At 44.9% G+C, this 115,343-nt stretch carries 102 protein-coding genes, 1 tRNA gene, 2 pseudogenes and 1 CRISPR repeat array (2 of these 106 cut by a window edge); of the genes and pseudogenes, 35 read left to right on the top strand and 70 right to left on the bottom strand.

The annotated features are described in order from the left end of the window. The 6 genes from GCU85_RS04175 to GCU85_RS04150 form a co-directional block, all read right to left on the bottom strand. A protein-coding gene (locus GCU85_RS04175) for a dipeptidase (protein WP_152809667.1) crosses the window boundary here: on the bottom strand, window positions 1-538 show its beginning. The gene continues 836 nt to the left of window position 1, outside the view; the window shows 538 of its 1,374 coding nt (coding positions 1-538); its start codon is at window positions 536-538; its stop codon lies off the left edge, out of view. Between the two features lie 203 nt (window positions 539-741). Next, window positions 742-1,785, bottom strand: a complete 1,044-nt coding sequence (locus tag GCU85_RS04170; RefSeq protein ID WP_218110529.1) for a CvfB family protein — start codon at window positions 1,783-1,785, stop codon at window positions 742-744. 24 nt (window positions 1,786-1,809) lie between these two features. Next, on the bottom strand, window positions 1,810-3,207 hold the full coding sequence (gene asnS / locus GCU85_RS04165; RefSeq protein ID WP_152809665.1) for an asparagine--tRNA ligase: 1,398 nt from the start codon (window positions 3,205-3,207) through the stop codon (window positions 1,810-1,812). Between the two features lie 76 nt (window positions 3,208-3,283). After that, a complete protein-coding gene (locus GCU85_RS04160) occupies window positions 3,284-4,828 on the bottom strand; it encodes a M48 family metalloprotease (RefSeq protein WP_218110528.1) in 1,545 nt (514 codons plus the stop codon). Further along, complete coding sequence (locus GCU85_RS04155) at window positions 4,722-6,134, bottom strand: MFS transporter (RefSeq protein ID WP_152809661.1); 1,413 nt, start codon at window positions 6,132-6,134, stop codon at window positions 4,722-4,724. Before GCU85_RS04155 ends, GCU85_RS04160 begins: the two co-directional genes overlap by 107 nt. Next, on the bottom strand, window positions 6,131-6,841 hold the full coding sequence (locus GCU85_RS04150; RefSeq protein WP_152809659.1) for an alpha/beta hydrolase: 711 nt from the start codon (window positions 6,839-6,841) through the stop codon (window positions 6,131-6,133). Before GCU85_RS04150 ends, GCU85_RS04155 begins: the two co-directional genes overlap by 4 nt. A gap of 219 nt (window positions 6,842-7,060) precedes the next feature. Between GCU85_RS04150 and lptM the strand changes: the two genes are divergently transcribed. Beyond that, window positions 7,061-7,861 carry an LPS translocon maturation chaperone LptM gene (gene lptM, locus GCU85_RS04145; protein WP_152809657.1) on the top strand — a complete coding sequence of 267 codons (801 nt, stop codon included), beginning with the start codon at window positions 7,061-7,063 and terminating at the stop codon, window positions 7,859-7,861. Then, entirely contained in the window at window positions 7,858-9,252 is a 1,395-nt protein-coding gene (lysA, locus tag GCU85_RS04140) for a diaminopimelate decarboxylase (protein ID WP_152809655.1), read from the top strand. Before lptM ends, lysA begins: the two co-directional genes overlap by 4 nt. A gap of 104 nt (window positions 9,253-9,356) precedes the next feature. Here the strand turns inward: lysA and GCU85_RS04135 are convergent, their stop codons facing one another. The 13 genes from GCU85_RS04135 to GCU85_RS04075 all read right to left on the bottom strand — a co-directional run bounded on the left by GCU85_RS04135 (window position 9,357) and on the right by GCU85_RS04075 (window position 20,993). Beyond that, window positions 9,357-10,124: an HvfC/BufC N-terminal domain-containing protein gene (locus tag GCU85_RS04135; RefSeq protein WP_152809652.1), complete on the bottom strand. Its 768-nt coding sequence runs from the start codon at window positions 10,122-10,124 to the stop codon at window positions 9,357-9,359. Between the two features lie 2 nt (window positions 10,125-10,126). Next, the gene (gene bufB / locus GCU85_RS04130) at window positions 10,127-10,999 is read right to left on the bottom strand and encodes an MNIO family bufferin maturase (RefSeq protein ID WP_152809650.1); all 873 of its coding nucleotides are present in this window, start codon (window positions 10,997-10,999) and stop codon (window positions 10,127-10,129) included. Window positions 11,000-11,256: 257 nt separating this feature from the next. Beyond that, window positions 11,257-11,691, bottom strand: coding sequence for a hypothetical protein (locus GCU85_RS04125; RefSeq protein WP_152809648.1), 435 nt, complete (start codon window positions 11,689-11,691; stop codon window positions 11,257-11,259). A gap of 400 nt (window positions 11,692-12,091) precedes the next feature. Beyond that, window positions 12,092-12,379 (bottom strand): BufA2 family periplasmic bufferin-type metallophore, encoded by a 288-nt coding sequence (bufA2, locus tag GCU85_RS04120; RefSeq protein ID WP_152809645.1) that lies wholly within the window; start codon window positions 12,377-12,379, stop codon window positions 12,092-12,094. Between the two features lie 83 nt (window positions 12,380-12,462). Then, on the bottom strand, window positions 12,463-12,723 hold the full coding sequence (gene bufA2 / locus GCU85_RS04115; RefSeq protein WP_152809644.1) for a BufA2 family periplasmic bufferin-type metallophore: 261 nt from the start codon (window positions 12,721-12,723) through the stop codon (window positions 12,463-12,465). Window positions 12,724-12,953: 230 nt separating this feature from the next. After that, window positions 12,954-13,715 carry a sulfate transporter CysZ gene (gene cysZ, locus GCU85_RS04110; protein WP_152809642.1) on the bottom strand — a complete coding sequence of 254 codons (762 nt, stop codon included), beginning with the start codon at window positions 13,713-13,715 and terminating at the stop codon, window positions 12,954-12,956. Between the two features lie 31 nt (window positions 13,716-13,746). After that, window positions 13,747-14,925, bottom strand: a complete 1,179-nt coding sequence (gene truB, locus GCU85_RS04105; RefSeq protein ID WP_218110527.1) for a tRNA pseudouridine(55) synthase TruB — start codon at window positions 14,923-14,925, stop codon at window positions 13,747-13,749. Window positions 14,926-14,979: 54 nt separating this feature from the next. Then, complete coding sequence (rbfA, locus tag GCU85_RS04100) at window positions 14,980-15,402, bottom strand: 30S ribosome-binding factor RbfA (protein ID WP_152809638.1); 423 nt, start codon at window positions 15,400-15,402, stop codon at window positions 14,980-14,982. Further along, window positions 15,403-18,021, bottom strand: a complete 2,619-nt coding sequence (gene infB, locus GCU85_RS04095) for a translation initiation factor IF-2 (protein WP_152809636.1) — start codon at window positions 18,019-18,021, stop codon at window positions 15,403-15,405. Continuing rightward, on the bottom strand, window positions 18,014-19,519 hold the full coding sequence (gene nusA, locus GCU85_RS04090) for a transcription termination factor NusA (RefSeq protein WP_152809634.1): 1,506 nt from the start codon (window positions 19,517-19,519) through the stop codon (window positions 18,014-18,016). The genes infB and nusA overlap by 8 nt, the downstream gene beginning before the upstream one ends. 101 nt (window positions 19,520-19,620) lie before the next feature. After that, window positions 19,621-20,106: a ribosome maturation factor RimP gene (rimP, locus tag GCU85_RS04085; protein ID WP_152809632.1), complete on the bottom strand. Its 486-nt coding sequence runs from the start codon at window positions 20,104-20,106 to the stop codon at window positions 19,621-19,623. 199 nt (window positions 20,107-20,305) lie between these two features. After that, a tRNA-Met gene (locus GCU85_RS04080) sits at window positions 20,306-20,382 on the bottom strand. A gap of 158 nt (window positions 20,383-20,540) precedes the next feature. After that, complete coding sequence (locus GCU85_RS04075; protein ID WP_152809630.1) at window positions 20,541-20,993, bottom strand: DUF302 domain-containing protein; 453 nt, start codon at window positions 20,991-20,993, stop codon at window positions 20,541-20,543. Window positions 20,994-21,263: 270 nt separating this feature from the next. On the opposite strand from GCU85_RS04075, the pseudogene GCU85_RS04070 reads away from it, so the two are divergent. Together GCU85_RS04070 and GCU85_RS04065 are read left to right on the top strand one after the other, a co-directional pair. Further along, a pseudogene (locus GCU85_RS04070) lies at window positions 21,264-21,541 on the top strand (type II toxin-antitoxin system RelE/ParE family toxin). A gap of 25 nt (window positions 21,542-21,566) precedes the next feature. After that, window positions 21,567-21,875, top strand: coding sequence for a HigA family addiction module antitoxin (locus GCU85_RS04065; RefSeq protein WP_152809628.1), 309 nt, complete (start codon window positions 21,567-21,569; stop codon window positions 21,873-21,875). A 54-nt stretch (window positions 21,876-21,929) separates the two neighbouring features. Next, window positions 21,930-24,357: direct repeats of the CRISPR family, unit length 28 nt; unit sequence TTTCTAAGCTGCCTGTGCGGCAGTGAAC. Between the two features lie 130 nt (window positions 24,358-24,487). Here GCU85_RS04065 and cas6f read toward each other — a convergent pair. The 15 genes and pseudogenes from cas6f to GCU85_RS03990 form a co-directional block, all read right to left on the bottom strand. After that, entirely contained in the window at window positions 24,488-25,114 is a 627-nt protein-coding gene (cas6f, locus tag GCU85_RS04060) for a type I-F CRISPR-associated endoribonuclease Cas6/Csy4 (protein ID WP_152809625.1), read from the bottom strand. An 8-nt stretch (window positions 25,115-25,122) separates the two neighbouring features. Next, entirely contained in the window at window positions 25,123-26,148 is a 1,026-nt protein-coding gene (csy3, locus tag GCU85_RS04055; protein WP_152809623.1) for a type I-F CRISPR-associated protein Csy3, read from the bottom strand. Between the two features lie 31 nt (window positions 26,149-26,179). After that, on the bottom strand, window positions 26,180-27,118 hold the full coding sequence (gene csy2, locus GCU85_RS04050; RefSeq protein ID WP_152809621.1) for a type I-F CRISPR-associated protein Csy2: 939 nt from the start codon (window positions 27,116-27,118) through the stop codon (window positions 26,180-26,182). Next, window positions 27,115-28,419 (bottom strand): type I-F CRISPR-associated protein Csy1, encoded by a 1,305-nt coding sequence (gene csy1 / locus GCU85_RS04045; RefSeq protein WP_152809620.1) that lies wholly within the window; start codon window positions 28,417-28,419, stop codon window positions 27,115-27,117. Before csy1 ends, csy2 begins: the two co-directional genes overlap by 4 nt. A 233-nt stretch (window positions 28,420-28,652) precedes the next feature. Beyond that, window positions 28,653-32,050: pseudogene (cas3f, locus tag GCU85_RS04040) on the bottom strand (type I-F CRISPR-associated helicase Cas3f). Window positions 32,051-32,131: 81 nt separating this feature from the next. Next, a complete protein-coding gene (locus tag GCU85_RS04035) occupies window positions 32,132-33,103 on the bottom strand; it encodes a helix-turn-helix transcriptional regulator (RefSeq protein WP_152809618.1) in 972 nt (323 codons plus the stop codon). 24 nt (window positions 33,104-33,127) lie between these two features. Then, window positions 33,128-34,126 (bottom strand): type I-F CRISPR-associated endonuclease Cas1f, encoded by a 999-nt coding sequence (gene cas1f / locus GCU85_RS04030; protein WP_152809616.1) that lies wholly within the window; start codon window positions 34,124-34,126, stop codon window positions 33,128-33,130. 174 nt (window positions 34,127-34,300) lie between these two features. Beyond that, window positions 34,301-35,179 carry a pantoate--beta-alanine ligase gene (panC, locus tag GCU85_RS04025; protein WP_152809614.1) on the bottom strand — a complete coding sequence of 293 codons (879 nt, stop codon included), beginning with the start codon at window positions 35,177-35,179 and terminating at the stop codon, window positions 34,301-34,303. A 93-nt stretch (window positions 35,180-35,272) separates the two neighbouring features. Then, window positions 35,273-36,061 carry a 3-methyl-2-oxobutanoate hydroxymethyltransferase gene (panB, locus tag GCU85_RS04020; RefSeq protein ID WP_152809612.1) on the bottom strand — a complete coding sequence of 263 codons (789 nt, stop codon included), beginning with the start codon at window positions 36,059-36,061 and terminating at the stop codon, window positions 35,273-35,275. A gap of 6 nt (window positions 36,062-36,067) precedes the next feature. Next, on the bottom strand, window positions 36,068-36,598 hold the full coding sequence (gene folK, locus GCU85_RS04015) for a 2-amino-4-hydroxy-6-hydroxymethyldihydropteridine diphosphokinase (protein WP_152809610.1): 531 nt from the start codon (window positions 36,596-36,598) through the stop codon (window positions 36,068-36,070). Next, window positions 36,595-37,869 carry a polynucleotide adenylyltransferase PcnB gene (gene pcnB, locus GCU85_RS04010; protein WP_235896216.1) on the bottom strand — a complete coding sequence of 425 codons (1,275 nt, stop codon included), beginning with the start codon at window positions 37,867-37,869 and terminating at the stop codon, window positions 36,595-36,597. Before pcnB ends, folK begins: the two co-directional genes overlap by 4 nt. Window positions 37,870-37,874: 5 nt before the next feature. Next, a complete protein-coding gene (gene iscX / locus GCU85_RS04005; protein WP_152809608.1) occupies window positions 37,875-38,078 on the bottom strand; it encodes a Fe-S cluster assembly protein IscX in 204 nt (67 codons plus the stop codon). 57 nt (window positions 38,079-38,135) lie between these two features. Next, on the bottom strand, window positions 38,136-38,864 hold the full coding sequence (locus tag GCU85_RS04000) for a YebC/PmpR family DNA-binding transcriptional regulator (RefSeq protein ID WP_152809606.1): 729 nt from the start codon (window positions 38,862-38,864) through the stop codon (window positions 38,136-38,138). A 124-nt stretch (window positions 38,865-38,988) separates the two neighbouring features. Continuing rightward, entirely contained in the window at window positions 38,989-39,681 is a 693-nt protein-coding gene (locus GCU85_RS03995) for an esterase/lipase family protein (RefSeq protein ID WP_152809604.1), read from the bottom strand. 26 nt (window positions 39,682-39,707) lie between these two features. Further along, on the bottom strand, window positions 39,708-40,727 hold the full coding sequence (locus tag GCU85_RS03990) for an ABC transporter permease subunit (protein ID WP_152809602.1): 1,020 nt from the start codon (window positions 40,725-40,727) through the stop codon (window positions 39,708-39,710). Window positions 40,728-40,863: 136 nt separating this feature from the next. Between GCU85_RS03990 and GCU85_RS03985 the strand changes: the two genes are divergently transcribed. The 3 genes from GCU85_RS03985 to GCU85_RS03975 all read left to right on the top strand — a co-directional run bounded on the left by GCU85_RS03985 (window position 40,864) and on the right by GCU85_RS03975 (window position 43,113). Further along, window positions 40,864-41,658: an enoyl-ACP reductase FabI gene (locus tag GCU85_RS03985; RefSeq protein ID WP_152809600.1), complete on the top strand. Its 795-nt coding sequence runs from the start codon at window positions 40,864-40,866 to the stop codon at window positions 41,656-41,658. Window positions 41,659-41,660: 2 nt separating this feature from the next. Then, window positions 41,661-42,272: a hypothetical protein gene (locus GCU85_RS03980; RefSeq protein WP_152809598.1), complete on the top strand. Its 612-nt coding sequence runs from the start codon at window positions 41,661-41,663 to the stop codon at window positions 42,270-42,272. A 208-nt stretch (window positions 42,273-42,480) separates the two neighbouring features. Next, window positions 42,481-43,113, top strand: a complete 633-nt coding sequence (locus GCU85_RS03975; protein ID WP_152809596.1) for a LysE family translocator — start codon at window positions 42,481-42,483, stop codon at window positions 43,111-43,113. 39 nt (window positions 43,114-43,152) lie between these two features. Here the strand turns inward: GCU85_RS03975 and GCU85_RS03970 are convergent, their stop codons facing one another. The 9 genes from GCU85_RS03970 to GCU85_RS09950 form a co-directional block, all read right to left on the bottom strand. Further along, on the bottom strand, window positions 43,153-44,160 hold the full coding sequence (locus GCU85_RS03970; protein ID WP_152809594.1) for a branched-chain amino acid ABC transporter permease: 1,008 nt from the start codon (window positions 44,158-44,160) through the stop codon (window positions 43,153-43,155). Further along, entirely contained in the window at window positions 44,157-44,990 is an 834-nt protein-coding gene (locus GCU85_RS03965) for a branched-chain amino acid ABC transporter permease (protein ID WP_152809593.1), read from the bottom strand. Before GCU85_RS03965 ends, GCU85_RS03970 begins: the two co-directional genes overlap by 4 nt. A gap of 84 nt (window positions 44,991-45,074) precedes the next feature. Beyond that, window positions 45,075-45,848: an ATP-binding cassette domain-containing protein gene (locus tag GCU85_RS03960; protein WP_218110524.1), complete on the bottom strand. Its 774-nt coding sequence runs from the start codon at window positions 45,846-45,848 to the stop codon at window positions 45,075-45,077. Further along, a complete protein-coding gene (locus tag GCU85_RS03955; protein ID WP_152809589.1) occupies window positions 45,841-46,617 on the bottom strand; it encodes an ATP-binding cassette domain-containing protein in 777 nt (258 codons plus the stop codon). Before GCU85_RS03955 ends, GCU85_RS03960 begins: the two co-directional genes overlap by 8 nt. Window positions 46,618-46,784: 167 nt before the next feature. Then, window positions 46,785-47,975 (bottom strand): substrate-binding protein, encoded by a 1,191-nt coding sequence (locus GCU85_RS03950; RefSeq protein ID WP_152809587.1) that lies wholly within the window; start codon window positions 47,973-47,975, stop codon window positions 46,785-46,787. Window positions 47,976-48,137: 162 nt separating this feature from the next. Further along, a complete protein-coding gene (locus GCU85_RS03945; RefSeq protein ID WP_152809585.1) occupies window positions 48,138-48,398 on the bottom strand; it encodes a YfhL family 4Fe-4S dicluster ferredoxin in 261 nt (86 codons plus the stop codon). 26 nt (window positions 48,399-48,424) lie between these two features. Further along, the gene (gene truA / locus GCU85_RS03940; protein WP_152809583.1) at window positions 48,425-49,231 is read right to left on the bottom strand and encodes a tRNA pseudouridine(38-40) synthase TruA; all 807 of its coding nucleotides are present in this window, start codon (window positions 49,229-49,231) and stop codon (window positions 48,425-48,427) included. A gap of 388 nt (window positions 49,232-49,619) precedes the next feature. After that, window positions 49,620-52,448, bottom strand: a complete 2,829-nt coding sequence (locus tag GCU85_RS10300) for a FimV/HubP family polar landmark protein (RefSeq protein ID WP_218110523.1) — start codon at window positions 52,446-52,448, stop codon at window positions 49,620-49,622. Window positions 52,449-52,656: 208 nt separating this feature from the next. Next, window positions 52,657-52,797, bottom strand: coding sequence for a hypothetical protein (locus GCU85_RS09950; RefSeq protein WP_218110522.1), 141 nt, complete (start codon window positions 52,795-52,797; stop codon window positions 52,657-52,659). Between the two features lie 234 nt (window positions 52,798-53,031). Between GCU85_RS09950 and pyrF the strand changes: the two genes are divergently transcribed. From pyrF to dnaJ, 13 genes are all read left to right on the top strand, one after another. After that, window positions 53,032-53,766, top strand: coding sequence for an orotidine-5'-phosphate decarboxylase (gene pyrF, locus GCU85_RS03930; protein WP_152809579.1), 735 nt, complete (start codon window positions 53,032-53,034; stop codon window positions 53,764-53,766). Between the two features lie 26 nt (window positions 53,767-53,792). Beyond that, window positions 53,793-55,844, top strand: coding sequence for a M3 family metallopeptidase (locus tag GCU85_RS03925; RefSeq protein WP_152809577.1), 2,052 nt, complete (start codon window positions 53,793-53,795; stop codon window positions 55,842-55,844). Window positions 55,845-56,007: 163 nt separating this feature from the next. Continuing rightward, the gene (locus tag GCU85_RS03920) at window positions 56,008-56,817 is read left to right on the top strand and encodes a TIGR04211 family SH3 domain-containing protein (protein WP_152809575.1); all 810 of its coding nucleotides are present in this window, start codon (window positions 56,008-56,010) and stop codon (window positions 56,815-56,817) included. Window positions 56,818-57,321: 504 nt separating this feature from the next. Then, a complete protein-coding gene (gene trxA, locus GCU85_RS03915; RefSeq protein WP_152809573.1) occupies window positions 57,322-57,645 on the top strand; it encodes a thioredoxin TrxA in 324 nt (107 codons plus the stop codon). A gap of 20 nt (window positions 57,646-57,665) precedes the next feature. After that, entirely contained in the window at window positions 57,666-58,928 is a 1,263-nt protein-coding gene (gene rho, locus GCU85_RS03910; RefSeq protein WP_152809571.1) for a transcription termination factor Rho, read from the top strand. A 451-nt stretch (window positions 58,929-59,379) separates the two neighbouring features. Beyond that, window positions 59,380-60,156 (top strand): hypothetical protein, encoded by a 777-nt coding sequence (locus GCU85_RS03905; protein WP_152809569.1) that lies wholly within the window; start codon window positions 59,380-59,382, stop codon window positions 60,154-60,156. A gap of 205 nt (window positions 60,157-60,361) precedes the next feature. Further along, window positions 60,362-61,315: a M28 family peptidase gene (locus tag GCU85_RS03900; RefSeq protein ID WP_152809567.1), complete on the top strand. Its 954-nt coding sequence runs from the start codon at window positions 60,362-60,364 to the stop codon at window positions 61,313-61,315. 71 nt (window positions 61,316-61,386) lie between these two features. Further along, the gene (locus tag GCU85_RS03895) at window positions 61,387-62,193 is read left to right on the top strand and encodes a hypothetical protein (RefSeq protein WP_152809565.1); all 807 of its coding nucleotides are present in this window, start codon (window positions 61,387-61,389) and stop codon (window positions 62,191-62,193) included. A gap of 406 nt (window positions 62,194-62,599) precedes the next feature. Next, window positions 62,600-65,005 carry a DNA topoisomerase (ATP-hydrolyzing) subunit B gene (gene gyrB, locus GCU85_RS03890; RefSeq protein ID WP_152809563.1) on the top strand — a complete coding sequence of 802 codons (2,406 nt, stop codon included), beginning with the start codon at window positions 62,600-62,602 and terminating at the stop codon, window positions 65,003-65,005. Window positions 65,006-65,079: 74 nt separating this feature from the next. After that, a complete protein-coding gene (locus tag GCU85_RS03885; RefSeq protein ID WP_152809561.1) occupies window positions 65,080-66,612 on the top strand; it encodes a response regulator in 1,533 nt (510 codons plus the stop codon). A gap of 87 nt (window positions 66,613-66,699) precedes the next feature. Further along, a complete protein-coding gene (gene grpE, locus GCU85_RS03880) occupies window positions 66,700-67,404 on the top strand; it encodes a nucleotide exchange factor GrpE (RefSeq protein WP_152809559.1) in 705 nt (234 codons plus the stop codon). 299 nt (window positions 67,405-67,703) lie between these two features. Continuing rightward, window positions 67,704-69,662: a molecular chaperone DnaK gene (gene dnaK / locus GCU85_RS03875; RefSeq protein ID WP_152809557.1), complete on the top strand. Its 1,959-nt coding sequence runs from the start codon at window positions 67,704-67,706 to the stop codon at window positions 69,660-69,662. 216 nt (window positions 69,663-69,878) lie between these two features. Next, window positions 69,879-71,012, top strand: coding sequence for a molecular chaperone DnaJ (gene dnaJ, locus GCU85_RS03870; protein ID WP_152809556.1), 1,134 nt, complete (start codon window positions 69,879-69,881; stop codon window positions 71,010-71,012). 136 nt (window positions 71,013-71,148) lie between these two features. Here the strand turns inward: dnaJ and argH are convergent, their stop codons facing one another. Continuing rightward, window positions 71,149-72,555, bottom strand: a complete 1,407-nt coding sequence (argH, locus tag GCU85_RS03865; protein ID WP_152809554.1) for an argininosuccinate lyase — start codon at window positions 72,553-72,555, stop codon at window positions 71,149-71,151. Between the two features lie 317 nt (window positions 72,556-72,872). Here argH and hemC point away from each other — a divergent pair, with 317 nt between their 5' ends. The 5 genes from hemC (at window position 72,873) to GCU85_RS03840 (ending at window position 78,895) form a co-directional block, all read left to right on the top strand. Then, complete coding sequence (gene hemC / locus GCU85_RS03860; RefSeq protein WP_235896215.1) at window positions 72,873-73,874, top strand: hydroxymethylbilane synthase; 1,002 nt, start codon at window positions 72,873-72,875, stop codon at window positions 73,872-73,874. 59 nt (window positions 73,875-73,933) lie between these two features. Further along, complete coding sequence (locus GCU85_RS03855) at window positions 73,934-74,725, top strand: uroporphyrinogen-III synthase (protein ID WP_152809552.1); 792 nt, start codon at window positions 73,934-73,936, stop codon at window positions 74,723-74,725. Further along, window positions 74,722-76,299, top strand: coding sequence for a uroporphyrinogen-III C-methyltransferase (locus GCU85_RS03850; RefSeq protein WP_152809550.1), 1,578 nt, complete (start codon window positions 74,722-74,724; stop codon window positions 76,297-76,299). The genes GCU85_RS03855 and GCU85_RS03850 overlap by 4 nt, the downstream gene beginning before the upstream one ends. A gap of 16 nt (window positions 76,300-76,315) precedes the next feature. Then, window positions 76,316-77,749, top strand: a complete 1,434-nt coding sequence (locus GCU85_RS03845; RefSeq protein ID WP_152809548.1) for a heme biosynthesis HemY N-terminal domain-containing protein — start codon at window positions 76,316-76,318, stop codon at window positions 77,747-77,749. Between the two features lie 66 nt (window positions 77,750-77,815). Continuing rightward, window positions 77,816-78,895 carry an AI-2E family transporter gene (locus GCU85_RS03840; protein ID WP_218110521.1) on the top strand — a complete coding sequence of 360 codons (1,080 nt, stop codon included), beginning with the start codon at window positions 77,816-77,818 and terminating at the stop codon, window positions 78,893-78,895. Between the two features lie 52 nt (window positions 78,896-78,947). Here GCU85_RS03840 and GCU85_RS03835 read toward each other — a convergent pair whose 3' ends face one another. The 6 genes from GCU85_RS03835 to GCU85_RS10215 all read right to left on the bottom strand — a co-directional run bounded on the left by GCU85_RS03835 (window position 78,948) and on the right by GCU85_RS10215 (window position 84,165). Next, a complete protein-coding gene (locus GCU85_RS03835; RefSeq protein WP_328592785.1) occupies window positions 78,948-79,502 on the bottom strand; it encodes a pseudouridine synthase in 555 nt (184 codons plus the stop codon). A gap of 98 nt (window positions 79,503-79,600) precedes the next feature. Then, a complete protein-coding gene (locus tag GCU85_RS03830; RefSeq protein ID WP_235896214.1) occupies window positions 79,601-80,272 on the bottom strand; it encodes a flavin prenyltransferase UbiX in 672 nt (223 codons plus the stop codon). Next, on the bottom strand, window positions 80,259-81,707 hold the full coding sequence (mpl, locus tag GCU85_RS03825; RefSeq protein WP_218110520.1) for a UDP-N-acetylmuramate:L-alanyl-gamma-D-glutamyl-meso-diaminopimelate ligase: 1,449 nt from the start codon (window positions 81,705-81,707) through the stop codon (window positions 80,259-80,261). Before mpl ends, GCU85_RS03830 begins: the two co-directional genes overlap by 14 nt. Then, window positions 81,655-82,563 carry an Hsp33 family molecular chaperone HslO gene (gene hslO, locus GCU85_RS03820; protein WP_152809546.1) on the bottom strand — a complete coding sequence of 303 codons (909 nt, stop codon included), beginning with the start codon at window positions 82,561-82,563 and terminating at the stop codon, window positions 81,655-81,657. Before hslO ends, mpl begins: the two co-directional genes overlap by 53 nt. Then, entirely contained in the window at window positions 82,560-84,017 is a 1,458-nt protein-coding gene (gene gatB, locus GCU85_RS03815) for an Asp-tRNA(Asn)/Glu-tRNA(Gln) amidotransferase subunit GatB (protein ID WP_268965613.1), read from the bottom strand. The genes hslO and gatB overlap by 4 nt, the downstream gene beginning before the upstream one ends. Before the next feature lie 19 nt (window positions 84,018-84,036). Beyond that, a complete protein-coding gene (locus GCU85_RS10215) occupies window positions 84,037-84,165 on the bottom strand; it encodes a hypothetical protein (protein WP_268965612.1) in 129 nt (42 codons plus the stop codon). A gap of 252 nt (window positions 84,166-84,417) precedes the next feature. Here GCU85_RS10215 and GCU85_RS03810 point away from each other — a divergent pair, with 252 nt between their 5' ends. Next, a complete protein-coding gene (locus GCU85_RS03810) occupies window positions 84,418-85,749 on the top strand; it encodes an MFS transporter (protein WP_152809542.1) in 1,332 nt (443 codons plus the stop codon). Window positions 85,750-85,857: 108 nt separating this feature from the next. Here the strand turns inward: GCU85_RS03810 and GCU85_RS03805 are convergent, their stop codons facing one another. The 14 genes from GCU85_RS03805 to GCU85_RS03740 form a co-directional block, all read right to left on the bottom strand. Beyond that, the gene (locus GCU85_RS03805; protein ID WP_152809540.1) at window positions 85,858-87,972 is read right to left on the bottom strand and encodes a carboxy terminal-processing peptidase; all 2,115 of its coding nucleotides are present in this window, start codon (window positions 87,970-87,972) and stop codon (window positions 85,858-85,860) included. Between the two features lie 78 nt (window positions 87,973-88,050). After that, window positions 88,051-89,385 carry a ribosome biogenesis GTPase Der gene (gene der / locus GCU85_RS03800; RefSeq protein ID WP_152809537.1) on the bottom strand — a complete coding sequence of 445 codons (1,335 nt, stop codon included), beginning with the start codon at window positions 89,383-89,385 and terminating at the stop codon, window positions 88,051-88,053. Continuing rightward, window positions 89,382-90,569, bottom strand: a complete 1,188-nt coding sequence (gene bamB / locus GCU85_RS03795; RefSeq protein ID WP_152809535.1) for an outer membrane protein assembly factor BamB — start codon at window positions 90,567-90,569, stop codon at window positions 89,382-89,384. Before bamB ends, der begins: the two co-directional genes overlap by 4 nt. Then, on the bottom strand, window positions 90,566-91,219 hold the full coding sequence (locus GCU85_RS03790) for a YfgM family protein (protein ID WP_152809533.1): 654 nt from the start codon (window positions 91,217-91,219) through the stop codon (window positions 90,566-90,568). Before GCU85_RS03790 ends, bamB begins: the two co-directional genes overlap by 4 nt. 59 nt (window positions 91,220-91,278) lie before the next feature. Continuing rightward, window positions 91,279-92,556 carry a histidine--tRNA ligase gene (gene hisS / locus GCU85_RS03785; RefSeq protein WP_152809531.1) on the bottom strand — a complete coding sequence of 426 codons (1,278 nt, stop codon included), beginning with the start codon at window positions 92,554-92,556 and terminating at the stop codon, window positions 91,279-91,281. Window positions 92,557-92,597: 41 nt separating this feature from the next. Further along, complete coding sequence (locus GCU85_RS03780; RefSeq protein ID WP_152809529.1) at window positions 92,598-93,710, bottom strand: RodZ domain-containing protein; 1,113 nt, start codon at window positions 93,708-93,710, stop codon at window positions 92,598-92,600. A 2-nt stretch (window positions 93,711-93,712) separates the two neighbouring features. Next, on the bottom strand, window positions 93,713-94,474 hold the full coding sequence (locus GCU85_RS03775; RefSeq protein WP_152809527.1) for a hypothetical protein: 762 nt from the start codon (window positions 94,472-94,474) through the stop codon (window positions 93,713-93,715). Next, a complete protein-coding gene (gene rlmN, locus GCU85_RS03770) occupies window positions 94,471-95,550 on the bottom strand; it encodes a 23S rRNA (adenine(2503)-C(2))-methyltransferase RlmN (RefSeq protein ID WP_152809525.1) in 1,080 nt (359 codons plus the stop codon). Before rlmN ends, GCU85_RS03775 begins: the two co-directional genes overlap by 4 nt. Window positions 95,551-95,696: 146 nt before the next feature. Next, a complete protein-coding gene (ndk, locus tag GCU85_RS03765) occupies window positions 95,697-96,128 on the bottom strand; it encodes a nucleoside-diphosphate kinase (RefSeq protein ID WP_328592789.1) in 432 nt (143 codons plus the stop codon). 130 nt (window positions 96,129-96,258) lie between these two features. Then, window positions 96,259-96,966, bottom strand: coding sequence for a HesA/MoeB/ThiF family protein (locus GCU85_RS03760; protein ID WP_152809521.1), 708 nt, complete (start codon window positions 96,964-96,966; stop codon window positions 96,259-96,261). Beyond that, window positions 96,966-97,646, bottom strand: a complete 681-nt coding sequence (locus GCU85_RS03755) for a nucleotidyltransferase family protein (RefSeq protein WP_152809519.1) — start codon at window positions 97,644-97,646, stop codon at window positions 96,966-96,968. The genes GCU85_RS03760 and GCU85_RS03755 overlap by 1 nt, the downstream gene beginning before the upstream one ends. 68 nt (window positions 97,647-97,714) lie before the next feature. After that, complete coding sequence (locus GCU85_RS03750) at window positions 97,715-98,713, bottom strand: aminoglycoside phosphotransferase family protein (protein WP_152809517.1); 999 nt, start codon at window positions 98,711-98,713, stop codon at window positions 97,715-97,717. Between the two features lie 167 nt (window positions 98,714-98,880). Continuing rightward, the gene (locus GCU85_RS03745; RefSeq protein ID WP_152809515.1) at window positions 98,881-99,516 is read right to left on the bottom strand and encodes a thiol:disulfide interchange protein DsbA/DsbL; all 636 of its coding nucleotides are present in this window, start codon (window positions 99,514-99,516) and stop codon (window positions 98,881-98,883) included. 191 nt (window positions 99,517-99,707) lie between these two features. Then, a complete protein-coding gene (locus GCU85_RS03740) occupies window positions 99,708-100,415 on the bottom strand; it encodes a c-type cytochrome (protein WP_152809513.1) in 708 nt (235 codons plus the stop codon). A gap of 57 nt (window positions 100,416-100,472) precedes the next feature. Between GCU85_RS03740 and yihA the strand changes: the two genes are divergently transcribed. Continuing rightward, window positions 100,473-101,240, top strand: coding sequence for a ribosome biogenesis GTP-binding protein YihA/YsxC (gene yihA / locus GCU85_RS03735; protein WP_152809511.1), 768 nt, complete (start codon window positions 100,473-100,475; stop codon window positions 101,238-101,240). A gap of 130 nt (window positions 101,241-101,370) precedes the next feature. Beyond that, window positions 101,371-101,934, top strand: coding sequence for a hypothetical protein (locus GCU85_RS03730; RefSeq protein WP_152809508.1), 564 nt, complete (start codon window positions 101,371-101,373; stop codon window positions 101,932-101,934). 574 nt (window positions 101,935-102,508) lie between these two features. On the opposite strand, the gene GCU85_RS03725 is transcribed toward GCU85_RS03730, so the two are convergent. The 4 genes from GCU85_RS03725 to parE all read right to left on the bottom strand — a co-directional run bounded on the left by GCU85_RS03725 (window position 102,509) and on the right by parE (window position 107,588). Then, window positions 102,509-102,961, bottom strand: a complete 453-nt coding sequence (locus GCU85_RS03725) for a hypothetical protein (RefSeq protein ID WP_152809506.1) — start codon at window positions 102,959-102,961, stop codon at window positions 102,509-102,511. Window positions 102,962-103,020: 59 nt separating this feature from the next. Further along, window positions 103,021-105,243: a DNA topoisomerase IV subunit A gene (gene parC, locus GCU85_RS03720; protein WP_152809504.1), complete on the bottom strand. Its 2,223-nt coding sequence runs from the start codon at window positions 105,241-105,243 to the stop codon at window positions 103,021-103,023. A gap of 6 nt (window positions 105,244-105,249) precedes the next feature. After that, complete coding sequence (locus tag GCU85_RS03715; RefSeq protein ID WP_152809502.1) at window positions 105,250-105,597, bottom strand: hypothetical protein; 348 nt, start codon at window positions 105,595-105,597, stop codon at window positions 105,250-105,252. 92 nt (window positions 105,598-105,689) lie between these two features. Beyond that, on the bottom strand, window positions 105,690-107,588 hold the full coding sequence (gene parE, locus GCU85_RS03710; RefSeq protein WP_407944970.1) for a DNA topoisomerase IV subunit B: 1,899 nt from the start codon (window positions 107,586-107,588) through the stop codon (window positions 105,690-105,692). Between the two features lie 376 nt (window positions 107,589-107,964). On the opposite strand from parE, the gene GCU85_RS03705 reads away from it, so the two are divergent. Further along, on the top strand, window positions 107,965-108,297 hold the full coding sequence (locus GCU85_RS03705; protein WP_152809498.1) for a YegP family protein: 333 nt from the start codon (window positions 107,965-107,967) through the stop codon (window positions 108,295-108,297). 202 nt (window positions 108,298-108,499) lie between these two features. Here the strand turns inward: GCU85_RS03705 and lysM are convergent, their stop codons facing one another. Together lysM and GCU85_RS03695 are read right to left on the bottom strand one after the other, a co-directional pair. Continuing rightward, window positions 108,500-108,931: a peptidoglycan-binding protein LysM gene (gene lysM / locus GCU85_RS03700; RefSeq protein WP_152809496.1), complete on the bottom strand. Its 432-nt coding sequence runs from the start codon at window positions 108,929-108,931 to the stop codon at window positions 108,500-108,502. 152 nt (window positions 108,932-109,083) lie between these two features. After that, complete coding sequence (locus GCU85_RS03695; RefSeq protein ID WP_152809494.1) at window positions 109,084-109,749, bottom strand: UPF0149 family protein; 666 nt, start codon at window positions 109,747-109,749, stop codon at window positions 109,084-109,086. A gap of 180 nt (window positions 109,750-109,929) precedes the next feature. Between GCU85_RS03695 and GCU85_RS03690 the strand changes: the two genes are divergently transcribed. The 6 genes from GCU85_RS03690 to rsxC form a co-directional block, all read left to right on the top strand. Continuing rightward, complete coding sequence (locus GCU85_RS03690) at window positions 109,930-110,346, top strand: hypothetical protein (RefSeq protein ID WP_152809492.1); 417 nt, start codon at window positions 109,930-109,932, stop codon at window positions 110,344-110,346. Further along, window positions 110,343-110,618, top strand: a complete 276-nt coding sequence (locus GCU85_RS03685; RefSeq protein WP_152809490.1) for a cell division protein ZapA — start codon at window positions 110,343-110,345, stop codon at window positions 110,616-110,618. The genes GCU85_RS03690 and GCU85_RS03685 overlap by 4 nt, the downstream gene beginning before the upstream one ends. 186 nt (window positions 110,619-110,804) lie before the next feature. After that, window positions 110,805-112,481, top strand: coding sequence for a BCCT family transporter (locus tag GCU85_RS03680; RefSeq protein ID WP_152809488.1), 1,677 nt, complete (start codon window positions 110,805-110,807; stop codon window positions 112,479-112,481). 310 nt (window positions 112,482-112,791) lie between these two features. Further along, entirely contained in the window at window positions 112,792-113,379 is a 588-nt protein-coding gene (rsxA, locus tag GCU85_RS03675; RefSeq protein WP_407944969.1) for an electron transport complex subunit RsxA, read from the top strand. A 119-nt stretch (window positions 113,380-113,498) separates the two neighbouring features. Beyond that, window positions 113,499-114,077, top strand: coding sequence for an electron transport complex subunit RsxB (gene rsxB / locus GCU85_RS03670; RefSeq protein ID WP_152809486.1), 579 nt, complete (start codon window positions 113,499-113,501; stop codon window positions 114,075-114,077). Beyond that, window positions 114,046-115,343 carry the 5' portion of an electron transport complex subunit RsxC gene (gene rsxC / locus GCU85_RS03665; protein ID WP_152809484.1) on the top strand. The gene runs 715 nt beyond the window's last position, so only the first 1,298 of its 2,013 coding nucleotides appear in the window; its start codon is at window positions 114,046-114,048; its stop codon lies off the right edge, out of view. The genes rsxB and rsxC overlap by 32 nt, the downstream gene beginning before the upstream one ends.

The following is a 115,343-nucleotide window of genomic DNA, read 5'->3' as shown; positions in this document are numbered from 1 at the left end:
TTGTGTCTGAGACCAAAATGACATCCGCGGCTAAACGGGATTGGTGCTGTAGCAAAAATGACCTGAGATTCGCTGACCCGACTTCTTCTTCGCCTTCAATCATAAATTTGATATTGACTGGCAATGCTTGCTGCTCGGCTAATAGCTCAAACGCTTTGATATGCATGTAAAATTGCCCCTTGTCATCCGCTGCACCACGCGCATAAATATTGCCTGACTTTATGACTGGCTCAAACGGCGGGCTATCCCATAATTCCAGTGGATCTGGTGGCTGCACATCGTAATGCCCATAGACCAATACCGTTGGATACTGGCTGCCTATGTGCTTTTCCGCATAAACCACTGGGTGACCATCGGTTTCAATGACTTCTGCCGAATCAACACCCGCACTAAGCAAGCTTTTTTGGACCCATTCTGCACATTTTCTCATTGCGGGTTGGTACGCGGGATCAGCGCTAACAGACGGTATTCGTAGCAAGTCCATCAATTCTTCTAGATAGCGATTTTTATTATTTTCAATCAGATGGTTAATATTCATAACAAGAAATTTCCAAGGTTAATTGGGCGGAAAATAAACAAAGCGCCAAAACAAAGCATCAACCAGTAAGCCAGTATATTTTGAAGCCAGTATGTTTTGGTTATGCTAGCACGCCCATGACTATCTCGCAAGCACCTGAATCACCGCTAAACACCCTGAATTATCCGCTGGCGACACCTAATCCAATGTGTTATGTTGCCGCGCTATTGCGCTGGGTTGTTTTTTGGGTTGTTTTTAGGGGTTTTTTTAGTCGTATCAACCCGCGTAATTTCCGCTGGTCCTATCAAAATTTGGCGCATCTTGTATAGCTTGCCTAGCGTTTGCTTAAACTGTTTTTTACTGACACCAAATTGCTGGTAAATCAACTCGGGCGCGCTGCGGTCGGACAGTGCCAAGCGACCATGATTTGAATCAAGCGCTTGCAGAATAGCTTGCATCAAATCATCCACGGGTGGCGTCACGATTTGTACGTCTATTTTACCGTCTGGGCGGCATCTTTTCACCTTTGCTGGCAATCGTTGACCGACAGTCACCGTGGCAAAAATCTCATTGTGATAAATCATGCCCAACAACTGATTATCGATAATGACTTGATAGCCTAGTTCCGTTTTTCGACCAATCATAATATCGACTGGCTGTTCGGGATGGTATGGGTAATACGGGATTTTGCGAACATATTTTTGCCACTTTGACGTCGCAGCAACCCGCCGTGTAATGTCATCCAAATACACATACACAACGTACGATTCCCCAACACGCATGGGCACAGACTGGGCGGCTTTTGGCACAAATAAATCCTTAGGCAATCCCCAGTCCAAAAACGCGCCATCACGCATTTTATCAACACAGGTTAAAAAAGCAAAATCACCCACCATGGCTTTGGGTGTCTCGGTGGTTGCGATAATTCGATCTTCAGAGTCAAAATGAATAAATACGGCAACGGCATCGCCCAACGCCAAATCCACGGGCATATAACGTTTGGGCAACAAAATTTCACCCCATTCATAACCGTCCAAATACACCCCAAAATCAACCATTTTAACCGCGGTCAGCGTGTTAACTTCGCCAATGCGTAACACGGCTGAGGATGCTAAATCGCTAGCTAACATCGCCTCAGAATTCATGTCAATACTTGCCTCGCTGTTAGGCCAGATATATTTCGGCTCGTTGCGTTTCGGCTCGTTGCGTTTCGGCTCGTTGCGTTTCGGCTCGTTGCGTTTCGGTTTTCTGTTTTTTGCGTCAGTCATATCAGTTTATATCACGATTACGCATTAATACGGCGCGTGTCCTGGCGTACGCGGAAAGGCAATCACATCACGCACATTGCTGACACCTGTGACATAGCTCACCAAACGTTCCAAACCCAAGCCAAACCCGCTATGCGGTGTACTGCCATAACGCCGCAAATCTAAATACCAACCATAATCATCTGGATTTAGCCCACTTTCCAGCATACGCTTGGTCAGCACATCCAAGCGTTCTTCACGCTGTGAACCGCCGATAATCTCACCAATGCCTGGCGCCAGCACATCCATCGCGGCAACCGTCTTTTCATCGTCATTAAGCCGCATATAAAAGCTCTTAATGTCTTTGGGGTAATCCGTCACAACAGCCGGCCTTTTAAAGTGGGATTCGACCAAAAATCGTTCGTGCTCAGACTGTAAATCAATCCCCCATTTGACAGGGTATTCAAACGCCTGCCCTGATTGTTCTAAAATGGTGATGGCTTGGCTATACGTGAGTCGCTCAAACCCTTGGCTGGCTAAATTGGTCACGCGCGCCAGCACGCCTTTTTCAACGAATTGATCAAAAAACGCAAGGTCTTCACTGTGATGCGTCAATAATGATTGACAAATGCCTTTGAGCAGGGTCTCTGCACAATCAGCACAGCCCGACAAGTCGGTAAACGCCATTTCAGGCTCAACCATCCAAAATTCAGCCAGGTGGCGACTGGTATTTGAGTTTTCCGCACGAAAGGTGGGACCAAATGTATAAACATGACGCATTGACTGCGCGAATGCTTCGACATTTAACTGCCCCGATACCGCCAAAAACGTTTCTTTGCCAAAAAAATCCTGTGTAAAATCTACCTCACCTGAGGTATTCAATGGTGGCTTTAGTGCATCCAGTGTAGACACCCGAAATAAATCACCCGCTCCTTCACAGTCAGAGCCAGTAATAATTGGCGTATGAATCCAGTAGAACCCCGCGTTACTCATATGTTGATGAATCGCCATCGATACCGCGTGTCGAATCCGCGTCACGGCAGCAAATACATTGGTTCGTGGACGTAGGTGAGCGACTGAGCGCAAAAACTCCATGCTATGGCGTTTCGGTTGGATAGGATAGTGTTGCGGGTCTTCGACCTCACCGATAATATCAACATGACAAGCCTGCACCTCGACTTGCTGGCCTTTACCTTGTGAGGCCACTAACTCACCGGTCACACAAACCGCACAACCACTGACTTGATCAATGACTTGTTCGTAATTGGCTAGCGTATCAGGCACCACCGCTTGAATCCCTGATAAATCACTCCCATCAAACAGACTCAAAAAAGAAACCCCAGCGTTGGTCGTTCTAATCGTTCGCACCCAACCAGAAAGGGTCACGGTTGTTCCAATTTTTTCTTTGGATTGTTTTAGCCATTTAAAATTATCTGCAGTCATTATCTATACTCGTTGTTGTCGTTCTCTCGTTCATCAAATATCGCTTGGACACACCGTATAATGCGGTATATTTCGTTTAGCGCTCACTTTGCTCAATTTGTTGCTTTAGCGTTTTCGCTTTGGCTTCAAGCGCGGCTCTGTCTTGCCAGTCTAGCGTGGTTTGCTGTAGTGCAATATTAACCTGAATCAGCGCCTGCTCAAAATTGCCAACGGTTTCGTAATAACGAATAACCACTTTTTTCTGCATCCCGACCTGATTCAATCGACCTAACACTTCGCCGTAAAGCCAATAAAGCTGTGCATTTAATGGATTCGCATCAATCAATTGACTCAGTATCTCAGCGGCGCGTTGGTGCTGTCCGCGCTCGTTCAAAAAATGGGCAAAGTCATAACCAACCACACTGTCACCAATAAATTTCCCCCACAGCCTTTCATAAAGCCGCATGGCCGCATTGGTTTCATTCTGTAACAAATGCAGTTTCGCCATCAATAGCTGCACATCTCGATTTTTTTGCATTCGTGACGACATTTTTTCAATCGTGCGTTGGGCTTGGTTAATTTGCCCTTGCTTGACTGCCTGCAATGCTGATAAATAATGCCCAGCGCTACGAACTTGCGGGCTAGCACTAGCAAGTGCCTGTGTCACGGTGCTATCAATGGTTTCTTGCGCCAAATAGTCTGCTTGTAATCGGGCGCGAAATAGATAGTATTCGTCGCTACTGCTAAGCTGCTGATTTTTTTGACGCAAGTCATCAATGTCAGCTTGACGATCAACTGGCATGGGGTGTGTTAGCAAAAAAGCCGGCGTATTGGCCGCATATTCAGGGGTAAATAATTTGGCAAAGAATAACTGCATCCCTAACGGATTAAATCCCGATTTTTCAATTAGATCGCGTCCCACACGGTCGGCCTCTTTTTCATGCTGACGAATGATATTTAACTGCTGCTGGGTTTCGTTAGCAATAACAGCAGACACACCGCTTGCCCCTAAATCGCTGCTATCGCTTGTCGTCGCCAGCAAAATACTGGCAGCCGCTGCTGCCGCGTTTGCCCATTGTCGGTCTTTGGCAGCCAATACACTGCGGGCAATGTGGTTTTGTGAGATATGTGCGATTTCATGCGCCAGCACACCCGCTAATTCGTGTTCATTATCCGTAAGCAACACCAACCCCGCATTAACACCCACGTAACCACCTGGCATCGCAAACGCATTGACCGATAAAGACTGCGTCAAATAAAAATGCAGTCCGACTCGGGTCTGCGCCAAACTGCCAATTTTTTGCCCTAAATAATTGAGATAATCAACATCAGCAGGGGCTTGATGAATCATACCACGACGTTGCATTTGATGATAAGCTGTCTGACCGATGCTGATTTCTTCGTGCTTAGACCACAGCGTCTCGGACACGTTACCCAAATCTGGAATATTCTGTGCATAGGCAAGCCCCAAGGCACCGCTTAGCCAGACAATGAATAACACCAATCCTTGTTTGACTTTGCTGCCTTGTTTGATTTTAATGTGTTGCTTGATTGACATGCGTTTCGTTATTTTCGTCACTATCGTCACCATCGTCACCACTATCGTCACTGTCGTCACTATCAGCGCGACTACGATTGTCATTGTCATTGTCATCTCTATCGTCATCATCGGGAGGATTTTGTGCACCACTAAAGTCAAATTCTAATTGCAAATTGTCATGCGCCAAAGAAAAACTTGATACCGTCGCATTCATTACCATTGGTGTGTAATCACTCATATCCTCGACATCAACTTGATTAGCAGAGGTCATCGCACGATACAGACCGAATAAAGCAATTGCCAGACAAACCACCCCCAACACCACAAAATACGCCTGAACACCATACACAGACATCATATAACCGATAGAAATAGGCGCAAACATCTGCGCAATCCCCGATATTTTCAACAATACCGATGTCGCAGGAAGTATCTCTTGTGGCGTCAAGCGGTCATTAACATAGGCAATACAAATCGCATAAAGCGGCAGTATCAACCCACCAAACAGCCCAAAAACAAGCACCAATAATAAAAACGTATCAACCAATACGGCAACCGCTGTCAATAAAGCACCGACAAACCCTAACGTAATGATTACCTTGCGCCGATCGATGCGATCAGAAATATACCCTATCGGAAACTGAAAAAGGATAATCCCAATAAACGCGCTACTAATAAAAATCGAAATTTCTTTGGTCGTCATGCCAATGGATTTTGCATAAATCGCCGACATGGCCAGCAAGCCACCACACACATAATTCGTTAAAAACACCGACACAACCCCCAGCGGCGAACGCCGATAGAGTTGTTTTATGCTCATGCTGTCGGTCTCTTCTATGACTGGACTGGGGCGACTGGTCAACAGCAATGGGACTGCCGCGATCGAGATAACCACCGATGACAAGGCAAATAAGAAGTAGCCATTGGTATCAGCCAAATTCAAAAACGCTTGGCCTGCGACCATACCAAGGTAAAGTACAATCACATAAACCGCCAACACCTTAGCGCGGTTTTCGTTATGCGTTTGATAATTTAGCCAGCTCTCTGCCACAACATATATGCCTGCGAATGAGAACCCTGTCAAAAATCGCATCAAGAACCACGCATGCTCGGTCACCCACATGGCATAAATCAATGCCGCCACCGAAGCAAACGCGACCATTGCCGCAAAAACACGGACATACCCCACCCGCTTAATGTACGTAGGCGTGATATAAGACCCCATATAATAACCGATATAGTAACCTGTCATCACAATGGATAATGCCAAGGTACTAAACCCTTCGTCCCCCCCTCGAATACTGAGCAACGACCCTTGCAACCCATTACCCAACATCATTAAGAACAAGCTGATAAATAGCATCAGCGTGCCACCCAGCAGCCGCTGGGTTGAAAGCAAGATATTCATGCCAATACCTCGTGCAACCACCTAGTAAAATCTGCAATTTCGGGGGCAATGACTTCATGCCCCATAGCATATTCGCGCATGTTTATCTGGGGGTGCGTGTTGCGTAACGTCGTCGCACTGGATTTGGCCAATTGCAAAGCAACCACTTGGTCGTATTGTCCGTGCGCCATCCATATCGGTGTTGCTTGGTTGGCATCTGAGCATTGTGATGCATGCACCGCTGGTGTCAGCAAATAGCCCGAAAAACACACAACACCCGCCAATCGTTTTGCATACCGCAGCCCCGTATAAAGCGACATTGCACCGCCTTGAGAAAACCCACCCAACACAATCTTGTCACAGGGAATACCCGCCTCAATTTGCGCATCAATCAATCGGTTAATTTGTTGTTGCGAGGCACAAATACCCTCGATATCCGCGTCACGCAAGGTGATATCGGTAATATCATACCAAGCTTGCATTATCATCCCCTGATTTATCGTCACGGCACGTTTGGGTGCATTAGGAAACACCATTCGAATCGCGTAGTCTTTGATGGGCAAGTAAGACACAATACCAGTAAAATCATTGGCATCAGCGCCTAGTCCATGCAACCAAATAATCGCAGCACGCGCGGGTGTCGGTGGCTCGATGATCTTTGTCGTATCGAGTGCGGGTGTCGGTGAGTTGTTATCGTGCTGATTTGAGGGCTTGTCAATTATTGTCATTTTGTTATGATGAGCGAAATGGTGGTTTATGTTTCGATTGGCCGTTTAGCCAGCGCTTAGCCAATTCAATGTAGGCTTTTGATTGTTGGTCTTGATTATTAGCCTTGATTTATTGACCTTGATTATTGGCATTATACTACGTTTATCACGCAACGACACCCTTACTAACGTTCATTGCACCCTATTTTCTTATCCTTTCGTATCAGCTAGATAAATTCCATGAATCCATTCGTCACTCAACACGTCAGTCAACACGCCACTCAATGCGCCACTCAACGCCCTAAGCATTGCGCTAACAAGCCCAGTTCTCGTTACTGTACACATTACTTTCCTTACTGTTGGCGCGTCCTTTACCCCGTATTCGTGACTGCCTTAACGCCTGCCTTAACGATTGCCTTAACGCTTACCCTAGCGGGCTGCGGACAAAAAGGTCCATTAACCTACCAAGACACCACGGCAAAACCTGACCAAATTGATGTCTTTGCAAGCATTGACAAGACCAGCGTGGACGACGAACAGCGCATCACACCAACCATTATTCAGCTCAACACACTGACCATTAATGGGACTTATACACAGTTGACACAAACGACCGCCAAAGCGTGGCAAACTTTACTCTCTGACCCTGCGTTAAAAGCCACAGCAGATACTAATCTAACCGGCAATAATTTAACAACCAATAACCCACCAACCAACCGCCTAACGCCTGCGTTTAGCGGTTTACGTTATCTTGTTTTTAGTGACGATATTTTGTCACCTGAATTAAGCGCCATCAATATGCTCGTTGGCCAAGTAGAAAATCACCCTAATTCAGTCGATTCGCTGTCGATTGCGTCAGGTACGTATTTACGATTTAGAAACCTACCCAGCGATTACACGAGTATCCCAGACACACTCAGCGTTGCGCGCCAATATTTCGCAGACAACCCAGCGCTTATTCGCATTGGCAAAACGGATTTCATGATAGAAACTGCCGAACAAATCGACCTTTATATTCAAGTGGAGAAAACCCTAAGATGACACAACCCACGACCACCTTACCCAAGCATTCGTTACTACTTGCGCTGGCTAAGCAATACGGCACACCAGCCTATGTCTATGACAAAAACTGCATACTCAACAACCTAACAGCCTACCAAGCGGCATTTAAGCATCGTCGCCACCAAATTTGTTATGCTGTCAAAGCCAATTCCAACTTGCATATCTTAAAACTACTCGCAGCAGCAGGCGCTGGGTTTGACATTGTTTCTATCGGTGAACTTCAGCGCGTCATCATGGCAGGCGGCGACCCAAAAAAAACCATTTTTTCAGGCGTGGGAAAACAGCTAGAAGAAATCATTATGGCGCTAGATATTGGCATAGAAGCCTTTGACATCGAATCATTGCCTGAGCTCGACACCATTATCCAAGCCGCCGAAGCAACCGAAACCATTGCACCGATTTCTATTCGCTTTAACCCCAACGTCGATGCCAAAACCCACCCGTATATCTCTACTGGGCTCAAAGAAAGTAAGTTTGGTTTAACCGAATCACAAGCAACCCTCGCCTATCAACGCGCCAAAGACAGCCCATGGATTAATATCGTTGGTATTAATATGCATATCGGATCACAAATCACTGATATTGATGCCTTCGCCAATGCACTAAGCGAACAAGCGGCATTCGTCAAACACCTAACGCACACACTAGACATTAAGCTCCAGCACATCAATATCGGTGGTGGCATTGGTGTTTGTTACCAAGACGAACAACCCATCGCCCTAGATGCGTTTGCCCAGCTCGTCTCATCGACCTACCCAGACCCTAACATAACCCTTATTATGGAGCCAGGTCGGTCTATCGTCGCCAATGCAGGGGTGTTATTAACCGAAGTCCTTTACGTCAAATCTCATCAAGATCAACATTTCACCATTGTCGATGCGGGGATGAATGACTATATTCGAACGGCACTGTACCAAGCCTACAACCAGATTAGCAACCTTGGCGCACTCAGTGATTGCACAATTGACGATTACACAGCCGACGATTACACAGCCGACAGCCAGCAAACGATACCACCAGATACTGCGACACAGCAGCCCATAGAACAGCAACCTATGGAACAAGCCATTGTCGGTCCAGTCTGCGAATCAGGTGATTTTTTTGCCAAAAAACGGCGCCTCAAAAGCCAAGCAGGCGATATTTTAGCTATCCATGACGTTGGGGCTTATGGTTTTGTTATGGCGTCAAATTACAACACGCGAATGCGTCCTGCAGAAATCCTTATCGACGGTGATGAGGCGACGCTTATCCGCCGCCGCGAGACCTTTGAAGCCGTCATCGCACCTGAATTAATCGGTGATCTGGCACTAGAATCAGAATATGATGACGCAACGCATGATGGCCTATACCATGAAACTTATCATGACTAAGCCGTGGCAACCCTCTTGGTTGCTAAGTAGCTGTTAAGTAAAATGATTGTCAAAGTTTAACACTAGCAAATTCTTAGCAAACTACTGGTCGGCGACTAGCGCGGTCAAAACTTAATATTGACCAATAACATTTCATCAATCCAACGCCTAACAACCTCAGCGGCGCGGGGGGCAACATCGTCTTCATCGTGCCACGTTGTCAGCCCATCACACAGCTCGGCAAAGGATTTGCCTTGTCTCGCGTGGATAAACATCCAATCCTCATCTGCTGGCATAGAATACCAATGTGGGTTTAAGGCTTTGCGCCACATCACCCACGGCATTGGATTCTCAAGCGGCGTTGGCATGTGGTCTTGTTCATCCGCTTGGATAGCTTGCCAAATCTGTGGCACATTATAATCATACACCAAGCGCACCATCGCCGGCACAAACTCAAATGTTGCATTTGGCCACGCTTCAGCGGGTATATTAACCAATTGTTCTAGGGTAAAAATTGGCGTATCAGGTGCATCAAAAACCGTCCCCTTAGCCCATTCAAAATCCGCAATTTGCGATAAATAAGGATGCGATGAATAAGGCGCTTCATCATTTAAAAATTTAGCCAAGTGCTGTCCAAAATAGCGCACGGTAAACGCCGTAGACGGATAGGTTTTAACGTATTTTTGCGCCATTTCAAAAAAGGCTTCATCACCGAGGATTTGGTGAATGGTGGGAAAATCACCGAACAAAATATCAATCAACCGCAACGCATACGCATCCCGATAAATATTCATGCGTTCCTTGGCGTCACCCTTTTCATCCGACACAATGAGTTCGGTAATTTCATTGTCTTCGCCCTTGAGATAGGCTTCAAATGCTTGGTAAAAACTCATTATCACACCAATTGGGCTGCGTGTTTTTTAAGCGCGTCTGCCTGCACAGACCGCGCAAAATCTAACTCTTGGACTAATTCGTCTAGCGGCGGCATATTGTCATCACGCTCGATAATCGTCGACACCTGCCCTAGACACTTGACCGCGTGGGCGTATAAATTCCAGACTTCTTCACGTACAGGCTGGTCATGCGTATCAACAATTAGCTTGCCTGCATAACTATAAGTATGCCCGGCTAAATGATGTTGCCAAACACGATCGGCATTAATTCGAGAGATATACTCAAATGCATCCCACCCGTGATTTTCTGCACTCACAAAGACATTATTAACATCTAGCATCAATAAACAATCACTGCGTTCACACAGCGCGTTCAAATATTCATATTCAGGCAGACAGCTATGCGTAAACGTAGCGTAGGTAGATGGGTTTTCTAATAAAATCTGTCGCCCCAAGTAATCCTGCACACGCTTGACACGTTCAACCACATGCGCCAAAGATTCTTCGGTATAAGGCAAGGGTAGCAAATCGTGTAAATTATGGGCACTGCCGCGCGTCCACGCGAGATGATCAGAAACCCAAGCAGGTTGAACACGATTAATTAATACCTTCAGCCGATCTAAATAATCATAATCAATCTCATGCTCACCCGCAATCGACATCGACACACCGTGCAGCACAATCGGGTAATCTTGGCGTACTTTATCTAGATTGTGTAGCGGCCGACCGCCTTCGACCATAAAGTTCTCAGAAATTGCCTCAAACCACTCAATAGATTTGGGTTTTTCCTCAAAAATCGTCTCATAATATTCGGTGCGTAGTCCGAGACCAAACCCCAGATATGGTTTTTCTTCGTTGTGTTTTTCTTGACTCATATTTTTTGTCCAGTGATATTAACGATTTCCACAAAATCAAACCATGCCCTCTATTTAGCCCTCAACGTGATACCAGATAAAACGCAAAACAGGGTATTAAATACTAACTAGCTAAATCCAATAATGAAAACCATCAGCTACTAATTACTGTAGTCTCTGCTAGTTTCCGCTAATTAAATCTAGTTGACTGTTTTTAAAAAATCAAAAAAGGCCCACCCTAATGACCTTTTTTGATTTCGGTCGTCAGCTTTAAGTGGCTATTTAGCGCCTTTGAATCGACCACCTTTAGCGTCACAATCGCTTTGGCTCATGGGTAACCAGCCTTTGCCTTTGCAGCTATTCATGCCAGCACAACTGTGTGCTTCGGCTTTTGCTTTACAACCAGACTTACCCTTGCAGCTATTGTCTTTTTTGGTTTTGCATGCAGCTTTACCCTTGCAGCTGTTGTCTTTCTTGGCTTTACAAGAATCAGTCCCTTTGCAACTATCTGCAATTGCCGCACCACAAGAGCCTTTGCCTTTGCACGAGTTCGCACCGTGACATTGACCCATGTTATCAGCGCCGTGACTATGCCCATGGCCGTGACCGTGCCCTTTTGCGCTGGCTTGCTCTTGATTAGATGCACAGCCTGCGATTAACATAGACGCCGTAACCGCTAACGCGATACCTGTTTTTTTAGTTTTCAATCCCATCGGGGTTCTCCTATTTTGATTATTACTATTTAACTAGTCTATTCAACTAGCAAGCCAGTCAATTTACCCCATAAATTACGCGTTAAATTGATTGACTAGGTCGGTCATAAACGGCTACTTATAAAGTTTAATCGCAGTCTAATCCCAGTTTAATCCCATACCCAATAGACATATTAACAAAAATCAAACCCTCATTTCATTAACGATATTTAATCCCTTTGCTTTCCATGGCGCCTGCCATGTCGATTGCCATGTCGATTGCCATAGCGGCATTTATGGAGGTATTTATGGAAGCATTTATTATGGGTTGTTAATAAGCGTAATGGGGGGCTTTAAATTAAAAAGGCCACTAATCTAGTGACCTTTTTAATTTAAACATGCTAATAATTATCGCTAATTATTAGTTCATGTTAAAGCCACCCATACGGCCACCGTGGCTTTCACATTCGCTTTGGCTCATTGGCAACCAGCCTTTACCTTTACAAGCGTTTTTGCCTGCACAGCTGCTGCCTTCGGCTTTACAGCTAGACGTGCCTTTACATGAGTTAACGCCGTGGCATTGAACCATACCGTCAGCAGAACCATGCGAGCTTGCATCTGCTTGCTGTTGATTAGATGCACAACCTGCAATTAACATAGACGCGCTAACCGCTAACGCAATACCAGTACCTTTTGTTTTTAGTCCCATTTGGAACCTCCTGTTTATATATTTTTTAAAATTTTTACTACTTTTTACTATTAATCAATCAGATTAACGTAATAGGCCTTGAATTACATGGCTTCGAATTCGCCGCCTTTTTCAGCACACTCAGCTTCAGTAGTCACAATCCAGCCTTTACCTGCACAAGAATTCGTTCCCGCACATGAACCTTCGGCTGTTGCACACGCTGTTTGACCTTTACATTCGTTTGCGCCCATGCACTTGCCTTTGGTTTCATCTGCTTGTGCAGTCGTTGAAACGGCTAGACCAGAAATCATTGCAGCAGCAGAAATAGCGATTGCTAGTGTGGTTTTATTTTTAACTGTTTGCATTTTCATATTCCTCATAATAAATTATCGATAGTTGATACGCCATAAGCAATCTATTTAAAATCGTATCACATACTCATGCTACGTTTTTTTAATACGACTTATTAAAGCGTTCACTCGATTATACGCCATTTAAACCAGGTTAGTTTCATTATGCCGCAAAAAAATGTCGACATTCATCGAATTGTTACGTTGTTGCTTGCCTTATTATTTACTTATCATTTACTTGTTATTTACTTTTTAGTTGCTGCATCGCGTAGACCATCATGCCACCAAACGGTTGCCCCACAAACACAAACAGGCATCGCCAAAAAATTAACCACGGGAATAAACAACATCACATTAGCCGCCAAACCAAACCCCAAACCCTGCCACCGATTTTGTTTTAATACGCGGCGTTGCGTTGCATAAAAATAACCATGATTCGCCATCGGATAATCAATATACTGCAGCGCCAAAATCGACGACATAAAAAGCAACCATAACAAAGGAAACAACCCATTTAGCACAGGAATAAAGAGTAATAACAGCAGTGGCATCGCAACAATCAAAAAACGCAGCAGCTTAAACAGCTCGCTTTGTACCGTGATACGGATTTCTTGCCACAGTGTCATTTCTAAAAAGCTAGCTTGTTGGTTAGTCAATTGCTTTTCAACAGATTTTGCCAACCACGCATTAAATGGCGCCGCCAATACATTGGCAACCGATAAAAACAAAAAATAGGTCACCAACGCCAATGTCACATAAATCAACACAGACAACACAGGATAAGCCCAATCATACAGCCATTGCGTACCCCATACCCAATCTGCTTTTTCACCTAACCAGTGCGCAATCCAGCGGTTTGCAGCCGTCGCCACAAACCAAATTGCCACACTAAAAAACAAGGTATTAATCAGTAGTGGTAGGTAAACAAAACGTCGAATTGATGGCTTAACAATCCATGAGAAACCAGATAACGCATATTTAATGCCTTGGATAAAATCATTAATCATAACAAACAGTTTTTTTAATTATAGCACATGGTTAGATGATGGCATTTTCAGTATTAATCAAACGAAAGCCCTTAAGACAACCCTGTGACAGGCTAGCCAAACCACAAAACTGATTGTCGTGATACAGCCGCACTAACCGCGCAGGGCTTTGATTAGGGTCTTGATTAGGGTCTTGATTAGGGTCTTGATTAGGGTCTTGATTAGGGTCTTGATTAGGGTCTTGATTAGGGTCTTGATTAGGGTCTTGATTAGGGTCTTGATTAGGGTCTTGATTAGGGTCTTGATTAGGGTATTGATTAGGGTATTGATTAGGGTATTGGTCAAGGTGTTTTTCAAGGTCCTGGGCAGATAGCGAGACGACACGCCCCAAACACAATAACGCCCAGGCATTTGCGTCAATCGCCAACGGCGCAAATTGTTGGCACAGGGTGTCCATCGGCAGTAATTGGGCAAATCGCTCGGTATCGTTTTGTTTTTCCAGCTCAGCGAAAGTCATCATCGGCAAAGCCGTTGCCCCTAGCTCGCCAATCTGTGTCCGCCGTAATGTCTGACAATAAGCCGTTGTACCCAAGTCGTTCGCAATGTCAATCACCAAGCTGCGGATATACGTCCCCTTAGACACCGTTGCTCGACCAATCAAACGATTTGGTGGTACAAATTCAATGGATAGCTGCTTGATATTGACTTGGCGTGTTGGCACGTCAAAGTCCACGCCCTGACGTGCTAATTGATAAGCACGAACCCCGTTAATTTTTAGGGCACAATATTTTGGCGGTGTTTGTGTGATGTCGCCGCTAAACTGGCGTTGTACGCGCTTTAGACTGGCCGCGTCAATCGATGGAATTGGGCATTCTTCAATAACCTCGCCGTCGCAGTCTCCTGTCGTGGTTGCGCGGCCTAAAATCGCCGTAAATTCATAGGTTTTATCGGCATCCAACAGCCAGCGTGCGTATTTGTTTGCTTGCCCTAGACAAATCGGCAGCAAGCCCGTGGCAAAGGGATCCAGTGTCCCAGTATGCCCTGCTTTCTTTGCCGCATAAAGTCGCTTAACCTGTTGCAAAGCATGGTTACTAGACAGGTCGGCGGCTTTATCCAAAAGAAAAACACCATCAATCGATTGTCGCGTGGTGTTTTTCTTGTTATTGTTATTGCCGCTGTTATTGCTACTGTTATTGCTGCTATTATTGTTGTTTGTATTATTTTTCGCCATGCCGTATTTCGCCATGCCATATTAGCGTATTTAGAGGGGTTAGCGCGATGTCAGTTACTGATTATCGTTGCCGTTGCCGTTGTTGCCGTTGTTGCCGTTATCTCCGTTATCGCCATCATCGCCATCGTTTTCATCTTTCACCAAATCAGACAACAGCGACTCCATGCGCGCACCATAAGCAATTGACTCATCATATTTAAACGTCATTAGGGGGACGGTTCGAGTCATTAACTGCTGTGCGAGTTGATGCCGAATTTGCCCTTGTTTTTCGTTAAGCAGTGCTACCATGGTTTGTTGTAACGCCTCATCGCCAATCACGGTAAAATGCACCGTTGCGTACTTGAAATCTCGAGACAAATCCAACCCCGTAATCGACACAAAATTGATTTTTTCGTGCCTAATCACATCGGGTAAAATCGCCACTAAATCCCGTCGTATTTGTTCTGCAACACGACGAACTCGTTCATTTGACGCCATTTATAAGGTTTTCTCCATCGCTTTGCGCTCAAAACATTCGATTTGATCGCCAATTTTCACGTCATTGTAATTTTTAACGCCAATGCCGCACTCAGTACCCGATTTAACCTCAGCAACATCGTCTTTGAAACGACGCAAAGACTCTAACTCGCCTTCGTAAATCACTACGTTATCACGCAATACGCGAATCGGGTTATTGCGCTTGACATAGCCATCAATAACAATACAGCCTGCGATTTGTCCGATTTTTGGTGCTTTGAAGACTTCGCGCACCTCGGCGATACCCACAATTTCTTCGCTAAATTCGGTAGACATTTTGCCCAGCATGGCTTGTTTAACGTCTTCGATTGCATCATAGATGACACTGTAATAGCGTAAATCAACGCCTTCTACCTCGGCGAGTTTTTTAGCGCCTGCTTCTGCACGGACGTTAAAACCAATAATAATCGCCTGCGATGCAATCGCCAAATTCACATCCGATTCGGTGATACCACCGACACTCGCACCAACCACCGTCACCGAAATAGCATCAGTCGATAGCTTTAACAACGAATCACGTAACGCCTCTGACGAGCCGTGTACATCGGTTTTAATCATTACATTGACTGATTCAATGGCGTTTTCACCCACATTGGCAAATAAATTTTCCAGTTTGGCCTTTTGTTGACGCGCCAATTTGGCTTCTTTGATTTTGATTTGGCGTTTATTCGCGAGTTCTTTGGCGGTTTTTTCATCCGAAACCACCATCATTTCATCGCCTGCTTGTGGCGCCCCCGACAATCCCAAAATCTCAACGGGGATGGAAGGGCCTGCATTAATAATGGGTTTGCCGTCTTCGTCCGCCATGGCGCGAATGCGACCGTATTCTAGCCCCGACAAGACAAAGTCGCCTTTGTGTAGCTCGCCTTTTTGCACCAAAACCGAGGCAACCACACCACGCCCTTTATCAATGCGTGACTCAATAACAATCCCTTGGGCAGGGCCTTTGTGTGGCGCTTTTAGCTCTAACACTTCGGCTTGTAACAAGATTTTTTCCAACAAATCATCAACGCCTTCGCCCGTGTGCGCCGATACGCTAGTCACCATCACATCACCACCCCAATCTTCGGGAACGATTTCGTGCTGGGTTAGCTCCCCTTTGATTTTTTCTGGATCGGCGTCTGGTTTGTCGATTTTATTGATGGCAATAATAATCGGTGATTTGGCGGCTTTGGCGTGCTGTATTGCTTCGATTGTCTGTGGCATAACACCATCATCTGCGGCAACGACAATCACCACAACATCGGTTACTTTTGCGCCGCGTGCGCGCATTGCGGTAAATGCCGCGTGGCCTGGTGTGTCTAAAAAGGTAACAATGCCGTTTTCCGTCTCGACGTGGTACGACCCAATGTGCTGGGTAATACCACCTGCCTCACCTGCAGTGACACGGGTTTTGCGAATATAGTCTAGCAACGACGTTTTTCCATGGTCGACATGCCCCATGATAGTAACGATTGGCGCACGCGCGCGCACATCTTCCATCTGCGACTGCGCTGCCTCCATCAAGGCTTCTTCAGCCTGATTTTCGTTAATATACTGATAAGCAATCCCCATTTCCTCGAGCAGTAGCGTCGCTGTATCACGGTCTAATACTTGGTTAATTGTCACCATAGAGCCCATTTTCATCATCACCATGATAAGTTCCGAGGCTTTGCGATTCATTTTTTGCGCTAATTCACCAACCGTTAGCGTCTCTGGCAAGGCAACTTCTACCGCGACTTCTTTTTGTGGGCGTTCAAATTTATGTTTATTCTGCAACTCAACTGGCTTAGACGATTTTCTGGTGATTTTGCGCTTTTCTTTTTGATTGATGCGGAATTTACCTTCGCCCATTTGTTCGTTTTTCAACTGACGTTGGTATTCTTCATCCGCTTGTTTTCGCGCTAGCTCGTCTTGCTCTCGGGTTTTTGATGACGCTTTTTCGCGTAATGCTTGTTTGGCAAGCTCTGCCTCAGCATTGGCTTTGGCTTCGGCTTCTAGGTTTTTCAGGCGCTCTGCTTCGGCTTTTGCCTTGGCTTCTGACTCAGCGGCTTTGCGCTTAGCGGCGCCTTCTGTTTTTTCTTTATCCGCGACTTGCTTGCGCTTGGCAGATTCGGCTTTTTCGCGGCGTGCTTCCTGTTCTTTTTCGGTGCGTTTTTTGGTCTCTTCTAACTCTTTTTGACGCTGTGCTTCTTGTGATTCGCGCATTGCATCGGCTTGTTGCAATCGTTTTGCTTCGGCTAATTTTTTGGCGATTTCAGCCGCCGATGGTTTTCTTTCGGTGGTTTTTTTGCTTGTCTCATCAGTGCCTTCTGCGCCTGGTTTAACCACCACTTTTTTCGAGCGCACCTCAACCGAAACCCCGTCTTTTTTGCCGGTTACTGCGATTGTGCTACGCTTTTTCAGCGCAATTTTGGGGCGTGGTTTGTCTGATTTACCATGCAATTGCCTGAGATAAGCCAACAGCTGTTTTTTTTCATCATCAGAAACCATTTGGCTTGCGTCAGTCACAGGTATCCCTGCTTCTTTAAACTGCACCAATAATTTATCTACTTCAATACCGACTTGTGTCGCTAGTGCTTTAACGGTCACTTCACTCATTATCTACCCCCTGCCCTTCGTCACGAAACCACGGTTCGCGTGCACGTATGATTAACTCTGCGGATTCGGCTTCATCAATGCCTGTCATTTCTGACAGCTCATCAACCGATAGCTCAGCCAAATCATCCCATGTATGGATGCCATTTAGCTTCACCTGCAACAACAAATGCTCATCCATGCCCTCGAGTGTTTCAATCGGGTTAGCATCAGAGGCTTCAATCGCCTCTTCACGGCTAATGGCTTGCGTCAACAATACATCACTGGCGCGCGCACGGAGCTCATCCACCGACTCCGTATCAAACGCATCAATTGCGTATAATTCATCAACATCGCCATAAGCGATTTCGTCTAGCGTGGTATACCCATTTTCCACTAGCACCATGCCGATATCTTCATCGACGTCTAGTTGCTCAGCAAACTGTCTTGCGACTCTTTCTTGTTCAGCACCCGTTTTTTCGGCAAACTCCTCTTCGCTCATGACATTTAGCCGCCAGCCCGTCAGCTCACTCGCCAATCGAACATTCTGCCCACCGCGCCCAACGGCCATCGGCAAACGGTCTTCGGCAAACGCCAAATCCATGCTTTGTAGCTCTTCATCAACCACAATCGCTGTTGGTTCAGCGGGGGCGATGGCTTTGATGACAAATTCGGCTGGCGCTTCATCCCAAATGACGATATCAATGCGCTCGCCGCTGAGTTCATTTGTAATATTTTGCACACGCGATGCCCGCATACCGATACACGCACCCGCTGCATCGATTCGCGGATCTTCGCTATAGACGGCAATTTTGGCACGCACGCCTGGGTCACGCGCCGCACCTTTTATTTCAATCGTGCCGCTGGCGATTTCTGGTACTTCAACACGAAAGAGTTCTTTTAATAACTCAGGGGCAACACGACTAAGCACAATCTGATGGCCTCGATTTTCTCGCACTACCCGTTTAATAAAGATGCGTAGCCGCTCGCCTTGGCGTGTGTTTTCACGCGGGATGAGGTCTTCTTTATAAATAATCCCCTCAACGTTGCCACCCAAATCAATGACGACATTGCCACGCTCTAATCGCTTGACCGTGCCGTGCACGACTTGGCCTTCTAAATCAATGTATTCTTCGTAAACTTTTTCACGCTCGGCTTCGCGTACTTTTTGGATGATGACCTGCTTGGCCAAATGCGCACCAATGCGTCCAAACGGCAAGTTTTCGATTTTTTCCTCGACAATTCCGCCAATTTCTGCATTTTCATCAATGGCTTTGGCTTCGGCCAGTGTTAATTCAGCGCTGGGGATTTCAATGTCGTCCTCAGCCAATACCGAATAACAGCGAAACGTTTCGTAATCACCGGTAAACCGATCAATCGCCACCCGAATTTCAATTTCGTCTTCGTATTGTTTTCGCGTTGCTGCTTCTAGGGCAGTCTCTAGCGCGTCAAAAATTACTTCTTCAGATACTGCCTTTTCATTTGAGGCCGCCTCAACAACGTTCAACAAATCTCTGTTCATCTTGGTATTTACTCCTAGTCTAAAACCTAATCAAAAGGCCAATGAAATGCCTATTTATTAAATGCCTATTTAAATGTCTACTCAACAGCCTATTCAACAATCTAATCAAATTCAGGCACCAGTCTGGCTGATTCAATATCATTAAAATGTAGCGCCTGCTCTGCAAGCTGCTCAGAATCTTGCGCTTTGGTCGATTTTTCTACTGCTAAAACAATCCTTTCCTCGGCCACCGATTGAATGCGCCCTTTAAAATTACGCTGACGCTCAATCGGTCGGGTCAGTCGAATCTTGACCTGCTTGCCGATAAATTTTTCAAAATCCGACAAAGAAAACAGCGGCCTATCTAAGCCAGGCGACGATATCTCTAGCGTGTATTTGCTCGCAATCGGATCCTCTACATCTAAAACCGCGCTCACTTGACGATTAACCGCCATGCAATCGTCTAAATTAACCCCGCCTTCTTTATCAATATAAACACGCAATAACGCATTCACCGAATTGGGGTGATAAGCCACACCGACTAATTCATAGCCCAAGTCATTTACGGTCGGGGCTAATAGTGCCGTTAGTTTTTCATTTTTTTGCATGGTTTTATTACGCTACTGGTCTTTTCAATGGTTTTTTAATTTACTGGCTGTCTGATTTACTATTTAACTATCAATATGTAACTATCAACACGCTAACAAAGGTGCAATAACACGCAATAACAGCAGAATCACACCAACACCACCGTGTAGAAACAAAAAAAAGGCCTATCAAGAGGCCTTTTTATAATTATTATTTAATTGGTAGCGGGGGCAGGATTTGAACCTACGACCTTCGGGTTATGAGCCCGACGAGCTACCAGACTGCTCCACCCCGCGTCAAGTGCGACTATAGTAACAACCTTACGATGAATTAGCAAGGGCTAAGCTGAATAAATTTCTCAAACCACCGAATTCAGCTTAAATCCCACTTCATTCAGCCGTGTTTAACCAATCATGTTAGCCGCTATCGAACTAACCGCCACCGAACTAATGATTTATTTATCGCCAGCCGTTGCCGCCGCTGCAAATGCTGCCAACGCGCCTTTTACCTTGGTAATCACTGCATCACAGCCTTTGATATTATGGCGCTGTTTTAAATAGTCAACATCGTTGTACCCTAGCCAGACTTTACCTGCGTCGTCTTGCCAGATCAAGGCTTTTTGTGGCAAATCAATGGCAACGGCTTGCGCGCACTGCATTAACGGACTGCCTACCTTGGGGTTGCCGAAAATAACCAACCGTGTCTCGCGCAATTCGATACCCACTTTATTGGCGGCTTGTGCATGATTGACTTGCGACACGACCGTCATTCCCTTAGCCTCTAGCACCTCAACCAAACGCTCTGCTGTCGTATTGACATCAAATTGACTTTCGACGGCCACTAGTCCCTCGCTGGCGTGGCTCCACTGCATTACCCATATTCCAATAAAAAAAATCACTTTTTTCATACTGCCTCCGATTAACGATAAAATATCGCCCCCATTATTACCCAAACACCCCATTTCAGCAAGTAAGTTATTGTCATTTATGCACAAATTAGTCGGGGCTCGCCATGCGCTGGCGCGCGATAGCGCTTGGTATGGCAAGGTGGACAAACCAAATACAAACATACCCAAACACAAACATCCCCCATGACATCATCATCGTATTACTCCGAGCACGCGAATTTGCTTATTTTTATACTGCGTATCGAATATCGGTACGATATAATAGGTGCTATGATAAAAACAATAAAGCATAAAGGCCTGAAAAAGTTGTTTACAAAAAATGATAGCAGCGGCGTACAGCCCGCGCATATCGCAAGATTGAGACTGCTCCTGTCGCGCTTGGACGATGCCAATGTGATTAATGACTGGACTTTTCGGGTGCAAATTTGCATCCGCTTAAAGATGATTTTAAAGGGCATTGGAGCGTTAAAGTGAGTGGCAACTGGCGGATGACATTTGCCTTTGAAAATGGCGATGCTTATATCGTCGATTATCAAGATTATCATTAACAAGCAATTGAAGAGGAAAAGTATTATGCGTATGTACAATCCGCCCCACCCTGGCGAAGTGCTAAAGGGGTTATATCTAGACGAATTGGGGCTAAGCATCACCGATGCCGCCACAGCACTCGGTATGACGCGCGCTGCGTTGTCTGAAATTATCCACGGCAAACGTGGCATCACACCCAAAACCGCGATAAAGTTAGCAACGGCGTTTGGTGGTAGTGCCGAGTCGTGGCTACGTGGACAAATGAAGTATGACCTATGGCAAGCCGAGCAAATATACGGCGGCGAGGATGTTAAAAAATTGGTCGAGCAACGACCCGATGCGTCGTTAAAGTGATTCATGGTTTAATTCCCCCCCTGTCCAGTTGTCATCGATGACAAATTGTATTTGTTTCTAAGCTGCCTGTGCGGCAGTGAACCGAGATTATTTGCGACGTAAGCAAGTTACGATTTTCTAAGCTGCCTGTGCGGCAGTGAACCGAGCTGGTTGTTGCGATTTTTAGCGGTGATTTTTCTAAGCTGCCTGTGCGGCAGTGAACTATTCGCGTATAGAGACGAAATGCGCGAAAAATTTCTAAGCTGCCTGTGCGGCAGTGAACATAATATCAAAGCCATTTTCTTTAGCTTTAGCTTTCTAAGCTGCCTGTGCGGCAGTGAACTCCGCACATAGTCCATCCATCGTAATGAATAATTTCTAAGCTGCCTGTGCGGCAGTGAACAGATAGGTGTTTCCATCACTAAATGACTGAGCTTTCTAAGCTGCCTGTGCGGCAGTGAACTCCGAGGGGCTAGATTGGGATATAACGTACAATTTCTAAGCTGCCTGTGCGGCAGTGAACTTGCCTACAACATCCCGATAAACGAACAGCGATTTCTAAGCTGCCTGTGCGGCAGTGAACTGTAGCGCCAAACTTTACACCCCAATTAAACATTTCTAAGCTGCCTGTGCGGCAGTGAACAGCGTCAATGCCTCCGTGTGGGAACGGTTTAATTTCTAAGCTGCCTGTGCGGCAGTGAACTTCAGACGATATTATCGAGGAAACTTGTATTTTTTCTAAGCTGCCTGTGCGGCAGTGAACGAAGAGGCCTTATTGCTATCGCTGTTTCGCGATTTCTAAGCTGCCTGTGCGGCAGTGAACCCATTGCCTGAGTATGAATATTACACAGATGATTTCTAAGCTGCCTGTGCGGCAGTGAACCTAGGAAAAAGTTAAAATGTTTTAGTTTTTTATTTCTAAGCTGCCTGTGCGGCAGTGAACTTCCATTATTAAGTTGCGGAATATGATTATAATTTCTAAGCTGCCTGTGCGGCAGTGAACCATCCAATAGCCCGTCGTCAACCTCTCGGATATTTCTAAGCTGCCTGTGCGGCAGTGAACTAGCGCAATCTGACGAACATTTATTGTTCACGTTTCTAAGCTGCCTGTGCGGCAGTGAACCATGCCCTCCGTTGCAAGCGCTATCTCTTCTCTTTCTAAGCTGCCTGTGCGGCAGTGAACGAGAATCAATGAAAGACGATGGCATTTTTACATTTCTAAGCTGCCTGTGCGGCAGTGAACAAGTCATTATCTATTCCTCATGTTCGTTTATCTTTCTAAGCTGCCTGTGCGGCAGTGAACGGTGTTAGCAATATTGCTAAAGTCTATCCATATTTCTAAGCTGCCTGTGCGGCAGTGAACAACTTAGATAAGTACTCAGAAAGCTCATCAAATTTCTAAGCTGCCTGTGCGGCAGTGAACATAAGTTATTTATTATATACTTGTGAACTTCATTTCTAAGCTGCCTGTGCGGCAGTGAACTTTACGACAACAACGACCTTATCCATTACGATTTTCTAAGCTGCCTGTGCGGCAGTGAACTTGGGCTTTGGTTTTTATTCAGAATGATATGGTTTCTAAGCTGCCTGTGCGGCAGTGAACTGTTGTCCTTTCTCATTTGACACCGCGCCAAATTTCTAAGCTGCCTGTGCGGCAGTGAACAACGTGCCGCTTAACAAAGAGGCTAGGCGGCTTTTCTAAGCTGCCTGTGCGGCAGTGAACCAAAGTCGGTGAAAAGGCGGTTGCAAAGCTGATTTCTAAGCTGCCTGTGCGGCAGTGAACAACTAAAAGAGTGCAATGGTAACGATGACTTATTTCTAAGCTGCCTGTGCGGCAGTGAACTAGACAAAATAAAACAAGCATTTGATTATGATTTTCTAAGCTGCCTGTGCGGCAGTGAACAAATATAAGCTATATATATGTTATACGTTCTATTTCTAAGCTGCCTGTGCGGCAGTGAACATATAAGCCCACTCGCTATCTGTTATGTGCTTTTTCTAAGCTGCCTGTGCGGCAGTGAACGCACACTAATCAATACAGCATACAAAGTGTTTTTTCTAAGCTGCCTGTGCGGCAGTGAACGAGGATATGACTGTGCAATGCTGTTTAGTTGGTTTCTAAGCTGCCTGTGCGGCAGTGAACACTTAGCAACAGGATACGACACTCCCAGCGGTTTTCTAAGCTGCCTGTGCGGCAGTGAACGTCTCTATGTCCGACAACGTGTGCAATATCGTTTTCTAAGCTGCCTGTGCGGCAGTGAACGTCATACGTGAAAAACTGACTAACCTATCAGCTTTCTAAGCTGCCTGTGCGGCAGTGAACGATAGCAACGACTTATCACGATTTGCGTACTGTTTCTAAGCTGCCTGTGCGGCAGTGAACATTAACCCCGCGGCCGATGAATTGTGGCAGATTTTCTAAGCTGCCTGTGCGGCAGTGAACTGCAGGGGTGCGTTGATGAGCAGGTCAGTGATTTTCTAAGCTGCCTGTGCGGCAGTGAACAGTAACATAATAACCCAAAAGACTTGATTAACAAAACTTTTCGGGGTATTGATAAAAAATAACCAATATTTTTAATGAAAATATTGGTTATTGATTTTATTGACTATTTTTTAAAGAGCATAATAATTGGTTAAAACCAAGGCACCGTTGCCGTTTTGGATAGACCGTAGCAGTCAAATATCCCTTGTTGAGGTGCTGCCGATTCTACTTTTTCAATAAACAACTTAAATCTAGGCTTGTGCTTATCAGCTACACTAGATTGACTTTCTATATGTACAAAGGGCAACTTTTCTTCATTAAACGAATGTTTCTTTTCTAGCATTTGCAAGGTCTTGTCAAAGTCGAGGTTAAATTTATTCGAAAGGTGCTTGGCCTTTTTATGAAGCGACTGCTCAAGCCTTTTTTTGCCTTTCACCCTTTTTTTCCTAAAACCAACATAAGAAACCGAATTTGGCACTGCTGTTATTGAAGCAACTTGCACATAATCGCGTAATCTATTTAGCCATTTTTGTATATCCAAATTAGCCAATATGGCTTCAGATTCAGCAAACAAACGCAGTTTACTACCTAAAGGGAAAGCCTTGTCATTGGAATCACCGGATTGATACCCCGGAATTGACAGCGCGACAGCCGATTGGTTTTCTCCTATCTTATTATCCACCAAAGCAATATGTATCTGCTGGAAAACTTTATACCAAAGGAAACCAAGATTTGCTTCTGCATCTGGCAATAGGGTGATTTCTAGATAATATTTCATAGACACCTCTATTTATCACTCTCTCCAAAGACACCACCACGCACCAGTGTTGCCATCACATAATGCTCATCTTCGATTCGATTTAGCTTTTCCCCACGCGCCCAGACATCAAAATAAGTATAAAAATCTTGTTTGTCAGCAGGTGTTCGATATGCTTTACCTAAATTAGTGACAGCACCATATGGCTCTATTGCAATAGGCCCTGCACTTGTTTCTGGATTCGTGAAATCTGGGTACCATGTATCAATCGTTCGGAGTGCATTACCAATTTTTTGAGAATGCATGGCCGCAATACCCTTGACATCATATAGGATTTTACTTTTTTCACCTCTACCTTTATCTAGCACTAACTCTTCACTCGGGTAAACTTCTTGCGACTTACCAACCTTGGCAAAACAATTAATATCCAGCATTAAAAAATCATCTTTGCTTGCTAATGCTTCCGCAATATAGTTTGCTAGCTCATTAATGGAGTCATCATCATAATCAAAATGCCGAGTAGGGTATTCTGTAGCGTTAAACATATATGATTTATTAACCTGCCTGTTTTGAGCATTCACATGTACTTCAATCATTTCTGCACCGACACGATTACGCCATAAAAAACGGGCATTGGCAATATTAGCAGCGTAACGACGCGCTAATTCTACAAAACCGTGATTGCCTATATAAGCATTTGCGGCAGCGCTATAACTTTGTTTGAATAATGCATTGTTACAAGCAGATGGTTTGGCAATACCACCTAAAACCTTAACAGTAAACTTTAGGTTTAGCGTATCTTGCTCCATACCTAGATTACAAGAATCAACTCGTTGTAAATTGGGCTTTTCTACCTCTGCATTGAGTTTAGCTGGGTCGTTTTTGACTGCACTTTTCAGCCGATTCGAAATAGTGCCTCTAACAGATTTTTCCTGTAATGTTAATGGGGATATTTGTTCACGATTTTCCCAAGTAGTACCATACAAAAAAGCATCACTAGACACCAATTTCTTTTCAAATGCCAGTACAGATGCAATATTTTCTTTTTTAGCCATAATAACTCTCCTCTAACTTGATTAATAAAAATTAAAATTCTGATTCTGATGAATACTTTGTTTTTTGAGTAGTTTGTGCCTTTTGTTGGCACAAATATAAATCACCATCAGTGCTATAGCGCCATAGCATATCTTCTACAAATCGTATGCGGTGTGGCATTCTAAATTCACCTAATGTAACAATACATTCCGCAAATCGATGCGAGGTATCCGAGTCTCGTTGATTTTTTGCTTCACCCAACTCGCTAATACCATGAAATCCTGTAGCAATTGGAACTATCCATCCTGCAGGTTTATTATCCAGCGATTTACGATGACTAGACCAAGTAACATTGCCTTCATCATCTATATCGCAGCAATGATGAATCGCTAAATACTCTATCAAGGCATCTAATGCATCCGCACCCTTTTCCATGGCATCTATCATGAGATCGCGTCGCTCAAATATGGCATAACCAGGCATCAGTAAACGTCGAAAATCCCTCAAACTTTTTTCATCATCCTCTTGCGTATTTATACAAAATGGGGGTTGAAAGCCATTGATATCACCTCCGGCAATTTTCATCTGTGAATGCAACAAATGGTCAATGTTATCTAATAATTTTTCACGCTCGTCTATTGTTATGTTATCGTACTGAATAACTAAACTTGCCTCGATATCGCATCTAGCCTCCTCAATAAATGGTGATCTGGCGCCCGTCTTATCCAATGGGTTAGCTGTACCAATTATTGAATGCACAAAGTCGCCTTCTCCTTTATAAGTTTGTAATTCCATATCATGGCAAACAACTCCAACCGCTAAAAAGTTAGCAGGCACACCTCTTTCGCACAACTTCCTTTGCATTGCATGCACCGCACCCAACCAAGCAGTCATTGCCGGAAAACCAATAGTAAACGGGCTCGATAGCGCATTGGCATTATGGATTTTAATATGTGGAATAATTAATAGCTTTTTAACTTCCCCTATCATCGTAATGCCTCTCTATTTGAAAACACTTTTTTGTGCATATGTTTATATTCTTCATCACTAAGCTTAATAGCATTTTTACCTAGTACCTTTTCATATCCATGAAATAAAAATTTTGCAATTGAATCTTCTATTTCAACGAGCCAGTCATCCATTTTTTCGCGCTGCTCAGAATATTCCAGTTGGTCACATAACCAAATTTTTTGCACTAAAGGTAATTGATTTTCATTAGTGCTGAATTGCTCTGTAGCCACACTACGAATCTGCCACATTTTTTCAATAATATGATCAATTATGCTTTGATAATACTCATCTCGCATATCACGGATAAGCTTGTTATTATTTTCACGACTATACAACTTATGTAACTGGTAGAACTGATTTTTGCATTGAAAATAATGCACAGTCTGACGAAAAAAGTCAGTCTGAGGAAAATGAATGTCACGTTGTTTTAATTTAGGAGGCACTGACATAAACATATGGGCTTTACCTCCATTTTTATTATTTAACACACTAATGTTTTGCGGTTTTGTCCCACCGTAACCAATTGTCGTTAGATTGTAGATTTCTTTAAATCCAGGGTGTTTTTGGTTCATTCTCTTGCTTTCCCTAGCAAATTTTATTTCATCACCAAACCGCATTGCATCTAGACGATTCCTTAATTCAAATAAAATACCTGAGGCCGTTAAAATTGATAGTTGATGATAGGATTCTGCATTATATGATTTATTCTCCGACCAATCTTTCTCAATCGGAAAAAACACTTGTTTTATTTTAGAGCTAGTTACTATTTCACTACCTACTGACACCATTTCTAGAAAATCTTTTTTAAGTGCTAAATAATTTAACTCCTCATTAACATTTGATAAAGTGAGCAACTTTACGGCTAATTCAGTATCTTTTTCAATATGCTCAATTAAACTCATACCGTCATTCATTTTAAGCGTCAAAAATTTGTACACATCCAATGCGGCAGCATTACCTAAAGCATCTAGCTCTACTGTTACATTCCCACTTCTTAGAAACCCATCATTAGAACGTTTACTATTGGCAATTACAGAAGTTGCATAGCCATTTTTATTTTTGCGAGAACTGGGATGGCTAAATGTACATGGGTGAGAGCTCATCGACATTTGCCCTGCTCTTTTAGCCGCATTTGGTAGCCAATGCTGCAACGTAAAAATAGTCTCACATTCCAACTCTTTTTCTGTTATTTCTTCTTCGTTCATAGACGAACTGATATTCTTTTTTAGCCATGCATCTTTTCTGTCATCAAGAAAAGTCGTTATTGCATCATCAATCATAATTTACTCCTCTTTCTCATTAGAATAAGCACATATTAACACAGCCCACCCATTTTATCAAAACCTAATTAGTTTTACTATAATTTAGCATTAAAAGCGATGCAAGATTACTAAGTTTCAAAGTTTGCGCTATAATATAAAAACTGCCGCATAGGCAGCTTAGAAATAATTTGTCTACCTATAGATATCCACTGCCGCATAGGCAGCTTATTTAATCAAATGAATCATGATTTTTACAGTTTAAACAACCCCAGTTGGTCGTTATAGCCATATTTATTTCCTTCATAAAAATAAAAATTTAACTCGCCATAGCGCAGTGAAATCAAACTTTGATTAAGCTCCTTTTGGTCAGCTAAATTTAAACAACATTGATCATAATCACGCATTAACCATAACCTACTTTTGCTCGTTCACTTAATTCAACACGCTGAATACTTAACAAATTCTCACGCTCAACTGGATAGCCTTGATTATCTTTTTCGCAAAATTGACTGACTTGTTGCGATTCATTGAAAACTAAAAATATTTTCAAGCTCGGCTGCCCTTTCCTAAATGGAGAAAGAGCTTGTGGCAGCGCACATAAAAACCAATGATGATTTAACCATCCTTGCAAGGTCGCTGGGCTTATTTGTGCACCCTGACCGCTCATCTTGTAATTTGCCAACCAAAACCAAGTTGCTGCATGTTCTAACTCAACCAAACTATCTGCCCGATTAATTGAACGCAAATAATTAATATTTAAATGAGACAAACATTGAATTCTCGGAACCGCATCTAACCTTTCATAGATGGCGTCCACATCGACTAATTGCCTTAAATCGTGACTCTTAAGTCTGATAAAGTCTTCAAATCCTGGTCTACTAAATACGACTGCATTTTCATCATGATAATTTTTAACACCTTTCAAGTTATATTGCAATAATGCCACATTAGCTTGGTTAACCTCGCCTTGCCTATGACGGCGAACTCGACCAGCTAATTGAATTATAGAGCGATAAGATGATGGTTCAATCACCGCCCAATCGAAATCATGATCACGCCCAACCTCTTCAACTGGTGTAGCTACCAATATAAAAACAACATTTTTTATATTCGATTTTTTTTTAGCCGTGTTTAAATGCGCCCGTACAATCGGATTATTTAATGCCTCTGGAGGATTTCTTTCCTCTTCTTTTCTGGTTAATACCTGATCCAGATGCCACTCTTGTACTGAACGCATCAATAGCACTTGCTGACTGTGATAGGCCATAACTCTTATTTCTGTATCATCTGGCCAATCTATTCCTAATAAATATTTAGTCAGCTCAATGCAAGGAGGGATATTAGCGACACGAACCACACCAAAAGAAACTTTAAGATTAGTCATTTTATCAGTAAAATTATGTGCTTCATGCAAATTCAATATACTTTTCACGACCACATTGAAATAAGCCGATTGCTTACTTTCTAGTACTTCCTTATCTTTATGATTTTGATTCTTATATTGATCAATTATCATGTGGCAATCCGAAATAATTGCTTTTCGTTTCGCTGGTTGTCGCTTTAATTCATTTACTCTTTTATCAATAAACTTAGTGTGCTGAGGTCTATAGCTCTCTAAAACTGACTTCGACACATCCATTTCGTCATTACTAAAAACTTGGGTGCTGAATTCATCTATCCATGCGCAACCAATTGTTGGGTTAGCTGTACGGCTTTTACAATACAACGCCCAACCATCTCGATAAGCTTTGAAGTACCCTTCGGCTAGAAATGGTGGTATTGTTGCCGATGATATCATTACTTTTCGCCCCAGCATGCCTGCTAAATGAATGAGACGGCCAATAGCAATTAAGTCATCGCCAGTAAAATCATCAATTTCGTCTATCACTAAATCAGAAGACATAAGTCGTAACGTCGGTAGAATATAACGTCCACCTCGCTTTGTCTCTGTGGCAGCCATTAAATGATCGATTGTCGCGACAAGCACTGGCGCATATAAAAATTTTTTATCTCGATTGCAAGTTAACACTGTGCTCAAGCCATCCTCTGGTATTGCACACTCGAAATCAATTTCTTCTTCTAACAAAGCCTCTTGTGACAATGACCCACTGTTTTCATAGCTATTTTCCTCGCTGTCGATCTCGATTTGTTTATGCAGCTCCATAACTGCACGAGAGCCAATTAACACAGCAAGCTCACTATTATCTAATCCCACACGTTGACGATACTCATCTCCTGTTTGCAAAGTCAAAGTACGCAATCCAAGCGCCAAAATATAACGCAGACTTTCTGAATCATGCGAGAGAATTCGCATGATTTTAGCGTTAGCAAAGGTCTTCCCACAGCCTGTACTCGCCATATTAACAGCAAAAAAACCATATTTTAAATCGTCTTTTTTGAAATTTTCTTTTTGCCAAGAATTGATTTTCTCAACCGCTACATCTTGCCATCTAAATTGAGACGGACTTCGTGCTTTCAAATTGTTAAGGTCTTCAGCGCAAGGTGGTTCTTTCTCAAATGATGGAAGCAAATGTGCAGTATTCAATGCATGTTTGGCAACGCCAACTAGATGTTCGTCCAACTTTTGCTTCAGTGTATTAGTCGAACGATCTGTATTCGCGAATAAACCTGATTGTCCCTGCCATTTTTGATGTGCATCCTGCGAAGAGTAATAATGGTCTCCTAGCATCAAACAAAGCCTAGCATGATTTAAAACAATGCGATAACTCCCATCTTGAATAGTATTTTCGGCTTGTTTCTGGCAATCTAATAAACGTACGGACCATTTTTTCACCTGCTTCATCCATGGCTTAGAATTTACTAGCAAGCCCTTTGGTAAATCGAAACATGCCGCTATTCGTTCATTGTACTCAGTTTCATCAAAACGGTTCTCATACCCCCAATTTAGTGAGATTCGAGCAAGCATAATATCTAAGGTCTCTGCTCCTTCTGAAATATAATCATTCCAACGGTCATTAGCCGGTAACGGCAATCTATGATGCGACACGATCAACCATGCAACTAACTTTGCTGTAGGGGGTAAATTACTAAATGGATTGGATTCATTTCTCTTAATATATTGTTTAAGCAATTTTTCATCTATATCTCCCGATTTTAATTTCAGCAACCATTCCTCGTCTGTTTGAGTTTTTGTTGCCTGAACTAGTGCTTTTAACAACAATATTGAAATCCATTCATGTCGTATTGGATCCCCTTTGAATTTCTGTTTATTTTTTGGACTTAATTTCTGTTGGAACAACGCGGTTGCTTTACCCCAATCATGCAGCAATGCCGCCAAAGCTACTAATGATTTGATTAGTGGTAGATAATGCCAATCACTTTCAATCTGAGATTTTAACAAATTACGCTGCGTCCTATTCACCGGCACCATCCCCTCACTATTAAATTTTCGTTTATTTCCAACCACCCAGAGTAATTCTGTCCGTACTCTACCGCGTATCCAGTGGCAACTGACTGCCGTGCTTTTACTGGCGGTTTTGCGAAGCAATTTCTTGACTGCGGCTAACCCTTCTTGCGTGATGACGGTTTGCCACACGTTGTCCCCGATACGATTGGCAAAGGCATCTAATACACGGCGTGTGCGCTTGAGTGCGTTTTTTTCGCATTGCGAGACAAAGGTAACCATCATTTTTTAAGTCCAATCTTTTTTCATTTCTTCATCTTAACAAAGGTGACTGACAAAACATGTCAGTTAAGAAAAAATATTTCACTATTTTTCCGCTGAAGCGTTTTTTTGTAATGCCATAGTCAGTTTCTCAAGCAGCTTTTCGCGCAAACAATCTGGGGACTGCACGTAAACGTGAGGCGATAATTTTAATAAATCTTGGAGTAGCTCTCTGTCGTCTGAGTACGGCACGGACAACAGATAATCATCACCTTGCCATTGGCTTTGTTGGTCTGGGTGCCAAATTTGTTTTGATACTTCATGCGCAATGGCTGCTGAAAACCGCAAACAGGCGGTGTATTTTGCACGTCCTGAAAACACACCATAGCTTTGCGTAAAGTATTGTGCCAATGCTTGCTCTGAAATCTGTTTTGACTGCTGTGTTAATAACTCGATATTTGAAATACGTGCAATTTGAAACGTTCTCAATTCGTTTCTGAGATGACACCACGCATCAACATACCAGTTTTCACGATAGTAAACCAGCGTTAGTGGGCTAATGACACGGTTTGATTGCTCACCACTGTAGGTATCGTATCCGATAGTTATTTGTTTTCCTGTCAATAACGCCGTTAAAATGGTTTGATAAGTCGAATACACGACCATTTTGTGACCAATCGGCACTATTTTTAGCGCAGTAATCAATTTTTGGCTATCAATATTTAATGATTTTAGCTGTGCTTGGATGCTTTCTTCAAATACATCAATACTGCCATGTATCATGCCGCCATGTAGTTTTTTTAATAAATTGAGCACAACCAGCATTGACTGCATATCATCGACTGTCATCCATAAGCCTGGCAACTCTATTAACGCTGCCTCGTCTTGGCGAATTTGATAACCCTGGTTTTCAACATATTCAATCGGCGCATTAAGCTCAACGCTCAAAGACTCGATGATGCGATATACTGTTCTCTCGGTACATTCCAAGGCTCTCGTCAAATCACGCATTGGCACAGGGTAACGGCGATTTTTGAGTATGCGGTTTAGCAATTGTTTTTTATCAGATTTACTCATAGGCTCTTTATTATTAACGATTATCTATTTCCGATTATCTATTTCACTAGACGGGGCCTCTGTTGCCTCATCATCACTGCATTGATGGTGTGACAATGCCACTGATTTGACTTGATTAAACAGATAATCAAGCGCTTTGTGATCCGCAAAGGCCTGTAAGCATTGTTGACGAAACTCTTGTTCTGTCGCGTTTTCTTTGGCGCAAATAAATGCCAGCGGTAACACCAGTGCATCTTTTACTAAATCCGCCACATCAAAAACCAGTGCGCCGCGACGTGTTTTGCCGTGCATCAGCGCAAAACCATGGGGTATACCTAATACCCACAATGTCGTTGCGCCTAATCCATAGGCAAGGTAGTTTCCATGATTTAAAAACGTATTGGCTAAATCAACCGCATCGTGTTGCCGTGTGAATCGCTGGTGCTTAGTTGTCTGGGCTGCGTATTTGTATAGCTGTTTAGTCAGCTCTGCTTCGATTAATAGTAATTGGTTGGTGCTGGTGGCTAGCTGCATTTTATCGCCGTATTGCTGTAATGCATTTTGAATCAAGATATCTTCAACGACAAAACCTTCGGCTTTCAGGGCTTTATCCTTGCTCCACACCTGCAACAGATAAGTAATTCGTGCTTGCTGAAGTTCCTTGGCAGCTTGAAAACGACGTACTTCATCAAACCAAAACGACATCCAGCCTTGCATATATTCAGTAGGACGGTATTCACTTTGCGGAGTTAACCACTCAATCTCATTTGCCATTAATAACGGGGTTCCACCGCCACCACAAAAACCAACCAACACGCCCGCTGAAGCAATCATACGCATCGCAGCCTGAGTAATTGAAGTGCCTGTCCCTAATAACAGACAGGTGGTATTCGCAATAGGAATGTTCCAATACTGATTTTCATTTGCTGCTTCAGTCAGGTAGAGTACACGCCCATCTTTTTGCATGACTCGGCATTTTTCGAGGTAATAAATATTAGCTCTTTTGGAATGCAAAATCGCCTTTAAATTAGTTAGGTTATCCATTAGCCTTGCCTCCTAGTTAGTCGTCATCCTAGTTAGTCGTCGATTAGACGCGCGTAGCATCCAAAGTGCGCATACCTAGTATAATACGGCCAGGGGTATTAGTCTAATGCATTGATATAATGTGAATTAACAAAATAAATTGATAAGTAATACTTAACGAACTAGCAAAACCACCTAAAAACTGTCACACACGAACAAATTATCAATCAGGCGTGTGCTGCCGATACGGGCAGCGATTAGCAGAATGCTACGGCATTGCCGCGGCGGGTTCGTTTCGCATAGGGATTGCGTCAAATCATCGGCATCGCGGTATGCCAAATACTCCACCGCGATGCCACGGGTGGTCAATGCAGCCATTGCCGCATCGATGATTGGTTGCGCGGGGTTACCTGCCAAAATAGCGATCTTGATGCGCTGCAAAGTAGCATAAATTTCACCAGCTAACTGGCGCTGGTCATCGGATAGGTACTGATTACGCGAACTCATTGCCAGTCCGTTATCCTCGCGCCGTATCGCAATCGAATCAATCACAATCGGCATAAATAACTCATCGACTAAGCGCCGAATAACCGCCAATTGCTGATAATCCTTTTGCCCAAAAATCGCCACATCGGGGCGGATTAGCTGAAACAGCTTAGCCACTACGGTTGCCACCCCTTGGAAATGCGTGGGGCGATCTGCTGCACACAGTATTTTGGTCAGCGTATCGTTAAAATCAATCGATAACGTCTGTGTCACTCCATGTGGATAAATCGTCGCCACCTCGGGGTAAAAAACAGCCGACACGCCCCGCGCTGCTAATTTTGCACAATCATCAGCAAAAGTTCGTGGGTATGTCGCCAAATCCTCTGTTGGGCCAAACTGCGTGGGGTTGACAAAAATACTCACCACCACGTTATCGCTGTAGGTTTTGGCTTTGTCAACCAATGCCAAATGTCCTGCGTGCAAATTTCCCATCGTGGGCACCAGCACGAGTTTTTCCCCCGAGCGCAAATGCGTTTGTCGGTATTGATTAATGTCGGTAAGCGTGCGTAAAATAAGTGGCTGCGTCATGGCGGCGGCGTTGTTTTAAGTTGTGATTTTAATTTATTTATTTAAATATCAATATCTTATTAATTATTCAGATAGCTATTTCAGGTATCTATTTCAGGTATCTTTCTCAGGAAATTGCCCTGATTTCACCGCGTCAACATAGGCGGTAATTGCGCCAATAATCGAGCCCGCTTCTGGCATGAAGTTTTTAGCAAAACGTGGCACATGCGCTGAGACACCAATCACATCATTAATCACCAATACTTGCCCATCCACATCCACGCCAGCGCCAATACCAATCACAGGCACGGGGCTATTATCGGTGATTTGTTTGGCAAGTGCTGCTGGCACGCATTCGAGTAACAACAGGTCAGCGCCTGCCTCGGTTAAGGCGGCGGCTTCGCTAAGTAAGCGTTTGGCTTCGTCGGTGCGGTTACCCACGGTGCGATATGCGCCTAATTTATGTACCGTTTGCGGTGTCAGCCCAAGGTGCGCACAAACAGGAATACCATTATCACTTAGCGCACGAATAATATCGACTTGATAAGCACCTGCTTCGACTTTGACAATCTCGGCAAAGCCTGCTTGCATCAAGCGGGTTGCATTCGCTAGGGCTTGCGAGACCGAATAAAAACTCATAAACGGCATATCCAGCATTTTAAGCACCGACTGCGACCCACGGGTGACCGCTTTGGCATGATAAATAATATCATCGACTGTCACGGGCACGGTGGTTTCATGGCCTTGCACGGCTTGCCCCAACGAATCGCCAACTAAAATCATATCCACGCCAGCGGCTTCGCAAATCCTTGCCATACTGGCATCGTAGGCGGTAATGACTACAAATTTTTCTTGCTTGGCTTTTTTACGTCTAAGGCGTTCAATCGTATTTGGTTGGCTCATCGGTGATTACCTGCATTTGCTGTGGTGTGGGTTTATTTCATGTAATTGTGCTTGATCTTGTTGTGTATTTTGTTGTGCATTTAGTGCAAAAAGTAACGCTGCCACACGACCATAACGCGGTAACGTCAGCGTCTCATCAAGGTCTAACAGCGGCTGCAACACAAACGCGCGTAAATGCGCCTGGGCATGCGGAATGATCAGCGTCTCAGTCGTCAACACCGTATCCCCATACAAAATAATATCCAAATCAATCGTTCTCGGGCCCCAGTGCGCTGTTTTGACGCGGTGCTGCGCCTGTTCGATAGCTTGCAATGCCTGCAATAAATCCCGTGGCGACAACGTGGTCTCTATCATCACCGCTGTATTGATAAAATCAGGCTGATCCGCTGGACCAACAGGTTTGCTGCGATAGCACTTGGCGCGTTTGATTAATTGCATGGCGGGATGCGCGGCGATTTGTGCAATCGCCGTTTCAATTTGTTGCAGCGGATTATCTAGATTGCTCCCCAGAGCAATATAGGCGGCGACGCCATTCAACGCCGTCTCCTGCGTTTTTTACGCACGCCCTCTGGCGCATCATCGTCATGATACACGACTTTTTCAATGGGATAGTCTATCTGTGCTTGTGTCCACAGCTCATACGTCGATTCTAACGCTTCGCCTGCTTGCATTCGCAACGTCAAAAAGTCATACCCTGCTCGAAATCGCTTGTGCGCCAGCACGCCACGGATTTTTTTGGTCGTCGGTTTGTCCGCCATCAAGCGCATTTGCATCACCCAAATATCGCGAACCATTGTTTTGTGGCGCATCGGGATACCAACGCGCATGGCTGCTTGGTGAAAAACGTGGTCGATACTCTCGTGCATGGCTTTGTGCCAATGCGTTTCTGCCGCTAAGCTATCGGTAAGTAACTGCTCATAAACCGGCCATAAAATAACCGCATACAAAAATCCAATCGTAACGGGTTCGTTGTGCGCCAAACGATAATCGGTATTTTTCAGCGCCAGTTTGAGTAATTTTTTGTAACGTGCATGTTCGGGTGCTGAGAAATCATTGAAAATCGTGTCAGTTTGCGGGAACAAGACACCAAATAAATCATACAACCGTAACGCTTCATAAGACGCCAACGCATGGCCACTCATGAATAATTTTAATGTCTCATCAAACAGTCTTGCACTGGGCACGTTTTGTAACAAATCTTTGTTATCCGCAATCGCACGCTCCGTCTCGGCAGCAAGCCGCATATCAAGCTTGGCAGCAAATCGAACACCGCGCAACATACGCACAGGGTCCTCTTGGTAGCGTTCATTGGCATCACCAATAATACGAATAATCCCTGCTTCGATATCATCTAACGCGCCAACATAATCGATTAAGCTAAAGTCTTCGATGTCATAATACAGCGCGTTTAGCGTGAAATCACGCCGCTGTACGTCGTCTTCTATGGTGCCAAAGGTATTGTGCTGGATGACTTGACCTTGGTCGTCTGTAAAGCCTTTTTCATCAGCACGAAAGGTCGCAACTTCGATAATTTCGCGTCCATAATGGATATGCGCCAAACGAAACCGCCGACCAATTAAACGGCAGTTAGAAAATAACTGTTTAATCTCATCGGGGGTTGCATCGGTTACTACGTCAAAATCTTTGGGGGCTTTGCCGCGCAATAAGTCGCGCAAACAGCCGCCAACCAACAGCGCACGAAACCCCGATTCCTTGAGCCGATAGAGCACTTTTAGTGCGGTTTTCGGCATTTGGCTGCGCGAAATGGGGTGTTGATCGCGGGTATATTTAGTCACTGATTTTGGCAAGGTGATTATTCCTCTGCCTCTTCAATCCACGCCATTTGTATGGCCTCTAGGATTTTTTCATTTGATTTTTCAGGATCATCAACAAACCCATCCAAAGCACAAACCCACGCGTGCAAATCGGTAAATCGTATCCACTGCGGATCGACATCTGGGTGTTCATCGTATAACATTTCAGCAATTAATTGCACATCAGACCACGTTATTTCCATCGCGTTTCCCTCTTTTTTGTCGGTTATCGGTTATCGGTTATTTTCATTGACCACAATTTACGCCATATCCTCTGGAAAATCGGCATTCGTTGAAACCGTCTGTGTATCATCTAAGTCTTCTAACACATCCAGTAATTTCAGCAACTTTTCGGCATCTTCGCCAACAACCGGCGACAAATTGTCAGCGCGTTGGGTAATCTCGGACTCATCGGGCTCAAACCCCGCCGCAACCATCGCATCATAGACACTGGTATAGTCTTTGAGACTAGTAATGACTTCTATGGCACCCGCTTCTGCAACGACATCCTCTGCGCCTGCCTCGAGTGCCGCTTCCATAATCGCGTCTTCATCGGCTGATTCATAGGATAAAATACCGACTTCTCTAAATTGAAAAGCCACCGAGCCATCCGTGCCCAAATTCCCACCGAATTTACTAAACGCATGGCGAACTTCGCCAACCGTGCGGTTGCGGTTATCAGATAAGCAATCAACCATCACGGCAACGCCACCTGGCCCGTATCCCTCGTAACGAATTTCACTAAGGACTTGTCCGTCTAGCTCACCTGCACCGCGTTTGATTGCGCGCTCCATCGTATCTTTGGGCATATTGGCTGCTTGTGCTTTGGATACCGCCAGCCGAAGGCGCGGATTCATATCTGGGTCAGAGCCACCATTGCGTGCCGCAACCGTCAGCTCACGAATCAACCGTGTAAATACCTTGCCGCGTTTGGCGTCTTCTTTTGCTTTTTTGTGCTTAATATTTGCCCATTTACTATGCCCTGCCATGCATTACCTCAATCTATGTATTGTTTTTTAGTGTTGTGATATTGTGTTGTGATATTCGTTCAGTTCGTGAATTGCCGCAAGTAAAGTCGCGCCTCAAATGCGCCCAATCGCGCCCCAATCGCGCCTATTGTACTGCGTTATGGTCAAATTTACCATGCCTCAAAAAATAATCCACCTGAGCCACTGCCCGCTTAGAATAGACTAATCCCGTATGCGACATGGGTAACACAAGGTGATCGGCTTGATTGGCTAGTTGCGTCTCAGACAAAGCCACCGTGCCATCACTGGTCTCATCAAATCTAACCACCAACACACCTGGACCAACTGGCATGCTGCCAGCAATAGACCCCAGCGCCACTTGGCCTTGCCAATCGGGCAAATCGCCATCAAGTGCCTGAAAAAACGCACCACCGATGATGCGCTTATGAATTGTCTGCATCACCCGCGCCATTGCGCTACCTTGATGCGGCGTACCTAGCGTCACAATACGCCCTGTAAATAGCTCAGGGGCTAATTCGTATGCCTGCCGTGCCAACAAACCACCCAGACTATGGCCGACAAAATGCACGACATCCTCTGGTTGGCAATTCGTACGCACAAATTCAACCAGCTGTTTGGCATTCTCTGCAAGGGGCTGCGTCACCGATTTGTACGAAAATGCTAATACCGTATAACCGCGCTGCTGAAGCTTTAGCTGCATGTACTTCATTAATGCGCCATGAAAATAAATCCCATGAATGAGAATAATTGTCGGTTTTTCCCCTGACTGGCTTTCCACTGACTGGTTTAAATCTGTTTTTTTGTTATTTAATTTCATCACATTATCTAATATAAAACTGACGACTAGTCAAACTTAACACGCGGATCGACCAGCGCCACACAAATGTCAGACAAAATATTACCTAACAAATACAGCAACGAAGAAATCACCAAAATCCCCATCACCACAGGATAATCGCGCTTGACCACCGATTCATAACCCAACAAGCCAATGCCATCAATATTAAAAATACTTTCAATCAAAAAAGACCCCGTCAACACCACACTCAGCACCCCGCCAAACCCTGTCGCAATCGGCACCAACGAATTACGCAACGCGTGGCGAAACACCGCTTGGCGAAACGACAGCCCTTTGGCAATGGCTGTTTTCATATAGTCTTTGGCGAGATTTTCCATCAGCGAATTTTTCATCAGCAGTGTCAGCATGGCAAAGCTCCCTGCGACATAAGCAATCAACGGCAAAACAGCATGACGAAAGACATCATTGACTTTCCCCCAAAATCCTAGCGTTTCAAATTCATCACTGACAAATCCCCCTAGCGGCAACCAATCATAGTAATAAGCAAAGGTATTGAGTAACAAAATCCCAATCACATAGCCTGGAATGGCAAACCCAATAAACACCAAAATCGAGCTCACATAATCAAATGACGTATTGTGCCGAATCGCTTTGACAATGCCTAATGGAATACAGACACTATAAACAATCACCAACGTCGCAATGCCGTAAAACAACGAAATCGGCAATCGCTCTTTAATTAAAGTCAATACAGGGTCTTGAAAGCGCGTAGACACCCCAAAATCAAGCTGTAATAATTTACCCATCCACGCCATATAGGCTTGGGGGATGGACTGGTCGAGCCCAAAAAACTGTTCTAATTCTGCTAATTGTTCGTCAGATAACGTTTCGCCGCTATTCGTTTGGCTGTTTCCTGCACCATCAGCGCCCGCCAATTGAATTTGTTGCAGGAGTTCTTCTAGCGGGCCACCAGGCACTAACCGCGTAATTAAAAACACCAAAAAAGTAATCCCAATAAAAGTCGGAATGACTAATAATAATCGTCGAATAAAATACGCGCCCATAATCTCGATATCAACCGTTAAACTTCACTTAAAAATCCACACCACTTATTTACCCTAACTATGATAAAATAGTTTGCTTAGTTTATCAGCAAACCAACTTTCAGCAAACCAACTTTACGTCATCGAGGTATCGACTATGGGTTTTTTAACCAATAAGAAAATTTTAATCGTAGGACTGGCTTCTAACCTGTCTATCGCCTGGGGCATCGCCAAAGCCATGAAACGCGAAGGCGCTGAGTTAGCTTTTACTTATCAAAACGACAAGCTAAAATCCCGCGTCGTCAAAATGGCCGAAGAACTCGGTTGTGACACCAACCTTATTTACCCTTGTGAAGTCACGTCTGATGACGAAATCAATGCCGTTTTCGCCGCATTAAATCAGCATTGGGACGGGTTAGATGGCTTGGTTCACTCGGTTGCATTTGCGCCGCGCGAAGCGCTAGAAGGCAACTTTTTAGACGGCATATCGCGTGAAAACTTCGCCATGGCAAACGACATCAGCGCCTACTCACTAGTCGCGCTCACCAAAGCCGCACGCCCAATGCTAGAAAAAAACCAAGGCTCAGTCCTTGCCATGACTTATTTGGGCGCGGTCAAAGTCATCCCTAACTATAACCTGATGGGCGTTGCCAAAGCCTCATTAGAGGCAAACGTACGCTATTTAGCGGCGGCACTTGGCGAATCTGGTGTGCGCGTCAACGCCATCTCAGCAGGTCCCATTCGCACACTCGCGGCATCGGGTATCTCGGGATTTAGAAAAATGCTAGAACAATTCGAGAAATCCGCGCCGTTACGCAAATGCGTCTCGATTGACGAAGTTGGCAATGCGGCGGCATTCCTAACCTCAGACCTTGCCTCGGGCATCACTAGCGAAATTCTTTATGTGGATGCTGGTTTCAATACGGTTGCCATGACAGGGCTAGAGTCTTAGCCGTGCAAGCCGCTACCGCACAAACCCCTATCGTGCAAGCCGCTACCGCACAATCACATAGCACAAGCCGCATGGTTCATCGTGTTGTGTTTTGCCTATCCGTTTTGCTCAGCACGGTCAGCTTGTCAGGCTGTGCGAGCCAAACGGCAAACTCCACGGCATTTGAAGCCACGCCTGAAACGACGCTTGAAACCACGCCTGAAACGACATCTGAAACACAGGCATTAAGCGATATGGAATCCATTGCGCTATGCCAGCTTAGCGCCCAAGCCATCCAAACCGAAGCCGATATTATCAACGAAATTGGCTATAAACGGTTTGCCAAAGACAGCTATCGCCCAACCCAACACCAGCAGCTTTTTGGCCGTGAAATTCGCGTTATCACGCTAAACGAAACGGGCAACAAACTCTACGTGGCAGGAGAGCCACCTGCTTTTGCCTCGAGCTTTCAAGACATTACGGCGGCAATCGACTGCCAAAACGATACTTGCCAAGCACTCATCAACCCCAATCAAACGCTCTATATCTACAAAACAGAGAGTAAAAATAGCACTCAAACTACGGTTATCGAATGCAGTAAGCCAGAATTAGCAGCCCCTGACACCGATACGTGAATCAACAGATACGCCGCCAATTTCTCTGCCCGTTACCAAGCAAAAAAATCACCCATAATTTCACGCCTAGCCATAGACTTGTTGCACAATATCGGCTATATTGCTATTTAATTAATTGGCTGATTGGCTGATTGGACGCAACACAAGCAAATATCGCAAAAAAGCCAAAAAACCCTATTAACAACAGCTTACCTGACAGGAATGCTTTATGCTAGAATCGATTAATGTCGCCATTTTGACGGGTTTTATCGCTACCTTTGCCTTTGTCTCATTAACACCTGGGCTTTGTATGACTTTGGCGCTAACGATGGGCATGCAGATTGGTTTTAAAAAAACACTGTGGTTAATGTTTGGTGAGTTAATTGGTGTTGCGATTGTCGCGATTGCGTCCGTGATGAGTGTCGCGGTCATCCTGCTAAACTACCCACAAATTTTCATGGTCATCAAATACGGTGGCGGGTTGTATCTGGCCTATATCGGGATTAATATGTGGCTATCCAAGGGTAAACTTGCACTTAACCTAAACCCACTAGAACAGCGAAGCCCTAGCCGAATGGCACTGATGTTTCAAGGATTGATTACCGCTGTTTCAAACCCCAAAGGCTGGGCATTTTTTATTGCCTTATTACCGCCTTTTATCGACCAAAGCAAACCACTATACCCTCAGCTCATCATTTTGATTGGGCTGATTGTGTTGATTGAATTTGCCAGTTTATGCCTGTACTGCGAAGGCGGCAAAACCCTACGCCGCTTATTGCAAAACACAGGCAACGTCAAACTCATTAACCGCATTTCTGGCTCATTAATGATTGGTGTCGCTATTTGGCTGGCTTTTGGTTGATGCTTGATTGATGCTTGATTGACGGAAGTCGCCTTACCATCAATCCAACCATTTGCCCAACAACCCTTTGGGCAAATACATCACCACGAGAATGAACAGCAAACCCAGCAACAACAACCAGTAATCACCAAACACATCACCCAAGTAGCCTTCTAATAGGCGCACGCTAATAGCCCCAAAAAAAGCGGCCGAACACGATAACCGCCCTGCGACGGCCACCCAAATCAAGACTTCCGTGGATAACCTAAACCCAACCAAATCGGGTGATACAAAGTAAAATTGCGTCACAAACAACGCCCCTGCCAACCCAGCAATGCCCGCACTCAATACCAGTGACAGCGTTTTGACTTTGACGGTATGAATCCCTAAATGGCTGCTGCGGTGTTCGTTGTCACGCACGGCGCGAACGATGAGACCCAGCGGACTTTTTTGCAGCCCAACTAACCCCACCCAAATCACAAACGCAACCCCTAGCGTCACAAAATAAACGCTTGTTTCTGATAGCCAATTACCCTGCCACAGTAGTGGTGGAATGTTAAATAACCCATTACTGCCACCCACAAATGACCACTGTCCAAATAAGCGTTCAGCAATCACGGCCAATGCCAAGGTGACCAAGCCCAAAAATGCACCATCTAACGTATTGCCGTTAAACAACAACCACGCCATGCACAAAGCAATGAACATCGGCAACAGCACAGCCAAGCCAATACCCAGCCACTGCCGCGTCATTTCGCCCCCTGCTGTCGTTACCATTAATTCATGATTACCCGTCAGCATAGATAGCGTGGACAGCGTAGGTAGCATCCCCAAAGTTGCTAAGCTCATGCTATACGCGCCAACACCAAAAAAAATCGCCTGCCCTAAGCATAACAGCCCAACTTGACCCCATAAAAAAGCCAAGCTCATGGCAAAAATCCCATAACAAAAATAAATCGAAAACTGCGATAAACTATAGCCACTCATCCCTATCGGCAATAACAACAACAGCAACCATAGGGCCAAGCTGATTAATTTACCCTGATTGTCTTGTCGCCACCGTATCATTTAAACAACCCGCTAGGAAACCATTTTAATAACGCAATGGCAAGACCCAGCATGCCCAGTTGTGCAATCACGGGATCAAATAACACCGTGAGTAACGATTGACTACCTGCAATCACCGCTGCGCCACTCAACGCCGAGATAATACTACCCAAACCGCCAATTAACACCGACAAAAACGCTGGTACCAAATAATCCCCACCCATCAATGGCGAAATACTCATGGTTGGTGCGATAACTGCGCCAGCCACACCGGCCATCATGCCGCCAATCATAAAACTAATCAAATACAGCTTTTCCGCAGGCAGTCCTGCGGCAGTGGCAAGGGTTGGGTTGCTAATCACTGCACGCGCTTTTACCCCAAAACGCGTACCAAAAAACAACACATACAGCCCCGCCAAGCTCAATAGACTTAGCCCCATCACGATTAAGCGATAGAGCGGATAATCGTGCCCAAATAGCAAAATCAACTGCGTAGTCGGCGCTTCTAGGTGTTGGCTGCCTGAGCCAAAACACAGACGAATCAACTGTTGCAACACAATAGAAACGCCCCACGTTGCCAAAATCGTGTCCAATAACCGATGGCGGATACGCTTAATCACCAAGTAGTACATCACGCCACCAACAGCTGCCATACCAACGGCGGTAATCAGCAAAGAAAACACAAATGGTACAGGCGTTTGCGACAGTAACCAAAGGCTGTAAGCACCTAGCATCATCAGTTCACCATGCGCCAAATTAATCACCCGTAGCAAGCCAAAAATAATCGCAAGCCCTTGCACAACCATCATCAACACCAATACGCTATAGAGGATATCTAGCACTACAATCATACGCTGATCCCTTGTATTACTGCGCACCGTAGCTCACGGAGAAAAATCCTGCTATTATCGTACGGGCTTAACATGATTTCACCGTTAACCTCGCTTCGCTGGATTGGTTAATCCCGTTTGATGTCCTGCCAAGTCCGACAACGCAGACAACGTAGACAGCGAAGACAATGACGATAACGCCTCGGATAGTTGTTTAGGGTCGGTTGTGTCGATAGGTATCGGGGTTTCAATAAAACGCTCAGGTTCAATCAAGTACGCAGTGTTTGCCAACTGTGAAATCATCGATAGATTTTGTTCGGCTAAAATAATCGCCAGCCCCGTTTGTTGGTGAATATCAGATAGCGTCTCGGTTAACTGTTCGACAATCGAGGGCTGGATATTTGCACTGGGTTCATCGAGCAATAATAGCAAAGGCGAACTCGCCAAGGCAAAGGCAATCGCAAGTTGCTGGCGTTGCCCGCCCGATAACTTCCCAGCCAGTTTTTGGGGTGCACGCTGTAGCTGCGGAAAATGCTGCAAATTCACCTCGATCGGTAATTGGTTTACCAAGGCAAAATGCTCCGCCACGGTTAACTGATTGAAAACCGCGTTATCCTGTGGCACATAGGCAATATCCAGACGCGCAATATCGACGGTTTTCCGTTTTGCAAGCGATTGTCCTTGGAAATAACAATCGCCCTGCACTGCGGGCATTAGCCCCATGATAGATTTTAAAAAACTGGATTTTCCAACACCATTCTGCCCGACCAACGCGACAATCGACTGCGCGGCTAACTGCCAGTTAATTCCGCTCAAAACCGTTGGCGCATCATAGCCTAACGCCCACTGCTGACAGGCTAAAATCGGTGCGTCAGGCATAAATCGTCCCGAGGTAGTTTTTCCGAATATTTGGGTCAGCCTTGATGAGGTCATAATGCCCTCGTAGCTGAAACTGCCCAGACATCAATACCGCGATATCTTCAGTCAATCGCTTGACAAAATCCATATTGTGCTCAATCACGACAATGGTGAGACCATCCGCATTGAGTTGTTTGAGTAAATCTAGGGTTTCTGCGGCTTCCTTTGCACTCATTCCGGCAATGGGCTCATCCAATAGCAGCAACTTGGGTTTCAGTAACAATAACATGGCTAATTCTAAACGCTGTTTTTGCCCAGTCGACAGGTGTTTTGCTTGCGTATCCCATAGCTTACCTAGCCCCAGCGTATTGGCGTGCGTTTGGATATTCGCATCTTGGACTTCAGCGCAATTTTGGCGCCGTTTATGGCGGCTGGATGAACGCATAAAAAAAGACCAACGTGGGTTTGATTGACGAGGCAACAGCGATGTTGCTAATTGCAAATGCGCCGCAACCGTGAGATTGGCATAAACGCCAGGAATTTGGAATTTTCGCAATAGCCCTTGCCGTGCAATTTGACGCGGGTGTTTTTGGGCGATATCTTGGCCGCAGAACACGACACGCCCTCGATCGGCAGCCAAATCCCCTGTTAATACATTAAACAGTGTCGATTTGCCACATCCGTTCGGTCCAATAATCGCGGTCAAGCTACCCTTGGCAATCTCCAGATGACACCCAGTTAGCACTGGCTGATTGCCAAATTGTTTGGTCAAGTTGTCAACCAAAAGCATCGGCTACTTTACCAATAATAGCAACAATGGTACTCAATGCCACCCACCCTGTGATACCCACCCTGTGATACCCACCCTGTGATACCCACCCTGTGATACCCTGTGATACCCTGTGATACCCTGTGATACCCTGTGATACCCTGTGACACCCAATGGCAACAATACAATTAACGTTGGCAGTTGGGCGCTGGCTGTTTGATGCCAAGCGGCAACACCATTTCTAAACGCTCACCCTGAGAGTGCGCCAAATACATCGGTAACGAGACATGGTGTGTCTCGTCCATGATAACACGGCCAGTCAGTGCATCCACGCCTGTTGAGCTAAGCTCCTGACTCAACGATTTAGCAGAAAGCTGGTTGGCGTCAATCTGATTTAACGCGTTGGCCATAAACTGAATCGCCGTATAGTGGCTAAAGGCATAATGTGATACGCCTTGGATATTTTTATCGCTTGCTTGCACCGCCTGTACAAATTTTTGGGCAGCAGGCAGCGTAGAAACAAACGGAACGGTTACCCAAATATCTAAATCCGATTGCGCGCCAAACACGCCCAAATAAGTCTCTGAAAAGCCTAAAAAGGCAATACTGACTTGTTTTGTCAACCCTAACTCAATCGCCTGCTTCATAAAAGTCACGCCATCCGCCCCTGGCAGCGCAAATACCAACACATCGGCCTCGCTACGCATAATCTGTCGAATAGATGGGGTGAAGTCTTTGACGCCAAATGGTGTCAAAGACTTGCCTACGACTTCGCCGTCAATATCGGCAATAAGCTGATCGGCTGCCTCAAACATTTTTTGCGGCCAAACATAATCCGCACCGAATAGATAAAAAGATTTTCCTGAGCGAATCGCCATCGCGGGAATCAAATGTGCGAGTTCTTGGTTTGGCACGGTGTTAAACGCAAAGACATTGTCTTGTGGACAGACACCGCCTTCGTAATTCGTCGCATAGAGCAGTGGCACACCGAATCGAGCGCTGGTTGGCTGTATGGCATCACGTGCGTTTGACGTAATTGGACCGATTAAGGCAATTGCACCATCTTGGCGGATGAGTTTGTTGGCTTTTTCAACTGAAGTTTTAGGGTCCGTTTTATTGTCTTCGTAAATGACTGCTAAGGGTCGCCCATACACACCGCCCGCTGCGTTAATCTCAGACACTGCCAAATCAATTCCTGCTTTTGCTTGCTCACCAAACAACTCCAATCCACCACTAAACGGGAGAATAGCACCTATTGTTATTGGCTCGCCTTGAGGTGGCGTTTGATTTTGCGTTTGCGTTTGATTTTGCGACTGCGACTGCGCCAAGCCAACGGTTGCAACCCATAAAGACATTAACACAAGACATGGTTTGAGCATTTGAATTCACCTATTTTCGATGTTGAGATTCGTTAGATTTTGAGATTCGTTGGCTTTTGGATCAATTCGTTGGTTCGTTGGTTCGTTGGTTCGTTGACTCATTGGTATATTGATACCACACGGATAAAAACCACGTAGTTATCGGTTAACCAACGAAATAGCCTAGCCAGTTTTTTGATTGGGGTGCAGACGATGAAACTTAGCCATTAATTCTGCTTTGGTTTCTATGAAATTAGGATTAATCGGGATGCAATCGACTGGGCATACCTGTTGGCATTGCGGCACATCATAGTGCCCAATGCATTCAGTACACAAGTTAGGATCAATTTCGTAAATCTCCTCACCTTGGTAAATGGCTTGATTGGGGCAAGCCGGCTCGCAGACATCGCAGTTGATACACTCATCTGTAATATGAAGCGCCATAAGCTAAATCACCTTAGAACACACGTTTAAAAAGTAGCAATCATTTGGCTATCGCAACTATCGTCACAACAATCACCAGAAAGGATATTATACCTCAAATCATAACCAACTGCGACTAAATATAGCCCATTTGGTGGCGCCGTTGGTGCGGCTAAGCGACGGTCTTTTGTATAAAAAACCGTTTCAAACCAAGCGCTGTCTTTTTTCCCCATACCCACCCAAATTAACGAACCCACGATATTTCGAACCATATGGTATAAAAAGGCATTGGCTTGAATATCAATCACTAGTGCCCGACGATGGCGCATCACGCGAAGATGGTGCACGCAACGAAACGGTGAGTTAGATTGGCAGTTTGCTGCTCTAAAACTGGATAAATCTTGTTCTCCAACGAGTATTTGCCCAGCCTGATGCATCAATTCACCATTGAGTCGGCAATGCCACGGCGTCACCAACCCGTGTAACACAGCCGAGCTCACTGAATGATCATAAATCACATAGTGATAACGCCTAAATTGCGCCGAAAATCGGGCGTGAAAATCGGCTGTAACGGGTTTGACCCAGCGCACCCTGATGGTCTTAGGTAAATTCGTATTAATACCCATCAACCAGCTATTAAGCGCCCGATTAGCAGAGGTTTCAAAGTGGATGACTTGACCTGTTGCATGTACACCCGTATCCGTTCGCCCCGCACAATAAACCCTAATCGGCTCATTTGCAACACGGGTAATTGCCGATTCGACAGCATGCTGTACAGTCTGCTGTGTATGTGACTGCCGCTGCCAGCCGAAAAAATCCACACCGCGGTATTCAATGCCTAATGCATACTTCATCACCTATCAATCACCTATCAATCCTCTCGTTAATCAGCCTAGTTAATCAGCCTCGTTTTCATTCCGTCGGCACCCTTTCAGTCGTCCTTTCAGGCATTCAAATCTAAGACCAAACACGAAGCGCCAAACAAAGCCAAGCTGATTTCGCATAACCCACAAAAACCCCCACTGCGCCACTGCCCACTGCCCACTGATTAAATTCGCAAGAAACCGCAAGAAAACCGCAAACAAATCGTAATTAAAAATTACACTAAAAAGCCATACAACAGTACGGCTTTTTTAGTGTATAGATTTCGTTTATACAAATGTTTCGCTTACTATTACCTATTCACTGTTTCGAGCACATTATGGTCAGGCGTATTATCCAATACCCTCACACTCGATATTCTCACTCAATATCTTCAAGCAGTTTGCGCGCGCGGTCTGCTTGTGCCGGACTGCCTTCATTGATGATTTCTTCTAATAACTCTTTGGCACGTTCGCCTTGTGAAATCGAAATAAACGACTTTGCTAAATCCAGCTTCATCTGCAAGCGAGAAGTGCCACTATCCTCAATACTTTGCGCCGCACTTTTCATGTAGTCTGATTGCGAATTCGCCACATTTTCATTCATCGATTGGTTTGCTTTTTCTGAACTGCCCTGATCTGACTTACCCAAATCTATAGATAAATCCACTTCCTCAACGTCATCTGACATTTCATGAGAAACCACCGATGGACCGCCGTCATCTTCTAAATTAAAGTCCAACGATAAATCATCATCCGCCTCGGTGGCAGCTAATGTTTTCGCTGCTGCTTCCGCTTTATCTTTTGCCGTATCGGTAACTGTGTCAGCAGCCGTGTCAGCAGCCGTGTCAGATAAATCTAAATCTACTGAATCCAAATCGTCTGTATCAAAAACAAAGTCAACTGTGTTGTCATCGTTAGCTTTTGTGTGCTGTTCAGTAATCGCTACATCAGAATTCGTCTCTGATGAAGCCGCTTTGTCTAAATCTGCCAGCGCTTCATCGAAATCAAAATTATCATCAAAGTTCAGCGAATCGCTTGGTGTCTCATTATTATCAGCAAGCAATGCATCTAAATCATCTAACGCATCAGCATCGTTACTCTCGAAATCACCAAGCCCACCAGATAAATCTATATCACTCTCAAAGTCAGCCAAATCAGCTGATTTATTATTGCGTGCGGTTGTTTCGCTCGCACTTACTGGCTGGTTGTCGGCACTATTATCAGCGCTATTATCGGCTAATAAATCGTCCAAACTCGTTTCATCATCTGTATCAGACCATGCGGCTAATTCATCATCGGCACCATCGTTGTCGTTATGTTGATTGTGCTCGCCAAGTGCCAGCATGTCGGCTGCTTCGCGATGCCCTTCATCGTTATCACGCAACGCGTCAACAACGCTGTTCTCTTTGTCCCCGCCTTCGTCAAAGGCAGCATCCAAATCATCTTCGTCTAACAAGACAATATCTTTGGTGTTGACGTCTGACCCCTGCGCTCTACGTCTTCGTAAAAACAGCAGGCCACCAACACCAGCCAATACAGCACCTGCACCGGCACCGATAAGTGGTAGCTTATCCACCACCTTATCCATTAAACTGGCTGCCTCTGTTGTCGCTCTTTTCGCCTGAGCGACTGACGCGTTGGCGGTTTCAGTTACTGTGTCAGCAACAACTTCGGCGCTTTCTTGTGCGCTTGTTTTTGCCGAATCAGCAGCCGCTTTAACCCCTGACGCCACCTCACCTGCCGTGTCCTTGGCTGCTTCAGTTGCCGCTTCAGTTGCATTATTTGCTGCTGTGGCCACCGAGTCTGCAGCAGACTGAGCGGCTTGCGTGGCTTGTTCTGCTGCTGCGTTTGCTGTCTCTTTGGCTGTTTCTTTCACTGCTTCAGTAGCAGCTTTGGCGCCGTCAACCACATCGCTGGTCGCGGCCTTAGCTGAATCAGATGCTTGTTGCGCCAAATCCTTTGTCGTCTCGGCGGCTGCACCGACTGCATTAGCGGCAGTCTCTTTGACACCCTCCGCTGCGGCACTTACTGAGTCAATCGCTGAATCTGTTGCGCCTACGACGGCAGCTTTGGCTTCATTTGCGGTAGCGGTTAATTCAGTAGCAGCTAATTCAGAGGCGGTTAATTCATCACCAACATCACTGCTTGTAGGGATATCTTTGGGGGGAGTAGCATCGTTTGTTGCTTTCTCAATTTTATCGGCAGCTTTAGTCGCGGCGGATACTGATTCGGTTGTTTTTTCAGAGGTTACTTGGTTGGTTGGTTGGGGTGTTGCTTTTGTTTCAGTCTTGGGCGCTGTTTTTGTTTCAGGCTTAGGCGCAGGTCGTTGCGTTGCTTTGCTTTGATTCTGGCTTGCGTTGGTGGTTGACGTATTGGTGGTTGACGTATTGGTGGCTGCCGCTTTCTTTGTCGCGCTTGGCTTGATATAACTCACCGTGCCAGGCATAGGCGCATAACCGCCAGAAAAGGCAGAATAACCTTGAATGGTCGGGATATTCAATCGCACACCAGCGGGCATTGCACCCGCTAGTGTTTTTGGGTTTGCTTGCTTAATGGCAGCAACCATGTCACGCACAGGAATGTTGTCTGAGGGCCGCGTATAAGACGCGATTGACCACAACGTCTCCCCTTTTCGCACAGGACCATATTGCGCCCCGCTGGGGTTACTGATTTTTAGCGTGGTTGAAACTGGCTTTGTCGGTGCCTGCGCGGTTTTTTTCTGTCCAGAAGCCCGCTGCGGTGTTTCGGCACGCTTTTTTTGACCTTCTGAACTACTGGACTTTTTTACCGATTGTCCACCCTTTGCATTGGTCTTTGCGCCACTCGTCACTGGATCCAAAAAGATAGCGTACTCTCTAGAGATAACTCCCTCATCGGTGTTGAGGCGTAATATAAAATTAATGTAGGGTGTCGCAATCTGCTTTTGCGAAGACACACTGATATAATAGCGCCCGCCTTTTTCCTGAATGGAAAAATTCAAGTCATTCAGCACTTCTGCGCGTTGAATGCCGCGACTCGCAAACTCAGCATTTGATGCGAGTGACACGGTCATTCGACCTTTATCTCGCACCGAGAGAATCGGGATTTCGGCCTTTAGCCGTTCGTTTAAATTAGAATAGGTCCGAATAGAACCCAAACCAACCGCCATTCCAACCGATGGAATGAGTAATACTGTTCCTGCAATTAACGATAACAATTTTTTATTCACGATGAGCCTCATCTTTATTTTTTATATTCCCTATATAAAGGTCCCAAATATGCCAATTATAGCACTGCTTAGTTGTTTTTAAAGTTTTTCAATTAAATTAAGGTAATATTTTTGCCTATTATCACACAAAAAAACACCACTTTGCAAATCTATCCTTCTAAAAACAACTATTTATTTCCAACCTTCACTGACACATCAATCCTCGCACCTAGCACAGAAAACTGACAAAATACTCATCGTTTTCAATCCAGTTAGCCGTCAAACCAGCGATTATCGCGGCGACCAATCCACCCAATTTATTCAGCGCGACTGTCGTCAACCGACCCACCAATTTCGCACCAAATCTCATCAACTGCCTTATTTATTCACCCTGTTCTTGCAATCATTTTAATCACGCCGCATAACCCCTAATGACGCCTGACAATTCATCTTTTTATTATCCGTGGATGAGTAATTCAACCCGCCGCCACCTTGACCGCGACCTTGGCCGCGACCTTGGCCTACACATTAAATCAAAGACAGTGACTTAACAAGATAACAAGTTTCCGCTACAATAGCCGCTATTCTTTTGACTTATCCGACTATGCCTACCATTTCATCTAGCACTCAGCCCACTGGCACATCTTCCGTCAACTCGCCAATCATTGTTGCGCTTGACTATCCAACCGCGCATGACGCGCTGGCAATGGCACAGCGTATTGACCCGACATCGGCACGATTAAAAATCGGCAAACAATTATTTGTCGCCGAAGGACCGCATATCGTCGAGCAGCTACAAAAGCTTGGCTTTGAACTATTCCTTGACCTAAAATTCCACGACATCCCTAACACCGTGGCGCAGGCCTGTTTATCGGCAGCCAAGCTAGGCGTATGGATGACCAATGTTCATGCACTTGGTGGCAGCCCTATGCTACGCGCAGTTTACAACGCGCTAAGCGAACTCCCTCAACGCCCATTAGTAACGGCTGTCACCGTTCTAACCAGCATGGATCAGCCCACCTTTGATACACTTGGATTTAATAAAACCATTGAACAAGCCGTATTTGATTTGGCCACGCTCACCCAACAAAGCGGACTCGACGGCGTGGTTTGCTCTGCCCACGAAGCGCCCGCCCTTCGCGCACGCTTGGGTGACGATTTTATTTTAGTGACACCAGGCATTCGCCTCGCTAGTGATAACACAGATGACCAACACCGTATTATGACACCACAAGCCGCCCTTGCGGCTGGTGCCGATTACTTAGTCATCGGGCGTCCGATCACGCAGTCAAAAGACCCTGACAAAACCATTTCATCGCTACGCCAACAGCTTACTTAATCAATTTTACACCGAGATATTTCCCCATGAAGACAAACCCACTTTTGACGACTGAACAATTCCCTAATTATTCCGCCATCCTGCCTGAACATGCGCTACCTGCCATTACCCAGCTTTGCCAAGATAGCAAAAAACGCATTGCTGAATTAGCCGAACAATCACCCGCAACGTGGGCAACTTACGAAGCCATCGAAGCCATAGACAACCAACTTGCCAAGGCGTGGACACCCATCTCGCATTTACATTCAGTCAATAACACACAACCGTGGCGCCAAGCATACCAAGATTGCCAACAAATTTTGTCAAAATATAGCGCAGAAATGTCGCAACACACAGGGTTGTATCGGTTTTACCAAGCACTACAGGCGAGCAATGACTTTAGCGCGTATGACACCGCCAGGCAAAAACTCATCAACGATGCCATTCGTGATTTTGAGTTATCGGGCGTTAATTTATCTGACGAAGATAAAAACACGTACCAAGGCTTGGTCCAGCAGAGTAGCGAGCTTTACACCACCTTTTCTAATAATGTCCTAGATGCGACGCAAGCGTTTCATCTCCACCTGACCGACGAAGCCGATTTAGCTGGCATCCCCGAGTCCGCCAAGGCATTATATCGACAACTCGCCGCCCAACAAGCGGTTGATGGATTCTGGCTGACACTAGACTTCCCAAGCTACGTGCCAGCCATCACCTATGCCGACAATCGCCACCTACGAGAAACCCTATACAACGCATTTGTGACCCGCGCCTCTGACCAAGGGCCTCATGCCAATCAATTTGACAATCACAACGTGGTTGAAGCCATTTTATCGACGCGCGCTGACATAGCGACCTTGCTAGGCTTTGACAATTACGCCGCGCTGTCGCTAGCCAATAAAATGGCAAAATCGGCAGACGAAGTGCTTGATTTCCTCTATGATTTAGTCGAGAGAGCCAAGCCCATTGCCGAAAATGAATTCGCCGAGCTAAAAGCCTTTGCCCAAGCAAACCTCGGCCTAGAGACACTAGCACCGTGGGATGTGGCGTATGCCTCCGAAAAACTCAAAGAAGCCGAATACGCGATTTCCCAAGAGCAATTGCGCGAATATTTCCCCGTCCCTCATGTTATGCAAGGGATGCTGGGCATTACCGAACACTTATTCGGGGTGAGCTTTAGCCAAAACAACGAAATAAACACCTGGCACCCAGATGTTACTTGTTACACCGTGCTGGATGCAGACAAAACACCCATCGCCTATTTCTGCATGGATTTATACGCACGGCAAGGCAAAAATGCTGGCGCGTGGATGAATGGTGCCATAGACAAAATTCACTCCAGCCATATACAACAATTACCCGTTGCCTATTTAACCTGTAATTTTATCCCGCCAGTTGGGGATGCGCCTGCCTATTTATCACACGATGAAATCCTCACTTTATTCCACGAATTCGGACACGGCATCCACCATATGCTGACCGAGATTAACCACAGTGCGATTAGTGGTATTAATGGTGTCGAATGGGATGCCGTCGAGCTACCCAGCCAGTTTATGGAAAACTTTTGCTACCAAAAAACGGTACTGACAGACATGTCTTGCCATCAAACGACTAGCGAACCGCTACCCGATGCCCTATTTGATAAGCTGATCGCCGCTAAAAACTTTCATGCCGCGCTTATGATGTTGCGTCAGCTAGAGTTTTCGATTTTTGATATGCGACTGCACCACGAATACAACTCCGACAACCCCGTCGATGTTATGACGGTATTACACGCTGTTCGCGAACAAGTTGCAGTCACGCCTTCGGCAGACTACGCACGATTTCCAATGAGTTTTTCACATATATTTTCAGGCGGTTATGCCGCAGGCTACTTTAGCTACAAGTGGGCAGAAATACTCTCTGCGGATGCGTTTTCTCGCTTTGAAGAAGAAGGCGTGTATAATACCGATGTTGGAGAAGCATTTAAACGCGAAATTCTCGCACGCGGTGCCTCACGCTCTGCCATGGAAAATTTCATCGCATTTCGTGGTCGAAAGCCAACGATAGACGCACTGCTTCGCCACCACGGCATGAATACTCAAACGCCAGCTGGTTAATTCTGTTGGTCAACATGATGGGTTATTGGGTTATTATATCGTGGGTTAATATAATGAACGCAGCAATGAACGCAGCAATGAACATGGCAACAACTCGTAACGCACTTGGTAACGTACTTGGTAACGTACTTGCACTCTCTCTTGCAAACACAAGGTATCTTAAATGAAACAGTTTTTTTTACTCATTAGTGGCGTCTTTTTATTAAACACCGTAATGGCTCAAGACGTTTGGGTTAGCGATGAAATCGAAGCCCCACTTCGAGCATCACCAGAGCTCAACTCAACGATTATCAAGCTACTTCCAGCGGGTCAGCGAGTGACCGCACTAGACCAAACCGACGATTACGTCAAAATTGAAACCGAAGACGGCGAACAAGGCTGGCTATCTAATTATTACGTGCTACGCCAACGCAGTGTGCATGACAAATTTAGCGAAATCAACCAAGCCCTACAGTCCGCACAAGCCGAAGTCACCACACTACAAGCTGAAATCGAAGAAAAAAACACCCGCATCAATGAGCTAGAAGCCGAAATACAAGACACACAGAGCAGCGCCAGCAACGCGGCGGAACAGGCCAAAAGCTCACAAACGAATCTCGCCAAATTGCAGCAAGAAAACCAGCTACTCCAGCAAAAACTGTCCGAACAAAACGAAAACGTCGCCCAACTCAGCCGTGCATTAGAAGTCGCTCAAAAGCAAGCCACTGACGAGCGCGCACGCTACCTCAGCTTAGCCAAAGTCTCTGAGAATGCGGTCGAAATTGACGAAAAAAACCGACAACTCCAAGAGCAAGCGGTCAAATTTGAAAAAGAAGCCCAACTGCTCAGAACAGAAAACCAATCAATCAACGCCAGCATGGCCAACAAAGAACGTATTATTGGCGCACTCACCTTGCTCGGTGGAATCGTACTGGGCTATTTATTGACCGTGTTTAGACCCGCTAGACGCAGAAGCAGCAGTCGCTACACCTAAAATTGCATACATAAGTTGCATATACAAGTTGCACACATAATAGATAACACAGAGATAACACGCAAAAACACGGCATCGATTGGCTTACTCATGGCTTACTCATGGCTTGTTTAGACCCGCTAGACGCAGATTCAGTTAACGGGTTGGCGCCAGTGTCGCACTTCACTGCTTATGGGGCATTGCAATCAATTCATGATGCACACTATTTGAATGAAGCACTATTTGAGATGCCGAACCAATGCCGAAACAATGGCGATTTAATCTTTAATAAGGCTTTTGCTACGCAATTATTATGTTATAATAGCGCCGACTATTCAGTTTCATTGGTTGGTAACAACACCTCTAGCCATAAATTAGCCATAAATACCAAGCAAACCATCTCATCCGCTTAGCCTCTCGACAATTCACCATTGACGACCATGCAAAAACGATAGATTTATGCTGAGAATTTTCAATTAAACAAACACACAAAAAACACCCACATTTACCCTAGGAGAACTTAAAATGAGCCATATCGTGCACGTAACCGATGCCGATTTTGAATCGGTGGTAATCAAATCAGAAACCCCAGTATTATTAGATTTTTGGGCAGAATGGTGCGGCCCTTGCCGAGCGATTGCACCGATACTCGAAGAACTCGCCCAAGAATTCGATGGCAAAGTGACGATTGCCAAACTCGACATTGAAAACAATCAAAACACGCCAGTACAGTATGGCATTCGCTCAATTCCGACCTTGATTTTATTTAAAAACGGACAAGTCGAAGGGACACAAGTCGGTATGGTTTCCAAAGGACAACTTACTGAATTTATTGATTCGGTCCTATAATTTCACTCAAAACAGACTTTATGCATCTTAACGATTTAAAAATTAAAAAACCCCATGAATTGCTGGCAATGGCCCAAGAAATGGGGCTTGAAGACCTCGCCAGAAAGAAAAAACAAGACCTCATTTTCGCTATCCTCAAAGCCCACGCCAAAAAAGGCGAAGCCATTTATGGTAACGGTGTGGTTGAAATCCTACCCGATGGTTTTGGCTTTTTACGCAGCACCGCAAGCTCTTATGTGGCTGGCTCTGATGATATTTATGTCAGCCCCAGCCAAATTCGTCGCTTTGGCCTACGCACAGGCGATGCCGTCGTGGGAAAAATTCGCCACCCCAAGGATAACGAACGTTATTTTGCGCTACTCAAAGTCGATACGATTAACGACGAACCACCCGAAAACACCAAAAAGAAAATTGCCTTTGAAAACCTCACCCCGTTACACGCAAACGAACAGCTTAAGCTAGAACGCGGCAATGGCAGCACCGAAGACATCACAGCCAGAATGATTGACTTAATCGCCCCCATTGGCAAAGGGCAGCGAAGCTTAGTGGTTTCCCCACCCAAAGCAGGTAAAACCGTGATGATGCAAAACATCGCTCAGTCTATTGCGGCAAACCACCCAGAATGCCACTTGATGGTATTGCTGATTGATGAGCGCCCCGAGGAAGTCACCGAGATGGAACGCACCGTCGCTGGCGAAGTCATTTCATCGACATTTGACGAACCCGCAACGCGCCATGTGCAAGTTGCCGAAATGGCAATTGAACGCGCCAAACGCCTCGTTGAGCACAAAAAAGATGTCGTGATTTTACTCGACTCTATCACCCGCTTGGCACGGGCTTATAATACCGTTTCACCCGCCTCTGGGAAAATTCTAACCGGTGGTGTCGATGCCAATGCGCTACACAAGCCCAAACGGTTTTTTGGTGCCGCGCGAAATATCGAAGAAGGCGGCAGCCTAACCATTATCGCCACGGCACTCGTTGATACGGGATCAAAAATGGATGGCGTCATTTACGAAGAGTTCAAAGGCACAGGTAACAACGAAGTCCATCTCAGCCGTAACATCGCTGAAAAACGCATCTTCCCTGCCATTGACATCAGCCCATCAGGCACACGCCGCGAAGAGCTCATGGTTGACCCTGATATTGTACAAAAAACCTGGATACTGCGTAAAATCCTCCACCCAATGGATGAGGTCAGCGCCATCGAGTTCTTGCTAGAGCGGTTACGCAATACCAAGACAAACGATGAGTTTTTCCAGACCATGAAAAACAGCAAATAGTATTAAGCAGTTACGAATCGATTACCAATCAATTACTAACCAATTACGTTAACCATCGCATTAATCAGCTACTTTACATTAATCAACTTGTTTAACTTATTCAGATTAATCTAATTAATCGCCAAGCGCCGCGACAATCTAACCCATTTCACGGCGCTTTTTTTAGCCTGCTGTTTTAGCGCGTTTTTAGCCCGCTTTTTGAATCCGCTTTTTGAATCCGCTTTCTGAATTCGCCTGCTAAACCATCTTTTCATCTATAGTCTGCATTTATGTTCTGTAAACGTTTTTTGCTGTTAATTGATTACCGTTCACTGTCGCCGAAAATCGAATAACACGGATTGCTTTGTACTCATATCTCATATATGATGACGAATAAACGAACTTTTAGTATAATCATATAGCCCCGATAAACGAATGTTCGTTTATTCGGATGTTAGCAAGCATTAGAAAAATGAAGATTAAGTCGCAAAAAATAATTGGACAGAATGGAAAAGTGAGAGAACACTTTATCAATAAATTCAATACAAAAGGACTTATCGAAAGAACTGAATTTCTTGACGAACACGGACAATTGCAATTCTACTCAGAGTTCGTTTATGATTCTAATGACAACTGCATTTTAAAAAAAGAATTTGATGCTAAAAATGAAATACAGAGTTCTAACCAATGGGAATTTGATGAACAGAATCGAGAGATTAAATTTCTTGAACTTACAGCCGAAAACGTAATTTGGGAATGGTACGAGAAACAATACCCAAATGACAATACAGTTATTTATATCTCAAAAGACGAAACAGGAATAATCAATCATAAGACTATTGAAAATACTAAAACTGGCACGCAAGAAAGATTTGGAGAAGACGGAAAACTGTATGCGACAATAACCAAAGAATATGATAATAGTGAAAGATTGATAAGTTCCAAAACCGTAAACACAAAGAGTAAAGTTACCGAAGAGAATAGATATCGTCATTCAGGATTAACAGAAATCTGGGAACTTTACATTGACGGAAAGTTTATTAAAACAGAAGAGTATCAAACTGACAAAAACGGGAATCAAATTTATTATGTCAGAAAAGACGATAAAGGAAAAAGTCTTGAATGGTTAAAACGTGAATATGATGAATATGGAAATCAAGTTTCAATTGAAAATGGCTTTGAAATTGATAAACCAACGCACAAATCGACAATTGAAATAGAATACTTGAAGAATAAAAACGCTTGCTAACAATGTATATAAAAATAGGCTAAACATTAATTAAATCAAGGCTTTTGGCTCGCACCAAAGTTTGTGCTTAACTGAAAGTTTAGTGCTTCGTAATCGCCTACTTTTCATATACTAACCGTTAGCGGCAATGTTTTGACGACACACAAGCAGACAGCTTAACAAAAAACTTTACATATTTAAGTTTTGACTACTACAGAAAAAGACCATGAATAAAATACCAATTATTCTCAGATTATTAGCTATAACCTTGCTGTCATTTATCACCGCTTGCAGCCAGCACACTTCGGAAAATACAAAAAAAACAAAATTTTACCAAAATCCTAGCTCTAGCATAAATTATTACTATGATACCGAACAGTTAATTCATCACATTAAAGAACTTTCTTCTGACGCATATCAAGGGCGACGAACTGACACTCCCGCATCATTGCTAGCGCAAGACTATATAATCAATCACTTTATTAAAAGTGGTATTATTCCGCTATACGAAAGCTATAAACAAAAATTTGAATTCGAATCAGATAAAAAAATTAAGGCGACTAATATCATTGGATACATAAATGGCTCTGAATATAGCAATGATTATATCGTATTATCTGCCCATTACGATCACTTAGGCGTATACGGAGATGTTATTTATAATGGTGCCGATGACAACGCTTCTGGCGTCGGAGCATTGCTGGCTTTTGCTCAGTATTTCAAGAAGAACCCACCCAAACACAATGTAATTATTGCGGCTTTTGATGCGGAAGAGCTAGGGATGAAAGGAGCTGAATTTTTTGTGGAAAACTCTATAGACGAGAATAAAAATATCGTATTAAATATAAATATGGATATGATTAGCAGAAGTGTTGATAACCAACTTTTTGTTGTCGGCACTCGATATAACCCCTATTTAATACCCGTAATAAATGGTATTGATGCTGTTGGTAATGTAGAAATACTGATTGGGCACGAAGGAATGACACCAGATGACGACTGGACCTATTCAGGAGATCACTCTGCATTCCACCGTGCAGGTATTCCTTTTATATACTTTGGAGTAGAGGACCACCCAGACTACCATCAGCCAACAGATACATTCAACCGTATAGACCAAGCATTCTACAAAGATGCCGTACAGGCTATTATTATGATTTTCAAACGGCTAGACAAATAATTGAAGTATTAATCTCATTACAAACTTTTCTAACATCCAGACAAGTAATCCCACATGACTTAAACAAAAAAATGAAAAAAAAGCTAACATCTAAAATAAAAAAAAGTGTGCTTTTAAGCTCTTTATTTTCTGGATTTGCCCTAACATTAATAAGCTACTTCATAATAAAAAATGCAATGTCAGATACATACCCCGAGCTCATCGGGTTATTTTTTGGCGGCATTATAGGTAGCGCAGGGTTATTTTTTCTCACCACCGCCATTATATTCGCTGAAAAAATAGAAATTAATCAAGATACAATAAGAATTTATTCTCTTACAAGAAAACCACTTGAAATAAACAACACCACCGACATCGAAAGTTACTTAGAAATCAACACAGATAATGGTTATTTTGTCACGCATGAACTGATAATTTTAACAAAAGACGCTAAAGAATATTTATTTACGTCATATTTTCATACAAATTATGCGAAACTAAAAAGAGTGCTGACAAAAAATAAAGCGCCCAATGATTATGCAAAAAAAATATGGTTGTATAGAAAAGAAAGACGCAACGCACTTAAATTCTTGATTGTTTCAATTATCATTTTTGTTTTTTGTTTAGCAATGTCAATAACATCAAAACACTCAGAAACAACAAAAAATCAGTTAATCGAAATTAATGGCACAGTATCAAATCAAATCAAGATCATACGCTCAGGCAAGAGAAAAACAAACAGATCAATAAAGATTGAACTAAAAGAATACCCTAATTTTACATTTCAGTTGGGTATAAATGATTTGAGCCAGATAAGAATTAAACAAATAATCAACGATATCCGAAAAGATAAACCGATTAAAATTGAAATACTCACCGTCCAATACAAAAAAAATTAACGAGAGAAATACCAATGCATTTTTTAGACAAAATCTATAACTACCGTATAATTCGCGGTTACAGCCTGAGTACTCAGCAACAAAACTACCTTCACATAGACCAGCTAAACAAACATAATACGCTTACCAATTCATGGATACTCAACCTTTTATTGGGGTTCAGTTGTTTTATGGTCGGTTTGGGTATTTATCAATTCAGGAAAATTAAAGACAGCAAAAAGGAAATAGCTACTCATGGATAATAGACAATGTTGACAATGCTACTCAATAACACCCCCTCTCCCCCACGATTTGACGTAATTCCTCAAACCGTTTCATTTAAGGTCGTTTAGCGCGGTAACAGTGTACAAAATCAGCAAAAATTGCTATAATTGTCTGCTTTAATAACCGTGATTAGCAGGTAACTATGGATCAAGCTTACGACTCAGGAAACATAAAAGTTCTCAAAGGGTTAGATGCAGTAAAAAAACGCCCAGGCATGTATATCGGTAACACCGATGATGGCTCAGGTCTGCACCACATGGTGTTTGAAGTCGTCGATAACTCGATTGACGAGGCACTCGCTGGTCATTGCCAAAATATCCAAGTTACCATCCACGAAGACGAATCCATTTCCGTGAGCGATGATGGCCGTGGCATCCCGACAGATATTCACCCCGAAGAGGGTCGCTCAGCTGCGGAAGTCATTATGACGGTACTCCACGCAGGGGGGAAATTTGACGACAATGCCTACAAAGTCTCAGGCGGTCTGCACGGCGTGGGCGTCTCTGTCGTTAACGCCCTGTCAGAGGAATTGGTACTGACGATTTATCGCGCTGGAAAAATCCATACACAGACGTTTAAGCATGGCATTCCGCAATCCCCGCTTGCTGTTGTCGGAGACACTGACCGCTCTGGCACCGAGGTTAAATTCAAAGCCAGCGCTGATACGTTTACCGAAATAAAATACGATTATAAAATCCTCGAAAAACGCATTCGCGAACTTGCGTTTTTGAATTCAGGTATTCGAATCACACTCAATGACTTGCGCGACAACCTATCCGAGACATTTTATTATGAAGGTGGTATCAAAGCCTTCGTTGAGTATTTAAACGAAAACAAAAGCCCGATTAACGAATCCATCATGTACTGCCAGACTGAAAAAGACGATGTCATCGTCGAGGTCGCACTACAGTGGAACGAAACCTACCAAGAAAACATCCACTGCTTTACTAACAACATTCCACAACGCGATGGCGGTACACACTTGGCGGGTTTTCGTGCGGCATTAACGCGCACACTGAATAATTACATCGAATCCGAAGGGTTAGGCAAAAAAAACAAATACTCAACCACAGGTGATGACGCCCGCGAAGGCCTCACTGCCCTAATCTCGGTCAAGGTTCCCGATCCCAAATTTGGCTCACAGACCAAAGACAAACTCGTTTCGTCAGAGGTTCGTGGTATTGTAGAATCAGTCGTCAATGAAAAGCTGTCTGAGTTTTTACTCGAAAACCCAACCGACGCCAAAATCATTGCCAACAAAATGCTCGATGCGGCTCGTGCTCGCGAAGCGGCGCGTAAAGCACGCGAAGTCTCTCGCAAAAAAGACGGCCTAGAGCTTGCTGGAATCCCTGGCAAACTGGCTGATTGCCAAGAAAAAGACGCCGCAAAGTGCGAAATTTACTTGGTCGAGGGGGACTCAGCAGGCGGCTCAGCCAAAACGGGGCGCGACCGCAAATTCCAAGCCATTTTGCCGCTCAAGGGGAAAATCCTCAACGTTGAAAAAGCCCGATTTGACAAAATGCTCAATTCAGCCGAAGTTGGCACCTTAATCAAAGCCCTCGGTTGCGGCATCGGTAAAGATGAGTTTAACATCGAAAAACTACGCTACCACCGCATTATTATCATGACTGACGCGGATGTCGATGGCGCGCATATTCGCACGTTATTGCTCACCTTTTTCTACCGCCAGATGAAATCGCTCATCGAAGCAGGATACGTCTATATTGCACAACCGCCTTTGTTTAGCTTTGCAAAGGGTAAGCAGACACGCTATATCAAAGACGAGAATGAACTCAATCAGACTATTCTGAATAACGCCATAGACCAAGCGCAACTCTTTACCGACAAAGACACCCCCGCTGTATCAAATGCTGCGCTAGAGCGGTTAGCCCATGACTACACCAAAGCTAAAGACGCTATATACCGCCTCTCTGGGCGCTATGAAATGACGCTACTCGAAAAAATGCTCGAAGTCGCACCGCTGTATACCAATGATTTATCGGACAAACAGGCGATTGAAACCTGGCTGAGCGCCTTAAAAAAACGACTCAAAGTCGTTGAGGACAACAGCACCTTTTATCGCTTTGATGTCGTGCCTTATGAAGACAAATTTGCGGTGGCTGTCGCCTATAATCGACACAATAACATCACCCATTATCAGCTTACGCCTAACTTTTTCCGTAGCAGCGAATACCAAAAAATACAGGCGGTTGCTAGTGAGTTAGCGGATTTACTTAGCCCATCTGCTTATTTGGCTTATAACAAAGACACCTACCCGGTTAGAGACTTCGCGGAAGTCATTAGCATTCTCATGCGCGAAGGCGCAAGCGGCTACACGATACAACGCTACAAAGGGCTTGGTGAAATGAACCCAGAGCAACTATGGGATACCACCATGAACCCAGAAACCCGTATCCTATTACAAGTTCGCATTGATGATGCCGTAGAGGCGGATAGAACCTTTACCACCCTCATGGGCGAAGAGGTCGAACCGCGCAAAGCCTTTATCGAAGACAATGCCATTAACGCAAACAATATCGACATTTAAATCAGCACGAATTGACTACCTATAAAACGACCTATAAAGCCCAACATGATGACATTCCAGCAGGACGGATAACGATGATAAAAAAAGACCCAGCCATAGTTTACGCGTTGGCCATTCAGTCTGATTTGGATGAAGCGCTTAAATATATCGGATTTGAATTAGGCGAAATGCTAGACACTAAACTCAGCCAAGTACAAATGGAAATGCTGGGTAAAATCATGCGGCTTTATCAAGAAATCAATAGCCTCACCGCACTCCAGCGTGCGAACTTTATTGCGGCCAATGACGAAGAAAGCCAGCTAAGCTTGGTTGATGTTGATGACTGTTTTCGACAACTAAAGCAACACATAAAAACCACGCTAGCACCCCGTCATATTTCGGTCAACACAGGCGCGCTTGATAAAATTGGCGTCACTTTCTTTCCGCAAAAAATCGTCGAACAGCTGACCCACTATATCACGCAACATATTTATCATGGCAATGAACAGGACACCTTGACCTTGTCAATGACCATCACTAACCGCCAAAAAAACCAATGCCAACTGGTGCTTAACTTGCAAAATGCTAATTACTATTCAACGGATTACGACTTGCAACGGTTTTTCAAAGGCGAATGCAATATTTTTGAGGGCGCCGACGAAGTGCAATATGCCAAACAGCAATTTTCTCAGCAAAACGGCGTACTGGACTATCAAGCCAACCAGCATGAGGGCGTTATTTTTAGCTTAACCCTACCTTGTTATTTATTCGCCGAAGCGGCAGACAAATATTTATTTTTTGAGAAAAACGAAGGTGCGCAAACGGCCGAACCCAACACCAAACTCGCCACTGACGCAGCCAATACAGCGGCAAATACCTTTTCGCACGACATTCCTGAAATCAAAGTCAATCCATCGCTCGCTGAGCTTAATTATACGCGCATACTTATCGTTGATGATAGCCGCGTTAGCCGCGAAGCGCTAAAATCGGTGATTCAAAGCAACCCTCGCTTTAAAATCGTCGAGACAAACACGGGCCGAGAAGCGATTGATTTAATGCTAAAAAGTGACTTTGATATCGTGCTGACCGATATTTATATGAATGACATGAATGGCATGGAATTCACCCGCCAAATTCGCTTTGTCCCTAGATACCAAGATGTGCCGGTTATTGGGCTGACTGCGGCAACTGACGAAGACCTAATCAATGAATTTAAACGTCATGGCGGCACGGATTTGATTACAAAGCCTGTCGACGAGAAAAAAATCATGCCGCTCATTAACCAATACGCCCTATCGTACGCACTCTATGACAAAGCAAAAGCTGATTTACACTCGAATGCAAACGAAGCATTACAGAGCAAATTAATGCGACTTTTCTTTAAAGAAATAGAAGACTTACTGTCTGCAATCGAAGACGGCGCCAGTATGGAAGCGCTCGCTGAAATGGCGCATAAATTAGTCGCCTCGGCTGAATATTGTGGTTATATGCTTGCGCACCGTCGCGCCAAACTCTTTGAGCGTTATGTCTTGCAAAAAGCCAAGACAAAAATTACCATCCAGGCACTAAACGACTTAAAAATTGCATTGCAGCTCAGTCAAAAACACTTGCTCAATAATTTTCATTAAATTTTCGCCCATCACCATTGCAATTATTGGTTTTGCCCCCAAATTGGTTGCATTCGCCAATGACTATATTGCAGAGGAAAACACACTATGACCAAAAAAACCATCGATAACACGCAGGCAAGCGCCAGCCACATAAACAGCGCTGACCCAGCCCAACATAGCGAAAACGAGGCATCACCTGAGAACAATCTCAATCACGGGGATGACACCACCCAAGAAACAAACGCAGAAAACCCATCACAAAGCACACAAGAAATTGACCAACTTGCTGATGACACTGATAATTTGTTAGAATTAGAAAATCAAATTAGCGCGCTCCAACAACAAGTTGATGACAATTTGAATCGCTATTTAAGCGCGCGCGCAGAGGCCGATAATATTCAAAAACGCGCACAACGTGATATTGAAAATGCGCACAAATATGCATTAGAAAAAGCACTACCTGATTTCATCAATATCAAAGACGCGCTAGAACTCGGCACACAAGCAGCCAAAACAGCAACACAAAATACTGAACAAGCCGCACTCGATAAATTTATCGAAGGCAGCGAAATGGCTATCCGCATGTTTCATGACTCGCTCACTAAGCTAGGTGTAATCGAAGTCAACCCACAAAATGAAGCCTTCAACCCCGAACACCATCAGGCCATGAGCCTAGTCGAAACCGACGAAATCGCACCTAACCATATCATTGATGTCATTCAAAAGGGGTATTTACTAAACGAACGGTTACTGCGCCCTGCGATGGTGATTGTTTCAAAGAAAATAACGCCGACTGACAACGCCGACTGACAAATACAGACTAAAAAATCAAACCACAGTTTGCGCCTACTCACGGTTTATTGATTGCCAATAAATTAACGCATCAATGACCTGGTATGGTTATGGTTATGGCATCGCATGACGATGGTATGACGATGGCATGGCGTCGCAACGAGCCAAACCGTGTTATTTAGTCATTTTGTGCTGGTTTTAGCGAATTTTATCCTATTTCAAGCAAATTAATCACCCAATTGACTTGAAAATAAAATCATCAGACACATATACAGACTATCGAAATTAATCACTATTTATATCTGAGGTAATTCATTATGGGAAAAATTATTGGTATTGACTTAGGGACTACAAACTCATGCGTTGCGGTCATGGAAGGCGATAAAGCACGCGTCATCGAAAATGCAGAGGGCGATAGAACCACCCCGTCTGTCATCGCATTTACCGAAGACGACGAAATTTTGGTCGGGCAATCTGCCAAACGACAAGCGGTAACTAACCCGCATAACACCGTATTTGCTATCAAACGTCTCATTGGTAGACGCTTTAGCGAAGATGAGGTGCAAAAAGACATCGGTCTTGTCCCTTACAAAATCGTCGCCGCCGACAACGGCGATGCGTGGGTGGAAATCAAAGGCAAAAAAATGTCACCGCAAGAGCTGTCGGCTAAAACACTCATGAAAATGAAAAAAACGGCAGAAGACTATCTCGGGCAAACCGTGACTGAAGCGGTTATCACCGTCCCTGCTTATTTTAATGATTCACAGCGCCAAGCCACCAAAGATGCGGGTAAAATCGCTGGCTTGAATGTCCTGCGAATTATCAACGAACCAACGGCTGCAGCACTCTCTTATGGACTAGATAAAGTCAAAGGTAAAGACGCAAAAATCGCCGTCTATGACTTGGGTGGTGGTACGTTTGATATTTCTATTATTGAAATTGCCGATGTTGATGGTGACGCGCAATTCGAAGTGCTGGCGACCAACGGGGATACCTTTTTAGGTGGTGAAGACTTTGACAAAGCCATCATCGACTATCTGATTGACACGTTCAAAAGCGAACAAGGCATGAACTTATCAAACGATCCACTCGCACTCCAACGACTGAAAGAAGGCGCTGAAAAAGCAAAAATCGAATTGTCTTCTTCACAGCAAACAGACATTAATCTGCCTTACATTACCGCCGATGCAACCGGCCCCAAGCACCTCAATGTCAAATTAACCCGCGCAAAATATGAATCACTGGTTAGCGAGTTAATTACGCGAACACTTGAGCCTTGTAAAATTGCACTTAAAGACGCCGGCCTAAGCAAAGCAGACATTACCGATGTCATACTTGTCGGTGGTCAAACACGCATGCCCAAAGTCCAAGAAGCAGTCGAAACCTTCTTTGGCAAAGCCCCTAAAAAAGACGTTAACCCAGACGAAGCCGTTGCCGTTGGCGCGGCGATTCAAGGTGGCGTTTTGGGTGGTGATGTCACTGATGTGTTATTGCTTGATGTCACACCGCTATCCTTAGGTATAGAGGTCGAAGGCGGTATCATGAATAAACTCATCGAGAAAAACACCACCATCCCGACCAAAGCCGAACAAGTTTACTCAACGGCTGCTGACAACCAAACGGCGGTAACCATTCATGTCCTGCAAGGGGAACGCGATGTTGCCTCAGGCAATAAATCACTCGGACGCTTTGATTTGACTGACATTCCACCAGCCCCTCGCGGCACGCCACAAATTGAGGTCACGTTTAACATTGATGCCAACGGTATTTTAAACGTCTCCGCCAAAGACAAAGGCACAGGCAAAGAACAATCGATTGAAATCAAAGCCTCTTCAGGACTTAGCGAAACCGAAATCGAAGCCATGATTAAGGATGCCGAGGCCAATGCCGAAAAAGACAAAGCCTATCACGAATTGGTGACGGTCAAAAATACCGCCAATGGTATGATTCACAGCGTAGAAAAATCGCTGAGTGATAACGCTGATAAATTCGACGATAACGAAAAAACAACGGTAGAAACCGCCATTAGTGAGCTAAAAACAGCCGTTGAAGGCGACAACAAAGACGACATTGAAGGCAAGCTAAAAGCGCTAGAAGGTGCCTTTGCACCTGTGGCTCAAAAACTATACGCCGATGCCGCCGCCCAAGACGAGCAGTCTAATGCGAGTGGCCAAGCTAACGCCAATAGCGATAGTGCCGACGATGTGGTTGATGCGGAATTCGAAGAAGTCAAAGACGACAAAGCAGACGACAAAGCAGATGGTAAAGCGAGCTAAATGAACGAAGCAATTAAGCGCTAATGACAATCTGACAATCTGACAATCTGACAATTTGACAGTCTGACAATCGTCTTTTTTTGGATAACAAAACCGCGCAGGCTACCAAGCAGACCATCGATACTGATCGGTGGTCTGCCCTATTTTTAGCCAACACAAAAAACCATCACAAAAAAAACAAACACACGTAAACCTTAACCACAGCCTAAAAATTACATGAGTAAACGCGATTTATACGAAGTCCTCGGTGTGGCAAAATCGGCCAATAAAGATGAGTTAAAAAAAGCTTATCGTAAACTGGCAATGAAATATCACCCCGATAGAAACCCCAACGACAAAGCGGCTGAAGCAAATTTCAAAGAGGTCAAAGAAGCCTACGAAATCCTGTCAGATGAACAAAAACGCCAAGCTTATGACCAATATGGTTTTGATGCCTTTACTGGTGGCATGGGAGGCGCAGGCGGTGCAGGCTTTGGCAATGCAGATTTTGGGGATATTTTCGGTAGCGTTTTTGGCGATATGTTTGGTAACGCAGGCGCTAGACGTGGCGGTAATCGACGCGGCAGCGATTTGCTCTATAGCCTCAGCATTTCATTAGAAGACGCCATTGCAGGCACGGAACAGACCATCAAGGTCCCAACGCAAGTCGCTTGTAAAACGTGTGAGGGTAGTGGTGCCAAAAAAGGCAGCAAGAAAAAGACCTGTACAACCTGTCATGGGCAAGGTCAAGTTCGCATGCAACAGGGTTTTTTCTCAGTACAGCAAACCTGCCCCACCTGTCACGGCAGCGGCGAAATCATCGAAGACCCTTGTGATGCTTGTCATGGCAAAGGCCGTATTCATGAAAATAAAACCTTGTCCGTCAAAATTCCAGCAGGCGTCGATGACGGCGACAGAATTCGCCTATCAGGCGAAGGTGAAGCTGGTGAAAACGGCGCACCAGCGGGTGACTTATTCGTAGAAATCGCGGTCAAACCGCACAAAATATTTACACGCAAAGGCAATGATTTATACTGTGAAATGCCGATGTCGTTTGTCACAGCCACTTTGGGTGGAGAAATCCAAGTACCTACCTTGACAGGCAAGGGCCACCTCAAAATCCCGGCGGGCACACAGACAGGCAAGCTATTTAAAATCAGCGGCAAAGGCGTTAAATCCGTGCGCAGCCATAGCACAGGGGATTTACTCGTGCGCGTAATTATTGAAACGCCAGTGAATTTAAACAAAGAACAAATGCGACTGCTAGAAGAATTACAAGACAGTCTGCAACAAGGCGGCACCAAACACTCGCCCAAAGAATCCAGCTGGGTCGATACCGTTAAAGGTTTTTTTGACAAAATGACCAAGTAGCTTTATGTCGTTTATTGGCCACTACTGCTGTTATCTGCATAGCTGTTATCTGCATAATCACGGCGTATAGCCAAGTCGCATAAACAAAGCGTATAGCCAAAGCGCATAACCAAAACGCATAACCACGGCAGAAAGCCTACCGCTTCACTGCCATCATCTCCGTTAAAAATACCTTAGCGGCATTGACTGCCGCGCTGACTTGCTCAGGTGCTGTGCCACCCACGTGATTGCGTGACTTAACCGATCCTTCAACACGCAAAATGTCATAGACATCGGATTCTATCATCGATGAATGTGTTTGCAACGCGGCTAAGTCTAGTTCATCTAATGCGCAATTTTCACGGATAGCCATTGCCACTGCTTTACCAACGACCTCATGGGCATCACGAAAAGCCACCCCTTTTTTCACGAGATAGTCCGCTAAATCTGTCGCCGTTGCATAGCCATTTTTCGCCGCCAACTTCATGGCATCACGATTGGCACGAATATGCGGAATCATGCCCGCAAATGCTTGCACACAGGCGCTGACGGTATCAATGCTATCAAATAAAGGGGTTTTGTCTTCTTGGTTGTCTTTATTATAGGCGAGCGGCTGTGATTTCATTAGCGTTAATAGTGTCATTAAATTGCCATAGACGCGCCCTGTTTTGCCACGCACCAACTCGGCAATATCGGGATTTTTTTTCTGTGGCATAATCGACGACCCAGTACAAAACCGATCGGGCAAATCAACAAATTGAAATTGCTGAGAATTCCATATAATCATTTCTTCGGCCATACGCGATAAGTGCATCGCCAAAATCGAGGCAGCACTGCAAAACTCAATGGCAAAATCACGATCAGATACCGCATCCAATGAATTGGCACAAACCGTATCAAATCCTAATAAATCGGCTGTTTGCTGACGATTAATGGGATAACTGGTTCCAGCCAGTGCAGCAGCACCCAATGGACATTGGTTTAGCCGTTCACGACAGTCAGTTAGGCGACTGGCATCGCGTTTGAGCATTTCAAACCAAGCCAACAGGTGATGCCCAAATGTCACCGGCTGCGCCGATTGCAAATGGGTAAAGCCTGGCATAATCGTATCCGTCTCTTGGTCGGCTAAATCAACAATGGCTTGCATCAAATACCCCAAATCCATGCGTAGCGTGTCAATTGCACCGCGTAGGTACAAGCGGATATCGGTGGCGACTTGGTCGTTTCTTGAGCGTCCTGTATGTAGTTTTTTGCCTGCCAAACCAATCAGCTCAGTCAAACGTGCCTCAATATTCATATGCACGTCTTCTAGTTCAGTTGACCACTCAAACGTGCCGTCATGGATGGATTGCTGGATTTGTGTCAGTCCTGTGTCAATATCGCTTAACTCTGCTGGGGTTAAAATCCCCTGTGCAGCTAGCATCGTTGCATGTGCACGCGAACCCGCAATATCCTGCATGGCTAAACGCTGATCAAAGTCAACCGATGCATTGAACTGTAAAATCAAGCCATCCATTGATTCGCTAAAACGTCCGCCCCACTGTTGATTGGTTTTTTTAGTCATTGCAACTACTACCCCGCGCTGGTTTGCTATTAAAATAACAGCGATTAAAAAAGATTAAATAAAATGAAAACGAAAATAACACAAAAATAAAACAAAAAATTTAAACGCCCATGACAATAGGCGTTCTCGGTTATTTTGTCAACTGCTTTATTACTCGCGAAAACTATGCTACGCTTTGCACTAATCGCTATAGAATCACTATCGCGATAACGAAAGGCGATAACGAAAGTTACAACGACGTCGTTAGTGCGTCATCATTATACCCTAAATCCTTGCATCAATTAACCGACACACATGCCAACTATCCTATCTATAATATGTCTATAACACCCATGTCCAAAACCATCAGAATTGCCACCCGAAATAGTCCGCTCGCCCTATGGCAGGCGAATTTTGTCAAAGCACAACTATTAAAACACCACCCCAGCTTATCTATCGATATTATCGGGATGACCACCCGAGGCGATCAAATCATTGATACACCACTGACTAAATTAGGCGGCAAAGGCTTATTCGTCAAAGAACTCGAAAAAGCCATCCTAGAAAATAACGCAGACATCGCCGTACATTCGATGAAAGATGTCGGCACACAATGCCCGCCTGGCTTATTCATCTCGACAATTATGGCTAGACACAATCCGTTTGATGCCTTTGTCTCAAATGACTATGCCAGCTTGGACGCGATGCCACCCAACAGCATTGTCGGTAGCTGTAGTCTGCGCCGCATTTGTCAATTACAAAAACACTACCCGCAATTGCAATTCACCCCCCTACGCGGCAACGTCAATACGCGTTTGCAAAAATTAGACGACCAACAGTACGATGCCATTATCCTTGCCGCAGCAGGGTTAGAACGACTGCAACTGACACAACGAATTCGCGTCGAAATCCCACCTGAAATTTGCTTACCCGCTATCGCGCAAGGCACCATTGGTATCGAATGCCGTCAATCCGATCAGCGTCTGCACGAAATGTTAGCGGTATTATCTGATACCGACAACACCATTTGCGCCACCGCAGAACGCACGATTAATGCTCGCTTGCAGGGTAGCTGCCAAACCCCTATCGCGGCCTATGCAACCCTACAAAACAGCCCAACCAATCACAGCCAACAAGCGACCCGAACACTACATTTAAAGGCGCTGGTCGGCACGCCTGATGGCCGCCTCATTTTATCGGCAGCCCAATCAACCACTATCGACGCCGATATGACCATTGACGCGCTACTTGAAAAGGCAACCACACTAGGAAACGCGGTTGCCGCGTCACTTGTCGAGCAAGGCGCAGCCGAAATACTGGCAACACTCAGTACGCCTTAGACAACCAGTGCCATATCCTGACTATACTGTTGAGCGACTAAAGCGATTGAATATCCACTATGACCACTAAGCCCACAGCATCACTCAATGTTTGGTCACCGAGACCCAGCGCAAAAGTGGCGCACAAGCTATCTGATACGGTGACCCTGTATGGCTTGCCTGCCATTCTCATCAAACCAATTCCCTTGTCTCAGGCGGCATTACAAAGGATTAACGAAAGTGACACCCTGATTTTTACCAGCCAATACGCCGCGACGCATGGGCTTTCGCAGATCAAGCAAACTGATATTGAATTATTATTGGGGCAAAAAACCGTGATTGCGATTGGTGAAGCCACTCGCCAAGCATTAGTCCGCCACGGCATCTCTGTCACACTCACGGCGCCAAGCCCTTTCTCTAGTGAATCGCTCATTGATGCGCTTAAAAAACATCCTAAAACAACCCATACAATGCCCCATACAATGCATACTATTGCCGTGATTGGCGGTGAGAATGGCAGGCGTTATTTACAAGACGCGCTGCAATCCGAAAAAAAAACCGTCACCAAAGTAGTCTGCTATAAACGCCAGAAAAATCCCTTATCGACCGAAGTTATGGTAGAATTCATAGAAAAGTATGGCATTAATGCCATGCTCGTTACCAGCTGTGATATTGCTGATGCCGCAGTTGCGCATTTACACGCGACTGGCGAATACAGCTACCAAGACTGGCCGACTTTTGTGCTGAGCGAACGTATTGCAACGCATTTAACTGCACTTGGTTTTAACCATATCATCACAGCTACTAATGCCAGTCAACAGGCATTAAACGAGACAATTTTAGTTTGGTGGAAACATAGGATAAGCGAATGAGCAACCATAAAAATAAAACCGGCAAAGCCGATGATAAAACAACCCAACAATCAAAAAAACCAACCGTAGATGACGAAAAAAATCTAACCGAAAAATCAACCCCTGCTTCTGACGCAGCAACTGATTCAGCAACTAATTCAGCAACTGATTCAGCGACTGATTCAGCAACTGACTCGAGCACTAAAACAAGCAGTCAAGCCAACGACAAAACAGCGTCTGCTCAGCAAACCGCATCCAAAAAACCCACCATAAACGACAAGGCAACCACGGGTGACAAGGCAACCATGAGTGACAAGGCAAGCGCAACGACTCATGCGCCATCAAAAGCCCCTTCACCCCCGCCGAAAAAATCACCGCTAACAGGCCTTGCATTGGCGGTTGGCTTAGGTGGCGCTGGTCTCGCTGGGTATAATTTTTTGACGCTACAAAACAACACAGCTGACGATTCCATCGCAACAATGACACAACAAGTCACGCAACAGATAGCAACCCTCGATGAAAGAGTCAACGCAATCGATAGCAATTTATCCGACAACCTTGCACAGCAACTCAATGAGTTTGCCGCTGAACAACAAAACTTGCAAGCACAAGCCGACCGATTTACCACCCGACTCAGCGAAGTCGAGCAACACCAAAATGGCCTACAAAAACTCATTGATAGTGGCCAAATTGGCAGTGCAGAAAGTAGTGCAGAAAGTACCGAACAAAGCAACCAAGCAGCCCAAGAAGCACTCAACGCCATCACGCAAAAAATCCAAGCATTAGAGCTCGTGCAACAGGGCATGGCGGACCAGCTAACCATGCTTGATGGCGCAAATAATACGAGTACTACGCAAACAGCCGACAACACAGACCAACTCGCCATACAAGAAATCCATTATTTACTGCGATTGGCTGATACGCAACTCACAATTGATGGCAATGTAGCGAACGCGATTGCCTTATTATCCAAAGCCAGCGAGCAGCTAAACCAATCAAGCATTCCATCAAAATCCATCCTTCAGCAAGCCTTTCGCAGCAAAATCATTCAATTACAAGGCGTTACCACGGATGATAAGTCGGCACTCAAAACAAACATCGAGCAGTTAGCCACCTACATCCCCGAACTCATTGGCCAAAGTAAAAGCAACGACACGCCTAATGAAACGCTTAATGAAATACCTAATGACTCACCCAATAATACTGACAATACAGCGGAAGCGCATGACAAAGCGAATAACAAAGCGAATGACAAGCCACTACTAAACAGGGTTACCGATGTGATTGTCAGCGGGGTGAAATATACGCCAAATGACCCCAACGCCATTGACATTAGTGCAGAGACGATACTGATTGAAAAACGGCTGCTATTGATGGATTTACATACCGCCAAATTTGCGGTATTGTCACAGAACACCCTGCTGCTACAAGAAAGTATTCAAGCAATCAAACAGCGTTTAACAACGGTATTTGCCGACAATGAGGCACAAGCAACGATGCTTTCAATGATTCAATCGATTGAATCATCCCAACTCGAAACGGTACTGCCTGATATCAATCCGCTCATTATGCAATTTCAACAAGCCACGTCATAGCATTTAGGAGTCCATTATGCGTTATGCAGTTATTTTAATCCTCTCTATGGTCGCGTTAGTATGGTTAGGTACGATGCTACACGACTACCAAGGCTATGTGACGGTCACACTACCTCAAGGTCGATACGAGATGCAATTATGGTACTTTGCGTTGGCTGTTTTGGTGACGGTGCTTGCCATTACACTGATTGTCAAAGTCCTCGCCCTGTTAATTCACTTGCCTCGAACCTTGCAACGATTTTCCAAAAATCACAAAAAACTCAAAGCCAATAACCTATTGCAAAAAGGCATGCAAGCCATGGGCAAAGGGCATTGGCGCCAAGCAGAAAAATACTTAGCCAAAGGCGCTAAAGTCGCTACCGCTTCAGCTCAGGATCCCACGCTATTTTGGACCAATGCCGCCGAAGCCGCACAAAACCAAGGCGCAGACGAACGCCGCAACCAATACCTTTTAGCGGCACGACAGTTAGCGGCTGAGGGCATTGATACGCTATCGGCAGCCCTAGTCGAAGCAGAATTACACCTCAAACAAAACCATCCCCAAAAAGCCATCGACGTCCTATTGACACATCATCATAGTCATTACTTAAATCCTAAATTAATCAGCCTAGAGATAAAAGCCTACACCCAGCTTGGTGACTATGAAAATACTTGGCTGCGGCTTAGCCACCTCAAAAAACATTTGCCCAACAAAGCCTCGTACACTGACAAACAAACCGAAATCGCAACCGCTTTGTTTCATTCGCATGAGACACCCTTGACTGCAATTGAAAAAGCGTGGCACGATTTGCCTAAGGCAGTCAAACAACAAGACAGTATGTTATTAAATTATGCCAGTGCATTGATACACCACGGAGAGACCGACAAAGCCGAAAAACTCCTCGAAAATGCCATTAAAGCCGAATTTCCAGACCCACTAATCCACGCCTATACGCAAATCGACAATGGCTCGAGTCGGCAAAAGCTAAAAAAAATAGAAAAATGGTTAAAGTATCACCCAAAAAATGCTTATCTCAACTATGGTGCGGCTAAATTTGCCTTTGCAAGCGATGAGTTAGAAGCCGCCAAAGTCTATGCCGAACAATCACTCACTGAAATTGCCTTGCCCGAAGTCCTCACACTATTGGGTGATATTTACGACAAACTGGGTGAGACAAGCCATGCGCTAAGCGCTTATAAAAATGCGGCCCGCATGACCTATGGTAACGAGGCCAAAAAATCCGTCTCGGGCGTTTTACTCACAGGCGCAACCAACTATTTATCCGATTCATCAAATTCACCGAATTCACCGAATTCGCTCAATCATGATACAGGGTCTGATGCAGGGCATGATAGAGGCCATGTTCAAGGCGGCAATGAAGATACTGCCGAAAACCCCGCTGAAAACACAGATATTGATAATATAGGCGATACCAACGACAAGTTAGCACCAAAAAAAACAACCTTTTAACACCCCCTATCGCGTAAATAAAAAACGGTTGGGGCGCTTAGATAATCACACAGGTTATATGCTGCAATGAATCAAATTTTTGACCCAATAAAACGGTTGTTACTTAATCAACAATTCACTGCCATGTTGATTTTTATTATTGCCATTGCATTGATTGTTATTTATGCAGGGAAAATACTCACCCCGTTTTTAGCCGCGCTTGTTATCGCTTATCTACTCGAAGGCATTATTTCTTGGTTTACCAAAAAACGAATACCACGAATCATTGTCGTCAATATTGTTTTTTTAACCTTTATTAGTTTTGTCATTGGTATCATGTTATGGGCTTTCCCCGAGATTGGTCGTCAAGCCAAACAAATTGGCAGCAATATTCCGCTGTATATCGAGGCAGGACAAGACATCATCCTAAAGCTACCCGAAAGATACCCTGATTTAATCAGCACCGAGCAAGCCAGCACCGCCGTTAGGCACATTAATCGTGAAGTCACGACTTTTGCTCAGACAGCGCTGTCTGGCGGCGTTATCAAACCGCTATTTTGGACAGTAACCGTTATCATTTATCTGATTTTAGTCCCTGTTATGGTTTATTTTATGCTCAAAGACAAACGCACTATTTTCAGCTATTGCAAACGTTACCTATCGGTTAGCAATCCATTACTCAAGTCAGTATGGCACGACGTTGATAAACAGATTGGCAATTACATCCGCGGCAAGTTTATTGAGATTTTAATCGTGTGGTTTGTCAGTTTTATCACCTTTACTTTATTTGAATTGCAATACGCGATGTTACTGTCGTTTATTGTCGGTATTTCTGTGCTAATCCCTTATATCGGCGCAACCATCGTCACATTACCGATTGCTATCGTTGCTTTTGTGCAATGGGGAATTGGTAGCCAGTTTTATTTATTGATGGGCGTTTATCTCGTCATTCAAATCCTCGATGGCAATGTACTCGCGCCGTTAATCTTTTCAGAAGCCGTCAATATTCACCCCGTGGCTATTATCGTGGCTATTTTGGTCTTTGGGGGGATTTGGGGATTTTGGGGGATATTTTTTGCCATTCCACTGGCAACCGTTATCAAAGCCGTGATTGATGCTTGGCACTCAGGCTTAGAAGAGCTGGAAATCACCAGTACCGATACGTAAAAATGCGGCATTATTTCTAGCGGTTGACGCAACGAATCACGCTGTAGGTCGGTTAGCGTTTTGATGCTTGATAGGTGATTTTTCGCGATTGCCCTGGTTGTAAATCCTGCAAATGCCAATCCCCAACAGACAGTCGAACCAAACGCAAGCAAGGAAATCCCACATGTGCTAGCATGCGCCTAACTTGGCGATTGCGCCCTTCGGTAATGGTAAGCTTTACCCACGAAGTGGGAATCTGCTGACGATAGCGAATCGGCGGATTTCTAGGCCATAGTTTTGGCGGGCCACATTTGACGGCTTTTGCAGGGCGTGTGATGCCGTCTTTTAAGCAAACACCCTGACGTAAATCAGCTAATGCCGATTTCGTTATTTCTCCTTCAACTTGCGCGAGATAGGTTTTTGGCTTGGCGTAAGCAGGATCGGTGATTTGTGCTTGGAGCCGCCCATTATTCGTTAAAATGAGCAGTCCTTCACTGTCATAATCTAAGCGTCCTGCAGGATAAAACCCCGTCACCTTAATGTAATGGCTTAAATTATCTCGACCTGAGTCGTCGGTAAACTGCGACAAGCAATTATACGGTTTATTCAATAGAATGATTGCTGGCACAGCCTCGCCTCCTCATTTCAATTGCAGTTCGGTTGCAGTTCGATTGCATCTCGGTTGTATCTCTGCTACACGTTGGTTGCGCATTGGTGCTAAGTTAATTACTTCCCCCATTCTTCAAGGAGCTGCTGGGGCACACCGAGGTGATCCAAAACCCGCGCCACCATAAAATCAATAATATCCATTATCGTTTCGGGGTGATGGTAAAACCCAGGATTGGCAGGCATAATAGTCGCACCTGCTTGGCTTAACCTTAGCATATTTTCTAAATGAATCGATGAGAATGGCGTTTCTCGCACGACAATAATGAGCGGTTTTTTTTCTTTGAGACAAACGTCTGCACTTCGGTTAATCAAGCAATTACTAACGCCTGCCGCGATCGCGCCTAGCGTGCCTGTGGTACAAGGAATAATGACCATGCCTTTAAGTTTTGCCGAACCTGAGGCAGGCGGCGCTAACCAATCTTGCTCACCAAAAACCTGTAATTGATTGGGCTCACACTGAAAATAATCGATTAATCGTTTTTGAATTTCCTTTGGACGATTGCTGAGTTTAAGCCCCTCCTCCATCGCAAGCACCATCAGACCCGCTTGTGAAATCATAAGATAAACCTGCTCGCCAGCATGCAATAATTGCGCTAACAAACGCAGTGCATATTTGCCGCCCGAAGCGCCTGTTATCGCTACCGCGACAGGCATCTTGGTTGATTTTTTTGATTCCGTTAACGTTGCATCGGCTACTTTCTCAGTACTATCAGAATTAGGCGCTGTCATAGGTGTCTCTCAAGGTAGATATTAATTGCTCATGCAGTCCAAAAAAATGACCATTACTCATAATAACGACCGTATCATCGGGTCGTAATGTATCGATTAAGTCAGCAAGCAATTGCGCTATGTTGTCGTAAATCAACGGCGCCGTTGCCCAAACGTCTGAATTTATTGCTGGATGAGTTGCTTTATCCGCACCTCCAAGGATATCCCAGCTGATGCTTGCATCGCGATAAATAAACGTCTTATCTGAATCAACAAACGCCGCTGGCAAACTGTCGCGATGGACCCCCATCTGCATCGTATTAGAGCGTGGCTCAAACACACTAATGACACGCTTATTGGGTGCTTGTTTTTTTAGCGCCGCCAGCGTCATCGCAATGGCAGTCGGATGATGCGCAAAATCGTCGTAAATCGTAATGCCATTAATGCAGGCGAGCGCTTCTAAGCGGCGCTTAACCCCTTTAAAACTCGCCAAGGCCGCCATGGAATCAGTCATACTCACACCAGCAGACTGAGCCGCCAAAGCAGCGTGTAGTGCATTGCTGTAATTGTGCTCGCCAATCAAGTTATCAGGCAGTGTCGCAAGCAGTGAACCATCTGGATGCAATAGCTGATTGCCTTGCCGCAATACCGTCTCGCCAACTTGGATTTGCGCTGACCAAACCCCTTTTGCCCTAACCGCATCAACGGTATCCCCTGTGCCAAAAATCACAGTTCCCTGTGGCGGAACCAGTCTAACCGCATAATGAAATTGTCGCTGGATTTGCTGTAAATCATCATAAATATCAGCATGATCAAACTCTACATTACCGATGACTAACGTATCGGGGGCATAGTGTACAAATTTGGGGCGTTTATCAAAGTAAGCGGTATCATATTCATCCGCTTCAATGACAAAATAGTCCGACTCTCCGAGTGCAGCTGAATGATCAAAGCCCTGCATCACACCGCCAACAAGATAGCCTGCCGCAATGCCTTGTTGGTATAGGATATGAATCAGCATCGCCGTGGTCGTGGTTTTACCGTGCGTTCCTGCCAGTGCAAAGACATGGCGCTGTTTTAGCACTTGTTCGCCCAACCATGCCGCCCCAGAGGTATAAGGCAATCCGTGCATTAGCATGGATTCAATCAATGGCATACCGCGTTTACACACATTGCCAACGACTACCAAGTCAGGCTGTACTGCTGCCCAAATATCTTTATCATAGCCGTGATAAGTGGTCACACCCATTTCAGCCAACTGGTGAGACATGGGCGGATAAAATGCCGCATCCGAGCCGCTGACTTCATGCCCAAGTGCATGCGCTATCCTCGCAAGCCCTGCCATAAATGTTCCACAAATACCGACAAAATGAATGTGCATAGTCAACGATAAGGTAACTGGATTAATTGGGATGTTGACGATTTGCCAACAACGCTTGAATGGTTGCCGCATCATGGCGGTAAGTCTGACCGCAAAAATCACAAGCAATGTTGATAGCAGTGTCCTTGTGGATGATGTCCTCTAATTTGCTAACAGACAAACTATTGAGCATCATTAACGTTCTTTCTTCACTGCACGTGCAGTCAAAATTTGGGTGTGATTCTGGGAAAATGACCACTTCGTCTTCGGCAAACAACCGCTGTAGCTTTGTTGGCAAGTCAATGGCTCTTAACTCACGCAAGGAAAACGTGTTCAACACATAACGCAAGCGCTGCCAATCATCTTCGCTGGCATCACATTGCGGCATCGCTTGTAACAGCACACCGCCAGCCTGTTGATCATTTGCACGCAACACGAGTAGTGTCTTTAGTTGTTCGGATTGATTGAAATAAAATTCAATATTCTCAGATAACGCATCGGCCTGCACACCAACCAAGCCTTGGTATGGCTGTTTTTCGTGTTTATTTTCTAGGGAGATAGCGATGATGCCATTTTCAGTAATCGTGCTTAACTGGTTGGTTTTGATTGGTTTACATTGGGCTAATGCACGAAAAGCCAATTGATTATCACTTTGTACCACGACCAAACGCAAATCGCCTTCGCTTTGTAATTGCAACGTCAAACGTCCATCAAATTTGATATTGGCAGTCATTAGCAACGTTGCCGCGGTGGCTTGACCCAGTAATTCGGTCATTTGCGGTGGGTAGGGACGGCGGTTTAACACCTCTTGCCAGCTCGATTGCAGCGACACAATCGCGCCGCGAATGGCTAAATCCTTTAACAAAAATTTTTGCAAACTATCAAGGCTATCAGCGCTATCAGCACTATCAGTATTACCAGCACTGCCAACCGTATTAATCTGATCAATCATGATGTTGATGCCTTTTTCCGAATCAGTTCATTGACCAACTTAGGGTTAGCTTTGCCTTGGGTTTTTTTCATCATTTGTCCGACAAAAAACGCCATCATTTTATCGTTACCTTGTTTGAAATCTTCAAATTGCGCACCATGAGCGGCAAGCATCTCATCGACTATCGCCGCTAATTCTGAGGCATCAGACATTTGCGACAACCCTTTGTCGTTAATGACTTGCTGTACGTCGGTTTCACCTTGCCAGAGCGCGGAAAATACCGTTTTTCCTGCTTTACCCGAAATCGTTCCGTCATTGACACACTGGATTAATTGCGCAAATACGGGTGGGGTAATCGGCGCGTTTTGGATAGCCAACCCTTCGGCTTTAAGGCTGGGTAATAAATCGCTAATCATCCAATTTGCCACCATTTTTCCATTGCCTTGTTGACTAGCGGACTCAAAATACTGCGCCGTTTCATAAGTCTCGACCAGCAACACGGCATCTTCATGTTTAATGCCGTATTCAGCATGGTAGCGCGCGATTTTACTAGCCTGTAACTCAGGCATTGCACTGCGAATTTCAGCCAGATAGGCTTCACTCAGTTTAACGGGCGCTAAATCAGGGTCTGGGAAATAGCGATAGTCATTTGCCGTCTCTTTGCTACGCATTGCGCGCGTCTCGCCTGCATCGGGGTCGTATAATCGTGTTTCTTGCACCACAGTTTTGCCCACGGCTAACAAGTCTTGCTGGCGTTCGACTTCATAATTAATGGCCTGCTCAATAAACCGAAATGAGTTGAGATTTTTAATTTCTGTTCGGGTGCCGAGCGCGGTTTGCCCCTTCGGTTTTATCGATACGTTGGCATCGCATCGAAACGAGCCTTCTTGCATATTGGCATCAGATATACCCAAATAACGTACCAACGAGTGAATTTTCTTCATATAAGCGACGGCTTCTTTGGCACTGGATAACACCGGCGCTGTGACAATCTCAATCAATGGCGTGCCTGCGCGATTTAAATCAATCCCCGACATCCCTGCAAAATCTTCGTGCAATGATTTCCCCGCGTCTTCCTCTAAATGCGCACGCTCAATTTGAATCGTTTTAAACGTACCATCATCACACTCAATCTCAATTTCACCATGTTGCACAATAGGATGCGTCAGTTGAGATATTTGATAGCCTTTGGGTAAATCTGGGTAAAAATAGTTTTTACGGTCAAACACACAATGGTTGGCGACCGTTGCATTAATCGCAAATCCAAATATCGCCGCTTTGCGAACCGCGGCTTCGTTTAACACGGGCAGCACGCCAGGCATCGCTAAATCAATGAGATTGGCTTGGGTATTAGGTGGCGCACCAAATGCCGTTGGCGCGCTCGAGAATAGCTTAGATTGTGTATTTAATTGGACATGAATTTCCAAACCGATGACGATATCGTATTGCATAGTTCCACTGTTTATTTGATACAAAATAGATGCCTATTCTACCTTATTTTCGCGGGATTTGGCGAAAGGCATCAATAATTCTTTGCCTAGCAGCAACGACAGAAAAATACAAACAAACGCAGAAAAATGCAGAAAAACACAAATATCCACCGCCTTGCTGCCAGCGTTTCATGCTATCGGTGTTTCATGCTATCGGTGTTTCATGCTATCGGTGTTTCATGCTATCAGTGTTTCATGCTATCAGTGTTTCATGCTATCAGTGTTTCATGCTATCAGTGTTTCATGCGACCGGTGTTTGATAGCAACAGCTGCCATTGCCTTATTTTTTAGCCCCTAGATTTTATGAACGCATTTAGCGTGGAAAATGCTATAATCTATCGCTCATTTGACCTGATGACTCCAGCCATACAACCGGTATACCCCATTGAATTATTTCAGACAACTATTTCAACCTAGCCTTATCCGTATATTTTTACTCGGCGTTTGCAGTGGCTTTCCTTGGGTATTGATTGGCTCAGCATTGACAGGTTGGCTAACGGATGCGGGGCTTACACGCTCAGCTATCGGATTATTTGGCGGTATTTTTGTCGTTTATGCAATTAATTTTTTGTGGGCACCGCTACTCGATCGGTTTTATCTACTACCTAAAAAATGGTGTACCCAGCGCAAATCATGGATTATCACTTTGCTGATGGCAATGGGGATTTTGTGTTTTTGCATTGCCCAGCTTAACCCCAATGCCAACCTCAAATTACTCGCACTACTCGCCTTTGGTATTGCGGGATTAAGCGCAACAATGGACGTTGCCATTGATGCATATCGTGTCGAGCATGCCTTGGGGAATAAAATCCCCCTCGCGGCAGCCATGGCAGTTAGTGGTTGGTGGACAGGCTATAGCTTATTAGGTGCATTTGCCTTTTTCTTAAAAGGCGAAACATCGCTTGATTGGGCTGAAATTTTTATTTGGATGAGTGGGTTTTGCTGGTTTATGGCGGTTGTTGTTATGCTGACCATCAAAGAGCAAGCCAACGATAGACAAATGCGCTACCAAGCCGAAGAACAATCGCTTACACAACAATCGCTTACAAAACAATCTAGACACCAACAATACCCACGGATTATTGCGCGAATACTGGTGACGATTATCCTACCATTCAAAGACTTGGTAGCGCGCCACGGCATGCGTGTCATCCTGTTACTGCTCTTATTTTTATTCACCTTTAAAATGGGCGAAGCATTTCTTGGGCGTATGTCGATTACGTTTTACAAAGAAATCGGTTATACCAACACGCAAATTAGCAAATATTCAAAAATGGTCACCTGGGTTATTACGATTGTTTTTACTCTAATCGCGGCTTATCTCAACGTCAAACTCGGCGCATTCAAAGGGCTATTGATTGGTGGAGTGACCATGGCGGGGACGAATTTATTATTTGCCTTAATTGCCGTGATTGGTCCTAATGAGTTGGCGTTTTTCTTTGCCGTTTTATTCGATGGATTTACGTCTGCCTTTGCGACGGTGGTGCTCGTGAGTTTTATCACGCATTTGACCAGCACGACCTTCTCAGCCAGCCAATACGCGCTGCTTGCCTCTATGGCGAACTTTGGGCGCACATCGGTATCATCTGCCAGTGGCTTTGTTGTCGATGGTTTAGATGGCAATTGGGCGCTATTTTTCGTCTTAACGACGCTGATAGTTATACCTAGCCTATTGATTCTCGTTGCACTACAGCGCGCGATTAACGCCCGCGATTAACGCCCACAATTAGCGTCTGCGATTTAGCGTCCGAAATTAACACCCGTGATCTAACGTTATAGCCGATGAAGGCTAACCCAATGAAGGCTAACCCAATGAAGCCTAACCCTATTCACTGGCCGATTTCTTTCCAGCGACTGTTGATTCTGCTGGCTGCTCGGTAATTAATTCAATATAATCAGAGACCGTCTCAAGTGCAATATCAAGTATCGCATCAACTTGGTAGTCCTCATCGGCTTGTTTTTCAGCCTCGCTTTTATCGGTTTCTTTTTTATCGAGATCATCTTCGGTCAATAAAGGATAGCCGTAAATTCGTCGATAGTTATTTTGCAACGCCAGTAATTTTTCTTGGCGGGTGGTTTTTTCGGATTGGCGTTTCGCCAAATCCAGCGAGAATGATTTTTGGTCCATTAATTGCTTCTCATACGCATGAATCGCAATCAAATTTTGAAGAACGGGGTTTTCTTGGTTCTTTTTGTCGTAACGTGTTTGTAGCGCAGGTAAAATCGGCTTTACCAGCAAAAAGTCTGGATGCACGACCGATTGGATCGTTCGCCAAGGCAACGCAAATGCTTCTTCGCTCTCGCCATAAGGCATTAGGCTTTCTGCATTCGGGATATAGATATCAGGCTTAACCCCTTTTAATTGCGTCGAACTGCCGTTGATGCGATAAAACATCGCAATCGTCATTTTTAACTTACCTAGCTGGTTTTTAAATGTAGGGATAAAGCGTTCTAAATCAATAATATTCTGCACACTACCCTTGCCAAAAGTCGGCTGCCCCAACACCAAACCTCGGTCGGTATCTTTAATCGCGCCTGCAAAAATTTCTGAAGCAGAAGCCGATTGGTTATTGATTAACACCGCCAGCGGTCCAGCATAATAAGTTTTGTTGTCTTCGTCTTCGTGGACAGTCAGGTCCCCATCGGCACGGCGCACCTGCACGACTGGACCTTTATCAAAAAATAATCCCGTCAAATTAACCGCTTCTTCTAGTGCCCCTCCGCCGTTATAGCGCAGATCAATCACTAATCCATCGATTTTTTCTTTTTCAAGTGCATCAATTAATACTTTGACATCTTCGGTCGTAGAACGATACGCTTTATCACCACGACGTACCGCTTCAAAATCTAAATAGAAACTGGGAATAGTAATGACACCCAGCTGATATTTTTTACCTTCTCGTTCAATGGTTTTAATTTCAGATTTAGCGGCTGATTCTTCTAAATTAATCTTATCGCGAATCAACGTGATTTCGTCGATTTCATCGCTATGCGCACGTTGCAGACGCAAGCGCACCGTTGAGCCACGTTTTCCCCGAATCAATTTGACTGCATCGCGCGTTAACCAACCCACAATGTCTTCCATTGGGCCATCTTTTCCTTGCGCAACCCCTAAAATTTTATCACCTGATTGAATCTGCCCTGATTTTATTGCGGGACCACCAGGAATTAATTTGGTGATGGTGACTAGCTCTTCTTCCATCGTCAACTGCGCACCGATACCCTCCAAAGACAAACTCATGTTAATGTCAAAGTCTTCACTCGATACGGGAGAAAAATAGCTCGTATGCGGGTCATACACCGCTGTCATTGCGTTAGCAAAGGTCTGAAAAATTTCATCCGAATCAACACGCTGCAACCGTTTTTTAATATTTTCGTAGCGTTTTTTTAGTGTTTCTCTGGCTTTTTCATCATCTTGGCTCGCCAAACGCAATAAAATCCATTCATTTTGCACATGCTGTTCCCAGCGTGATTGGCGCGCGGCCTCATCTGTTGCCCACGGCATATTGTCGTAATCGGTATTAATCGCGTCTGTCCGCTGTTCGGACATTGGTTTTTCTAAGTGACGCAATACCCAATCAATCTGCGCTATTCTGGCCTGCTTGTGACGCATGTAAATATCAAAAATAAAATTCAAATCGCCTTTGTGAACAAAATCATCGATGGTTGTTTCGTACTGCGAAAAATAATCAACGTCCTTTTTTGTAAACAATAGCTTGCGATAGTCAAGCATCTCTAGATACTTAGCCAATACAATCTTGGACTGCGCATCATCGAGTAGTTGGCTTTGGTAGTGGTGTTGAGCCAAAAAGGCATCCATTAGCTTTAATTGCGCACTGTGCTTTGCTTCTGGTTTTGCTTCTAGTTTGACATCTGGCTCAACTTTGGCCTGTGCCAATGAGGCAAATACACATAAAATAAGAATCAATCGACTCAACATAATTTCTCCTGGCGATTTTGGGTAATAATTTTGGGTAATAATTCAGTAAGTAATCATTTAACAATTATGCAAGCATAACTAGTGCGTAAAGGGGTTTGACGATTCCTTTAACTGGAATCGAATGGGCGTGCCATATAGCCCAAACTTTTCACGCATCCCTTTTTCCAAATAGCGTAAGTAAGACGCCTGCAAATGACTCAATCGACTGCCGTGAATCACGATAATCGGTGGGTTTTTACCGCCTTGGTGTGCATAGCGCATCTTGACAGAATAACCGCTCACTAACGCTGGCTGGTGCTTATGAACTAATGCTTGCAAGTGTGTGGTTAACTGATTGGTTGATAAATCAGCAAAAGACGCCGCATGCGCCGTACAAACAGATTTTAGCACATCACGGATGCCCGTGCCATGCAGTGCGGAAATATAATGAATTTGCACGTAATCAATAAAGTGTAGTTTTCTGGCAAGCTCATCTTTGCGTTTAAATTTTTCGTAATCATTCATGTGATCCCATTTATTAACCGCGACCACTAGTGCTTTACCTGCATCCACCGCCACACCCAATAAGTGCGCATCCAAATCACCGATACCCTCGTGTGCATCCAGCATCAATAACACGACATTCGCCTGTTCGATAGCCTGTAGCGTTTTAATAACGGATATTTTTTCAATATGCGCATCGACACGGGATTTACGACGCACACCCGCTGTATCAACCAAGGTATAGTCTTGGTCATCGTAGGTAAAAGGAATCGCAATGCTATCGCGTGTCGTGCCAGCTACCTCTGAAGCAATAACGCGGTTTTCCCCTAAAAATCGATTAATTAACGTAGACTTGCCTGCATTGGGGCGACCAATCACCGTTAAATTTAACCGTTTGGGTCGTATTTCGTCGTTTGGCTTATAATCGCTGGCAAAATCACTCAGCACCAACTCCATCAATGGGTTTACGCCTTTTTTATGTGCAGCGGATACGCCATGCGTTTGCTCGATGCCCAACGCATAAAATTCGGCCATCAATAAATCCCTGTCGCCAGTATCAATTTTATTAATCAGCAAATAAAAGGGTTTGTTTTGCTGCCTCAAATACTCGACAATCGCATAGTCATCGGCTTGCAGCCCTTCTTTGGCATCGACCAAAAAAAACACCGCATCACATTCAGCCACGGCTAAACGGGCTTGCTGGTCAACGGCATTATCAAGCCGTTCGACATCCCGTAGCATCCCGCCAGTATCGACTACCCAGTAAGGACAAGGCCCTATTTTCCCAAATCCATACTGGCGATCTCGCGTCACGCCAGGATAATCCGCCACCAGCGAATCTCTAGAGCGAGTGAGTAGGTTAAACAGTGTCGATTTCCCTACGTTAGGACGCCCAACCAATGCAATAATGGGCATGATAAATTCATTCATTTTGCGCTTAACTCAATCTGTGTTAAGCGACCATCCCGCGTAAAGGTCAACCAACGATTTTGGTCAAATCGTAGCGGCGCAATATGTGCACGTGACTTGCCCACCGACTCATACGCTAGTAGGCTGCCGTCTTGACTGTCTAAAGCCACCAACTGTCCATCCATGTCAACCGTCAACAAATGCACGCCGTCACCTGATAACGGTGAAATTCGTCGGCCTTTTAATACCTCACTTTGCCATGCCACTTTGCCGTCTTTTTGATTGAGCGCATAGATAATGCTATCTTTATCGACAACATAAACATAACGCGAATCAGCAAACAAATCTAGTGCAGATGCCACCGCTTGCTCCCAAACCAAACCGCCTGACTGCAAGTCAATCGCCAGCGTCTTGTGACGATACGCACTGAGAAATAAAACACCTTCGTTAATCGTTGGGGTTGCAAGCAAGTCCGCGATACGCTGGACTTCTGTCATCCCTCGACCAATCACGACTGGCGCCGTTAATACGGGTCGGCCATCAGCGATAGACAATACCGTAATTGTGCCGCGTCCATTGGTAAACAACAGGACTTCGCCCAAGTTCAGGGCCTCGGCATTCCCGCGAATGGTGAGGTCTGCAACGCCAATATCTTGTTTCCATAGTACTTCACCACGATCAGCCGTCAATGCAGTCACTTGCCCATCAATCGTTCTCGCAATCACACGACCGTTGGTCACGGTTGGGCTGGCAATAATTTCAGTGCTCAATGGGTAAGACCATAATGGGCTACCGTCTGTGCTAGAAAACGCCATTAATACCCCATTTTCTGTCCCCACAACCAAAGCTGTCGAACTCGTTGCCGAATTCGTTGCTGGACTCGTTGTATCGCCTGCCACCCCTGCACTAATGGCGTGACCTAATTGCCGCTGCCATTGGCGCTCACCCGTGTCTAGCGAAAAGGCACGCAACAGCCCGTCCGCACTGACCATATAGACCCTATCGCCAATGACTTTGGGGGTCAGCCTTAGGGTGCTGTCGGCTGTGCCTTTGCCTATTTTTTGTTGCCAATGTCGTGATACGTTGACTTCATTTGGATTAGATGGCAACTTTTCTGGTTCAGCCAAGTTAGGCTCTCCCAAAAAAAAGCCGCTACATCCAGATAATAAGGTGGCGAATAAGCCAAGTAGTATCAGTCGGTTCATTGGGTATCCGCTTGTGCTTTTTTAATATTGACAATGTCCAATCGCTGCTGGACCAGCTGCGGATTAATCAAATCCGAAATGGATTCATAAGCCGAAATCGCTTGTTCAAATTGCGCATCGGCTAAATAGATATCACCTTTGAGCAAATTGGCTTCATCCATAAAATTTGTCGATTCGACGCGAGACAAGGCTTCAACGGCTTGCGTCACCTCGCCCATCTCTGCCAGCACTCTTGCTTTTCTGATTGATGCCATTTGCTGATAAGCGGCGTCTGGTGCATTGGCGATTAGCCAGTCGTATTGTGCCAATGCCGCTTTATAGTCTTTGCTATCAAAATAATGTTTGGCAAGCGACAGCGTGGCAACCGTCGCAAAACCTGTCTTGGCTTGGTCATTTTGTTGCTGCATGGCAGTCACTGAATTAAGCGCTGTCTCTGTCGCATTATCTGTTAGCGCCGCCTCAACAGCAGACAAATTCATTGCCGCATCATTGTACGTTAGAAACTGGCGCTTTTTATAGTATTCAAGCCCATAAACCAAACCAATCGCACCACCAACGGCGAGTACCGCGACTAACCAGTAATCTTTGATAAACTGTTTGACTAACTCTTCGCGTTCTTGTTCGGTGCGGTCTATTTCAATTTTATCCATCGTATATTCCTATGACGTTTAAATCATTAATTGTTAATTATGTTTTAGTAATTTAGTTTTTAGTTGCTTTTAGTCTGTTGACTCGATAAATAGTCGGGTAACTCGGCAAACGGCACCGTAGCTTGTGTACCGCACGCCAGCGTTTTTACCGTTGCTTGTTGCGATAGCCGCTCAGACTCACCAATCACTACCGCAAAGCGTGCACCCGCTTGGTCTGCTTTTTTAAACTGGGCTTTGGCATTGTGTAATCCTAAGTGGGTCAGCACTGTCGCGTTTGGGCAAGCGTTACGAACCGCATTAGCAAGGACTAATCCGCTGGATCGTGCCGCTTCATCTAATAATACAAAATAAGCCAACACCGCTGACTGATGTGGCACAACATCCATTGCCTGCATTAATAGTACCACGCGGTCAATACCTAACCCAAATCCAACCGCAGGTGTCGATTTTTTGCCCAAATGCGCCGCTAAACCATCATAGCGACCACCACCACAAATCGTCCCTTGCGCTCCCAGCGACTCTGTCACCCATTCATAAACCGTATGATTATAATAATCCAATCCACGGACCAACGTCGGGTTAATCGTGTAATTGATGCCTGCCTGATCCAGACAGCTGAGCACCCGATCAAAATGCTGCTGCGAGGCTTGATCAAGCTGTTCAAATAGCTTAGGCGCCGCCTGAATAAGTGGCTGCATATCAGGGTTTTTGCTGTCTAAAATCCGCAGCGGGTTTTTGCTTAGTCGTTGCTGGCTATCATCATCTAGGGCATCCGCCTGTGCGCTAAAATAATCGACCAATGTCCTGCGATACGCGTGGCGAATGTCAGTGGTCGCCAAGGTGTTAATTTGTAACGTCACCGCATCGGCAATGCCTAATGCTTGCCAAAGCTCGTGTGCAAATATAATTTGCTCGGCATCTTGCTCGGGGGTCTCTACACCAAACGCCTCGACGGAGACTTGATGAAATTGCCGATAACGCCCTTTTTGTGGGCGTTCCCGACGAAACATCGGGCCTGCCGTCCACAATTTATGCGCGCCAAACGTCAGCCCATGCTGCAAAACAGCGCGTACCATACCTGCTGTGGCTTCGGGTCGGAGACACAAATGCTCACCTTCGTCCTCAAAAGTAAACATTTCTTTTTCTACCACATCAGTGCCTTCGCCAATCGAGTGCTGAAACAATGCGGTGTTTTCCAAGATAGGTGGGTGAAATGGTTGGTAACCATAGCTTTGTAATTTTTGGCGAATGACGGACATCACATATTCAAACGCAAGGGCGTCTTCGTCGCGAATATCACGCATACCACGAATGGATTGAAAAGGTTGTTTAGTCATTACTTGGCGATTTTTAATTGGCGGTTATTGTTTAGTGGTTATTATTTGGTGGTTATTTCATACTGAATGTTGCCAACTTTATAATCTGCGATATTAATTGGCGCGTCGTTAAATAAAATACTGTCAATGGCTTCTGGTCTGGCTAAATTCACAACAAACGGTAATTCTCCTGATATATCAATGGATTTGTTGCGTCCATACGTGTTGATTGCTAAGTTTTCCCCAGTGGCATCTTTTATCTGAATCCACGCATCTTGATTAAATCGAATCTTAAGCGTTGCCGTCACCGGTGTCTCATCCGTGGCAGCTTCATCCGTGGCAGCTTCGTCACCTGTTTCATTATTCGTCTCATTTTCTGGGCTTTCGAGGACTACGGCGGGGCTCTCGCCGTCAGTCAGCGCAGTGCCTGCTACATCACTGCCATTTGCTGCGTTATTGTTTGCCCCCCCTAACACATCACTTGCTAGGGTATTTGCTTGGTTCGCCTCGTCAATCAGCCGAGCAACCGTTGCATCAGTTGTGTCATTTTCAGCGCCCGTTGTCGCGTCAATTGCTGTCGATGTCAATGCAATGCCATCCAACGTTTGTGCATTATCTGCATTACCCGAATTATCTGCGTTACTCGCTGCGCCAGATTGGCGCGCAGTAAGTGCCGTATCATTGCCAACTGATTGACGAAACAATCTCGGCTCAACCAACGATAAATAGGCGTAAATCAAACCAACAAAACTCACCAACGCCACTGCAAACGACAGCGTTTTGCTGTGGCGTTTAGTTTTTTGCCGTCCACCGTTTAGGTTATGTGCCACAGAAGGGCGTAACGCAATGTTTTCTTGTGGGTATTGCGCATCGTATGCCGCGATATACTCCGATGCATTTAACCCTAAATATTTGGCATAAATCCCTAAATAACCGCGTACATAAACGGCAGTGCCAATTGCGGTAAATTCATTGTCCTCGATGGATTCGATGACGCTTACCGTCAATTTGGTCGTCTTTGCCGCCTCATCAATGCTAATTTGCAGCGCTTCGCGAGATTGCCGAAAATCTGCACCAATATCGATTGGGGCTGCCATTAAATCTGCGCTTGGTTGCTCAGCGGTTTCATGTGCCTTTTTATTGACAGCATCGCCTTGTGCTGAGTTTTCTGTCATGTTTAGGCTCCGCCAAAGAGTATTTTTGCTTCCTCAGTGCCTGCGTAACGCGTTTGCATAACTCGCATTAAATTACGCAATTCAAGCTGATTGCCTAACTCTTGAGCAATCAAAATCGACAGATAAACCGACCGCGCACTATAACCAATTTGGTTATTTACCGTATCGACTTTTTGCTTTGCCTCTGGGATAAATCCTTTGGATATATCAATTTCAGCCAACGGCAACAAAGCACCTGCGGAATAAGGTTCGTACTCCAATGCCCGCTGATAATGCACAATGGCTTGTGCTTCATCGCCATTTGCGCGGTAACACTCAGCAGCAGAAATTTCACCGAGCGCTGCCAGCGTTCTATCACTAGCCAGCATGCGGTCAATCAATGATTTAATTTGGTCTTTGCGGTCATATTTACACAAAAAGATACTGTAATTCATATAGCCACGACCAAAGTCTGGAAATTCGGCTATCATTTTTTCATAGACTTCTTCGGCCAGCAAATTCTGCCGAACTTCTTCATAAACCAACGCCAACGCATTATACGCTTCTGGCATTGGGAAAAGCTCGATTGAACGCTGTAACCGATGCTCAGCCAAATCATAGCGCTCACGCTGGATATATTGAATACCCAATTCAAAGTGGCTTTGCGCGGCTGCCTCAGGTTTTGGCTCTGGTGGCTCATCGCCATCAACACTGGTGATACACCCCGCCAATAAAAATTGAACAGCCAATACACTGGCTGCTATCAGTTTCGTTGTTACTTTCATCTTTGCCTCACTAAAATACGTTCACGCCGACTCTTGTCTTTGACTTCGCCCACGAGTTGGCCGCACGCGGCTGCGATATCGTCACCCCGTGTTTTACGCACGGTTACCAGCGCCCCTTTGCTGACCAAGCACTGTTGAAACGCCGCAATGGTCTCTGGCGTTGATGTGCTAAAAGTAGAACCAGGGAATGGGTTAAACGGAATTAAGTTAATCTTTCCAGGTAAGTCCTTAACCAATTGATACAAATCGCGTGCGTGCGCCAAGCTATCGTTTACCCCGTCCAGCATTACGTATTCCCACGTGATATGCTTTTTGCGGTGTTCGTCTTGAACAAAGGCTTTGCAAGCATCCATCAACGTGGCAATCGGATACTTCTTGTTAATAGGCACAATCACATCGCGCAATTCATCGGTTGGCGCATGCAACGACACAGCCAGCGCAACAGATGAGTCTGTCTTTAACGCATGTATTTTGGGCACAATCCCAGACGTAGAGATGGTGACACGGCGTTTAGACAGCCCAAACCCTCTATCATCCATCATCAAATTAGCGGCTTTGACGACCGCTTGATAATTCAATAACGGCTCACCCATCCCCATAAAAACCACATTGGTGATTTTACGGCGCCCGCTTTTTTGCCAACCCAGTTCCTGCATCGCAATCCAAACTTGGCCGATAATTTCAGCCGCACTCAAATTTCGGTTAAATCCTTCGTGTGCCGTCGAACAAAATGGACAAGCCAACGCGCACCCTGCTTGCGAAGAAATGCACAGCGTACCGCGTTCATTCTCAGGGATAAAAACCACCTCGATGGCATTACCGCCTGCCACATTAAGCAGCCATTTTCTCGTCCCATCTTGAGAGTGCTGGCGCGTCACAATGTCAGGCAGTGTCAACGTCGCATTCGTTTTTAAACTTTCTCGACATGCCTTAGACAAATTGGTCATCGCATCAAAATCTAACACCCCTTCATGATAAATCCACTGCATAACTTGTGTCGCACGAAAAGGCTTTTCACCCATATCGGCAAAAAACTGCTTCAACTCCGTAAACGACAAATCCAATAAATTAATCATAAATCCTGCGTTAAATCAAACGATGACCATCAGCACACATCAATACACATCAGCGCGGGTGAAGTGTGGGTAAAGCGTGGGCAAAGTGTGGATAAATAACACGTGTCAATATTCCGCACAAGCCATCCATTTCAAAGACGTATTGACTAGCGCTTGCGTGCGCAAAGCTCAGCGTCGGTAAAGAAGAATTTAATCTCTTCGGCCGCCGTCTCTGGCGCATCAGAGCCGTGTACGGCATTTTCATCAATGCTCGCCGCAAAATCAGCGCGGATGGTGCCTGGCGCTGCTTCGGCTGGATTAGTCGCGCCCATGACTTCACGATTTTTCGCAATCGCGTTTTCGCCTTCTAACACTTGCACCATCACGGGACCAGAGGTCATAAATGAGACCAAGTCATTATAAAAAGGACGCGCCTGATGCACCGCGTAAAAAGCCTTGGCCTGCTCATCGCTTAATTGCATCATCTTCGCAGCAACCACGCGAAGCCCTGCTTTTTCAAAGCGGTCATAAATTTGGCCGATGACATTTTTAGCGACGGCATCAGGTTTGATAATTGAAATAGTACGTTCTGTCATAATTTTTCCTATTCGTTGTTAATTACAAATTGATTAAGATGCGTATTTTAGCATAGAAGCCCTTCGGCTCAATGCATAAATCGTTAAATACTCGCAACAAACTCGCTACGAACCAATGTTGCGTCGTTCGGTTTTATTGTTTTGCCACAGAAATGGTGCGAAATCCCATAGTCGCCCCGTCAAACAGCAACATTTGTGGCAGTATCTCTCCTAGCGTAGGATAAAGCAAAACACGCAGCACCTGACATGCCTGCACATACCCAAGCAAGCCAACTGCAGGTGTCAAAACACCACTTTGCGAACAGCTTTCCTCAGCCATTGGCCGTGAAAACAACGCCGTTAACGCAGGAAATGTTGCATCCAAACGCGTATAACTAATCCCCTCAAACCGACTAACCGACGCATGAACCAAGGGGCACATTCCAGCACTTGCCACACCGTCCAAACACTGTGTCAGCGGCCAATTATCTCCGCAATCCACCAGCACATCAGGGCGATAATCTGTCACCAATGATGAATCAAACGGTCGATTAACGCTAACAATATCCACAAAAGAAAAATGAGCGGCTAAGGTCTTTTGCGCGACTTCGGCTTTATTTTGACCGATGCTTGCTTGATTAAATAACGTCTGTCGCGCCAAATTGGTTTCATCGACTGTGTCATGATCAACCAAAATTAAACGCCCCACGCCGCTACCCGCTAGGGCTTGGGCAACGTGACACCCCAACCCACCAACACCCGCAATGATAACGGTTTTAGCCTGTAGCACCGATTGCCCTGTAACACCCACGCTATCAAACAGCATTTGGCGCGAGTAAAACTGTAGGAATGCATTATCCACTAATCACACGCCTGCCCAACATCATTTTTTAAGGCGGCATCCAATGCGGCTAATTGCCGTGGATTACCCACGTTGTGCCAGATACCTGTATACAGCGCACCGCTTGCACGACCCGCATTAATCGCCGCTTTGAATAGCGGTGCAATCGGATAAACCCCCGAACTTGCTTGTGTAAATAACCGTGGATGAACAACACTGATACCCGCAAAGGTATAACTAGGCTTTGCAATCACACGACCACCCGCCAACCCAAAATTCGCAGGGAATAGCGGTGCATCAGTCAACACCAAATGCACATCGTCTTGGCTCGCCAGTGTCTGTTCATTTATGCGGTGTAACGGAAAATGACTATACACGTCCGCACTCACCAGCAAAAAAGGCGCTTCGCCTAATAGCGGTAACGCCTGAAACACACCACCACCTGTTTCCAAACCCGTTTCAGGCTCTATTGAGTACGCAATCTCTACGCCAAAATCACGCCCTGTGCCCAGCGTCTCAGCAATTTGCGAACCCAAATAACCCAGATTAATCACAATATCCGTAAATCCCGCGGCGCATAGTCGCTCAATCTGATGCACGATAAGCGCCTTGCCACCAGCCATTAGGAGGGGCTTGGGTGTGTTATCTGTCAGCCTCCCCATACGCTTACCGCGACCTGCCGCCAGAATCATTGCTTTCATACTATTATCACGATGCTATCACGTTATTTATAAAATAATTTTCAACTTTAATGTTGTTTAATGCTGCTTTAGCGCTGCTTTAAAACAGCATGCATCCGCAAATAAAGCGTTTCAAACAATGGCTGTGCAAATTGAAAATTCGGATACCGCTGAATCACGTCGTTGACATAATCGAATACTCGCGGCAAATCGCTCAGATACTGATGCTTGCCATCACGAATGCTCAGTCGCGAAAAAATCCCCAAGACTTTGACATGCCGCTGCAACCCCATCCAATCAAACGCGCGAACAAATGTCTCATAGTCCCCATAATACAATTCGTCACTTATTAATTGAATATAATAGCGCATTAACTGTTTTTCCAACAGTGCGTCAGGGTAACGGATATAACAGTCCTTTAAAATGGAAACTAAGTCATAGGTAATTGGTCCATAAACCGCGTCCTGAAAATCAATCACACCAATCGAGTCCGTTGGCGTTTGCATCAAATTACGCGAATGAAAATCGCGATGCACCCAGGTTTTGGGTTGCTTTAGGGCCTGTTCGACTAACATCGAATTGAGCTGCTTTAATGTCGATTCTTGCAAGGATGACAAGCGCATACCTAACAACTCACGGACAAACCAAGTCGGAAAGAGGTTTAATTCTTGCCATAGCAGGTCATCGCTATAGTCAGGCAATGCCAGAATCTGCTGCCCGCCTTGTTTTTGTATCATGAATAACACAGCCAATGCTTGCGTTAACCACGTATCGGCATCTTCACATAATAAACCATACAATGTTTGGTCACCAAAATCAGATAACAACAAATATCCTTGCTCAAAATCGGCTTCGATAATTTCTGGTACTTGAATACCCGCTTGGGCAAAGGCCATTGCGATTTGATGAAAAAGCGCCGTATTTTCTAGTGCTGGAGGCGCGTCCATTAGCACATAACTACACCGAGGCGTGCTCACACGATAGTATTGCCTAAAACTGGCATCCCCTGCTATTTGTTCTACGCCATGATAATCTGGCACATGCTGATTAAGAAACGAAGACAAAGGGTCTCTAACTATTGACGACATCACAATTTATCCACTAAAGTCGCTGTTAATAATTTATTTAAATGCAAATTAAACAAGCAGTTCAAAACAACTCACATGACAACAACACCATTAAAAACGCCGCAGAAGCGGCGTTTTATCTCGTCATTGGCAATCGTACCAACAAGCATTGGCCGCTACTTTGGCCGCTACTTCACATCGGTTGTTTTCAATAGATAATCAATTACTTGGAAAAAACGTTCGTAATTACTACCCAATTTGACCATGTACTTGCCATTGACCAACACGGCAGGCACACCTGTCACACCCGACTGCTGATAAATTTGCTCCGAGCGTTTCAGATTTCGCTCTACCTGTAGCGATTTCCAAGATTTCTCAACTTCATCAGGGCTAATACCAGCAAAGGTTGCAATGAATTCAATGGCGGCTTTTTTATCCCCCATCAATTTGCGCTGCTTGTCTTTGTGGATAGCATCAAAATAAGCCATATCAAAATCATGCCCTAATCCTAGTTTTTCTGCCACATACTTGACTCGGGCCGTAAACTCCCAATAACCACCAGTGGCTGGGATTTTATAAAACCCGACTGATTCAGGCTTAGTATTCTCAGCCCATTCATTTATATGCGACTCTAGATTATAACAATGCGGGCAAGTATATGAGAATATCTCGATGACTTCCTTTTGCCCTGCTTTTTGCGGGTCCAGCGGGTTAGCCAGTGCCGTATAGTCAGCACCTTCATTAAATAGCGATTGCGCCTGCACCGCGCCCGTCATTGCCACCAGTGCCGACAAGGTAAAGAATACTTGTTTGAATAATCTCATGATTAATCTCCAGTTAATAAATTGGTTTATAAATTGGTTTAAGACGTAAAGACCGTAAAAACTGACACAGCGAATAAGCCATCCAGTGCTATTAGCATAAAGGGCAATGTGGTTGCTTTCTTAACCAACAGATTACACGCTGTAACAAACTCATTTAAATCATCTTAGAATTAACTGAAAACAGCTCAGTGTCAGGGCTGCAACCCTTGAATATAATAGGATAGCGCTTCGATATCTCGGTCAGTTAACTTAACCGCGATACTGCGCATCATTCGCCCTGGGTCATTATCACGATAAGTCATGGCCGCTGGATTTGATGTAGAAGCCTGCTCATCAATCAATGCGCCGAGACGAAAAGCCTTTAGCTGAGCAGAAATGTACTCTTTGTATTGCCCCGAAATCATCGGATACGCTGACGGCGCAACACCTAGCCCCGTCGGACCATGACAGGCTGTACACGCAGTAATGCCACGCGCCAAATCACCCCCACGATAGAGGTTTTCGCCTCGAGTCAGCAGCTCATCTGTCACGTCTTCATCGGCCGTGACACCTGCAAAATCAAATACCTTTTCCATGCTCTCATAGTAAGCGGCAATATCAAGGATATCTTGCTCACTTAAATTCGCTGCTTGAGGCGCCATGACAGGATCTTTGCGCAAACCGCTTTTAAATTCGGTCAGTTGTTTAGCGGTATAGGCTGCATTTTGCCCAGCAAGACGCGGCCACTCTGGGTTTAGCCCTTTGCCATCCACGCCGTGACAGGCGACACAAGCCTCAACCTTGCCCGCACCAGCGGTCGCATCGCCTACCAACGCCGCCTCACCAACGGCATCAGATGACCAAACGGCTGTCGGCAAAACTAACCCAAATAATAACGATAAAGTAATATTTTTTTTCATAATGGAAAAAATTCCCTTATAGTATCTATTTAATTGCCCCTTATTGTAACGTAAAATATGAAATCAAACTATAAAAACTGTACATTTTTCACCAGCGCCGCCAATCTCAGTGGTTGCCCAGAGAGCATCCGCGAGGTTGCATTTGCAGGGCGCTCAAACGCGGGAAAATCCAGCGCACTCAATTATCTCACACAGCAAAAAATCGCCAAAACCAGTAAAACACCTGGGCGCACACAGCTAATTAATTTTTTCGCACTTGATGAGGGATATTTTTTAGTTGACTTACCCGGATACGGCTACGCCAAAGTGAGCCGCACAACCCGCGAAGCATGGCAACAAAACCTCACTGATTATTTGGCCGCTCGCGAACCCTTGATTGGGCTGGTGATTGTCATGGATTGCCGCCACCCTTTTCAACCCATCGATGAGATGATGCTGGATTTTTGCGGCGAAGTAAATTTACTCGCGCATGTTGTCTTGACCAAAGCCGACAAACTCTCCCGCAGCCAACAGCAACAAACCTTGATTCGCGCTGAAAATCGATTGCGCCGCGACTGGGATTTTGCCAGCGCACAACTATTATCGTCATCCAAAAAACAAGGTGCAGAGACGCTCAGCCGTGTGCTTGATGACTGGCTTTACACAGACTATTCGTCTCTCGATTCACCCTATCCTGACTCACCCGATGACGGCTTGGGTGACGAATTCGATAGCGAGTTCGATAGCGAACTCGATGACGAGCTGGAAAATGGGCTGGACAATGGGCTGGATGACGACTTGGCAAACCACCCAAGCGACACACAAACTAAAGATGATGCGTGCTAGATGATGCGCGCTAGTTATTCGCATGTTATAATTGAATCTTATGACAACCCATTAGTAGTTTATTAGTAGCTTATTATCAATCTATTGGCAACCACTTATGAACCAACCAATATCTAACAAGGAGTCCACCATGAAAAACTCAAACCCAAATACAAACCAAAACACAAATACAACCAAATCAACCTTATTTACCACCCTATTTGCCGCCTTGTTTGTTGCGCTACTCACGGGCTGTTCAGAGGAAAAGCCCAACACCGAGCAATCCAACAAAAATACCGACAGTGCCGAATTGGCATCGCAAGTAGAATCGCAAATAGAATCGCAAATAGAGTCCACCACCAAAGCAGCCGAAACAACGACCAAAAATGTATTAACCGATGCCAAAACCATCATTGACGAAACCACAAAAACCATTAACGAAGCGACCCAGAAAAGCCAATCAGAACTAGGCAAGGCACTTGGCGAAATGAATAACGAGCTTGAGTCACTCAGCCTAACCATAGACAATCACTACAAATTCACTGATGCCGAGGCCGAAGAGTTCGCCAAACACATCGAAAAACTCGCCAAGCAAGCCGGCGAAGCGGCCAGAACGCTAGAAGAAAAGACCAAAACCATTGGCGAAGCCGTTAACCGCGGCTTCCAAGCAGGCTACCAAGGTGAAACGACAGAAGAAACACCCCCTGCGGAGTAAACGTAAAATAACCCGATTAATTAGTGTACTAGGAAGAATATTGCCGCTAAAAATCAACTACAAATGAATCTATTTTTTTGAATTCATCGGCATGAGCATACTAGGCATGTGGCTCTTATTCAGTACCGTGTTAGGCGGGTTGTTATTCACCGTTCCACATATTTGGGCTAAAACATGGTTTTTACTGCTTGTCATCATTTGGTATATAATGGGGCTGGCATGCTAACAGGTTATTGCCGGCAGTTAGCTGACACCAATCATCATTTGTCTGAATATCATTTTTGTGAGTTATTGGCGCCACTAGAAAAGCGAGCAACGCAAGAAGGCTTTTTAATACTGATTATTGTCCTTTCAATATTGCAATACAAGGAAAATAAAAAAAGGTAATGATATACTCTGAACTTAATAAAATTGCGACTGGGTTACCCTTACCAAAGAGCCCTTTCTTCACCGATTAGCCATTTATCGGCATGTGGTTGTTAATTTATTATAATCCCTCTGAGGAAGCCACCTAAAAACGCTAAGTAAAAGCTATAGAACTAACAAACGAAAAACTAACACAAGTGACACGGTATTAATTTAATTCAGTCAACTGATTTACTGCGTTTGAGACTTCGTCTATGAAATTTTTGCAATTAGGCATCTCGTTAATTTTTTCGCAATTGATTGGATACTCTCTATACCAACGAATCATCTCAGGAAGAAATCTTTCCTCAACTTCCGTTAAGCTGACAACTGACCCCAAGGTAAGTCCAAAATAAAATTGATTGATTTTGCTTGAATTAGTAATATTTTCATTATAAAAATTAAGCGCCGAATGGATTTCGAGCCTATCAAGTTGCGACAATTCAGCAGTATTTTCTCTGTCTTCATTTAATAAATAAGGGGCATACTTTACGAAAGTTCGTGTTAAGTTATCCACGTTTGTCGCCATACGAGCGCCAGAGCCAAAACCCAGGTAATAGGTGACTGATACTAAAATGAACAAGACAAAAGGGATTACCGAAAAATAAATTAATTTTCTCATATTCTAATCGATATTATAATTTTTTTATTTAAATCGAAACCATCCCCGCAACCCATCCCCTACTCACTCACGGTTATCTGCTTATAAAGTTCCAGACCATTCGGTAAGCGCTTGCCGCGATTGGCACGTGCACCCAGCCATTGCAACCAAATCTCTGGCGATAGGCTTTCTTTGCTGCGTCCCACTTTAAAGCGCAAGGTTTCCTCACCCGTTAGCGCTAGCACGTCTCTGACTGTGACACCTGATTTAATGGCTTTGGGCGGAATCTGAATCAACTTGTTACCCTTGCCACGAGCAATTTCAGGAATTTCACTGAGTTCAATAACCAGCACATGGGCATCGGTCGTTGTCAATAAAATATATTTGGCGTCATCGGTCAGCCGTAGTGGCAGGTTGGCTGTGCTATCGCCTAGTGTCAAAAAGGCTTTACCCGATTTGCTACGTGAAATCAGGTTATCGTATTCACTCACCAGTCCATAGCCCGTATTACTGGTAAACAGGTATTTTGCTTTGTTTTGATCCAATAATACGTACTGGCATTGGCGGTTACCTATCGTTAATTTACCCGTTAGCGGCTCGCCAAAACCACGTGCAGACGGCAATTGATGCGCTGGCAAGCTAAACGCACGACCATCATCGGCTAAAAATACCGCCATATTGTTGGATTTACCCATTACATGATGCTGATACGCATCGCCCGTTTTGTAGCTAAGCGCCTGTGCATCGACTTGATTGCCTTTGGCAACGCGTACCCAGCCCATTTTCGATAAAATCACGGTAACGGTCTCTGCAGGTGTCAATAATGACTCATCGATGGCTTTGGCGGCTTGGCGCTCGACGATGCGGGTGCGCCTTTCACTGGCAAACTCCTCACCCAATGCAACGATTTCATCACGAATTAACTGGGTGAGCTTTTCGGGGTTGTTGAGTCGATTTTTCAAGGCTTTTTGTTCTTTGGTTAATGCGGATTCCTCTGTACGGATTTTTACTTCTTCTAGCCTCGCTAATTGGCGCAATTTGGTCTCTAAAATATACTCAGCCTGCATCTCACTCAGTGCAAACGCTGCGATTAGCGCTGGTTTTGGTTCGTCTTCTTCGCGAATAATGCGGATTACTTCATCGATGTTTAAAAAGGCAATCAGCAATCCCGCTAACAAATGCAGGCGTTTTTCTACCGCGTCCAGCCGCGTCTGTAAACGCTGTGTCACAATATCACGCCGAAACACCAACCATTCGTTAATAATTTGGGCGATATTTTTGACTTTGGGCTTGTTATCTAGCCCAATCATATTGAGATTGACACGGTAGTTGCGTTCTAAATCCGTTGTTGAAAACAAATGATTAATCACCTGCTCTAAATCCACACGATTTGAACGTGGAATCAAAACCAATCGTACAGGCGATGCCTCATCAGACTCATCACGAATGTCTTCTATCATCGGCAGTTTTTTGGCCGCCATTTGCCCTGCAATTTGTTCGATAATCTTATTACTGGCTGTTTGATAGGGCAAACTGTCAATAACCAGTGTTTTGTCCTCAATTTGATACGTCGCGCGCAGCTTAACCGACCCTGTACCCGTTTCGTATAAACTCATCAAATCAGCTGTCGGCGTAATTAATTCACCATAAGTCGGATAATCAGGACCTTTGATGATTTCAGCCAATTCAGCAACGCTCACCTCTGGTCGGTCAATGCACGCCAAACACGCATTAATGACATCATGAATATTATGCGGTGGAATATCTGTACTCATCCCAACGGCAATGCCGCTCGCGCCATTAAGCAAAATATTGGGTAACATTGCAGGCAGTAATTGCGGTTCATTTAACGAGCCATCAAAATTTGGTTGCCAATTGACTGTACCCATACCCACTTCGCGTAGCAACACCTGCGCGTAGCGGGTTAGTTTAGATTCGGTATAGCGCATCGCGGCAAAGGATTTGGGGTCATCGATTGAGCCCCAATTACCCTGCCCGTCGACCAACGGATAACGATACGAAAAATGCTGCGCCATTAACACCATCGCTTCGTAACACGCCGCATCACCATGTGGGTGATATTTACCTAACACGTCCCCTACGGTACGCGCTGATTTTTTATGCTTAGATGCCGCAGACAACCCCAGCTCAGACATCGCAAAAATAATACGCCGTTGCACTGGTTTTAACCCATCACCGATATGTGGTAATGCGCGGTCTAAAATGACATACATCGAATAATCTAAATAAGACTTTTCGATAAAGCGGCGAATCGGTACCGTTTCTAGATTATTAAACGCCATATTTATTTACACCCAATAAAGTTTAATCATGGCAAACGCCACCGCCAATGCTAACGACACGCCAATCAAGGTCAAATACCGTAATAGACGCGCATAAACCTGCAATTTTGGCGCCAATTCCTTGACCCGACGGCTCATGATAAATTTTAATAATGCGCCATTTTTGCGCCATAGCGTGGGCTTGCCTAGTGATTGCCATAGGGCAACGTGTGTCGATTTCAAGCGCCGTAAAAAATAAACCGTCAGCCAGATAAAAAATAACGCCCAACAGACCATAAATCCAATGACCATGGTTTGTAATAACTGTAACTGCGCTAATTGCAACGCATCAATAACTGCCTGTGTGTCTTCCATTGCCTTTATCCGTTTATTTGCGTTTATTATTTCGTTTATTATTTAATATCAATTTGAACGTCATGCCTAACTCGCTTTAACTCGCTTTAACCCTAATCAATGATTGCCAAGCTACCCTTGTCTTCTAGCCATATTTTGCGATCAGCGGCGCGTTTTTTGGACAGTAATTTATCAAACATTTCTTCTGCCAACAAGGCATCTTCCACCATTAACTGCACCAAGCGACGACTATCAGGATGCATTGTCGTTTCGCGTAACTGCGATGGATTCATTTCACCCAATCCTTTAAAACGCATCACGGCTATTTTTTTGTTTTTAGTCGCACTTTTTTTGCTGAGTTTTTTGACACAATCTTCACGCTCAGCATCGTCTAGCGCATAGAAGGTCTCCTTGCCACAATCAATCCGATACAGCGGCGGCATCGCCACAAACACATGCCCAGCATCCACCAACGGCCTAAAATGTTTCATAAACAGTGCGCAAATCAACGTCGCAATATGCGCGCCATCCGAATCCGCATCCGCCAGTATACAAATCTTCCCATAACGCAAACCAGTCAAATCCGCCGAATTGGGGTCAACACCAATGGCAACCGCAATATCATGAATTTCTTGGCTGGATAGGACTTGATCTGACTCAACTTCCCACGTGTTTAAAATTTTACCGCGTAGCGGCATGACGGCTTGAAAATCTCGCAATCGTGCTTGTTTTGCCGACCCACCTGCCGAATCACCTTCGACCAAAAACAGTTCGCTTTGTGTAATATCTTGATTGACACAATCGGTTAATTTGCCCGGCAGCGCAGGACCTGTTGCGATTTTTTTGCGGACAATTTTTTTGGCTTTTTTGAGGCGTTTTTGTGCCTGAGCGATGACCAAATTAGCGATGGCTTCGGCTTGCTCAGGGTTTGAATTTAGCCAAAGACTGAGCTGGTCTTTGACTGCGTTTGCGACCCACGCCGAGACGTTGCGAGAGCTAAGGCGCTCTTTGGTTTGGCTGGCGAACTGCGGATCGGGGATTTTTATCGACAAAATAAATTGGCAACCTTCGAATGCATCATCTGGCGTAAGCTTTACCCCGCGTGGCAACAAATGCCGAAAGTCACAAAACTCACGCAACGCCTCGGTAATCCCGATGCGCAAGCCATTGACATGCGTGCCGCCGCTCGTCGTCGGGATGAGGTTTGCGTAGCTTTCATAAATTCCAGTGGCGCTAGGCTCAACAAACCAACAAAACACGCTTTCAATCTGCCCATAATCATCGGTTTGTTTTAGATGAAAGCCTTGATGCGGCAATATTTCGGCTTCACCAACCGCGGATAATAGGTAGGTTTTTAGCCCGTCACTATACTGCCACGTGTGCTCCTGCCCTGTTTTTTCATCAATGAGAATAACCTGCAAATTGTTACACAATACGGCTTTCGCTCGTAGGTTGCTCATCAACCGAGACAGCGAGAAGTTCGCCGAATCAAAATAGGTCGCGTTTGGCCAAAAACGCACGGTCGTTCCTGTGTCTTTTTTGGTGGTTTTGCCGACAACGGTAAGCTCTTGGACTTTTAACCCTTGCTCAAAGGCAATTTCATAGACTTCACCACCACGGCGAATTTCGACTTCGACGCGGCACGACAACGCATTAACCACCGAGATACCTACGCCGTGCAATCCCCCGGCAAACTCGTAATTCTTATTCGAGAATTTACCACCTGCATGGAGGCGCGTCAGAATCAGCTCAACACCGCTGACGCCTTCTTGTTCGTGTAAATCTACAGGCATACCACGCCCATCATCGGTCACCGATAACGACCCATCTTCGTGCAAAACGACACAAACACGGGTTGCAAAGCCTGCTTGGGCTTCGTCAACACTATTGTCAATGACTTCCTGCGCCAAATGGTTGGGACGTGTCGTGTCCGTAAACATACCTGGGCGCACTTGCACAGGCTCGAGTCCTTTTAAAATTGCTAAATCATTCGCCGTATAGTTCGACATCACGCTATTCTGAGTTATATTCTGGTTATTATTTTGATGCAATTCTACACGAAAAATCGCAATAAAACACGCGATATTATGACAACGGTCAGACTATTATGATAATTGTTACCTTTTTCAAATAATCATGATTTATGCCGAACTCGCTTTGCGCGTAGGCTGAACAATCGCCCAAAACAATCGCTCAAAACAATCACCTAAAGCAATCGCCCAAAGCCACCGACACAACACAGTTAACCACTGACTTAATCTATTGATTCATTACAAATCCTGTGGTCCGTTTTGGCGCTGTTTTAGTTGATTCGCCCGCGATTATTGGATAAGATAAAAAAACATGATCTAATCGTTTTATCAACAACCTTTAACAGGAGAATCCATCATGGGAAAATTCGTCATCAGCACCCGCAAAGACGGTAAATTTCAATTTAACCTACACGCGCAAAATGGACAAATCATTCTAACCAGCCAAGCCTACGCCGCCAAAGCGGGCTGTATCAATGGGATTGAATCGGTTCAAACCAACGCGGCAGATAGCGCACAATTTGAAAAACTAACCGCCAAAGACGGCAGTCCTTACTTTACCTTAAAGGCGACCAACGGCCAAGTGATTGGCAATAGCCAGATGTATAGCAGCGAAAGCGCACGTGACAACGGCATCGCATCAGTGCAAAATAACGCACCGTCAGCAACCATCGACGATCAATCAGAGTAGATAACAATAAATAACGGCGACTGTGTTTGTCTAAAAAGTCGACTGCAAGCGCATCAACTGCAAGCGCATCAACTGCAACCTTAATGGCCGCCTGTTATTTACTTTACATATGGGCAATAAAAAAGCGGTGATAACACACCGCTTTTTTATTGCAGACTGCTGCCGTACTTGCAATCATATTTGCAATCATATTTGCAATCAATTACGCATTTGGAATACGGATTTTTTGTCCTGGATAGATTAAATCAGGGTCTTTGATGACTTCTTTGTTCTCTTCGAAAATCTTCGTATATTGACTGCCATTGCCATAGGCTTTTTCAGCGATTTTCCACAGTGAATCCCCCGACTGAATTTCATAGTAAGACACATTTTCAGATGGCTCAGCACCTGATACCTCACCTAGCTGGACTTCGCCAACGCCCTCGACATTGCCTGCCATTAACACGGCTTTTTCTAGCGCTGCTGAGTCTTTGGCCTGCCCTGAAATTTTCGCAACCCCATCTGTATATTCAACAGTTAAGTCTTTCATCCCTGGGTTGTCCGCCTCGATATGCGCTTTGAGTTTTTCTGCGGCTTCATCATCGTTTGAAAAGATTTTCTTACCGATATTTCTTGCAAAATCAAATAATCCCATGTTATTACTCCTAAGGCTGTTAGCCTGTTACTGTCAATGAATAAAATTATAAAAAAGTCTATAAAAAACAAGTCTATAAAAACGTTTGTGAATCAATATAAAAACATTAAAAATACATGCCCTTAATCTAACTCGGCACAATTATCGCCAAATCATCGCCAAGAAGACAAATATAAACTAATTGCGCCCATTCGGCAATACTCTTGTATCTCTGCAATATCCGCCAGACTCTCACTATCTGCTTCATCGGGCAACGGCATCGCGCTAATGCGTTGTAAATCAGAAAGATATTCTTTACTATGCGAATCGGTTAAGTTGTTGATTAAATGGCTTTGCTGCAACCCTAACCAAAAGCCACTGGCCCATTCACGTATCGCTAACGCCAGCTGGTGTGCATTGTCGTCAGTAGGCAATAGCAGTTGGTAGTCACAGTCAGGGTCGTCTAGTTGTGCCTTTAGCTTATCTTGATAATTCGCTAAGGTCTGGGTGCTGTCTTGCCTCGCGCCGATTGATTGCTGCTGGGTTGATTGCTGCTGGGTTGATTGCTGCTGGGTTGATTGCTGCGCCATCACGTCAATCGCATTGATGTCGTTTATGGCATTGGTACTTGACGCTGCGGCGCTTGGCGTTGTGGTGCTTGGTTTATCAGTGCTTGGTTTATCAGCACCAGATGATTGATGCCATAGCAAGGCTGACCAACCAATGCCGCTATATGTCTTACAGCAATAAGCACTCAGCACACCCTGCACAAAACTCGGTGAAAACTCAATCCCTGCATCGGTCAACCAATGTTGAAAATTCACATAATCAGTTATCATAAATCATTTTACTCGCATCGCAGTCGAAACAAAGGTTGAAACAAAAACAAAAACCCGTATCATTGTACCTATAACATCATCACTAAAGTTACACTAGGATACATTAGGATACATAAGCACAAACCAACGGGCACATATAAATCCCTTTTAATATCAATTCACATCAAAAAAGACACCACTATGATAACAGAATCCATCAATTTATCTAAACTTCGAACGCTGATTGATGCGTTAAAAAACGCCAACATGCAGATTAAAACGCTTGAAAAATCACTGGCAGAAGCTGAAAAAAAACGCGATGACGCCAACCAAACCGCAAAAAACACCCAATCAGAATACGAAGCCAAAATCACCTCACTAACACAAGCCAATCAACAGGCAATCGACAAATTAACGGCAACATACGAGGCCAAAATTTCACAGCTCGCCGAAGAAAACGCCGCTGAATTAGCGAACCTACAACAAACTCTCGCCGAAACGCATCAACACGAAATGGATGAACTCACCTCGATTAACCACGAATTGAGCGCGAAAAGCGAGCAACTCACCTACAGCAACCAGCAAATGATTAACCGCATCCGAGGGATTGAATCATGAAAACCAATGTCACCGTTAGAATCATGGACACAGACTACCACTTAGCCTGTGAAATCGATGAAAAAGACCGCCTGATCAAGGGTGCAGACTATTTAAACCAACACCTTAAGGCGTTTCGTCGCGACCACCCAAGCGTTGCATCCGAAAGACTAATGACAATGGGTGCGCTGCGCGTCACTTGTGAATTAATGCAAGAATTAGAAACGCTATCTGACCAAGCCAAAGTCGCCAATGGCGAAATGGACAAACTACTGCATGAAATAAAGAAATAATCAGCTTGGCGACCCCTTGATGACCAACAATCAAGAGACTAGCAGCCAATAGACTAGCAGCCAAGAGACTGACACGCAAAAAATGTAAAAATTATTATTCAAATAACAATCAAATTTATAACAATAACAACATAATAACAACACAATAACAACGTAATAACAACATAACTGAGGAGGAAAGTCTGTATGAGTGATCATGAATATGTCACCAATCGAGAGTTAAAAGTCGCCAATAGTGGTCTATTCCGGGGGTCGCATTTTGATATGGGAATGCTGTCTCTACATTTAATTCTCATTTTCCTCATCGTCTCGCTCACCATGGGGTCTGAAAAATCCTTAGAGGTCTATAACGTAGCAAAAAACTGGGTCACTAATTCTAGTACGCCTTTGTTTGTCTATGGCATCTTTGCCATGATTATTTTTTCTTTGACCCTTGCCGTATCACCATTTGGTCGCATTCGCCTCGGCAAAGACGATGAAAAACCTGAATTTTCTCGCTGGTCGTGGTTTGCCATGCTATTTAGTGCTGGGATGGGGATTGGCTTGCTTTACTGGTCGGTTGCTGAACCGCTCTACCATACAACAGGCAATGTATTTATGCCCGAGGCATGGGGGCTAGGTTGGGACGAAGCTTGGAATCAGGGCGATAAAGAAGCCATCGCCAGACAGTCCATGACCGTCACCTTTTTCCACTGGGGCATCCATGCTTGGACCGTCTATGTCGTCATTGCGCTCTCGTTGGCTTACTTTTCTTATCGTCGTGGGTTACCACTGACGGTACGCTCGGCGCTTTACCCCATCGTTGGTGACAATGTCTTTGGTTGGTTTGGTAATATCATCGATTTGGTTGCTATTTTCGGCACTATATTTGGTGTAGCGACCTCGTTAGGGTTAGGGGTTGCACAGCTAAACGCTGGCCTAGAGGCGCTGACAAACGGGGCGCTATCTGTCAGCACCCCCGTACAAATACTACTCATTGTCATTATTACCCTAATTGCAACCGTGTCGGCTGTCTCAGGTGTCGGTAAAGGCGTTAAAATACTATCAGAGCTCAACATGATACTCTCTGCGATTATTTTGGTTGTTTTTCTTGTCTTCACGGGGTTCTTTTTCGATATCATGGTTGCTTACTTTAGAAACTTATTCAACTATGTTGTCGAATTTATCCCCATGAGTCTCGAATCTGATTCTAGCAAACAAGCGGGTGGTTATGGCTGGTTATCTGGTTGGACTATTTTTTATTGGGCTTGGTGGATTGCTTGGTCACCCTTTGTCGGGATGTTTATCGCACGTATTTCTCGTGGCCGTACCATTCGTGAATTTATTATTGGTGTACTGTTTGTGCCCACTTTGCTTGGGGCGTTCTGGTTAACGGTATTTGGTGAGACCGCGTTAATCAATGAGCTTCGTGGCTACGCTGATTTTGCCTTTACGGCTGGCGGCACAGAGTACACCAGCGTACGCGACGTTGCCATTGGCGCAAGCTCATCATCGACGTATGCCCTCATCGAGGCGTTGGACTGGAGCTCGGTTATTAAGCTCATCGCCACCTTTTTAGTCACGATTTTGATTGCCACGTACTTTATCACCTCGGCAGACTCAGGCACGCTCGTGGTGACCACTATGCTATCGGCAGGTAGCGACCAACCGCCTAGAGGCGCCCGCATTTTTTGGGGCATCAGCATTGGCGCGGTGGCATCGGTCTTGCTATGGGTCGGTGGTGACAAGGCTTTAAATGCGCTGCAAGCCGCAGCCATTACGATTGGATTGCCGTTTTTGGTGATTCTATTGTTGATGTGCGTGGGACTAACAATGGCGTTATTTGACGAAAAAAAACGCGGACTTATTCCCGCTAGAGCCTAATTAATTGGGATAAATCGCCAAATACGCTAGCGGCATAAGCTGTTAATTTTTAAAAACAATGGACTACAATGGGGACTGCAATGGACTGCAACAACCCAATACCAATAAAACCCGCAAAATTAATCGGTGGGTTTTATTGGTATTTTTTTATGGTGATTGGTGATTATTGATTGAGCACGGCGGTTATCGCCTAGGTCATTCGCCTAGATTGCTCACCTAAGTCACTCGCCTGAGCATTATCGTCTAACAACCCTTTTCCAATTATTTCTCAGTCATTTTTTATGATAAAATAAGCCACTATTTAATTCTCGTGGCTAACGACGTGTTCACCGACTCTTTGTATTTACTCATCAGCGCCATATTTATACAAAACCTCATTTTGACGCAGTTTTTGGGGCTGTGTCCTTTTTTAGGTGTTTCAAATAAAATGCAAACAGCCGTTGGCATGGGAATTGCCACTGCGTTTGTTTTGACGTTATCCACAAGTGCCGCTTATATGCTCAATACGTTTTTGCTCATCCCCTATGATTTGGGTTATTTGCGCACGATTACCTATATTACGATAGTCGCCATTTTGGTGGGCTTAACAGAGATAGGTATACGCCATGTTTCCCCTTTGTTGCACCGTATTCTCGGCATTTACTTACCACTCATTACGAGTAACTGTGCGGTCTTAGGTGTCATGCTCATTAGCACACGCGAGCAACCTAGCTTGTTTGATGCGGCCTTGTTTGGTTTGGGGGGTGCGGTTGGGTTTAGTCTTGTGCTGGTTTTGTTCGCCGCTATTCGTGAACGCTTACTCGCAGCTGACATTCCCCAGCCTTTTGTTGGTGCGCCCATTGCAATGATTACCGCGGGCATTATGGCGATTGCATTTATGGGATTTCATGGCATGTGATACGCGAAAAACGAAAAATAAGAAGCAACAAAACCCAACACGCCCAACCCATTAACCTGATCCATTAACTAACCCATTAACCTGATTGTTATGACATATTCACAGAATAGACGATTTTAATGCTAGGCCTATTTTACTTTATCTTGATTGTGGCAATCCTTGGTGGGCTGATGGTTTACCTGCATCGCCGTCTACATACTAGCGAAGATAGTTTAGTCGCACAAGTCAACGCCCTATTGCCACAGACACAATGCGCGCAGTGCCATTACCCGGGATGTCGCCCTTACGCCGAAGCCATTGTTCGTGGCGAAGCCGCCATTAACCAATGCCCACCTGGGGGACAAGCAGGCGTTGATGCGCTAGCGGCTTTGCTCAATATCGACAGCCTACCAATTGACGAAGCATTTGGCCCAGTCAAACCCGCCCCCGAATTAGCTGAAATCGTTGAACAGGACTGCATCGGCTGCACACTCTGTATTGACGCTTGTCCAGTTGATGCCATTTTGGGGGCATCCAAACAAATGCACACCATTATTGCCGACGAATGCACTGGCTGCGAACTTTGTTTACCCGTCTGCCCTGTTGATTGCATTATTATGAAGCCCAAAACCACCCAAACGCATATCGAGATAGCGCTGACTAACGGCATCCCCATTCGACGTCACAATGAAACCAACACGGACGGCAACAATGCCTAGTGTAAAGCCTCTAAAGGATTGGTGGATAGCGCAAACAAAACGCCAACCCAAAGGGCTTAACATCAGTGCGCATGGCACATCTGATGCATTTCCAACGTTACCCATACAATCACCACCGATTGATGGTCGTTATCGACTCTCGTTGCGCCAACGCAACGGCGAACTGGCCATTCCCACGGTCAATCACGGAGATTATGTGTTAGCTGGTGCCGTCATTGCAAGACCCGTCAGTGATATCGGGCTGTACATACATGCGCCCACCTCAGGCACGGTTATCCAAATCCCGATAGAAAACGCCGCCAACCCGTTGCAAGGCGGCTGCCAAGCACTAGACATTATTGCCGATAACAAAGCACAACACGCGCCTAACCTGCCCCCCATGCGTGATTATTGGTTATGGGACGAGCGTGACTTACTGCAACGCATCCAACAGTGCGGCGTCGCAGGAATGGGTGGTGCAGGCTTTGCCACCGAAAAAAAACTCAACCTGAGCAAAACGCCAACACCGATTGATACGCTTATTATTAATGGTGCTGAGTCTGACCCCTATTTACACAGCGATGAGGCGCTAATGCAGTGTCATGCCGAACAAATCATCACTGGTGCGCAAATCATCGGACACATCGTCAAGGCAAAGCAAATCCTCATCGGTGTTAATGCCGAAAAAAACCAAGCCCTAGCGACAATGAAGGCTGCAATAGACACGGCAATAGACACGGCAATAGAAACGACAATAGAAACGACAGCGACAAAGGCCGCAGCAACAGACAAAACAACGACAAACATGCCGCCAGCACCACCTGTCATTCCCATGCAAATTGAAGCGCTACCCGCACTGTACCCAATTGGCAGCCGTTATCAAATCGCAGAATACTTACTCGGCAAAAAAACGCCCGTTGGCGTTCGCGCCCACCATTTTGGCTTTATCTGCCACAATGTGGCGACAGCAAAATCCGTTTACGATGCGGTGATACTAGGCAGTCCATTAACCGAACGTCTGGTGACATTCGGCGGCGATGCCATCACCCAGCCTGGCGTTTATCGCTGCAAGATTGGTGCACCGCTTAGCGCATTATCAACGCACGTAGGCATGACCAAAAACACCGCCGTGGTTTTATCAGGCGGCGTCATGATGGGAGACGTTATACACTGCAACGACAGCACCACTATCAAAAAAGAAACCACGGGGATATTTGCTTTTATCGAGGCAATGCCTAAACAACCACAAACGCAACGTTGTATTCGCTGTGGTGTCTGCGCGGATGT

It is taken from the genome of Ostreibacterium oceani (assembly GCF_009362845.1).
Classification (GTDB): Bacteria; Pseudomonadota; Gammaproteobacteria; order Cardiobacteriales; family Ostreibacteriaceae; genus Ostreibacterium; species Ostreibacterium oceani.
The sequence above is the reverse complement of the archived record's forward strand: the minus strand, read 5'-3'. Positions and strand labels throughout refer to the sequence as shown.

Bases quoted from the DNA above. Each gene is read 5' to 3' on its own strand.
- GCU85_RS04135 (WP_152809652.1), bottom strand. From the start codon at position 10,124: ATGAGTTTTTACCAAGCATTTGAAGCCTATCTCAAGGGCGAAGACAAT.
- GCU85_RS03805 (WP_152809540.1), bottom strand. From the start codon at position 87,972: ATGTTGAGTCGATTGATTCTTATTTTATGTGTATTTGCCTCATTGGCA.
- GCU85_RS03925 (WP_152809577.1), top strand. From the start codon at position 53,793: ATGAAGACAAACCCACTTTTGACGACTGAACAATTCCCTAATTATTCC.
- GCU85_RS03965 (WP_152809593.1), bottom strand. From the start codon at position 44,990: ATGATTGTAGTGCTAGATATCCTCTATAGCGTATTGGTGTTGATGATG.
- hslO (WP_152809546.1), bottom strand. From the start codon at position 82,563: ATGATTGATCAGATTAATACGGTTGGCAGTGCTGGTAATACTGATAGT.
- GCU85_RS03740 (WP_152809513.1), bottom strand. From the start codon at position 100,415: ATGAAAAAAAATATTACTTTATCGTTATTATTTGGGTTAGTTTTGCCG.
- dnaJ (WP_152809556.1), top strand. From the start codon at position 69,879: ATGAGTAAACGCGATTTATACGAAGTCCTCGGTGTGGCAAAATCGGCC.
- GCU85_RS03715 (WP_152809502.1), bottom strand. From the start codon at position 105,597: ATGGAAGACACACAGGCAGTTATTGATGCGTTGCAATTAGCGCAGTTA.
- GCU85_RS03850 (WP_152809550.1), top strand. From the start codon at position 74,722: ATGAGCAACCATAAAAATAAAACCGGCAAAGCCGATGATAAAACAACC.
- nusA (WP_152809634.1), bottom strand. From the start codon at position 19,519: ATGAACAGAGATTTGTTGAACGTTGTTGAGGCGGCCTCAAATGAAAAG.
- rsxB (WP_152809486.1), top strand. From the start codon at position 113,499: ATGCTAGGCCTATTTTACTTTATCTTGATTGTGGCAATCCTTGGTGGG.
- GCU85_RS03855 (WP_152809552.1), top strand. From the start codon at position 73,934: ATGACCACTAAGCCCACAGCATCACTCAATGTTTGGTCACCGAGACCC.
- gyrB (WP_152809563.1), top strand. From the start codon at position 62,600: ATGGATCAAGCTTACGACTCAGGAAACATAAAAGTTCTCAAAGGGTTA.
- GCU85_RS03990 (WP_152809602.1), bottom strand. From the start codon at position 40,727: ATGGGCGCGTATTTTATTCGACGATTATTATTAGTCATTCCGACTTTT.
- GCU85_RS03750 (WP_152809517.1), bottom strand. From the start codon at position 98,713: ATGTCGTCAATAGTTAGAGACCCTTTGTCTTCGTTTCTTAATCAGCAT.
- GCU85_RS03995 (WP_152809604.1), bottom strand. From the start codon at position 39,681: ATGAAATTAAATAACAAAAAAACAGATTTAAACCAGTCAGTGGAAAGC.
- GCU85_RS03705 (WP_152809498.1), top strand. From the start codon at position 107,965: ATGGGAAAATTCGTCATCAGCACCCGCAAAGACGGTAAATTTCAATTT.
- GCU85_RS03895 (WP_152809565.1), top strand. From the start codon at position 61,387: ATGAAAAAAAAGCTAACATCTAAAATAAAAAAAAGTGTGCTTTTAAGC.
- rbfA (WP_152809638.1), bottom strand. From the start codon at position 15,402: ATGGCGTCAAATGAACGAGTTCGTCGTGTTGCAGAACAAATACGACGG.
- lptM (WP_152809657.1), top strand. From the start codon at position 7,061: ATGAATCCATTCGTCACTCAACACGTCAGTCAACACGCCACTCAATGC.
- csy1 (WP_152809620.1), bottom strand. From the start codon at position 28,419: ATGATTGATGATGCAATAACGACTTTTCTTGATGACAGAAAAGATGCA.
- GCU85_RS03685 (WP_152809490.1), top strand. From the start codon at position 110,343: ATGAAAACCAATGTCACCGTTAGAATCATGGACACAGACTACCACTTA.
- cysZ (WP_152809642.1), bottom strand. From the start codon at position 13,715: ATGATTAATGATTTTATCCAAGGCATTAAATATGCGTTATCTGGTTTC.
- GCU85_RS03970 (WP_152809594.1), bottom strand. From the start codon at position 44,160: ATGATACGGTGGCGACAAGACAATCAGGGTAAATTAATCAGCTTGGCC.
- GCU85_RS04160 (WP_218110528.1), bottom strand. From the start codon at position 4,828: ATGACAATCGTAGTCGCGCTGATAGTGACGACAGTGACGATAGTGGTG.
- panC (WP_152809614.1), bottom strand. From the start codon at position 35,179: ATGACGCAGCCACTTATTTTACGCACGCTTACCGACATTAATCAATAC.
- parC (WP_152809504.1), bottom strand. From the start codon at position 105,243: ATGGCGTTTAATAATCTAGAAACGGTACCGATTCGCCGCTTTATCGAA.
- GCU85_RS03955 (WP_152809589.1), bottom strand. From the start codon at position 46,617: ATGCTTTTGGTTGACAACTTGACCAAACAATTTGGCAATCAGCCAGTG.
- GCU85_RS04150 (WP_152809659.1), bottom strand. From the start codon at position 6,841: ATGACAATAATTGACAAGCCCTCAAATCAGCACGATAACAACTCACCG.
- rimP (WP_152809632.1), bottom strand. From the start codon at position 20,106: ATGCAAAAAAATGAAAAACTAACGGCACTATTAGCCCCGACCGTAAAT.
- lysM (WP_152809496.1), bottom strand. From the start codon at position 108,931: ATGGGATTATTTGATTTTGCAAGAAATATCGGTAAGAAAATCTTTTCA.
- mpl (WP_218110520.1), bottom strand. From the start codon at position 81,707: ATGATGCGGCAACCATTCAAGCGTTGTTGGCAAATCGTCAACATCCCA.
- bufA2 (WP_152809644.1), bottom strand. From the start codon at position 12,723: ATGCAAACAGTTAAAAATAAAACCACACTAGCAATCGCTATTTCTGCT.
- GCU85_RS03745 (WP_152809515.1), bottom strand. From the start codon at position 99,516: ATGAGATTATTCAAACAAGTATTCTTTACCTTGTCGGCACTGGTGGCA.
- truA (WP_152809583.1), bottom strand. From the start codon at position 49,231: ATGAAGTATGCATTAGGCATTGAATACCGCGGTGTGGATTTTTTCGGC.
- GCU85_RS03905 (WP_152809569.1), top strand. From the start codon at position 59,380: ATGAAGATTAAGTCGCAAAAAATAATTGGACAGAATGGAAAAGTGAGA.
- argH (WP_152809554.1), bottom strand. From the start codon at position 72,555: ATGACTAAAAAAACCAATCAACAGTGGGGCGGACGTTTTAGCGAATCA.
- GCU85_RS04125 (WP_152809648.1), bottom strand. From the start codon at position 11,691: ATGGGATTGAAAACTAAAAAAACAGGTATCGCGTTAGCGGTTACGGCG.
- GCU85_RS03985 (WP_152809600.1), top strand. From the start codon at position 40,864: ATGGGTTTTTTAACCAATAAGAAAATTTTAATCGTAGGACTGGCTTCT.
- GCU85_RS04170 (WP_218110529.1), bottom strand. From the start codon at position 1,785: ATGACTGACGCAAAAAACAGAAAACCGAAACGCAACGAGCCGAAACGC.
- GCU85_RS04075 (WP_152809630.1), bottom strand. From the start codon at position 20,993: ATGAAAAAAGTGATTTTTTTTATTGGAATATGGGTAATGCAGTGGAGC.
- GCU85_RS03960 (WP_218110524.1), bottom strand. From the start codon at position 45,848: ATGCCTGACGCACCGATTTTAGCCTGTCAGCAGTGGGCGTTAGGCTAT.
- lysA (WP_152809655.1), top strand. From the start codon at position 7,858: ATGACACAACCCACGACCACCTTACCCAAGCATTCGTTACTACTTGCG.
- hemC (WP_235896215.1), top strand. From the start codon at position 72,873: ATGTCTATAACACCCATGTCCAAAACCATCAGAATTGCCACCCGAAAT.
- panB (WP_152809612.1), bottom strand. From the start codon at position 36,061: ATGAGCCAACCAAATACGATTGAACGCCTTAGACGTAAAAAAGCCAAG.
- yihA (WP_152809511.1), top strand. From the start codon at position 100,473: ATGAAATCAAACTATAAAAACTGTACATTTTTCACCAGCGCCGCCAAT.
- bamB (WP_152809535.1), bottom strand. From the start codon at position 90,569: ATGAACCGACTGATACTACTTGGCTTATTCGCCACCTTATTATCTGGA.
- GCU85_RS03900 (WP_152809567.1), top strand. From the start codon at position 60,362: ATGAATAAAATACCAATTATTCTCAGATTATTAGCTATAACCTTGCTG.
- pyrF (WP_152809579.1), top strand. From the start codon at position 53,032: ATGCCTACCATTTCATCTAGCACTCAGCCCACTGGCACATCTTCCGTC.
- GCU85_RS03780 (WP_152809529.1), bottom strand. From the start codon at position 93,710: ATGACAGAAAACTCAGCACAAGGCGATGCTGTCAATAAAAAGGCACAT.
- bufA2 (WP_152809645.1), bottom strand. From the start codon at position 12,379: ATGGGACTAAAAACAAAAGGTACTGGTATTGCGTTAGCGGTTAGCGCG.
- bufB (WP_152809650.1), bottom strand. From the start codon at position 10,999: ATGAGTCAAGAAAAACACAACGAAGAAAAACCATATCTGGGGTTTGGT.
- GCU85_RS03695 (WP_152809494.1), bottom strand. From the start codon at position 109,749: ATGATAACTGATTATGTGAATTTTCAACATTGGTTGACCGATGCAGGG.
- cas1f (WP_152809616.1), bottom strand. From the start codon at position 34,126: ATGGATAACCTAACTAATTTAAAGGCGATTTTGCATTCCAAAAGAGCT.
- GCU85_RS04065 (WP_152809628.1), top strand. From the start codon at position 21,567: ATGCGTATGTACAATCCGCCCCACCCTGGCGAAGTGCTAAAGGGGTTA.
- hisS (WP_152809531.1), bottom strand. From the start codon at position 92,556: ATGACTAAACAACCTTTTCAATCCATTCGTGGTATGCGTGATATTCGC.
- GCU85_RS03725 (WP_152809506.1), bottom strand. From the start codon at position 102,961: ATGAGAAAATTAATTTATTTTTCGGTAATCCCTTTTGTCTTGTTCATT.
- infB (WP_152809636.1), bottom strand. From the start codon at position 18,021: ATGAGTGAAGTGACCGTTAAAGCACTAGCGACACAAGTCGGTATTGAA.
- GCU85_RS09950 (WP_218110522.1), bottom strand. From the start codon at position 52,797: ATGAGATTTGGTGCGAAATTGGTGGGTCGGTTGACGACAGTCGCGCTG.
- GCU85_RS03755 (WP_152809519.1), bottom strand. From the start codon at position 97,646: ATGAAAGCAATGATTCTGGCGGCAGGTCGCGGTAAGCGTATGGGGAGG.
- GCU85_RS03950 (WP_152809587.1), bottom strand. From the start codon at position 47,975: ATGCTCAAACCATGTCTTGTGTTAATGTCTTTATGGGTTGCAACCGTT.
- rho (WP_152809571.1), top strand. From the start codon at position 57,666: ATGCATCTTAACGATTTAAAAATTAAAAAACCCCATGAATTGCTGGCA.
- GCU85_RS03830 (WP_235896214.1), bottom strand. From the start codon at position 80,272: ATGACAGCGCCTAATTCTGATAGTACTGAGAAAGTAGCCGATGCAACG.
- GCU85_RS03885 (WP_152809561.1), top strand. From the start codon at position 65,080: ATGATAAAAAAAGACCCAGCCATAGTTTACGCGTTGGCCATTCAGTCT.
- GCU85_RS03945 (WP_152809585.1), bottom strand. From the start codon at position 48,398: ATGGCGCTTCATATTACAGATGAGTGTATCAACTGCGATGTCTGCGAG.
- rlmN (WP_152809525.1), bottom strand. From the start codon at position 95,550: ATGATTAATTTATTGGATTTGTCGTTTACGGAGTTGAAGCAGTTTTTT.
- GCU85_RS10215 (WP_268965612.1), bottom strand. From the start codon at position 84,165: ATGAAACGCTGGCAGCAAGGCGGTGGATATTTGTGTTTTTCTGCATTT.
- GCU85_RS03920 (WP_152809575.1), top strand. From the start codon at position 56,008: ATGAAACAGTTTTTTTTACTCATTAGTGGCGTCTTTTTATTAAACACC.
- der (WP_152809537.1), bottom strand. From the start codon at position 89,385: ATGAATGAATTTATCATGCCCATTATTGCATTGGTTGGGCGTCCTAAC.
- GCU85_RS03975 (WP_152809596.1), top strand. From the start codon at position 42,481: ATGCTAGAATCGATTAATGTCGCCATTTTGACGGGTTTTATCGCTACC.
- csy2 (WP_152809621.1), bottom strand. From the start codon at position 27,118: ATGATAGGGGAAGTTAAAAAGCTATTAATTATTCCACATATTAAAATC.
- asnS (WP_152809665.1), bottom strand. From the start codon at position 3,207: ATGACTGCAGATAATTTTAAATGGCTAAAACAATCCAAAGAAAAAATT.
- trxA (WP_152809573.1), top strand. From the start codon at position 57,322: ATGAGCCATATCGTGCACGTAACCGATGCCGATTTTGAATCGGTGGTA.
- GCU85_RS03775 (WP_152809527.1), bottom strand. From the start codon at position 94,474: ATGAAAGTAACAACGAAACTGATAGCAGCCAGTGTATTGGCTGTTCAA.
- dnaK (WP_152809557.1), top strand. From the start codon at position 67,704: ATGGGAAAAATTATTGGTATTGACTTAGGGACTACAAACTCATGCGTT.
- GCU85_RS03680 (WP_152809488.1), top strand. From the start codon at position 110,805: ATGAGTGATCATGAATATGTCACCAATCGAGAGTTAAAAGTCGCCAAT.
- GCU85_RS03840 (WP_218110521.1), top strand. From the start codon at position 77,816: ATGAATCAAATTTTTGACCCAATAAAACGGTTGTTACTTAATCAACAA.
- GCU85_RS03845 (WP_152809548.1), top strand. From the start codon at position 76,316: ATGCGTTATGCAGTTATTTTAATCCTCTCTATGGTCGCGTTAGTATGG.
- GCU85_RS04035 (WP_152809618.1), bottom strand. From the start codon at position 33,103: ATGAGTAAATCTGATAAAAAACAATTGCTAAACCGCATACTCAAAAAT.
- csy3 (WP_152809623.1), bottom strand. From the start codon at position 26,148: ATGGCTAAAAAAGAAAATATTGCATCTGTACTGGCATTTGAAAAGAAA.
- GCU85_RS03730 (WP_152809508.1), top strand. From the start codon at position 101,371: ATGAAAAACTCAAACCCAAATACAAACCAAAACACAAATACAACCAAA.
- cas6f (WP_152809625.1), bottom strand. From the start codon at position 25,114: ATGAAATATTATCTAGAAATCACCCTATTGCCAGATGCAGAAGCAAAT.
- GCU85_RS04000 (WP_152809606.1), bottom strand. From the start codon at position 38,864: ATGGCAGGGCATAGTAAATGGGCAAATATTAAGCACAAAAAAGCAAAA.
- grpE (WP_152809559.1), top strand. From the start codon at position 66,700: ATGACCAAAAAAACCATCGATAACACGCAGGCAAGCGCCAGCCACATA.
- GCU85_RS03790 (WP_152809533.1), bottom strand. From the start codon at position 91,219: ATGGATAAAATTGAAATAGACCGCACCGAACAAGAACGCGAAGAGTTA.
- truB (WP_218110527.1), bottom strand. From the start codon at position 14,925: ATGGCGAAAAATAATACAAACAACAATAATAGCAGCAATAACAGTAGC.
- GCU85_RS04155 (WP_152809661.1), bottom strand. From the start codon at position 6,134: ATGAATATCTTGCTTTCAACCCAGCGGCTGCTGGGTGGCACGCTGATG.
- GCU85_RS03690 (WP_152809492.1), top strand. From the start codon at position 109,930: ATGATAACAGAATCCATCAATTTATCTAAACTTCGAACGCTGATTGAT.
- iscX (WP_152809608.1), bottom strand. From the start codon at position 38,078: ATGGAAATAACGTGGTCTGATGTGCAATTAATTGCTGAAATGTTATAC.